This window comes from Nonomuraea sp. CA-218870, from assembly GCF_050936535.1.
Lineage (GTDB): Bacteria > Actinomycetota > Actinomycetes > Streptosporangiales > Streptosporangiaceae > Nonomuraea > Nonomuraea corallina.
The window spans coordinates 1895733-2005920 of record NZ_JBNJMN010000001.1; the positions used below are offsets into that span (position 1 = coordinate 1895733).

Below are 110188 nucleotides of genomic sequence, written 5' to 3' on the forward strand. Positions count from 1 at the left end.
CCCCAGCCAGATCGGGACCACGTCGGCCAGCAGCACGTAGCCGAGCAGCATCGTCCAGGCGAGCCAGGCCCGCCGCCGGTGGCGCACGGAGAGCGCGACCGCGACGGCCGCGGCGGCGCCGGCCGCCCACATGAGCGCGGCCGGCGGGGCGCCCAGCGCGTAGTCGTCGCCGATCGGCTGCCAGTTCCACGGCCCGCCCAGCGACGCCGGCACCAGCGACCCCGTCAGCAGCTTCCACGCCGTGCCGGCCGCCACCCCGGCCGACGGCAGCGCGGGCTCGAACGTCACGTTCGTGAGCTGCACCGTCGTGAACAGCTGCCGGAAGAAGATCACCGTGTACGGGACCAGGACCGCCGCGTAGAGCAGCCAGATCCGCCTGGTCCCCGACCGGTTCAGCCAGCCGAGGGTGAGCACCAGGGCCAGCACGGGGATGAACGGGGCCTTGACGAAGAAGGCCATGCCGAACACGGTCCATCCCGCCGCCGCGAGCGCGTGCTGGAAGCGCCGGGTGCGGGTGTAGAGGACGTGCGAGCTGAGCGCCATCGCCAGCGCCGTCTGGAACGGCAGGATCTCCACCACCACCGCCCACCACACGGTGGAGGGCAGCGTCATCGGGGTGAGCAGGTAGAACCCGAGCGGCAGCAGGATCGCCGGCCGGGACCCGAACAGCACGCGCAGCAGCCGCAGCACCGCCAGCCCCGCCGCGGCCAGGAGGGACACGGTCACGGCGTGGGCCAGCACGTCGTTGTAGACGCCCAGGCGGCCCATCGCCCAGTGGATCGCGAACGGGGCGGGCATCAGGTGGCCCCAGTCGATCCGCATCAGGTAGTCCCAGGTCAGTCCCTGTTCCAGGCCGCGGGCGATGAACATGAAGTCGTCCTGGCGGAAGTACGTGCGGCGGATCAGCTCGAACTTCCACACCAGCGCGGCGGCCACCATGGCCAGCCCCGCGGCGAGCACCATGTCGCCGCGGCCCGTTCTCGCCGTCACGGCCGTCCTCCCCTGGCTCCAGCCCCCACTGCCAGCATGGCGGACGCATCTCTCATATGGCGACATGCTGGGAAAAGCAGTCATCGAGGTGTGATGTCATAGCAGAATGCCTCACCAGGCCAGAGCCGCCCTGGCCGGGGCCGTCCTCGGTCTCACCCTCGCGACCCTCGCGCTCGGACCTGCCCTGAGCTGGGGATTCGTGCTGCTCCACGACATGGTCTTCGTCCCCGACCCGGCGTTCTCCCTCTTCACCTTCGGGCTGGCGGGCGGCGCGCCCCGGGTGGTGCCCAGCGACGCCGTGGTCACGGCGCTCTCCCAGGTGCTGCCGGGGGAGCTGGTGCAGAAGCTCATCCTGCTGGCCATCTTCGTCCTGGGGGCATCCGGGGTGGCCGTCCTCGTCCCATCGCCGGGCCTGGCGCCCCGGCTCGCCGGCGCCGCCTTCTACGTGTGGAACCCGTACGTGGCCGAGCGGCTGCTGATCGGCCAGTGGGCCCTCCTGCTGGGGTACGCGGGCCTGCCGTGGGTGGTCCACGCCCTGTGCCGGGGCCGCCGCCTGGCCGTCTCCCTCCTGCCGGCGGCGACGGGCGGCTTCGCGGCGATGCTGGTCACCGTCGTCACGGCCCTCCCGGTCGCCGCGCTCGCGCGGAGACCGGCGCGGGCGGGCGCGGCGGAGGGGGACGGCGCCGGCGGGGATCACCGCGGCCGATGGGCGCGGGTGCTGCGGGCCGGGGTCGTGCTGGGGGCCTTCTGCCTGCCCTGGCTGGTGCCGGCGGTGCTGCGTCCGCACGGCCTGGCGGGAGACCCGGTCGGGGTGGAGGCGTTCGCGTCGCGGGCCGACACGCCGTTCGGGACCCTGGGGAGCCTGCTGTCCCTGGGCGGCATCTGGAACGCCAACGCCGTGCCCGTGGGCTACGGGGAGGTCGTGGGGGCGGTGGCGCGGCTGCTGCTCACGGTGGCAGGGAGCGCCGCGTTCGTCCGGCTGGGGCGGGGGTTGCCGTACCGGAACGGGCTGGTGGTGGCGGGCGTCATCGGGTTCGCGATCGCGAGCGCCGGCGTCACCGAGGCCGGACGGTCGGCGCTGAAGTGGCTGGTCGGCGTCTGGGGCGGGTTCGCCGTCTTCCGGGACGCGCAGCAGTACGTGGCCCCGGTCGCGTTGCTCGCGGCCGTGGGGATCGGGCTGCTGGCGGCGGCGGCCGGGCGGGTTCCCGGGGCGGAGCCTGAGCCGGTCCCGGCGGCAGGGCGGGACCGGGGGCGGCGGCGCGGGACGGCGGGTGTGCTGGCGGGCGCGCTGGTGGCGGTGCCGGTGGCCGTGCTGCCGACGATGGCGTGGGGGGCGCTGGGGGCGCTGGACGCGGTCCCGTACCCCCGGGCGTGGTACGAGGCCAGGGTGACGTTGCGTGACGATCCGGCTCCAGGTGACGTGCTGGTGCTGCCGTTCGAGTCGTACCGCAGATTTGACTGGAACGGCGGCCGGCCGGTGCTCGACCCGGCGCAGCGGTTCTTCGCGGTGCCGGGGCGGCGGGTGGTGACGAACGACGTGGTGCGCGTGGGCGAGATGGTCGTGCGGAGCGAGGACCCCCGCGCGACGGAGGTAGAACGCGTACTAGAAGGCCGTTCTCCTGACCTGGCCGGTCTGGGATTCAGGTACGTCATCGTTGATGCGGGGACAGTTGAGGAGCGCAATCGGTTCGCCGGCTGGCTCCGGGACGCCGAGGTCGTGGCCGACGCCCCTGAGCTGCTTCTCTACAGGTTGGCGCCGTCGCAAACACCCCGGTAAGGGGTGCTATCAGCGCTTTGGTAAAAATCCGGTCTAGCTACTAGCGAGTAGCAGTAATTGGTTCTAGGTTTGTGCCCAGTCCCGGACTCTGTCGTTTCAGGAGGAACCCCCGTGATCAAGGTCTTTTTAGCGGCGATCATCGGCGTCGCCGTGGCCGCCCTGTTGATGACGATCACCACCGTCTCCCTGACCGGGTCCACCGCCACGCCTGTCAACCAGCCGCTCTACAACTACGGCGTGCGGTAACCGAGCGCCGCCATGTCGCCCTCCTCCGCCAGGGACGCGAGGGCGAGCCGGCGACCACTGCTCGAGATCGTCGTTCCCGCCCACAATGAGGAACGCCGACTTCCCGGGGGGCTCCTGCAGCTGTGCGCGAAGCTTGCCCGCATGCCGTTTCCGACCGCCGTCATCGTCGTCGACAACAACAGCACGGACGGCACCGCCGAGATCGTCCGCACCTGGCCCGAGGGCGAGGTACCGGTCCGGCTGGTGAGCTGCCCCGAGCCCGGGAAGGGGGCGGCGGTCCGTGCGGGACTGATCGGGACCCGTGCTCCGTTCGTCGGGTTCTGCGATGCCGACATGGCCACCGACCTGGCCGCCGTCGACGTCGCGCTCGGCCTTCTCTTCTCCGGGGAGCGGGTCGTGATCGGCTCGCGGGCGCACACGTCCTCGAGCGTCGAGAACCGTCACAGCCGGGTCCGCGAGATCGGCGCGGTCGGCTTCCGCGCACTGGCCAGAGCGCTGGTGCGCGGGGTGAGCGACACCCAGTGCGGGTTCAAGTTCTTCGACGGGCCGCTGGCCCGCGAAGTGGCGGCCGAACTCCGCACCCCCGGGTTCGCGTTCGACGTGGAGCTGCTCGCGCGCTGCACCGGTCGCGGCTCCCGGGTGCTGGAGATCCCGGTCCACTGGCGTGACATGCCGGGATCGCGGTTCTCCCCGGCCCGGCACAGCTTCGGCATCCTGCTGGAGCTGGGCCGGATCTGGCTGCGGCTGCGGGCCTTCCCGCCCGCGTCCGTCTCGCCCGCCTGGGAACCTCCCCTCGACCCCGTCGGATATCCGTGAACACTCCATGATCACTCCATGAAGGTGGCCGTCGTCAACTGGCGCGACCCCTGGCACCCCGACTCCGGTGGCGCCGAGACCTACGCCTGGCAGATGGCGAGCCGGATGGCCCGCGCGGGCCACGACGTGTGCTTCGTGACCGCGCGGGCCCCCGGTCAGTCACGGGCGCAGACCAGCGACGGGGTACGGGTCCGCCGGATGGGCGGGGTGTTCACCGTCTATCCGCTGGTGCTGCTCTGGCTGCTGGCCAGGCGCGCCAGGTTCGACGCGGTGCTCGACTGCCAGAACGGCATCCCGTTCTTCACGCCGTGGGTGCTGCCGCGCCGTACCCGGATCCTGCTGGTCGTGCACCACGTGCACGACCGGCAGTTCGGCGTGCACCTGCCGTGGTGGCTGGCCGCGGTGGGACGGTTCCTGGAGGGGCCGGTGTCGCGCTGGACCTATCGCGGGCGCGCGAGCGTGGCCGTGTCGCCGTCCACCGTCCGCGCCATGCGGGAGCGGCTGGGCTGGACCGGCCCGATCCACGTGGTGCACAACGGCGTGAGCGCCGGCCGGCCGCCCGAGGTCGCCAGGAGCCCGGCCCCGCGGGTCGTCTGCGTCGGCAGGCTGGTCGCGCACAAGCGGGTGGACGTGCTGCTGGACGCGGTGGCGGAGCTGCGCGAGCGGTGGCCCGGCCTGAGGGCCGACGTCGTCGGCCGCGGCCCGGAGGAGGCCGCGCTGCGCGCTCGGCTGCCCGAGGGCGTCACCCTCCACGGCTATCTGCCCGAGGAGGAGAAGGAACGCCTGATCGCCTCGGCGTGGGTGCACGTCAGCGCCTCGCAGGGCGAGGGCTGGGGGCTGTCCGTGGTGGAGGCGGCCGCGCTCGGCGTGCCGACCGTCGCGTTCGACGTGGACGGGCTGCGGGACGCGGTACGGGACGGGGAGACGGGCTGGCTGGTGCCCGACACGGGCTCGCCGGCGACGGACCTGGCCAAGGGCCTCGCCACCGCCCTGGACGAGCTGACTCGTGAGGGCCCTGACGCCTATAACATGAAATGTCGTGAATGGGCTGGCCGGTTCTCCTGGGACGCCGGCGCCGATCGCCTGATGGCGCTGATCAGCGGTGCGAACCTGGAGGAGCGGTGACGGACAGAGCCCGGCACCGGTTCTGGCTGCTGTTGTGCTGCGCCGGCTTCGCGATCCTGGCGTTCACCACCAAGCCCGGCCACCTGATCTCCGACACCAAGCTCGACCTGGCGCTGAACCCGCTCGGCTGGCTGGAGCGCGCCACCCACCTGTGGGACCTGCAGCACTTCGGCCAGCTCCAGAACCAGGCGGCCGGCTACCTGTTCCCGATGGGCCCGTTCTTCGCCCTCGGCGACCTGGCCGGCGTCGAACCGTGGATCACCCAGCGGCTCTGGCTGACGCTGCTGTTCTGCGCGGCGTTCCTGGGCGCGGAACGGCTGGCCGGCAAGCTCGGCATCGGCACGCCGGGCACCCGGATCGCCGGCGCGCTGGCGTACGCGCTGGCCCCCCGCGCGCTGTCGATCGTCGGCGAGATCTCGATCGAGTGGCTGCCCGCCGCGATGCTGCCGTGGATCCTGATCCCGCTGCTCACCGCCGCCGAGACGGGGCAGCGCGCCAGGGCGGCGGTCCGGTCGGGGCTGGCCGTGGCGCTGTGCGGCGGGGTGAACGCGGTCGCGGTGCTGGCCGTGCTGGTCGCCCCCGTCGTCTACATCCTCACCCGGCCGCGCCCGGTGCCGCGCTGGCGGATGCTCGGCTGGTGGACCGCCGCCGTCACGGTGGCCACCCTCTTCTGGTCGCTGCCGCTGCTGCTGGTGGGCCGGTACGCGTTCTCGTTCCTGCCCTACACCGAGACCACCGCCGCGACCACGCAGGTCACGTCGCTGACGAACGCGCTGCGCGGCGCCTCCGACTGGGTGCGCTTCCTGCCGCTCAGCGGCGTGTTCGAGCAGCCGCCCGGCTACGCGATCGCCACCTCCGGCGCCATGGTCGCGGTCACCGGCGTCATCGCCGCGCTGGGCCTGGCCGGGCTGGCCCGCCGCGACCTGCCCGCCAAGGGCTTCCTCGTCACGCTCTTCCTGGTCGGGACGGCCGCGGTGACCGCCGGGCACATCAGCGCGCTGGAGCCGGCGGTGGCCGAGCCGATCCGGTGGCTGCTCGACGGCCCGCTCGCGCCGCTGCGCAACCTGCGCAAGTTCGACCCGCTGATCCGGCTCGCGCTCGCGTTCGGCCTGGCCCACCTGCTGGCGAGCGTCCTCGGCCGGGCCAGGCTGCCGCTGCGGACCGTGGCGGTGGCCGCGTTCGCCGCGCTGGTCCTGCCGGTCTTCAACCAGGGTCTGGCGTACCCGGGCGTCTTCAAGCAGGTGCCCGACCACTGGCGGGAGGCCGCGGCCTGGCTGGACGAGAACGCGGGCGAGTCCGGCGTGCTGGTCGTGCCCGGCGTTGCGTTCGGCGAGTACGTGTGGGGCCGGCCGATGGACGAGCCGCTCCAGCCCCTGTCCGGCGTCCGGTGGACGGCCCGGCAGATCACCCCGCCGGGCTCGGTGGGGATGAGCCGGCTGCTGGACGCAGTCGACCAGCGGCTGACCGCCGGGCACGGCTCGGCCGGGCTGACCGAGGTGCTCAAGCGCATGGGCGTGCGCTACGTGCTCGCCCGTAACGACCTGCTCAGGGAGCAGCTCAAGGGTGCCTGGCCGGCCCGGATCCACGAGGCGATGAGCGAGTCGCCCGGCATCACCAAGGTGCGCTCGTTCGGCGAGCCGATCGGCGACGTGTTCGGCGACGACGCCGTGGACGCGCTCGACGCCGCGTTCCCCGCGCTCGACCTCTACGAGGTGGCGGAGCCGGCCGACCTGGTCACGGTGCGGCCGGCCGGGGAGGCGCTGCGGGTGCGCGGCGGCCCCGACTCGCTGCTCAGCATGGGCGACCTCGGCCTGCTCGGCGACGGGCCGGTCCTGGTGAACGACGACGCCGGCGGGATCGACGCCCCGGAGGTGGTGACCGACGCGCTGCGGCTGCGCGAACGGCACTTCGGCGAGCTGCGCTCCAACGTCAGCCCGACCCTCACCGAGGACGCGCGGGCCGGCTTCACCGGCGTGCTGGCCAAGGACCTGCTGGAGAAGGGCTGGCTGGAGAACACCGCGACCGCCGAGTACGACGGCATCGCGGACATCACCGCCTCCTCGTCGGCGGCCGACGCCGGCGCGCCCGCCGGGGTGAGCGACCCGTCGCGCGGCCCCTGGTCGGCGATGGACGGCGACGTCGGCACCGGCTGGGAGACCGACGGCGCGCGCTCGCCCACGGGCCAGTGGCTCCAGGTCGACCTGCCGTCCCGCCGTCAGCTCTCCCGCGTCCAGGTCATGTTCGGCGGCGAGATCCTGCTCGGCCAGTCGGTGGGCCGGGTGGCCGTGGAGACCGAGGCCGGCCGCCTGGAGCAGGAGGTCAGCCGGACGACCGACCCGCAGTGGCTGACCCTGCCCGAGGGGCCGACCTCGTGGATCCGGATCACGATCACCGCGATCCTGCCCGGCGACTGGGTCTACGGCCAGCGCGCCGGGATCGTCGAGCTCAGCGTGCCGGGGGTGACCGCCGGGCGGACGATCCGGCTGCCCGGCTCCGGCGAGGTGTTCGTCATGGACCGCGGCCTGGACGCCAGGCCCGGGTGCATGCGCGGGGTGAACCGGTGGGTGTGCAATCCGGCGCGGCTGGCCCGTACCGGGGAGGAGAGCAGCGGCTTCGACCGGACGTTCACCGTTGAGGAGAAGGGGCCGGCCACGCTGCGCGGCACGGCCGTGCTGCGCGACAGCGCGCTCGTGGACCGGTTCACCCGGGTCAGCGGCGCGGTGACGCGGGTGTCCGGCACGTCGCAGCTCAGCGACGACGCGGTGGTCGCGCCCCGGTCCGCGTTCGACGGCGACCTGACCACCACCTGGATCCCGGCCGACGGCGACCGCGAGCCCGCGCTCACCGTCGCCTGGAAGGGCAAGAAGAAGATCTCCCGCATCCAGGTCGGCAGGCCGGGCAGCGACACCCAGTCGCTCGACGTCGTGGTCACGGGCGACGGCGGCGTCTCGCGCGGCGGCCGGGTCGACGAGCGGGGGTACGTGCGCTTCGACCCGATCACCACCACCGAGCTGAAGATCCGGTTCTTCCCGCTCTCGCAGCGCGTACAGGTCACCGAGCTGGCCATCCCCGGCGTCGCCAAGGCCAGCACCCCGGGTGACATCCCGCTCCGTCTGGCCTGCGGCATCGGGCCGCGGATCGAGGTGAACGGCCGGGTCGTCGAGACCCGCGTCGCCGGCAGCCACCGGGACCTGCTGGAGCAGCGGCCGGTGCAGATCACCGGGTGCGAGGAGGCCGAGCTGCTGGAGGGCGACAACCGGGTCAAGGTGGCCGGGTGGGAGCCGTTCCAGGTGGAGAACCTGGCCGTCGGGACCCTGCCGGGGACGGCCCGCCAGGTGGACACGGCGGCGTGGGCCGGCACCTGGACGCGGTCCGTGCGAGAGGTGCACGTGAGCGCGCCCGAGGACGCCTTCCTGGTGATCGGCGAGAACTTCAACGCCGGCTGGCGGGCGACGATCGGCGACCGGACGCTGCGGCCGGTCCGGATCGACGGCTGGAAGCAGGCGTGGGAGCTGCCCGCCGGCACCTCGGGCGCCGTGCGGCTGGAGTACCTGCCCGACAGGACCTACTGGTTCGCGCTCGTCGCCGGGCTGGGCGGCATCGCGCTGCTGGCGCTGCTCTCCCTGGTGCCGCTCGGCCCGCGCCCCGAGCACGTCCGCGCGGCCGCCCCGGCGGACCGCTCGCGGCTGTCGCGCTGGCGGGCGCCGTACGCGGTGGTGGCGGGGCTGGCGTTCGGCTACTGGATCGCGGGCACGCCCGGCATGCTCGCCCTGGTCGCCGCCGGGGCGCTGACGCTGTGGCTGAGCGGGCGCTGGAAGGGCGCGTACTGGCTGACGGCGGTGATGTTCTGCGCGGCCGCGGGCGCCCAGGCCGCCGGCCTGACGCTGCGCGGGTACGGGATCGAGCCGGGGCCGCTGATGGACCAGGTGCCGCAGCTCCTGTCCTGCGCGGCCGTGGGGGCGCTGTTCGGGCGGCTCGTCACGCGGCGGGAGCGACCGGCTGCGGAGCCGGAGATTCCGGCGGCCGAGCAGGTGCTGACCGGCGCCGGCCGAGCGTGAGCGCGACATGTTCGATCAGGTGATAGCTGGCGACGCTCAGCAGCAGCGACACGATGAACGACACCACCGCCAGGCTGACGAAGTCGCCCGTGAACGGCGGGTCGCCGGTGATCTGCCGGTGCACGGTGATGACGGGGGCGTGCCACAGGAAGAAGCTGTAGGAGATGCGGCCCAGGTAGGCCGCGACCGGGTTGCCGAGCAGCCGGTGCCGCAGCGAGCCGGGGTCGGGCGCCAGCGCGAACGGCGCCACCGCGAGGACGGCCACGGCCGCCTCCAGGGTCACCCTGAACAGCGACTCCCCGAGGGTCGGCAGGGTGAGGGTGCGCGGGCCGGCCAGCGGCGTGGAGAGCACCGCGTACAGCAGGAAGGCCAGCACCAGCAGCTGGGGCGCGAGCGAGCCGATCACCCGGCTGCCGCCGAGCCAGACCGACAGCACCGCCATCGCCATGCCGCAGGCGAAGTACACCAGGTGGTACGGGAGCCAGAGGGCCAGCTCCGGCATCTCCAGCACCCGGGAGGCCACCACGGTGGCGACGGAGACGACCGGCAGCACCGCGATGCCGCCGAGCAGCCGGACCGGCACGTTGCCGCCCCTGACGGCCCACCGGTGCAGCGCCCAGGCGAGCACCGGCAGCACCAGGTAGAACGCCATCTCGATGGGCAGCGTCCACATCTGGTAGAGGCCCTCGGCGTTGTTCATGCCCGGGACGTAGTTCTGCAACAGGAGCAGCCAGACCACCCAGCCGGTCCAGTCGAGCGGCGTCCAGGCCCACAGGGCCAGCGACACGACCAGCCAGTAGACGGGGAGCACGCGCAGTGCCCGCCGCCACAGGTAGAGGCCGGCGGCGGGGCGCGGCGTGCCCTCCACGGCGGCCTTGGCCCACGGCCGGTACAGCAGCAGGCCCGACAGCAGGAAGAAGACCGGCACGGCCATCCCGAGGCGGGACAGCAGCCAGGCGTACATGCCCTCGCCGTACATCACGCCGGTGTTGCTGGCCACGTGGAGCAGCCACACTCCGAGCGCGGCCAAGGCGCGGATGCCGTCGAGAGCGGCGTCTCTCTTCAGTGCTCTCACCCTCCGGGTCCGGTAACCGGAACCACGATAGAACATGTTTCTATCGATTTGGTTGCGGCTCCGGTCCGGCAGGTGACGTCGATCACTCATTGTCATACTTTGATGCAGGTCACATGAAACAGACGACAACACGTTCTAATTTTGCGGAGGTCTCGATGGGTCGTATTTCAACGCTCGTCCTCATCGGGCTCGGCGCGTTTTTCATCGCGCTCGCCCCGCTGCTGAAGTTCTGGGCGGCCGGGCAGCTCATCTCCGCGCCCGCGAACCAGTTCGGCATCTCCCACCTGGAGGCGAAGGGCGCGCAGTACTTCTCGCGCCAGGACCTCAAGGTCCTCAACGCCGACCTCGAGATCATCGTCACCACCCGCGGAGACGTGAAGGACGCCACCGGCGACCGCGTCGTCTGGGACGAGGCCACGGTGGTCAACGACGTGACCAACAGCCGCAGGTCGGTCGACATCTCCGACCGGCGCAGCGCCTTCGACAAGTACTCCGGCGTGGCCGTGAACTGCTGCGGGGTGAACGTCGCCAAGGCCCCGGTCACCCTGGAGGGCCAGATCTACAAGTGGCCGTTCGACGTGGAGAAGAAGACGTACAAGGTCTTCAACTCCACCGCCAGGGCGGCCTTCGACGCCAGGTTCGTGCGGGAGGAGAAGGTCAACGGCCTGAACGCGTACGTGTTCGAGCAGGTCGTGCCGCCGACCAAGACCTCCACGCAGACGATCCCCGCCAACATCGTCGGCATCACCGACGTGACCGGTGACGTGCAGATCGACCGCTGGTACGACGGCAAGACCACCTACTGGGTCGAGCCCGTCACCGGCTCCCCGGTCAAGCAGGAGGTGCAGCGGCACGAGGTGCTGAAGACGCAGGACGGCGTGGAGCGCGCCGCGGCCTTCGTCGCCACCGCCAAGATGACCGACCAGACGGTGAACCAGCTGGTCGACAACGCCGAGTCCGCCAAGAGCCAGATCAACCTGCTGCGCAACACCATCCCGCTGGTGCTGCTCATCGTGGGCGTCGCGCTGATCCTGGCCGGCGTGGTGATGGGACGCCGCCGCGTCTGACCCCGCTTTTCCCGAAGGGCCCGCCGTGTGCGGGCCCTTTTCTTTTCCCGGGACCGTGACAACTGCGATTTGAAACGTGTTCTAGTCGTATGTTACTCGCCAGTACGAGCGAAAGGTCTTGTAGTAGAACACGTTGCAGTTCGCTGTTCGCGGCCGTATCGTCGGGACATGCGGACCCGTGTGACGGACCTGTTCGGCATCGACCTCCCGATCTTCGCGTTCAGCCACTGCCGCGACGTGGTGGCCGCCGTCAGCAAAGCAGGCGGCATGGGCGTCCTGGGCGCCCTCTACTTCACCCCGGAAGAGCTCGAACAGGAGCTCGCCTGGATAGACGACCACGTGGACGGCAAGCCCTACGGGGTGGACGTCGTCATGCCGGCCTCCTACGAGGGCGCCGACTTCCCGGCGGAGGACCTCGTCGGCCGCCTCCAGGCGATGATCCCCGACGGGCACCGGCAGTTCGTCGAGAACCTGCTCGCCGCGCACGGCGTGCCGCCCCTGTCGCAGGACGCCGACGCCGGCCGGGTGCTGCTCGGCTGGACGGACGCCACCGCCAGGCCGCAGGTCGAGGTCGCGCTCCGGCACCCGATCGCGCTGCTGGCCAACGCCCTCGGGCCGCCGCCCGCCGACGTCGTCGAGCAGGCGCACGCGCACGGCGTGCTGGTCGCCGCACTCGCCTCCACCCCGCGCCACGCGCTCAAGCAGGTCGAGGTGGGCGTGGACGTCGTGGTGGCGCAGGGCACCGAGGCCGGCGGCCACACCGGCGAGATCTCCACCATGGTGCTCATCCCGCAGGTGGTGGACGCCGTGGACGTGCCGGTGCTGGCGGCGGGCGGCATCGGCAACGGCCGTCAGATGGCGGCGGGCCTGGCGCTGGGCGCCGAGGGCGTCTGGACCGGCTCGCTCTGGCTGACGGTCGAGGAGGCCGACACCCCCGAGATGGCCAGGCAGCGCATCCTCGCCGCCACCTCCCGCGACACGGTCCGCTCCCGCAGCTGGACGGGCAAGCCCGCCCGGCTGCTCAAGAACGAGTGGACCGACGCCTGGGAGTCGGCCGAGTCGCCCGGCACCCTGCCGATGCCGCTGCAGTTCATGCTGGTGTCGGACGCGCTGCGGCGCATCGGCCGCTCCGACGCAGCCGAGCTGTCCACGTTCCCGGCGGGTCAGATCATCGGCGTCACCAACCAGGTCCGCTCCACCAAGGACGTCGTCTACTCCCTGGTGGAGGAGTTCGCCGAGGCCCTCGAACGCCTGGACCGCATCACCCGCGACTAGCGGCCCCGGTAGGCCGGGGGGCGCTTCTCGCGGAAGGCGCGGGCGCCCTCCTCGGCGTCCTGCGATCCGATGACCGGCCAGCCCAGCTCGTCCGACACCTTGAGCGCCTCCGCCTCCGGGAGGCCCTCGGTGTCGCGGTAGGTGCGCAGGATCGCCTGGACCGCCAGCGGCCCGGCCGCCGCCACGTCGGCGGCCAGCTCGCGGGCGGCGGCGAGCGCCTGGCCGTCGGGGACGACCCGGTTGACCAGGCCCATCGTCAGCGCCTCCGCGGCGGTGACGGCCCGGCCCGTGAGCAGGAGGTCCATCGCGTGGCAGTACGGGATCTGGCGCGGCAGGCGGACGGCGGAGCCGCCCATCGGGAACAGCCCGCGCCTGGCCTCGAACAGGCCCAGCGTGGCCGACTCCGCCACCACCCGCAGGTCGGTGCCGACCAGCAGCTCGGTGCCGCCCGCCACCGCGTAACCCTCGACGGCGCTGATGACCGGCTTGGCGGGCCGGTCCTCGCGGAGCAGGCCCTTCCAGTGGTAGTTCGTGATCCGCTCGGCGCGGGCCGCGATCTCGGGGTCCGACGAGGGCGCGGACATCGCCTTGAGGTCGGCGCCGGAGCAGAACGTGCCCTCGGCGCCCGTCAGGATCGCCACCCGGACCTCCGGCTCGGCCGAGACGTACGCCCAGGCGCTCGCCAGACCGACGAGCATGTCGAGGGAGAGCGCGTTGCGGGCCTCGGGACGGTCCATGGTGACGATCACCACGTGGTGGTCACGTTCCACGCGGCAGTGGGGGGTGCTGATCGGCAGAAGCTCCACTCACTCCTCCTGAAATCAAGCGCTTGCTCACACCATAGCCGCGGGTTACGCTGCCCGAAAGAAATGAGAACCTGTTCTTATTTCGCCTGGCTCGGGGCCTCGAACACCTGGTGAGGAGTACCGATGGGCACGCTCGGCTTCTGGCGGCTGGCGCAGGCGGACCCCGGCTGGATCGCGGCCGTGGACCCCGACGGCACCGAGCACCGGGCAGGCGACCTCCTCGCCCGGGCCAACCGGCTCGTCCACGGGCTGCGCGCGCTCGGGCTGCGGGCCGGCGACGGCTTATGCGGGCTGGTGCCCAACGGCTCCGACGGGCTCGCGCTCTATCTGGCGGCCCTCCAGGCCGGCTGGTACTACACGCCGATCAACTGGCACCTGACCGGGCCGGAGATCGCGTACATCCTGGCCGACAGCGAGGCCAGGGCGTTCGTCGCGCACCCCAGGTACGTGACCGAGGCGGTGCGGGCGGCGGACGCCGTCGCCCCCGAGCGGCGCTTCGCCGTGGCGGACCTGCCCGGGTTCCGGCCGCTGGACGAGCTGACCGCCGATCAGCCGGACACCCTGCCCGACGACCGGACCGCGGGCGCCACCATGCACTACACCTCAGGCACCACCGGCCGGCCCAAGGGCGTGCGCCGCCCGCTGGGCGGGCTCGACCCCGACGACGGGGCCGAGCTGATGACGTTCCTGCTCGCCCTGTTCGGCATCACCCCGGGACAGCCCAACGCCCATCTGGTCACCTCGCCCAGCTACCACACCGCCGTCAGCCAGTTCGGCGGCACGGCCCTGCACCTGGGGCACACCGTCGTCTACATGGACCGGTGGGACGCCGAGGAGATGCTCCGGCTCTGCGAGCGTCACCGGATCACCAGCTCCCACCTGGTGCCCACCCACTTCAAGCGCCTGCTCGCCCTGCCCGAGGAGACCCGGCACGCCTACGACCTGTCCTCGCTGCGGTGGATGATCCACGCCGCCGCGCCCTGTCCCGTACCGGTCAAGCAGGAGATGCTCCGATGGTGGGGCGACGTGGTCTACGAGTACTACGCGGCCACCGAGGGCGGCGGCACCCTGGCCACGCCCCAGGACTGGAAGGCGCGCCCCGGCACGGTCGGCAGTGCCTGGCCCATCACCGAGCTGCTCATCGCCGACGAGGCCGGCGAGCCGGTGCCCGCCGGCACCCCCGGCACGATCTACATGAAGATGCTGGGCGCCTCCTTCGAGTACAAGGGAGACCCGGCCAAGACCGAGGAGAACCGGCTCAAGGACTTCTTCACCGTCGGCGACATCGGCTATCTGGACGAGGACGGCTTCCTGTTCCTGTGCGACCGCAAGGCCGACATGATCATCTCCGGCGGGGCGAACATCTACCCGGCCGAGATCGAGAACGAGATCATGGTCCACCCGAAGGTCGCCGACGTCGCCGTGTTCGGCATCCCCGACGACGAGTGGGGCGAGCAGATCAAGGCCGTCGTCGAGCCCGCCCCCGGCGCCGAACCGGGCCCGGAGCTGGCCGCGGAGATCCTCGGCTCGCTGGAGGGCCGCCTGGCCAGGATGAAGTGGCCGAAGACCGTCGACTTCATCGCCGAGATGCCCCGCGAACCCAACGGCAAGCTGCTCAAACGCAAGCTGCGCGCCCCGTACTGGGAGGGCCGCGACCGCGCCATCTGACGACCCCCAGGAGGGTGCATGTCCGATCCGCTGACCGCGGAGCACGTGCTGGAGTTCCCCGGCGGCTACACCCGATCGACCGGGCCGGTGATCGGCCGGTTCCTCACCGAGCTGCGCGCCGGGCGGATCGTCGGGGCGCGCACCGCCGAGGGGCGGGTGCTCGTCCCCCCGCTGGAGTACGACCCCGCCACCGGCGACCCGGTGACCGGCGACTACGTCGAGGTCGGCCCGGCCGGGACCGTCACCTCCTGCGCGTGGGTGGCCGAGCCGCGGCCGGAGCACCCGCTGGACCGCCCCTTCGCCTGGGCGCTGATCAAGCTGGACGGCGCCGACACCGCGCTCGTGCACGCCGTGGACGCGGGCAACCCCAAGGCGGTCCGGCCCGGCACCCGCGTGTGGCCGGTCTGGCGCGCCGAACGCCGCGGCCACATCACCGACCTGTCCTGCTTCGCCCCCGAGGTCACCACCATCGTCTCGCCGGTCCGCCTGCCGTACACGCTCAGGGCCGGCGGCGCGCTCGGGGTGTTCCTGGAAGGGGTCAGGCGCGGCGTCCTCATCGGCGGGCGGTGCGCGAGCTGCGGCAAGGTGTACGTCCCGTACCGGCTGTCCTGCCCGCAGTGCGGGGTCACGATCGGCGAGCGGGTCGAACTGCCCGACACCGGGACGGTCACCACCTTCGCGATCAACAACCTGCCCGACCCGCGGGCCCCCGAGGTGCCCTTCGTCTCCGCGTACGTGCTCCTCGACGGCGCCGACGTGCCCCTGATCGCGCTCGTCGGCGGGATCCCCGCGCACGAGGTGCGACAGGGGATGCGGGTCAGGGCCGAGTGGGTGCCCGAGAGCGAGCGGACCGCGTCCATGGCGAACATCCGGTGGTTCGCGCCCACCGGCGAACTCGATGTGGAGCTGTGAATGAAACAGGTCGCGATCGTCGCCTTCGCCCAGACGCGGCACACCGGTCATGACACCGGCCTGTCCGAGCCCGAGCTGATCCTGCCCGTCATCGAGGAGGTGAAGGCGCGGACCGGGCTGAGCAGGTTCGGCTTCACCTGCTCCGGCAGCTGCGACTACCTGGCGGGGGCGCCGTTCTCGTTCGTCTCCGCGCTGGACGCGATCGGCGCGTGGCCGCCGATCTCGGAGAGCCACGTGGAGATGGACGGGGCCTGGGCCCTGTACGAGGCGTGGGTGCGGCTCCAGCACGGCGACGTGGACACCGCCCTGGTGTACGGGTTCGGCAAGTCCTCCCAGGGCGACCTGCGGTCGATCATGACGTTGCAGCTCGACCCGTACTATCTCGCGCCGCTCGGCCTGGACCAGCTCTCCTACGCGGCGCTGCAGGCGGCCGCGCTCGGCGCCGGCCGGGACGAGCTGGACGCGATCGCGCGCCGCAGCCGCGCCGACGGCAGGCGCAACCCGTACGCGCTGGACCTGCCGGACGACCTGCCCGGCGGGTCCCCGGTGGAGCCGCTCAAGGAGTCGGACGTCGCGCCCGTCACCGACGGGGCGGCGGCCGTGGTGCTGGCCGCCGGCGACCGGGCCCGCGACCTGTGCGCCAACCCCGCCTGGATCGCCGGCATCGCCCACCGCATCGAACCGCACTACCTCGGCCTGCGCGACCTCGCCCGGTCGCCGTCGACGGCCGACGCCGGACGCGCGGCCGGGGTCGGCAAGGGCCCGGTCGAGGTGGCCGAGCTGCACGCCCAGTTCACGCACGAGGAGCCGATCCTGCGCCGGGCGCTGGACCTGCCGGACGGCACGGTGATCAACCCGTCCGGCGGCCCGCTGGCGGCCAACCCCGTGATGGCCACCGGCCTGATCCGCATCGGGGAGGCCGCCCGCCGCATCCACGACGGCGCCGCCCGCCGCACCGTCGGCCACGCGACGAGCGGCCCCTGCCTGCAGCACAACCTCGTCACCGTCCTGGAGGCATGAATGGCCGAGCGCTGCGCCGTGATCGGCGTCGGGCAGACGCACTACACGACCAAGCGCAGGGACGTGTCGATCGCCGGGCTGGTGCGCGAGGCGGCGCTGCGGGCCCTGGAGGACGCCGGGCTCACGTTCCAGGACGTCGACGCGGTCGTCATCGGCAAGGCGCCCGACCTGTTCGAAGGCGTCATGATGCCCGAGGCGTACCTCGCCGACGCCCTCGGCGCCGCCGGCAAGCCGATGATGCGCGTGCACACCGCGGGCAGCGTCGGCGGCTCCACCGCCCTCGTCGGGGCCGGCCTGATCCAGTCGGGCGTGCACGAGCGGGTGCTGGTCGTCGCCTTCGAGAAACAGTCGGAGTCCAACGCCACCTGGGCCCTGTCCACCCACCTGCCGTTCAGCTCGTCGCTGGTCGTCGGCGCCGGCGGCTACTTCGCCCCGCACATCAGGGAGTACCTGCGCAGGAGCGGCGCCCCCGGCCACATCGGCGTGCTCGTCGCCGTCAAGGACCGGCTCAACGCGCTCAAGAACCCCTACGCCCACCTGCGCATCCCCGGCATCGACCGGGCGATGGTCGAGTCCACGCCCATGCTCTGGGAACCGATCCGCTACCTGGAGACCTGCCCGTCCAGCGACGGCGCCTGCGCGATCGTGCTGTCCTCCGAGCGGGCCGCCACCGGGACCCCCGCCTGGGTGCACGGCGCCGCCATGCGCTCCGAGCCGATCTTCCGCGCCGGCCGCGACACCGTGAGCCCGCAGGCCGGCAAGGACTGCGCCGCCGACGTCTACCGGCAGGCCGGCGTCACCGACCCGCGCCGCCAGTTCGACGTGGCCGAGGTGTACGTGCCGTTCTCCTGGTACGAGCCGATGTGGCTGGAGAATCTCGGCTTCGCCGCCGAGGGCGAGGGCTGGAAGGTCACCGAGTCCGGCGCCACCGCCCTCGACGGGGACATCCCGTGGAACCCCTCCGGCGGGGTGCTGTCCAGCAACCCCATCGGGGCGTCCGGGCTGATCAGGTTCGCCGAGGCCGCACTCCAGGTGCGCGGCGCGGCGGGCGACCACCAGGTGGACGGGGCCCGCCTGGCCCTCGGTCACGCGTACGGGGGAGGAGCGCAGTTCTTCGCCATGTGGATCGTCGGACGGGAGAAGCCCTGATGGAGTTCAACCACGCTGACTTGTTCGAAGGGCTCGCGGACGCGATCGGGGAAAGGACCGCCGTGGTCTGCGGCGCCGACCGCCGCACCTACGCCGAACTGGACGCCGAGGCCAACCGGCTCGCCCACCACCTGCGCTCCCGCGGGATCGGGCCGGGCGACCACGTGGGCATCCACCTGTACAACGGGGTCGAGTACGTCGCCGGCCTGCTGGCCGCGCTCAAGCTCCGCGCCGTCCCGGTCAACGTCAACTACCGGTACGTGGCGGCCGAGCTGCTCTACCTCTACCGCGACTCCGACATCCGGGCGCTGCTGTACGACGCCGAGTTCGAGCCCCGGGTGGCCGCCGTCGCCGGGCAGGCCCCCGAGCTGCGCCACCTCATCACCGTCAACGGGCAGCCGGGCATCCCCGGCGCGGTCCCGTACGAGCAGGCCCTGCGGGACGGCGACCCGGGGCGCGGGTTCGGGCCGCGCTCCGGCCAGGACCTCTACATCATCTATACCGGCGGCACCACCGGCATGCCCAAGGGCGCGATGTGGCACGTCGAGGACCTGTTCATGGCCTTCGGCGGCGGCAACCCGACCGGTGACCCGCGCGCCACCCCGCAGGAGGTCGTCGACGAGGCCGTCAAGGCCGGCCCGCTGACGATGATGGCCGCCGCGCCGCTCATGCACGGCGCCGCCCAGATGGGCACCTTCATCGCCTTCTGGCTGGGCGCGACCATGGTGTACGTCCGTGCCTTCGACGCCGACGAGGTGTGGCGGGCCGTCGAACGGGAGCGGGTGCTCAGCCTCAACATCACCGGCGACGCCATGGCCAGGCCCCTCGCCGAGGCGCTGGAGAACGGCTCCTACGACGTGTCGTCGCTGTTCGTGCTCAGCTCGACCGGCGCCATCCTCAGCGGCACCGTACGCGACCGGCTGCGGGAACTCCTGCCCCAGGTGCTGATCCGCGACAGCTTCGGCTCCACCGAGGCCGGGTACACGGCCGACGGCGTCGACGGGGCCCGGCCCGAGACCGGCCTGCGCTACCGGCCCACCCCGCACGCCCAGCTGGTCGTGCTCGACGACCGGCTGCACCCCGTCCGGCCCGGCTCCGGCGACCTCGGCACCGTCGCCAAGGCCGGCCGCATCGCCTTCGGCTACTACAACGACCCCGACAAGACCGCCCGCACCTTCGTCACCACCGAGAACGGCACCCGCTGGCTGCTCACCGGCGACCTCGCCACCGTCGAGGAAGACGGCACGATCACCGTGTACGGACGCGGCTCGCAGTGCATCAACACCGGCGGCGAGAAGGTGTTCCCCGAGGAGGTGGAGGCGGTGCTCAAGGGGCACCCGGCCGTGTTCGACGCGGTCGTCACCGGGGTGCCCGACGAGCGGTGGGGCAGCCGGGTGGCCGCCGTGGTCGAGCCGCGTCCCGGCCTGCCCGTCACGGGCGACCAGCTCGACGCCCACTGCCGGGAGCAGCTGTCGGGATACAAGGTGCCCCGCTCGTACGCGTTCGTGGACCGCGTCGAACGCTCACCGGCCGGCAAGGCGGACTACCGATGGGCCAGGGAGACCGTACTGGCCGCCCGGGAGCGGTGACCTATCGGGGCCGGATGTTGTGGTTGCGGGCGAACAGGTTGCCGGGGTCGTACCGGCGCTTGACCGCGGCGAGCCGCTCCCGGGTCCGCGCGGGATAGATGGCGGCCACGTCCTCATCGGCGGCGGAAGAGAGGAAGCCGGCGTAGGCGCCGTCGACGTGCGGCGCGAGTCTCGCCCAGATCGCGTCCAGGGCGGGACCTGCGGCCTCGACGACCGGCTGCGGACCCACGACGACGGTCGCGACCATCAACTCAGCCTGGCGATGGGCGTAGGCGGTGGCGTCGGCGGGCACCCGGGACACGGCGCCGCCGACGCCGCGGACCCAGATGAAGGGCGCCCCGTCCGACGTCCCGGCCTCGGCGAGGATTGCGAGGACGGCGGGTACCGACTTCCGTTCGGTGAACGCGCTCCGGGTGACCAGCCGGACGCCCGGCGGCGGGGTGACGCCGTCCACGAGTGTGGCCGCGTAGGGCATCGGCGCGACGTCGTCGGAGATGACCGTGCCGAGGCGGCGGATCGGGTCGATCGCGGCCGCGGCGGGCTCCGGGTCCGCCCCGTCGAAGGCGACGACGATCTCGACGGGCGCGGCGGGCCCGCCCGCGAACGGGTTGGCGACCTCCGCGGCGGACGTGAGCTCCTCCGGCGCGGTGCGGAGGTGGTCCGCCCAGCCCCGGAGCACGGTGGCGGCCTCCGAGGCGGGGAAGGCGATCCTGCCGAAGTGGACGTCCGTCGTCGGGTGCGCGGCGAACTCGAAGGCGGTCACGATCCCGAAGTTCCCGCCACCGCCGCGGATCGCCCAGAACAGCTCCGGGTGCTCCCGCGCGTCGGCCCGCACGACCTCCCCGCCGGCGGTGACCACCTCCGCGGCGACCACGTTGTCCAGCGCCAGGCCGTGCTTCCTGACCTTCCAGCCGATGCCGCCGGCCAGCGTCAGCCCGCCGACGCCGACGCTCCTGGTGTCGCCCGAGGAGATGGCCAGGCCGTGCGGGGCCAGCGCCGTCGCGACCTGGCCCCAGGTGGCGCCGCCGCCGATCCGTACGAGGTGCCGTTCCTCGTCAACGACCTCCACGCTCGCGAGCAGGCCGAGGTCGATCACGATGCCGCCGTCGTTGGTGCCGAAGCCCGCGAAGGCGTGCCCGCCGCCCCGCACGGACAGCGGGAGCCCGGACCCGGCGGCGAACCTGACCCCGGCGCGCACGTCCTCGACGCTCTTGGGCCGCAAGATCCAGGCGGGGCTGCCCTGGGCCAGTACCGTGCCGCCGGCCGACGCGTACTCGGCCGACCCCGGTTCGATGACGTCGCCGCCGAAGTCACGGCGGAGAATCTCAAGCGCTGAACTCATGGCTTTCTTCCTCACGCTCCTCTGTCCGTGCCGGCCCGGAGGGGGCGGCATGCTGACGAGCAAGAGATCCCGGCCGGCCGGTCCCCGTGACAGCCCGTAGGTGTGACATACATCACAGGCGGCCGGTGTCACACGGCGGTGAGGGCCGGGATCGTATGCATGGCACGGGACACGAACAGGCGGGGAAACCGGCGATGAGCGAACGCGGCGAGCGACCGAAGGACACCACCGGATCACCCGCCCACGCCCACGGGACGGAAGCCACCGAGACGTTCCTCACCCACCGCAACCTCCTCTTCACGGTCGCCTACGAGATCCTGAGCTCGGCCGCCGACGCCGAGGACGTCCTCCAGGAGACCTGGCTGCGGTGGGCGGACGTCGACCTCGGCGCCGTGCGCGATCAGCGCGCCTACCTGGTCCGGATCACCACCCGGCAGGCGCTGAAACGGCTGCGCACGCTCGGCCGCCGCAGGGAGTCCTACGTCGGCCCGTGGCTGCCCGAGCCGCTGCTGACCGCTCCGGACGTGGCCGAGGACGTCGCGCTGGCCGACAGCGTCTCGACGGCGATGCTCCTGGTGCTGGAGACGCTCACCCCGACAGAGCGGGCGGTGTTCGTGCTGCGCGAGGTGTTCGATCTGGCTTACGACGAGATCGCCGAAGCCGTCGGCAAGAGCCCGGCCGCGGTCCGCCAGATCGCCCACCGGTCACGGGCCCACGTCGCCGCACGCCGGCCCCGAGGGGGCGTCTCCCCGGACGAGGCCCGCGGCGCGCTCACGGCGTTCCAGAACGCGATCGAGACGGGCGATCTGCAGCGCCTGCTCGACGTCCTCGCGCCGGACGTCGTCCTGCTGTCGGACGGCGGCGGACTCAGGAAGGCCGCACCGGCCCCCGTCGTCGGCGCGGACCAGGTGAGCCGGCTGCTGGGAAAGATCGGCCCCGCCGCGTCGCTGCGCCAGGCACAGGTCAACGGCCAGCCCGCGCTGATCGTCGAGGCCGGCGGCGTCATCGAGACCGTCATGACGATGCGCGTCGAAGACGGCCTCATCACCGGGCTCTACGCCGTGCGCAACCCCGAGAAACTGTCACGCATGGAACGGGAGACCGCCGTGAGCCGCTGAGCCCGGGTCAGCGGAGCTGGAACCAGCGCAGGTGGACGAGGTCGCGCCGGACCGACGCGACCTCACCCGCCCGGCCCGCGCGCTCGTTCAGCGCCAGCAGCGCACGGAGCACGTCACGGTGCATCTCCACGAGTTCCTCGTCGTCCTCACCACCCCGCCCGCTCGCATGCCCGCCATCACGCTCGCCGTGACGCCGGCCGTCGTGTCCGGCGTCGTGTCCCGTGTCGCGTTCGCCGAGCAGCTCGCGCAGCGTGCCGTCCGCCGCGCGCAGGGCCGCGTCGGCGGCCTCGTCACGGCCCAGCCGCAGCTCACACAGGCCGAGCCGGTAGTGCGCCAGCGCGCTCAGGTGGCCGTCCCTGATCACCCGCGTACCGCGGTGCAGCACCGCGCTCGCCTCCGGAGCGCGGCCCGCCGCCATCAGCGCCTCGCCCAGCATGAGCATGGCCCTGGCCAGATGGCCGGCCAGCACCGGATCACCCGGCGCGTACCGCTCCAGCGCCGCCACCGCCTCACGCAGCGGCGCCACCTGGTCCCCGTACCGCTCCTGCACCCCCAGCGCCGCCGCCAGCGACAGGTTGGCGCCCGCCCGGCCGGCGTGCACGCCCTGCGCCGCCATCCCCGCCGCGATCAGCTCGTCGTACAGCCTGACCGACTCCCGCGCCCGCGCCTCCGCGCGCGGCCCGTCGTCAAGCCGCAGCATGGTGAGCAGCTCCGCGCTCTGCGCCAGCGAGTCCGCGAGCACCGCCCGGTACGTCAGATCGCCGCCCGCCCGCCTGGCGTCCACGATCAGCTCCTCGACCAGCGGAGCCGCCTCGCCCAGCGCGCCCCGCATCAGGTGGCAGCGGACCAGCCGCTGCTTGGCCAGCGCGTGCCTGAGCCGCGCGGGCGGAGACGCCGCGTACCCGTCGACGGCCAACGCGGCGTACTCGACCGCTTCCTCGGCCCGGCCGTCCGCCAGCAGGTCGTCCACGATCGCCACCGCCACCTCGGCCGCCGCCAACCGCCGCGCGGGAGTACGGGGGAGCGTCCGATACCGGTCGACCGCCTTGACCAGATGGGCGAGCGCCTCCCGCCTCCTGCCCAGGCGGCGCAGCACCCGCCCGCGCACCTCGTCCGCCCTGGCCCGGGGCGCCGCCCGGCCCCCCGGCATCCGCTCCTGCTCGGCCACCGACCAGGCGACCGCCTCCAGCGCCGCCTGCGGCCGGTCCAGCGCGGCCAGCGCCGCCGCCAGCCCGGCGTACGCGGTGGCGGCGACGGCCGGCTCGTCGCACAGGTCGGCGGCCCGCTCCAGGTGGGCCAGCGCCTCCACCGGGCGGCGCGCGGCCAGCAGCGTGTCGCCGTAGAGCGTCAGCGTCCCGGCCAGCGTCGCCTGCTCCGGGGAGCCGGCCAGCAGGTCGGCGGCCCGCTCCAGGGTGGCGTGCACCGGGCGGGCCAGTTCGTGCTCGATCCTGGCGAGGACGGCGAACGCGACGCCGAGCCGCTCCCGGTACTCCCCGCGGGCGGTCGCCAGCCCCTGGAACACCCGCACCGCCGCCTCGGCAGCCGCCGCCTCCCCCGTGAGCATCGCGTACCGTTCCAGGCACTCGCCCAGCGTCTCGTGCAACCCGGGCGCGGCACTGACCGGCACCTCCCGCGTGAACACGTCGGCGAACGCGGCCAGCGGCCCCAGCAGGGCGGGCTCGCCAACGGGACCGTCGAGATGGCCGGCCAGATCGTCCAGCAGGGTCCGCAGCACGTCCTGGCGCGGCAACGGCCTGACCTCCAGCGCCCTGACCAGGAACGGCGTCCCGACGAGCAGCCGCCCGCGCGCCGTCGTCTCCTCCGGCGACGCCCCCATCGCCTCGTCGACCGCTCGTCCCGGCGGCGTCCTCGCCCGGCGGATCCATCCCGCGAGGTCCCGGAGCAGCCGAGCATCCTGCTCGCCCGCCCCTCCGAGCAGCCCGGCCGCCGTCTCGAACTGGGCCAGCCCGTCGGCGGCCCGCCCCAGCTCCACCAGGCACACCCCGAGGGACCGGCGGCACTCGGCGACCAGGCGACCGGCCCCTTCGCCGGGCCTTTCACCGAGCCCGTCACCGAGCCCGTCACCGGGCCCGTCACGGAGCCCGTCACGGAGCCCGTCACGGAGCCCGTCACCGAGCCCGTCACCGAGCCCGTCACCGAGTCCGTCCGCCACCCACACGGACTCCCGCAGCACGTCCAGCGCCGCCCCGGGCCTCCGGCGGGCCATCAGATACTCGCCCAGCTCCCGCAGCCGCTCCGCCAGCTCCCGCCGGTGCCGCCCGGGTTCCAGGACCACCAGCGCCCGCAGGTTCTCCACCGCCTCGCCGGCGGCCTCCATCGCGGCCTCCAGCTCCGCCCGCTCCCCACGCACCCGCGACACCAGCCCCGCCGCGGCGGCCAGCACCGTACGCAGGCCCGGCTCCTCCGCCGCGATCCCGCGCAGCCGCACGACCGCCTCCTCGGCGACGACCGTGGCGGCCTCCCCCCATCCCTGCCGCTCCAGGCGCGCCCCGAGCCGGTACAGCCGCCGGCACACCTCCTGATCCGTGACCGCCACGTCGCGCACGGCCCCGACCACCTCGACCGCCAACCTGGCCCCCAGCCCCGGCAACCGCCTTGCGTCCCGTTCGTCCAGCGGCCCCAGGGCCCCGCCGACGCCCGCGCACAGCCCAGGGGCGAAACCCGTCGACGAGTCCGGCGCAGCGGGAAAACCCACGGACCGGGACGGGGCCGGTGACGCGGACCGGGATGGGGACGGCGACGGAGACGAGAACGCGGACGGGGAAGAGGACCGGGGCGGGCCGGGCAGGGCGCCGAGGACCGTCTCCAGGTCCTCGGCCATCTCCGGGTCTCCACCCGCGGACCGGAACGCGGCCACCGCCTCCCGCAGCCGTCCCGTGCCCGCCAGCGCGCACGCCAGGTTGTACCGGGCCCGTTCGGCGTGCGGCGCGTACCGGGGGTCCTCCTCCGCCAGGATCCCGAACCGCGCCACCGCCTCCCGCGCGGGCCTCACCGCCGGCTCCGGCACCCCGGACAGCAACAGGCACGCCGCCTGGTTGAACAGCGCCTCCGCGTGGTTCTCCGCCTGCTCGTACGGGGGAGCGGCGGCGAAGAGCTCGGCCGCCTTGCCCGCCGCGGCGACCGCCTCGGGCAGCCTCCCCACCGCCGCCAGCCACGCCGACGACGTGGACAGCGCCGTGGCCAGGTCGGCGCGCTTCCCGTGGCGCAGCCGTTCCACCCGCATCTCGGCCAGCGTCACCTGGAGCGGCCGCACCCAGGGGTGCCGCGCCTGCCACGGCGGCAGGGCCGCCACCGCCCGCGCCACCTCCGGCTCACCCCGCAGGAGCCGCAGCACCGCGTCGATCCGGTCGAGCAACTGTTCACCCGGCCCCGAGGCGGCCTCGGTGAGCATCCGGTCCAGCCGGTGCGCGACCAGGGACCGCAGCGCGGCCCGTACCCGCCGCTGATCCGCACCCAGCCGCAGCACGTCCAGCATCCGCGCCAGATGCGCCGCCGTCCGCCCCGGATGATCGTGTACGGCGAGGACCAGCGCCTCCAGCCCCGCCGTCTCCTCAAGCAGTTGCCCCACCACCAGATCGGGCACGTCCACCGGAGACATCGGCCACGCCTCGGACGCCCCGCCGGGCCCGTCGGCAGGCGACGGCGTCCACGCTTCGAAAGCACCGCCGGACACGTCGGCACGGGACGGCGTCCACGTGCCGTGGGGCCGTTCGGCCTGTTCGTCGGGCGGCGCGAACAAACCGGTCACCCACGTGGCGATCCCGGCCGTGCGCTTCTCGTCCACCCCTGGTACGAGCGACAGCAGCACGCGCAGTTCCCCGGGCGACGCGGCGGTCAGCACGGCCGACGCCACCGCGGTCCCGGCCACCCCGGCGTCCGGCGCTTCCGGTGAGGCGGACCAGCGCTCCCGTTCCCGGGTGAGGAAGCGGTGGACCAGTTCGTCGCCCGGCCCGATCGCGTGGCCGCGCACCCGCAGGAGGGCCGCCAGGTGGACCCGCAGCGGGACCGCGTACAGGGGGTCGTCGAGCGGAAAGGGGCGGATCCGGTCGAGCGCGTCACCTGTGTCGGCGGGCCGGCCGGGGGCGGGCCGGGTGGCGTAGGCGCGGATGGCGGCGGCGGCGTGCTCGGCGCGTTCCGGCAGGGTCAGCGGGTGGTCCTCCAGCCGGATCGTCGTATGCACGAGCCGTTTGAGACGGCCGCCGGCGGCGGTGTCCAGCCGGCGCCACCAGCCGGTTGAGGGCGGGGCGACTCCCGCGGAGGCGCGGGCCACCAGCAGCAGGCGGACGCGCGGGTTGTGCCGGTGGTCGGCCAGGCGGCGGGCCAGTTCGGCGGCGAGCGTCGCCGACGGCTCCGGGAAGTCGAGCACCAGCAGGGTCGGCCGGAGCGCGTCGAGCCTGGCCGCCGGATCCGAGAGCGGCCCCATGAGGGACGGTCCCGCCACGCCGCCGGCGTCCCACCCGGCGGCGGACAGTTCCCGGCACAGCTCCACCGCCAGCCTGCTCTTCCCCGAGCCGCCCGGCCCGGTGATCAGCGCGATCGACAGCGGCTCCGGTCCGGCGGCCCACGTGCGCAGTGCCGCCAGCTCCGCTTTCCTGCCGACGAACGGCACCACCGTGTGCCGGGCCGCGGGCAACGACCAGTCCGGGCACCCTTCCGGCGGCTCCACCGAGGCGGGCTGCAGCAGGCCGGGCAGCAGGACGACCCGTTCGCTCCCGGACACGTCCTCCACCGGCGCCGCCGTGTCCTCCACCCAGGAGCGGAAGCCGTCGTCCAGCCAGAGCGCCTCGGCCGGCACGACGTCCGCATGTCCGTCCCCGTCCCAGGAGACGAGCACGCCGACGAGGTGCCCTGTGGGCTCCGCCAGCAGCGCCGCCCCCGCGAGGGAGCGGGGCGGCGAGCCGGTCAGCTCCACCGCCGGACGAACGGACCACGCCCCACCTCCGCCACTCACCACGGCCCTCACCGTCACGGTCCCGGCCGGTAAGCCGTGGTGGCCGTCAGCGACGCCCCCGACCGTCCCGGCCTCGGTCGGCAAGGCGCGCTCGTCGTCCGCGACCGCTCCGGCCGTCGCGGTCTCGGGTGGGATTCCCGTGCTGTGCGCGGCGCACCGGACCGCGTCGCCGGTCACCCGTCCCCACCGGACCGGCCCGACGGGGCCGGCCCACGGGGGAGACGGGCCGGGGCTCGTACGGGACTCCGGGGTGGAGACGCGGAGCAGGGTCGCGGCCAGGGAGCCGTGGCCGCGCCACACCGGTTCGGCCGCCGCCCGCGATCCGCCTCCGCGTACGTGACAGGGGGCGCCGGGGTCGACCAGGTGGGCCGAGGTCAGCACGAGGCCGGGGGCGACCACGTACCCGGTGCCCGCCACCCCGGCGAGACCGTCATCACCCGAGCAGACGTCGACGACGTGCTCGGAGGCGATCCGTCCGCAGGGGGAATCGCGTGGTGGCCCGTCCATGGCCGCCGCCTAGTCGCCGGGTCCTGGAATGCCCTGCCCGGCGCCCGGCCTCAGGAAGAATTCCGCCACCAGCTCACTATCCCACCCCGGCCACGAAATTTCCGGGCTTGTCAGGCCTTCTCTGCGGTGAGCCAGGCCGCCAGCCCCAAGTAGACCAGCCCGCTGCCGACGTCGATCCGCCGCCGGGCCCGCGCCGTGCGCCGCACGCGGGTGGCCAGCGCCGACGACAGCAGCGCGTACGCTCCGTCGGAGGCGATCCCGAGCACCATCCAGACCAGGCCGAGCACCAGCATCTGCGGCGCGATCGGCCCGGCCGCGGGGTCGGTGAAGTGCGGCAGGAACGCCAGGAAGAAGATCGCCGTCTTGGGGTTGAGCACGTTGACCACGGCCCCCTCCCAGAACGTCCGCCGCTTCGACCGCATCGGCGGCTCGGCCGCGTCCTCGTCGGCCGGCCGGGCCAGGAGTCTGCGGAGCCCGAGCCAGAGGAGGTAGGCGACGCCGGCGTACTTGACGATCGTGAAGGCGGTCGCCGAGGCGGCGAGGACGGCGCTGATGCCCAGGGCGGCGGCGACCACGTGGACCGCCGACCCGGCGTGCACGCCGAGCACCGAGACCAGCCCTGCGGCCCTGCCCTGGGCGACGCTGCGGGTGACGATGAACACCACCGCCGGCCCCGGCACGAGGAGGATCGCCAGGGTCGCCGCGGAGAAGAGGGCGAGCGTGGTCAGGTCGGGCATACGGTCATCGTATGAGGGGCCGTCAAAGGCTTTTCCGCAGGGCGGTGAGCAGCGCCTCGGTGGCTGGAGGGTGCGGCGGGCGGCCGTAGACGGCGGCGTACACGTGCCGGGTGGAGCCGGGGATGCGGCGCGCGGTCACGGCGGGATGGCGGTGCGCGCGCAGCGCCAGCCCTGGCAGGACGGTGATGCCGATCCCGGCCGCGACCAGCGCCTGCACGGCCACGATGTCGTCGCTGGTGAAGGAGATGCGCGGCTCGAACCCGGCCTTGTCGCACATGTCGAGCAGGTGGCTCCGGCACCGGTCGCATCCCGCGATCCACGAGGCTTCGGTGTAAGCGGTGAGTTCGGCCTCCTCGGCCGCCGGAGGATCACCCCGGGCGTCGCCCGGGGTGATCAGGTAGCTCGGGTCGTCCCACAGGTGGATCATCTGGATCCCGGGGTCCTCCGGCGCCGTGTCGTCGTACCGGAACATGACCGCGACGTCCGTCCGCCCGGCGCGGAGCAGCCGGAGAGCCTCGGGCGGTTCGGTCTCGGTGAGTTCGAGCCGCAGCCGGGGGTGCGCCCTCCGGAGCAGGGCCGCGGCCTCGGGGACGAACGTGCCGAGCGCCGAGGGGAAGGCCGAGAGCCGCACCCGGCCCGACTGGAGCCCGACGTGCGCGGCCAGCTCCTCGGCGGCCGCGTCGAGCCGTCCGACGATGTCGCTCGCCCGCTCGGCCAGCAGCTTGCCCGCCTCGGTCAGCCGGATGCCGCGCCCCGCCCGCTGGATCAGCTTGGCGCCGGTCTCGGCCTCCAGCCGGGCCAGGTGGTGGCTGACGGACGGCTGCGCGTAGTGGAGCTCGCGGGCGGCCGCGGTGAGCGAGCCGGTGCGGGCGACGGCGAGCAGGACGCGGAGCCGGGTGACATCCAGCATTCATCAATCGTATCTATGGGTCGGTACGAATACTTCTGTTGGACCTATCAATGCGCGATGGCGCACGGTAGGAGAGGGAGCCGCTTTTCCCCTAGGAGCTGGAGGCGTCATGGACACCGTCACGATCGCGCGGCCGGGCCTGGCCGAGCTGGTGGAGAGGGTGGGCGCGGTGGCCGCCCGCCGCCTGCCCGCCAGGGAGACCGCCTTCGCGGTCGCCGACCTGCTGCGCGAGCGGCTGCCCGGCCTGGACATCCTGACCGAGGAGGAGCGGCTGGGCGACCCGGACACGTACGTGTCGCTGGTGCTGCACGCGCAGGACGAGTTCTCGATCGTCGCCGTGGTCTGGCGTCCCGGCCAGGAGACCGTCATCCACGACCATGTCTCGTGGTGCGCGTTCGCCGTGCTCAGCGGCAACGAGCACGAGACCCTCTACCGGGACGAGGGCGACCGCCTGGTGGAGATCGGCCGCGCCGACAACCGGCCGGGTGACGTCAGCGGCTTCGCCCCTCCGGGCGACATCCACAAGGTGCGCAACACCAGCTCGGAGACCGGGGTGTCGATCCACGTGTACGGTGCGGACGTCGGCAGGCTGGGCAGCAGCGTCCGCCGGGTGTACGAGCTCCCCGTCACAGGTAGCCGATGAGCCTGTCGGCCAGTTCCTCCGGCCGGGACAGCATGACGCTGTGGCTGCCGCCGATCTCGTCCGGCTCGACGCCCAGCCGCTCGCGCACCATCGGCCGGACGAACTCCGGCGGGAACCACCGGTCGTCCCGGCACAGCAGGTAGCGGGTCGGCACGTCCGGCCACCTGTCCAGCGGCCACGGCTCGACCAGCGCCTTCTCGGCGTGTTCGCGCCCGTGCCGCAGCGCCTCGGCCGCGAGGTCGGCCGGCACGTCATGCATGAACCGGGCGATCGGGTCGTCGATGTCCACCTCGCCGAACCCGGTCGCCTCCCACCAGTCGGCGGGCGCCTCCCCGGGCTTCGGCACCATGCCGGCCAGCAGCACCAGAAGCTCGGCCTCGGCCCGGTGGCAGACGATCGGCGCGACGAACCCGCCCCACGAATGGCCCACGACGACGAGGTCGTCCAGATGCCCGACGTTCTTGAGCACGTCGGCGACCACGTGGTCCGCGTGGTCGGTGAGCCCGGCGTCCGGGTCGTCGAGCGGCAGGTCCACGGCCACCGTCCGGTGACCGCGTCCGCGCAGGCAGGCCTCCAGCGGGCGCCACGCCCAGGAGGTCCCGCCGCCCCCGTGGATCAGGGCGAACGTCGCCATCACGACCCCGCGGGCATCTGGCCGGGCAGGCGGGTCTGGAAGTCCAGCACGCCGACCCAGGCCGGCCGGACGGCGATGCGCGCCATGCGGACGCCGGGCCGGTCGGCCTCGGCCACGTTCTTCGCGCCCTGCTCGGGGCCCGCGTAGCGGTGGTGGGCGAGCGCGTACTCCGGCACGATGCCGTCGACGTCGGTCACCTCGGCCCGGCCGCGGATGAGCAGCACCTCGGGCGGGGTGGCCGTGGTGTCGACGGTGATGGCGACCTCCGGCCTGGCCCGCAGCGCTTTGATCTTGGCGGCGCCGGCGAACGTGGCCATGACGAGCTCCTCGCCGTCCCAGTGGAACAGCGTGGGGTAGAGGCGCGGGGTCCCGTCGGCGGCGACGTAGGCCACGCGGGCCAGCTCCTTCGAGCCGAGCAGTTTGCGGGCGGTCGGGTGCTCGAGCAGCCGGACGTCTCCCTGTGGAAGGGTGTCCAGAGCGTTCATGGGGCAGCTCCTGTCCTGAGGTTGGTCCTAAACTAGGACCAAGAAGTACTCATTCGCAAGGATTTTCGATGCGGACCTACGACGACCCGTGCGGCGTCGCCCGCGCCCTCGACCACATCGGGGAGCGGTGGGCGCTGCTGATCGTGCGCGAGCTGCTGCTGGGCCCCAAGCGCTTCACGGACCTGCGCGACGGCCTGCCCGGCGCGAGCCAGAACGTGCTCTCCCAGCGGCTGCGCGAGATGGAGGAGTCGGGCGTCCTGCGCCGCCGCAGGCTGCCGCCGCCCGCCGCGAGCCAGGTGTACGAGCTGACGGACCGGGGGCGTGAGCTGGAGCCGGTGGTGCTGGCGCTGGCCCGGTGGGGCAGCAGGATGCCGTTCACCTCGTCCCGGCCGCTGAGCGTCGACGCCCTCATGCAGGCCCTGAAGTCGGTGTTCGACCCCGAGGCGGCGGCCGGCTTCTCGTGCCGGGTCGAGCTGCGGCTCGGCGAGCCGAGCTTCCTGGCGACGGTGTCGGACGGGAGCTTCGCCCTGGCCAGGACGGCGGAGGGGGAGAGCGCGCAGGCCGTCCTGCACGCCGGTCCCGAGGCCCTGCGCGACGTGGTGTTCCTGGGCGTCCCCGCCGACACGCTGCGCATCGACGGCGACCGGGCCGTGGCCGAACGCTTCCTCCGGCTCTTCCCCCGCCCGGAGGCGCACGCCTGACGTGCGAGGAGGCCGCCCCCGCGCGCGCGAGGGCGACCTGCCCGCGGGCTACGACTGCGCCAGCTCCTGGAGGAAGAGCGCCTCGGCGGTCGCCACCCGGCGCAGCTCCTCCAGGTCGACCCGCTCGTTGGGCGCGTGGCAGGCGGCGTCCTCGTCCTCCGCGCCGAACAGCAGGATCTCCGCCGCAGGGAACTGCTTGAGCAGCGTGTTGACCAGCGGGATCGAGCCGCCCGCGCCCACGTCGCGGGGCGGCCGGCCGAAGGCCCGCTCCATCGCCCTGTTGAGCGCGGCGCGCGCCTTGCCGCCCGAGTCGGCCTGGAAGCCCGAGCCGACGGTGAGGTCGCCGAACGACACCCGCACGCCCCACGGCGCCACCTGCCGCAGGAACTCCGCGACGGCGTCGACCGTGGTCTTCGGGTCGCCCGCCGGGGGCACCCGCACGGTCACCCTGGCCCGCGCGACCGGCTGCACGGCGTTGATCGCCCCCGACACCGACGGCACGTCCAGCCCCGTCACGGTGATCGCGTACGAGGACCACAGGCGGTCGGCCAGCGAGCCGGAGCCGACCAGCGACACGCCGTCGAGCACGCCCGCGGTCTTGCGGAACTCCTCCTCCGTGGGCCCCTGCCCGAGGAAGGAGCCGCGCGGCAGGCCCGGCACCCGGACGTCGCCGTTGTCGTCGTGCAGCGCGGCGCACATGCGCATCAGCGCCGCCAGCGCGTCGGGCGCGGCGCCGCCGAACGAACCGCTGTGGACGGCCTCGCGGAGCGTGCGCACCTCCATGGTGAAGGCCGCCAGGCCGCGCAGCGACGTCGTCACCGCCGGGTCGCCGACGCGCGGGTTGCCGGTGTCGGCCACCACGACCGCGTCGGCCCGCAGCAGCTCGGGGTTGCGCTCGACGAACGCCTCCAGCCGCTCGCCCGCGTACTCCTCCTGGCCCTCGACGATGACCTTGACGCCGACGGGGAAGCGGCCCTGGAAGACGCGGAGCGCGGCGACGTGCGACAGGACGCCGGACTTGTCGTCGGCCGTGCCGCGGCCGTAAAGCTTGCCGTCGATGAGCGTGGGCTCGAACGGGGGCGTGCGCCAGGCGGCCGGGTCGCCCGCGGGCTGCACGTCGTAGTGCGCGTACAGGAGGACGGTCGGCATGCCGGGCGGTGCGGGCGCCTCGGCGTACACCGCCGGGAAGCTGCCCTCGACCGGGACGCGCTGCACACGCGGCAGGCCGGTGCTGCGCAGCAGCTCCTCCACCATGGCCGCGGCGGCGTGCACGGGTTCCTCGGGATGCCCGGGGAAGGCCACCGACGGGATGGCGGCCAGGCGCCTGAGCTCCTCGACGGTCTGCGGCATGGCGGCCGCGACGGCGCTCTCGATCTGGTCAGGAGTCACGGGAAGGTCCCCCGGGGGTCGTTCTCGATGGTGGGTGTTCCCCCAAAGCCTACTGAGGCGACCGCGGTCCCCAGGCGAGAGTCCCGCCGAGGGGCAGTCGATCGTCAAGGCACTGCGGATTTCGTAGTCGTTACAGAAAAGTTCTGCGGATCCCTGGTCTTGATAGTTTGGTTACGACGCAATCCCTTGGCAAAGTGGCTGGTGAGGCGGCACACTGGTGTGCAGCTCGACACAAGGGATAGATACACATGACGCAGCCTGAACGCGACGTCCTGAAGGCCGCGCAGGACAACCTGTGGTTGCACTTCACCAGGCACAGCACCTACCAGAAGTCCGAGGTGCCCACCATCGTCCGCGGTGAGGGCGCCTACATCTACGACATCCACGGCAAGCGCTACCTCGACGGTCTGGCGGGGCTCTTCGTCGTCCAGGTCGGTCACGGACGCGGCGAGCTGGCCGAGGCCGCCGCCAAGCAGGCGCAGGAGCTGGCGTTCTTCCCGCTGTGGTCGTACGCGCACCCCAAGGCCGCGGAGCTGGCCCAGCGCCTGGCGAGCCTCGCGCCCGGCGACCTCAACCGCGTGTTCTTCACCACCGGCGGCGGCGAGGCCGTCGAGAGCGCCTGGAAGCTCGCCAAGCAGTACTACAAGCTCATCGGCAAGCCGCTCAAGCACAAGGTGATCAGCCGTCAGATCGCCTACCACGGCACCCCGCAGGGCGCCCTGTCGATCACCGGCATCCCCGCGTTCAAGCAGATGTTCGAGCCGCTCGTGCCCGGCTCGGTGCGGGTGCCCAACACCAACCACTACCGCGCCGACGAGATCACCGGCGTCCCCGGCATGACCCCCGAGGAGTACGGCTTCTGGGCGGCCGAGCGGGTGGCCCGCGCCATCGAGATGGAGGGCCCCGACACGGTGGCCGCCGTCTTCGCCGAGCCGGTGCAGAACGCCGGCGGCTGCTTCCCGCCCCCGCCCGGCTACTGGCAGCGGCTGCGCGAGATCTGCGACGAGTACGACGTGCTGCTCGTCTCCGACGAGGTCATCTGCGCCTTCGGCCGCCTCGGCACCATGTTCGGCGGCGAGAAGTTCGACTACGTGCCGGACATCATCACCTGCGCCAAGGGCATGACCAGCGGCTACGCGCCGATCGGCGCGATGATCGCGCACGACCGGCTGTTCGAGCCGTTCAAGAACGGCGAGGAGATGTTCGCCCACGGCTACACCTTCGGCGGGCACCCGGTCTCGGCCGCCGTCGCGCTGGCCAACCTCGACATCTTCGAGCGCGAGGACCTGCTCGGCCACGTCACCGCGAACGAGCCGCTGTTCCGGGCCACGCTGGAGAGCCTCAAGGAGGAGCTGCCCATCGTCGGCGACGTGCGCGGCTCGGGCTACTTCTGGGGCATCGAGCTGGTCAAGGACCGCGACACCAAGGAGACGTTCAGCGCCGAGGAGTCCGAGCGGCTGCTGCGCGGGTTCCTGTCGCAGGCGCTGTTCGAGGCCGGCCTCTACTGCCGCGCCGACGACCGCGGCGACCCGGTCATCCAGCTCGCGCCGCCGCTGATCGCCGGGCCGAAGGAGTTCGAGGAGATCGGCGGCATCCTGCGAAGCGTGCTGAAGGAAGCGTGGGCACGCCTCTGAACGACAAGATATCCGGTACGGGATCCCGTACCGGATATTTTTTTCTCTGAAGCAAGGAGCACCACCCATGAAGATCGGCGTGCCTGCCGAGGTCAAGAACCACGAATACCGCGTCGCCGTCACCCCCGCCGGCGTGCACGAGCTGGTCGGCCGCGGCCATGACGTCACCGTCCAGCGCGGCGCGGGCGAGGGCTCGCACATCCCGGACGAGGAGTATCTCGCCGCCGGCGCCAAGATCCGCGACGACGCCGACCAGGTGTGGGCCGAGGCCGACCTGGTGCTGAAGGTGAAGGAGCCGGTCGCGGAGGAGTACCACCGGCTGCGCGAGGGCCTCGTCCTGTTCACCTACCTGCACCTGGCCGCCTCCCGCGCCTGCACCGACGCGCTGCTGTCCGCCCGCACCACCGCCGTCGCGTACGAGACCGTGCAGGTCAACGGGGCGCTGCCGCTGCTCGCGCCGATGTCGGAGGTCGCGGGCCGGCTGGCGCCGCAGGTGGGCGCCTACAACCTGATGCGGTTCAACGGCGGGCGCGGCGTGCTGCCCGGCGGCGTGCCCGGCGTCGCCCCCGCCAAGGTCGTCGTCATCGGCGGCGGCGTCTCCGGCCTGAACGCGGCGCAGATCGCCGTCGGCATGGGCGCCGAGGTCACCGTGCTCGACACCAACGTCGACCGGCTGCGCCAGATCGACGCCGTCTACCAGGGCCGGCTCAAGACCCTGGTGTCGAACGCGTACGCGATCGAGCGGGAGGTGCTCACCGCCGACCTGGTCATCGGCGCGGTGCTCATCCCCGGCGCCAAGGCCCCGACACTGGTCTCCAACGACCTCGTCGCCCGCATGAAGCCCGGCTCGGTGCTCGTCGACATCGCCATCGACCAGGGCGGCTGCTTCGCCGACTCACGGCCGACCACGCACGCCCAGCCGACCTACGAGGTGCACGGCTCGGTGTTCTACTGCGTGGCCAACATGCCGGGGTCGGTGCCCCACACGTCCACCTACGCGCTCACCAACGCCACGCTCCCGTACGCGGTCAAACTGGCCGACCAGGGCTGGAAGGACGCGCTGCGGGGCGACGCCGGCCTCGCGGGCGGCCTCAACACCCACGACGGCGCGCTCACCAACGAGCCCGTCGCCCGGGCGCTCCGTCTGGCCCACACGCCGGTGGAGGAGGTTCTGGCCGCCTAGCGCTCAGCCGCGATCCCGCCCGTCCGGGTCATTCCCGGGCGGCGCCGGAGAGCCCCAGCCGGTGGCGCAGCTCACGCGCCGTCGCCAGCACGTGCTCGACCTCAGCCGGGCTGGGCCACGGGGCGCTGCCGGGGCGCAGCAGCGTGCCGCGCACCGACGCCAGGTGCTCCACCGCGCTCGTGTGCAGCCCGCTCCGCGTCACCAGCCACGGGATCACCTCGCCGTGGTCGAGCAGCGGCCTGGTCACCAGGTCCCAGGTGGCGAGGATCTCCGTCAGCTCCGCCACCCCCAGCGCCGGCCCGCCCCTGCGGTCGGTCGCCAGCGCGGCCAGCTCGGCCCGGGCGGCCAGCTCCGGCTCCGCCGGCCGGTCCCAGACGGGCGGCGGCGGACCGGTCAGCCACTCCTGCGCCTCGCCGTCACGCCCCGCCGCCGACAGCAGCCCGGCCAGCTCCAGCGCCGCCCGGTGGTGCCCCGCCAGCGCCGCCTGCCTGAACCAGTGCTGGCCGCCCTTCAGGTCGCCGAACTCGGCGATCAGCAGCAGCCCGAAGTTGAACGCCGACTCCGGGTCGCCGGCCGCCGCCCCCCTGCCGAACCAGTGACTGGCCCCCTTGGCGTCACCCAGCTCCACGCAGACGAACCCGGCCATCCGCTGGCTCTCCAGCCGCCCCGCGTACGCCGCCCGCTCGTACCAGCCTCTGGCGGTGCGCAGGTCGCGGCGGGCCAGCGCGATGGCGCCCAGCTGCGCCGCCGCGCCCGGATGCTCGCTCTTGGCGGCCAGCCGGTAGTAGGACTCGGCGCCTTCGGGGTCGCGCCCGGCCCGCAGGAACAGCCCCAGACAGTAGGCGGCGCCTGCGTGGCCCGCCCGGCAGGCCGTCTCCCACCAGCGCACGGTCTCCTCGTCCTGGCCCGCGGAGTAGGCCAGGAAGCCCAGGTCGTGCGCCGACGCGGCGTCACCGTCCGCCGCCGCCCGCCGGTGCCACTCGCGCGCCGCCGCGGGCTCACCGGCGTCCTCGCAGATCAGCGCCAGCTTGCGCGCCGCCGCCCGGTTGCCCTCGCGGGCCGCGCGCTCGTACCAGAACCTGGCCCTGCCGGGGTCGCCGCGCTGCTCCAGCAGCAGCGTGGCCAGGTTGACCGCCGCCTCGGAGTCGCCCGCCGCCGCCGCCCGTTCGTACCAGCCGAGCGCCTCGTCGAGCGTGCCGTGCTTCTCGTGCCACAGGCCCAGGTTGTAGGCGCTGTCGACGTTGCCGGCCCCGGCCGCGGACTCCCACCAGTGGCGGGCCGCGCCACGGTCGCCGCGCTGGGCGTAGAGCCTGCCGAGCCGGTGCGCGGCCCGGGCGTCGCCCTCCCGCGCGGCCATCAGGAGCTCGGCCTCGTCGCCCACCCGGGGCGCCGGAACGGCCGGCCTCGTCATGTCACCTTGCCAGAGCATGCGAGAAAGGGTGGCATGTGATCGCCCGATCGCGAACCGTAATCGCCGAGCGGCCCGGCAGCATTTACCCGCTCCCGCCTCCTACTCCGCGGAGAACGTGATGAATCCGGTGTACATCCCCATGCCGCAGGCGTAGCGGAGGGTGCCCGGCGGCTGCGGCGGCAGCCGTACGGTCGCGGGCAGCGCCAGGTCGCGCCCGGCGAAGGCCACGGTGTCGGTGCAGCCCCGGTCGACCCGCTTGAACACCACCTCGACCGGCACCCCGGCGGGCGCCCGCACCGCCGCCGGCCGGTAGCCGTCGCGCAGCGCCCAGATGGTCACCACAGGGCTCCGGTCGCCCGCGGTGGCGGTGGCCGTGGCGGGCAGCCAGCCGCCGAGGTTGATCCCCGCCCCGATCGTCCACAGCCCCGTGGCGGCGGCCAGCACCGCCGCCGCCTTCACCAGCCTCGTACGGGTGACGCGCCGCAGCAGCCAGCCCAGCAGGCCCAGCGCCGGCGCGGTGCCGAGCACGAACCCGGCCATCACCGCCGCCCCCGACAGCGGCGAACCGCTGGAGATCGCTATCAGCTCCATGCCGATCGTGACCCCGCACGGCACCAGGATCGTGGCGGCGCCCAGCAGCGGCGGGCCGAGACCGCCGAAAGCGCGCCGGGGCGGCTCGCACCCGGGGCGGCGGTAGAGCCTGACCGCGAACGCGACCACCATGAGGCCCGCCGCCACCAGCAGCACCGCCCGCGCCTGCGGCGGCGGCTTCACCGCCGACCCCGCCAGCCCGAGCAGCGCGCCCACCACGGTGTACGACAGCAGCCGCCCCGTCAGGAACCACCCCAGCACGGTCCGGTCACGCTCCCCGGTCAGCCCGACGAGCAGACCCCCCTGCACCGCCGTGCACGACGCGGTCCCCGCCAGCAGCCCGGCCACGAGCCCGCTGCCGAACAGGGCCGCCGCCTGCATCCTCGTCCTCTCCGCCGAAGGGTCTCACACGGAGGGTAACGGCCCTTTCCGATCGCTACCAGTGACAGTTCGTTTACTCCAGGCGCTGCATCGCGCGTGAGGTACCTAGGTACCAAGGCGCTAGGCGCGATCTCGCGTGCGGTTCCCTACGTGACGGCCACGAGCACGCCGCCGACTTCCCGAGCTTCCGCCTCGGCGTCCAGATCAGGGCCGACGACGGCAACGAGACCCATGCGGCGATCCGCAACACCGGCTCGGTGCCGGCGAAGATGGTGCTTCCGCGTACGGTTCCGTACGTCCGAGGACGGATGTCCCCTGCACCCTGGAGGGTGGGCATGGACTGGCAGACGTGGCACGACGACTACGATCTTCCCGGCTCTCCGCTGGCGCGGCGGCTGCGCGTGGTCCAGGAGCGGGTGGAGGCGGTGCTCGACACCTGCGCCCCGGGTCCGGTGAAGGTGATCAGCCTCTGTGCCGGTCAGGGCCGTGACCTGCTCGGCGTCCTGGCCGGTCATCCACGCCGCGCCGACGTACGAGCGCGCCTGGTGGAGCTGGACCCGCGCAACGCCGCCGCCGCCCGGCAGGCCGCGGCGGCGGCCGGGCTGGACCAGGTCGAGGTGCTGACCGCCGACGCCGCGCGCATCGACTGGTGCCAGGGAATGGCGCCCGCCGACCTCGTACTCGCCTGCGGGATCTTCGGCAACGTCACCGACGAGGACATCCAGCGCACCGTCGATGTTCACCTTCGTCGACCGTGAACCGCACGCCCGGCCGTGAAGGTTCAGAAGACGCAGAATTCGTTGCCTTCGGGGTCGGCCAGCACCGTCCACTCCTCGCGCCGGTCCAGCACGACCGCACCCAGTCTGGCCAGCCGCTCGACCTCCGTCTCCCGGTCCTCGGCACGCAGGTCGAGATGGAGGCGGTTCTTCCCCGCCTTGCGCTCGGGGACCCGCTGGAACCACAGTCGCGGCGGGCCGCCCTCCAGCAGGACCGTGGGGTCGTTCTCCGGATTGTCGACCCCCGCGGCACGCAGCCTGGCCAGCTCGGCGTCGTCGTAGGGCGCCACCTCGTAGCCGTCGAGCGCGGCGGCCCAGAACCGGGCGAGTGAGGCGGGGTGCGCACAGTCGATCACCATGTCACGCAGTCTGGCCATCACGCCGGCAGCCCAGGGCGGGAGCGGTCGCCTAGCGGCGTCTCACGCGTCCAGCCCGTCGCGTCCGTCTGACAAGGCGTCACAGCCAGCCCGGTTTCACCAGCCCCGACTCGTACGCGACCACCACCAGCTGGGCCCGGTCCCTGGCGCGCAGTTTCATCATGGCGCGGCTCACGTGCGTCTTCGCCGTGGCCGGCGACATGAAGAGCTTGGCCGCGATCTCGTCGTTGGTCATGCCGCCGCCGACCAGGGTGAGGACCTCGCGTTCGCGGTCCGTGAGCTGGTCCAGGCCCTCGGCGGCCAGCGGCTCCTTGGCGCGCGAGGCGTACTCGGCGATCAGGCGGCGGGTCACGCTGGGCGACAGCAGCGCCTCGCCGGCCGCCACCACCCGGACCGCCTGGATCAGCTCGGCCGGCTCGGTGTCCTTGACCAGGAACCCGCTGGCGCCGCCGCGCAGCGCCTCGAACACGTACTCGTCCAGCTCGAACGTGGTCAGGATGATGATGCGCGGGCCCTCGGGCATCTGCCGGGTGGCGGTGAGGCCGTCCATGCCGGGCATGCGGATGTCCATCAGCACCACGTCGGGGCCGTGCTCGCCGGCCAGCCGGATCGCCTCCGCGCCGTCGGACGCCTCGGCGACCACGCTCATGTCGGGCTGGGCGTCGAGCAGGGCCTTGAACCCGGCCCGCACCAGGGCCTGGTCGTCGGCGAGCAGCACTTTGATCATCGGTTCTCCTCGGGGAGCGGCAGGCGGGCCGAGACCCGGAAACCGGTGCCGGACGGGCCGGCCACCAGTGTCCCGCCCAGCGCGGCGGCCCGCTCCCGCATGCCGGGGATGCCGTTGCCGCTGCCCTCCCCGGCCAGCACGGGCGGCGTGGTGGAGCCGTCGTCGGTGATCTCGATGCCCAGGCCGGAGGGCTCGTACGCGAGCCGGACCGTCACCGCCGCGCCGGGGGCGTGGCGGGAGGCGTTGGTGAGCGACTCCTGGACGATCCGGTAGGCGGCCCGTTCGACCTGCGGCGGCAGCGGGCGCGCGCCGGTGCGCTCCAGCTTCACGTCCAGCCCGGAGCGTTCGATCAGCTCGTCCAGGCGGTCGAGCCCGGCGGTGGGGGAGCGGGGCGCGCCCTCGCGCAGCACGTTCAGCACCGAGCGCATCTCGCCCAGCACCTCCTTGGAGGCGGTCTTGATGGTGGCCAGCGCGGTGCGGGCCTGTTGGGGGTTGTCGTCGATGAGGTGGAGCGCGGTGGCGGCCTGTACGTGGATGAGCGAGATGTTGTGGGCCAGCACGTCGTGGAGCTCCCGCGCCATGGTGAGCCGCTCCTCGCTGGCCTGCCGCCTGGTCTCCTCCTCGGCGGCCCGCTGCTGCTGGGCGCGCCGCTCCCTGACGATCCTGGTCAGCTCGGCCACCACCATCAGCAGCAGGACGAACGCCGTCACCGCCAGGTCGTGGAACAGCCCCGCGGGCTGCCCGGCCCGGATGTAGCCGTAGGTGATGAAGACCCCGATGGTCACGCCGGCCATGATCCACGCCGCGACCCGCAGGCCCCGGGTCACGAGGGAGAACAGCAGGATGATCGGGGAGAGGTAGACCGGCCCGTACGGGTAGCCGAGCCAGGTATAGACGTAGGTGGCCACGAGCGCGCCCGCCGCGACGCTGACCGGGAACCTGCGCCGCAGCAGCACGCCCACCGGCCCCACGAGCAGCAGCGCGACCGCCACCGCGTCGATCGGCTCCCGGAAGGGCTGCCCGTAGTACGCGCCGTACGAGAACACGACCTGGGTGACGGCCACCACCACCGCGTTGTACGGATCGAGCCCGAACTTCCTGCCCACGCCCCCACGCTAGGACCCCCGCGGCACCACCGCATCCACCTTCGGTCGCAGGGGGCCCTACCGCCCGGGACGTAGCTGGGCCATCGTGTAGTCCATGCGCCGAGTGATCGTTCCCGCAGCAGCAGTCCTCGTCACCCTGGCCCCAGCCGCGCCCGCGGCGGCCACCACCCACCACCCGCCCCAGCAGAAGGTCCCTGTCGCCGAGGGGTACGGCGGCGCGGTCTCCACCGTCGACCTCGACGCCTCCAAGGCGGCGATCGACGTGCTCAGGAGAGGCGGCAACGCCGTCGACGCCGCGGTCGCCGCGGGCGCCGTGCTGGGCGTCACCGAGCCCTACTCCGCCGGTCTGGCCGGCGGCGGCTTCCTCGTCTACTACGACGCCGAGCGCCGGAAGGTGCACACCATCGACGGCCGCGAGGCCGCGCCCCGGGCCATGACGGCCACCTCCCTGGAGGGCATCCCGTTCGACCAGGCGGTCACCAGCGGTCTGTCGGCCGGCGTGCCCGGCACGGTCGCCCAGTGGGAGCTGGCCCTGCGCCGGTTCGGCACGATGTCGCTGAAGCAGGCGCTGCAGCCCGCCGTCACCGTCGCGTCCAGGGGGTTCGTGGTCGACCAGACGTTCCACGACCAGACCGCGCAGAACGCGGCCCGCTTCAAGGACTTCACCTCCACGGCGAAGCTCTACCTGCCGAACGGCGCGCCGCCGCCGGTCGGCTCCGTCTTCAGGAACCCCGACCTGGCCGCCACCTACCGCGAGCTGGGCCGGCGCGGCACCGGCTGGCTGTACGGGGGAGAGCTCGGCAGGGAGGTCGTGGCCACGGTCAAGCGGCCCCCGGTCACCCCCGGCTCGACCAGGAACGTCAGGCCCGGCCTGATGGAGCTGGGCGACCTGCGCGACTACCGCGCGCTGATGCGGGAGCCGACCAGGTCCGACTACCGCGGCCTGACGGTGTACGGGATGGCGCCGCCGTCGTCGGGCGGCTCGACCGTGCAGGAGGCGCTCAACATCCTGGACGCGCTGCCCGAGGTGGGCCTGCACGAGTATCTGGAGGCGTCCCGGCTGGCCTTCGCCGACCGCAACGCCTACGTCGGCGACGTGCCGGGCGTGCCGCTGAAGGAGCTGCTGTCGGACGGTTTCGCCAAGGAGCGCGCCTGCCTGGTCGGCGAGCGCGCGATCGCGCACCCCGCCGCGCCGGGCGTCCCCGACGGCTCGTACGAGGACTGCCCGCCCGCGCAGGGCACCGCAGCCGAGACCACGGCCGAGGGCCCGGAGACCACGCACCTGGTGGTGGCCGACCGCTGGGGCAACGTGGTCGCCTACAACCTGACCATCGAGTCCACCGGCGGCAACGGCATCGTGGTGCCGGGCCGCGGGTTCCTGCTCAACAACGAGCTGACGGACTTCACCTTCGGCCCGGCGCCGGGCGACCCGAACCTGCCCGGCCCCGGCAAGCGGCCGCGCTCGTCGATGGCGCCGACGCTGGTGTTCGACCACGGCAGGCCGGTGATGGCGCTCGGCACGCCGGGCGGCTCCACGATCATCACGACGGTGCTGCAGATCCTGGTCAACCGGTACGAGTTCGGCATGTCGCTGCCCGAGGCGCTGGCCGCCCCCAGGGCCACCCAGCGCAACACCGCGCAGACCCAGGCCGAGCAGGGCTTCCTCGACCGGTACGAGCAGGAGCTGGAGGCCAGGGGCCACGACCTGGTGCTGAACCCGGAGATCGGCGCGGCCACCGCGCTGGAGTTCGTCGGCCGGGACCGGATCCAGGCGGTCGCCGAGCCGTCCAGGCGCGGCGGCGGCAGCGCCCTGGTGGTCTCGCCGCGCCGCTGACTCAGCCGATCAGCTCGTAGTCGCCGGGTTTCGCCTTCCGGGTACGCGCCCCGTACTCGAAGGTGAAGCCCGGCCGGATCGTCCGGTTCACCCCGTGCTCGTCCAGGTACCACGACGAGCACGCCGGTCGGGCCGGGTGGTACGGGCATGACAAAAGCCCGCCACACCTGTGGCGGGTCGGCGCCCTGTGACGAGGAGAGGGCTAGCGGAGCAGCAGGAACGCCGCCACGCCGATGATCGCCACGGCGAGGACCACCGCGATGATCGGCAGGACCGGCGACTTCTTGGCGGTGGCGGCCGACTCCTGCTCGGACCGCTGCGCGAAGGCGCGGAACTGCTGGGTGTTGCCCGCGGGATCGATATGCTGGTCAGACATGGCCAGCAGCCTAGCGTGATCGCTTGCCGGCGTTTGCGCCTTTTCTTCGGTTTCGCCGGTGGGCTGGTGGGGGAACCGGTCCCACGGGCGGATAGTTTGAAGGCATGCTCAAGACCCTGCTGTCGCCTCGCCTGCTGGGGCTGCACCTGCTCACGATCGGGGTCGTGATCGCGTTCATCATGCTCGGGCGCTGGCAGCTCGGCGTGTTCAACGACTCGGGCAAGCCGGTGCTGACGACGGACCCGGCCCCGGTGTCCGTCACGGAGCTGGCCCCCGTGGGCGCGCAGATGCGGGGTGACGCCGTCGGCCGCAGGGTCACCGTCGAGGGCGTCTACGACGCGAGCCGTCAGCTCCTCGTCGCCGACCGCCGCGCCGACGTCGACGCGCCGGGCGGCAAGGTCTCACGCGGCCACGGCTACTGGGTGCTGACCCCGCTCCGGCTCGACGACGGCACGCTGATGCCGGTGGTGCGCGGCTGGGTGGCCGACGCCGCCGACCCCGCCGCGGCGGCCGTGCCGCAGGGCCGGGCGAGCGTCCCCGGCCGGCTGCGCCCCCAGCAGGGCAGCGACACCGTCCAGCGCAGGCCCGAAGGGCTGCCCCCCGGCCAGGTGCAGACGGTCGCGACCGGCGAGCTGGTCAACCTGTGGCGGGGCGAGCAGGTGCGCAACGGCTACGTCGTGGCCGAACCCCCGTCAGGGGCGCTGACCCAGGTCGCCTCGAAACCGCCCATGGCCGGCGGCGAGGTCACCTGGCGCAACCTCGCCTACGCCGCCAACTGGTGGATCTTCGCGGGGTTCGCCGTGTTCATGTGGTTCCACTTCGTACGCGACGCCGTACGAGCGGATCGGGACCGTCAGAGGTCCCCCGAGATGGTTCTGGAAGGTTAACGGTGGAATCGGCTCTCAAGCCCTTCCGGGTGCTCGCCTACGTCGTCGGCGTGATGCTGCTCGTGCTCTGCGTCGGGATGGTGCTGCGCTACGGCTTCGACCTGCCCGGCCTGTCGAAGGTGATCGCGCCCATCCACGGCGGCCTCTACATGCTCTACCTGGTGGCGGTGATGAACCTGGGCATGAAGGCGCGCTGGAGCTGGCCCTACATGCTGGGCGTCATGCTGGGCGGCACCGTGCCGTTCCTGTCGTTCTACGTCGAGCGCCGGGTCACCCAGCGGGTGGCGGCGCCGGCGGAGGCCTGAGGCCCCCGCCGGCCCCGGCACTAGCGGCCGATGCCGCGCCGGCGGGACCTCTTGAGCCGCTCGCGCTGCGACGGGTCGAGCATGAGGTAGCCGGCCACCGGGGCGGCGACCACGCCGAGGACGACGAGCAGGGTCACCCAGCCGGGAAGGAAGATCCACGAGAACAGGACGGCGACGCCGGCGCCGATGGCGTACTTCTGGATTGGTGACATCCTCAACATCCTCCGAACGCGGAGCGCTCGCCCCGCCTCTTCCCACATTCTGCGTCGTGCGGACAACGAGCGAGACGTCGTCCAGGTTCCCTGTCACGATATATCGTGAATAGGCAGCACGCCGAGCAACTGCCGCCGCAGCGCCGCCGGCGCCGGCCGCTCGGCCGGCGGCCCCGCCAGCAGGCCGACCAGGCACGGCGCCAGCGGCCCTGCCCGCACCAGCGTCGCGCCAGGAGCGGGCGGCCGGCCCTCCACCGCCAGGAACATCGTGGCACCCAGCGCCCAAAGATCGCCCGCCGGCCCCGGCACGCCCTCCGGCGGCAGATAGGCGGGCGGCGGCGCGGGCACCGGCGGCGGGAGCAGCGACGCCCGGCCCTCCGGGTCGATCAGCACGCTGCCGGGATGCACCCCGCCGTGGTGCCGGCCGCGGTCGTGCCAGGCGGCGAGCCGGTCGAGCACCGCCAGGCCCACCGCCGCCGCCCGCGCCGGGGTCAGCGGGCCATCGGTCGCGACCACCCGATCCAGGGAGCGGTCCAGCGCCAGCCGCCGCAGGGTCCACGCCACCGCCTCCGACGGCGGCGAGTCCGGCGTGAGCATCGCCCTGATCAGCGCCCGCAACGGGTCCGTCGCCGCGGCCGGCTCCTGGCCCGGCGGCCTGCCCTCGACCGCGAAGTGCAGCGTCGCGGCCAGCGACCACAGATCGGCGCCCGGCCGCATGCCCGTCGCCGGCAGCCCGAACCCCGTCAGCAGCGCCCGCCCGGTCGGCGACAGCAGCACGTTGCCCGGACGCACCCGGCCGTGCACGATCCCGGCGGCGTGCGCGGCCGTCAGCGCCGACAGCACGTACACGCCCACCCGGGCCGCCTGCCTGACCGGCAGCGGCCCCCGCCCGCGCACCGTCTGCTCCAGCGACGCGCCCTCCACGAACGCCATCACCAGCCACGGCTCGCCGTCCTCCACCGGCACGTCGAGCACCGGCACGATCGCCGGATGCACGAACCGGGCCACGCGGCGGGCCTCCAGCACCGCCGCGTCCAGCTCCCCGGCGGGCGCGCGCAGCCGGCGCACCACCACGTCCCGGTGTTCCACCTCGTCGAAGGCCAGCAGCAGCTCACCCCCGCCGAGGGGGTTCAGCAGCCGATAGCGTCCCGCGAGCTTCCCGGTCTCTCCCTTGGCCACGCGCACCAGCGACCTCCTGACGAGCTGTGTACCCCGTCAGGCGAGCCATGCCTCATGCGCGGCGTGCAACCTCCCCCACAGCCGGTCCTTCTCCGCTCCACTCACGTCGTCCAGCGGCAGCGCGAAGACGTCCGCCAGCGCCGCGTAGTAGTCGCGGGCGCTCTCCAGCGTCACCCGGTCCGCCCCGACGCCGAGCCGCGACAGCACCAGCCCGCGCAGGCTGTCGACCCCGCGCGCGTCCCGCCGCTGCACCACCGCGACCCGCATGAACCCCGACTCCGGCGACGTGGACTGGTGGTCGTGCATGGCCGCGAAGTCCGACATCGCGGCCGGCTCGGGACCGAAGTCGAGGCCGAGGAAGGACCCGCCCGGGTCGTGCTCCAGCCGCCACCCGCCGGGGGCCACCTCCGACGGCCGCAGCCCGTACGTGTGCGGGCCCTGCCGGTAGGCGCCCGCGACCAGCGGGAGCGGCTCGTGCAGCCCGTCGCCCAGCCCCACGTCCACCAGCCACGCGCCACCCGGGTTGGCCTCGTCCGGCAGCCCCGACACCGTCAACGCCAGATGGTTGCCGGTGATCCCCGGCTCGCCTCCCCGCATCTGCGCGCCGGCCACGTGCCGCGTCACCGTGTAACCCAGCTTCGTCAGCAGCGCCGAGAAAGCTCCGTTCAGGTGGTAGCAGTAGCCGCCGCGGCCGCCGAGGATCCGGGCCGCCGACTCCAGCGGATCCAGCGACGTGGGCCGGCCCAGCCAGATCTCCAGCACCTCGTACGGGACCCGTTCCACGTGCGCGATGTGCAGGTCGCGCAGGGCGGCGGCGGAGGGCGGGGCGTGCTCGAACTCGGGCAGGCCGAGGCGGCGCAGGTATGAGGGGATGTTCACTGCCCAAGTCTGCACCGGATGTGCACGAATTGGGGAGTGCCGTCTGCACACCCCGCTTCTAGGCTCTGGGATGTGACGCAGCAGCGACGCATCCTCGTGGTGGAAGACGACCAGACGATCGCGCGGGCCGTCCGCGACCGGCTCGCCGCCGAGGGGTTCCAGGTCAGGACGGCCGCCGACGGGCAGGCCGGGCTCGCCGCGTTCGCCTCGGCCGAACCCGACCTGGTGATCCTGGACCGGCTGCTGCCCGGACTCGACGGGCTGGAGGTGTGCCGCAGGATGCAGGCCGCCCGCCCGGTGCCCGTGCTCATGCTGACCGCACTCGGCGAGGAGACCGACGTGCTCGTCGGGCTCGGCGTGGGCGCCGACGACTACCTGGCCAAGCCGTTCAGCATGCGCGAGCTGGTGGCCAGGATCCACGCGCTGCTGCGCCGGGTCGAGCGGGCGGGGCAGCTCGCCGCCGAGGACGCCGTGATCAAGGTGGGGGAGGTGCGGATCGACACCGCCGCCCGGCGGGTGTTCGTCCGCGGCGCCGAGGCGCAGCTCACCCGTACCGAGTTCGACCTGCTGCGCCGCCTCGCCGAACGGCCGGGGCAGGTGTTCGAGCGGGAGCGGCTGCTGTCGGACGTGTGGGGGTTCTCCGAGGCGGCCGCCACCAGGACCGTCGACAGCCACGTGCGGGCGCTGCGCCGCAAGCTCGGCTCCGACGTGGTCCGCACCGTCCACGGGGTCGGCTACGCGCTGGTACGGCCATGAGACCGCTCGACTTCCTGGGCCGGATCAAGGTCAAGCTCGGGATCGTCATCGTGCTGGCCGTCGCGACCGCGTTCGCGGTGAACGAGGTCGGCATCAACTCCGGGCTGTCACGCGAGGTCCGCATCGGCGTGGCCGTGGCGCTCGCCCTCATCATGGTCCAGGTGCTCGCCATGGGCATGACCAGGCCGCTGCGCGAGATGGCCAGGGCCGCCCAGACCATCGCCAAGGGCCGCTACTCGCTGCGCGTCCGGGCCACCTCCCGCGACGAGGTGGGAGAGCTGGCGCGGGCCTTCAACGCGATGGCCGCCGACCTCGGCGAGGTCGACCGGCAGCGCCGCGAGCTGGTCGCCAACGTCAGCCACGAGCTGCGCACGCCCATCACCGGGCTGCGCGCCGTCCTGGAGAACGTCGTCGACGGCGTCTCCGCGCCCGACCCGGTCACCATGCGCACCGCGCTCGCCCAGACCGAACGCCTCGGCCGCCTGGTCGCCCAGCTGCTCGACCTGTCCCGGCTCGACTCCGGCGCGCGGCTCATCGAACCGGAGGCGGTCGAGCTGCGGCCGCTGGTGGAGCAGGCCGTCCGGGAGGCGGCGCTGGCCCGCGAGGACGTCCGGCTCTCCTCCTCGGTCCCCGCCGGGCTCGTGGTCCTCGCCGACCCCGACCTGATGGCCCAGGTCCTGGCCAACCTGCTCGACAACGCCGTACGGCACAGCCCGCCGGACGGGACGGTCACCGTGACCGCCTCGCCCACCGGCGCCGGGGTGCGTCTCGCGGTCGCCGACCGGGGGACGGGCATCCCGGCGTCGGCCAGGGCGCGCGTGTTCGAACGCTTCTCCAGGCTCGACGCCGGGCGCACCGCCGACGGCGGGGGAGCCGGGCTGGGCCTGGCCATCGTCAAGGAGATCGTCGAACTGCACGGCGGCTCCATCCGCATCGACGACTGCGCGGGGTGCCGCATGCTCGTCGACCTGCCAGGGAGGACTGTGATGGTGCCCGAAGACGGCCGCCGCGGGGATGAGCCGGCGCCACACCCCGAGCCCGCCCCCTCCGCCGGACCGGGCACGGCCGGCACTCCGGTCCCCGCCACGGTGGGTGTGCCGGCGTTGTCCGGCCCCGCGGACGTCGCGCACGCGGGGACCGCGGGACCGGACGCCGGAAGCCCCGGGGCGGAGGACGCCGTGCCGGCAGGTTCCGGGGGGCAAGCGCCGGCCGCCTCGCCGCGTGCCGGGTCGTGGGTGGGGTGGCCGGGTGCGGAGCCGCCGGTGAAAGGGCTGGTCGGCATCGTCACCGGGGGGATGCTCGGGCTGGCGGTCGGGTTCGTGGCGGGGCTGTTCGCGGCCGCGATGGCGAGTGTGCTCCTCGGGGACGGGGCCGCGCTCCTCACGCTGGTGTGCGTCACCGCGCTGTTCGGCGCGGTCGGGACGGCTGTGGGCGCCGGCGTCGCCCGCCGCGCCGCCGAGCACGCGCACCTGGTCGCGGCGTACGGCCAGGCCACGCCCGCCTACGCAACGGCTGGGCCGGGAGGGCCGCCCGCCTACACGCCGCCGCCGCTGTTCCCCAGGCCGGTGCTTCCCGCCACCCCGCGCTGGCTGCTGCCGGCGGCGGGCGGGGCGGGGGTGTTCGCGGCCATCGCGCTGCCGGACGCGCAGCTCGGGCTGGGCATCGTCCTGGTGGCCCTGGTGCTCGGGGCGGCCGCCCTGCCCGCCGTCACCCGGCGGATGACGCCGTGGACGATCGCCTTCGGGCTGACCGCGTACTGGCTGATCGCGATGGCCGCCGTCAGGGACGCCGACTGGCTGGTCGGGGTCCTGCTCCTGGCGGGGGCGGGGCTGGCCGCGCTGGCCGTGTCGGGCGCGGGCCTCGGCTGGCTCGGCGTCCTCAGGGGCGGCGCCTCCGTCCTGTTCGCGCTCGGGCCGCTGCCCTGGTTCCTGGCCGCGCCGCTGAAGGCGCTGACGGCCAGGCGGCGCGTCCTGCCGGCGCTGGCCGGGATCGGCATCACGGTCGTGCTGCTGGGGGTGTTCGGGCTGCTGTTCTCCTCGGCCGACCCGGTGTTCGCCGCCTACGTGGAGCGGCTGACCGCCACACCCGAGTGGGCCGAGTCGCTGCCGGTGCGGCTCGCCGTGTTCGCGGTGTTCGCGGCACTGCCGGCGGCGGTGGTGCTGGTGGCGCTCCGGCCGGTCGTCGACCCGGTGACGCCCGACCTCAAGATCCCGGTGAGCAGGTCCATCTGGCTGGTGCCGCTCACCGCCGTCAACCTGCTGTTCGCGGCGTTCGTCGCGGTGCAGATCACGGCGCTGTTCGGCGGCGACGCGTGGGTGCTGAGGACCGCCGGGCTCACCTACGCCGAGTACGCCAGGCAGGGCTTCTTCCAGCTCGTCGTGGTCAGCGTGGTCGTGCTGGGCATCGTCGGGGTGGCCGCCGGCGTGATCAGGACCGAGCGGCGGGAGCGGTGGCTGCTCACCGGGCAGCTCGGCCTGCTGTGCGGGCTGACCACGGTGGTGCTGTTCTCCGCGCTGCACCGGATGGACCTCTACACCGACGCGTACGGCCTGTCGCGGCTGCGGCTGTCGGTGGAGGCGACGGTGTACTGGCTGGGGGCGCTGTTCGCGCTGGTGCTGCTGGCCGGGGCTGGACGGCTCGCCGGGCGCGGCTCGGGCTGGCTGCCGCGCACCGTCGTCCTGGTGACCGGGCTGGCCCTGGGCGCCTTCGCGGTGGTGAACCCGGATCTGCGGGTGGCCGAGTCGCAGGTGGCGGTGCGGGGCGTGCAGAAACTGGACTCCGACTACCTGGGCGACCTCGGGGCCGAGGCGGTGCCCGCGCTGGACCGGCTGCCGGAGCCGCTGCGCAGCTGCGTGCTCGCCGAGGTGGTGGCGGCCAACGACCTGGACCGGCCCGATCCGTGGAACGGCTGGAACCTCGCCAGGACGCGGGCCCGGGACCTGCTCGCCGAGCGCCCGATCCGGCCCGGCCCGCTCGTCTCACGGTCAGAAGGGTCGTGTTACGTACGCACCACCGGTGGTTGAATCTGTGGGTGAGGTTCGACGTAGTCATCAGCGGCGGCCGGGTGCTCGACGGCACCGGCGCCCCGCCCTGCCGGGCGGACGTGGGGATCACCGGTGACCGCGTCACGGCGGTCGGCAGGCTCGACGGCGCCGAGGCGGCGTCCGAGATCGACGCGTCCGGCCGGCTGGTGGCTCCGGGCTTCGTCGACTGCCACGTGCACGGCGACGCGGTGGTGTTCGACCCCGCCGTGCAGCTCGCCGCGCTGCGGCAGGGCGTGACCACGTTCGTGCTCGGGCAGGACGGGCTGTCGTTCGCGCCCGGCTCCGCCGAGACCGTCGCGTACGCGTCCCGCTACTTCGCGGCGGTCAACGGCCCGCTGCGGGAGGGCCCGCTGTCCGTGGCGGAGCTGCTCGACGGCTACGACCGCGCGGTCGCGGTCAACACCGCCTACCTGCTGCCGCACGGGACGATCCGCTACGACGTGATGGGCGCCTCGCCGGCGCACGCCTCCCGCGACGACCTGGCGCTCATGCTGGCGGCGGTCGAGCGCGGTCTGTCCGAGGGCGCGGTCGGGCTGTCCAGCGGGCTGGAGTACCTGCCGGGCCGTTACGCGAACGCCGAGGAGCTGGCCGAGCTCTGCCGCCCGCTCGGCGGACTGCCGTACGTCACCCACATGCGCGCCTACGGCGCCAGGGCCGGGGTCGGCCTCGGCGAGGTGGTGGAGATCGCCGAGCGGTCCGGCGCGGCCGTGCACGTCTCCCATCTGCACGGCCCGGCCGACGTGCTGCTGCCGCTGCTCGACGGGGCGGGCGCGAACGTCGACCTCACCTTCGACACCTACCCCTACCTGCGCAGCAGCACGATCCTGGCCATGGTGGTGCTGCCGCCCACGGTGCCCGCCGCCGACACCGAGAAGGCGCTGGCGATGCTCGGCTCCGGCGAGCTGGACGCCTGGTGGCCGGGGCTGGCGCAGACCTGGCCGCGGCTGACGATCTCGCACGCGCCCGGCCTGGAATGGGCCGAGGGCCTGACCGTCGTCGCCGCGGCGGAGCGCGAGGGGGTGGAGCCGGCGGAGTTCTGCCGCCGCCTGCTCGTCGAGACCCGGCTGGAGGCGGGCTGCGTGGCGGCCCGTCCCGACGAGGGCCCGGAGGGGGAGGAGTCGGTGCGCCGCATGCTGCGCCACCCGTCCCACACCGGCGGCTCCGACGGCATCTACGTGGGCGGCCACCCGCACCCGCGCGGCTTCGGGGCGTTCGCCCGCTTCCTCGGCCGGCACGTCCGCGAGCTCGGCGACTGGACGTGGGAGCAGGCCGCGGTCCACCTGTCGTCCCATCCTGCGCGGCGGTTCGGGCTGACGGACCGGGGGCTGCTGCGGCCCGGGTTCGCCGCCGACGTGGTGGTGTTCGACCCGCTCACCGTCGCCGACCGGGCGACGTACGAGACGCCCAGGGAGCCGGCCGCCGGGGTGGACGACGTGCTGGTCTCGGGGGAACGGGTGCTGGCGGCCGGCGAGCTGACCGGGGCGACGCCCGGGAGGGCACTGCGCTCAAGATCCGCAGGATAGGGTCGGAACCGGGCAGAGGGGGAGTGCGGTGCCGGAGATGCTGGGGCGTTCGGTGTTCGGCGGGGAGCTGACCTTCCCGCTGATGGTCGTGCACCGCGACGCGCTCGACCACAACATCGCCACGATGGCCGCCTTCGCCCGCGACCACGGGATGGAGCTCGCGCCGCACGCCAAGACCCACATGTCGCCGGAGATCGCCGCCCGCCAGCTCGACGCCGGGGCCTGGGGGCTGACCGTGGCCTCGCCGGCCCAGGCGCGCACGGTGCGCGGGTTCGGCGCCGCCCGGATCATGGTGGCCAACCAGGTCGTCGACCCCGCGGGGCTGCGCTGGGCGGCCGCCGAGCTCGACGCCGACCCGGGCTTCACGCTGCTGTCGTTCGCCGACTCGCCGGCGGGGGCCGACCTCCTGGCCTCCTTCGCGGGCTCCCGGCCGTTCCCGGTGCTGGCCGAGCTGGGCCATCCGGGCGGCAGAGCCGGGTGCCGCACGGTCGAGGACCTGCTGGCGCTGGTCCGTCACATCGAGCGGACCGACGGGGTCGAGATAGCGGGGATCGCGGGGTACGAGGGAGCGCTCGACACGGCACAAGAGGTCCGGAAATATCTGGATCTGTTGCAGGAGGCGGTCGAGCACCTCCGCGTCCGCACCCCGATCCTCACCGTCGGCGGCAGCCAGTGGTTCGACGTGATCGGCCGCCACCTGGCCGCCACCCAGGCCCGGATCCTCCTGCGCAGCGGCGCCTACGTCACCCACGACGACGGCTTCTACCGCGAGCGCACCCCGTACAACCGGATGGACGGCGAGCTGCGCCCCGCGCTCGAGGTGTGGGCACACGTCCTGTCCACCCCCGAACCCGGCCTGGCCGTGGTGGGCATGGGCAAGCGCGACGCCCCGTACGACGAAGGGCTGCCCGTGCCCAGGCGAGGCGGCGTCACCGTCGTCGCGATGTGGGACCAGCACACGATCGTGCGCGCCGACGGCCTCCGGCCCGGAGACCTGCTCGCGTTCGGCATCTCCCATCCGTGCACCGCCTTCGACAAGTGGCGCCAGCTGCCCCTGGTCGACGGCGACTATCGGATCGCCGGCACCATCACCACCCGTTTCCAGGAGCAGCAGTGAAGAAAGAGCTGAGAACCACCGAAGGCGCGGCCCCCATCGGCGCCTACTCGCAGGGCCTCGTCGTGGGCGACTTCGTCTACACCTCCGGCATGGGCCCGCTCGACCCGCAGACCGGCGAGGTCGTCGGCGACGACGTCGTCACCCAGACCCACCAGGTGATGCGCAACCTCGGCGCGATCCTGGCCGCGCACGGGCTCGGCTTCGACGACGTCGTCAAGGCCACCGTCCACCTCCAGCACCTCAAGCGCGACTTCGCCGCCTACAACGAGGTCTACCAGTCGTACTTCACCCCTCCGTACCCCGTGCGCACCACTGTCGGCTCGCACCTGCTCGACATCCTGGTGGAGATCGACTTCGTCGCGCACAAGAGCGCCTGAGGGACGCCTGCCGTGGACAGTTCGGTGTTCGCCTTCGCCGAGGACCTGCGCGGCGAGGGCGTCGAGCGGGTGCTCGACAAGATCAGCGGGTACGGGGCGACCGGCGTCACGGTCGGCGCCGTCCATCACGCCGTCCGCGACGTCACCCCGCACGGGCTGTCCCGGCTGACCGTACGCCACGACGGGGCGCACTTCCCCCCGCCCGCCGACCTGTTCTCCGGCCTGCGGCTGCGGCCGCCGGCCGGACACCAGGACACCTTCGACGGGCTGCGCGAGGCGTGCGCCGAGCGCGGGCTCCGGCTGCACGGCTGGAGCGTGTTCCTGCGCAACGCCACCCTCGGCAGGGCCCACCCCGACGTGACCGTCCGCGACTGCTTCGGCGACCGCGGCTCGCCCGCCGACCTGTGCCCCGCCCACCCCGACGCGCGCGCGTACGCGGTCGCGCTGGCCAGGGCGGTGGCCAGGCTCGGCGTCGAGTCCGTGGTGGCCGAGTCGCTGCACTTCCGGCCGCTGCGGGCCGGGCGCTCGTTCGTGCCGCTCGGGCCGATGGACGCCTACCTGTTCGGGCTCTGCTTCTGCGACTACTGCATGCGCCGGGCCGCCGACCTGGGCGTGGACGCCGAGGTGGCGCGCGAGGAGTGCGCCAGGATCCTCGGCGGCGTGCTCGACGGCGACCCGCCCGCCCAGGGCGAGGTGACCAGGGCCGCGCTGACCGCGTACGCCGGGCCCGACGTGGTCGCCTACGCCAGGGCCAGGTCCGAAACCGTCACCACGCTCGTCTCCGACGTGGCCTCGGCCGTCGGCGACGAAGGGTCCAAGCTGGTGTTCGCCGACGCGACCGGCGCCGTCAAGGGCTACGCCGACGGGCTGCCCACCCCCGGGCTGGCCGCCCACGACGCCTGGCGACTGGGCGTCGACCTGGTGGCGCTCGGCGACCTGGTGCCCGCCTTCGCGGTGCTCGCCTACGCCCGCGACGCGGCCAGGGTCGCCGACGACGTCGGCGCCTACCTGCGCTCGGTCGGCAAGGACCGCGAGGTGCGCGCGGTGCTGCGGCCAGGACACCCCGACACCGACTCCGCGGACCGGCTGGTCGCCAAGGCGCGGGCGGCCAAGGCGGCGGGCGCGGCGGCGGTCGACTTCTACGCCTACGGGCTCATGCCGCACCCCGTGCTCGACCGCGTCCCGGCCGCCCTCGCCGAGGTCCGGTGACCCTCATCTCCTCCCGGCGAACGCGGTGGCCACGCCCAGGCCCAGATAGACGACGCCGCTGACGTACCGCAGCGTCCTGGCCCGGCGGGCGAGCCGGCCGCCCAGCGCGCCCGCCGCGACCGCGTACACCACGTCCGAGATCAGCCCCAGCACCAGCAGCGTGAGGCCGAGCACCACCACCTGCAGCGCGGGCGACCCCGCCGCCGGGTCCACGAAGTGCGGCAGGAGCGCCAGGAAGAACAGCGTCACCTTCGGGTTCAGCACGTTGACCAGCACGCCCTCCAGGAACACCGCGCGCAGCGGCTGCGCGGGCGGCTGCCGCTCCGCTCCGCCGTCCTTCGCGGTGAACGCCCGGATCGCCAAATAGACGAGGTACGCGACGCCAGCCCACTTCACGACCGCGAACAGCGTCGCCGACTGCGAGATCACGTACGACAGGCCGAGCGCGGCCGCGGCGATGTGCACGAGCGTGCCCACCTCCACCCCCAGCGCGCTCGCCAGCCCCGCCGAACGGCCCTGCGCGAGCCCTCTGGCGGCGATGTAGAGATGGTTGGGCCCGGGGATCAGCACCAGCGCCATCGAGGTGGCGGCGAACAGCAGGAACGTGGTCGGGGAGATCATGCCTCCGACTGTACGGGCGCGTTTGGTCCTGGATTAAGGCCAATCAGCCGTACAAATCGTGGACCAAAGAGGTTGTCGGTCACCCGTGGGATAGTGGCTGCGTGAACGGTTCCCTCGTCGGACGCGCGGCCGAGCTGGCTCGGCTCGTCCGCGTGCTCGACGCGGCCGCGTCCGGCACCGCCGGGGTCGCGCTCGTCGGCGGCGACGCCGGCATCGGCAAGACCCGGCTGGCAGCCGAGCTGGTGGCAGAGGCCCGCGAGCGCGGCTTCCGCGTGCTCGCCGGCCAGTGCGCCGAGCTCGGCGACGCGCTGCCCTACCTGCCGCTCGCCGACGCCCTGCGCGGCGCCGAGCCCGCGGTGGCCGCGGCCGCCGCCGCCCACCCGCTGCTCGGCCAGCTCCTGCCCGGCACCGAGACCGCCCCGCAGGCCGGCCTCACCCAGCAGCGGCTGTTCGGCTCGCTCCTCGGGCTGCTCCACGAGATCCAGCCGGTGCTGTTCGTGATCGAGGACCTCCACTGGGCCGACCGGTCCACCCGCGACCTGCTCGTGTTCCTCAGCCGCATGGTCCAGACCGAGAGCGTCTGCGTCGTCGGCACCTACCGCACCGACGACATCCACCGACGGCACCCGCTGCGCTCCGTCCTCGCCGAGCTCAAGCGCCTGCCGACCGTCACCGGCGTGGAGCTGGGCCCGCTCGACGCCGACGAGATGTCCGACTACGTGTCCACCTTCGGCGCCGTCGGCGCCCACGACCTCAACCTCATCGTCACCCGCGCCGACGGCAACCCGTTCTACGCCGAAGAGCTGTTCGCCGCCCTGGCCGAGGGCGAGAGCCTGCCCGACGGCCTGGCCAGCCTGCTGATGTCCCGCGTCGAGGTGCTCTCCCCGGCCGGCCAGCAGGTGCTGCGCGCCGCCGCCGTCGCCGGCCGCAGGGTCGAGGACGAGCTGCTCCGCGAGGTCGCCGGGCTGCCGCTGCCGGAGTTCGAGGAGGCGGTGCGGGAGATCGTCTCGCGCGGGCTGCTCCGCGTCCACGGCCAGGGCTACGCCTTCCGCCACGCCCTGCTGCAGGAAGCCGTCTACCACGACCTGCTGCCCGGGGAGCGCACCCGCCTCCACGCCGCCTTCGCCCGCCTGCTCACCTCACCCGCCGAGCTGGCCCACCACCACCTCGCAGGCCACGACCTGGCCGGCGCGCTGGCCGCCTCCGCCCAGGCCGGCCGCGAGGCCGAGCGCCTCGGCGCCCCCGCCGAGGCCCACAGCCACTACGACCGCGTGCTCAGCCTGTGGGACCGCGTCGACGACGCCGCCGAGCTGGCCGGTGAGAGCCGCGAGACGCTCGCCTTCCGCAGCGCGGTCGCCGCCGCCGACAGCGGCGACAACCACCGCGCCATCACCGCCCTGCGCGCCCAGCCCCAGACCTCCGAGGTGAGTGAGCGGCTCGCCTACTACCTCGTCGAGGTCGACGACCTCGACGCCGCCGTCACGGCCGCCGAACACGCCGTCGAGACCGCGACCGACCAGGTCTCCCTCGCCAGGGCCCTGGCCACGCTCGCCCGCGCCCTGATGTGGACCGCACGCCACTCCGAGGTCGAGGCGCTCGCCCACCGCGCCCTCGACACCGCCCGCGCCGCGGGCGCCAAGGACGCCGAGACCAACGCCCAGCTCATCCTCGCCATCTACACCGAGGTCCACCACGGCCTGGCCAAGGCCCACGACCTCGTCCGGCTCGCCACCGCCCGGCGCAGCGGCGACCTGGCGATGGACCTGCGCGCCCTGTTCCACCACGCCCGCATCCACTTCGACCAGGGCCGCATGGCCGAAGCGGCCGAGGTCGCCGACACCGGCATCCGGCTCGCCTACGAGACCGGCCTCAAGTGGAGCATCTACGGCACCGAGCTGCGCTTCCTCCGCTTCCTCATCCACTACGTGTCCGGCGACTGGGACCAGGCCGAAGCGGTCGCGGCCGGCTTCGGCGCCCGCGTCGGCACCACCCCCGAGGCCCTGCTGTCGTCGTTCGCCCTGTTCATCGAGGTCGGCCGCGACCGGCCCGCCGTCGAGAGCCGCCTCGGATGGCTGCGCCCGTTCTGGCGCGACCAGCTCACCGCCTACATCTCCCGCGGCCTGGCCGCCGAACACGCCCTGTGGCACGGCGACCCCGCCACCGCCCTCGACCACGTACGCGCCGCCCTCGACATCCTGGTGCCCGGCGACCCCGGCACCGTCCGCATCGCCGCCGTCGGCCTGTGGGCGCTCGCCGACCTCGGCACCACCGAAGGCGCCGACGACCTGCTCGCCGCCGCCCGCCACGCCGTCGAATCCGGCATCCTCGGCGAGCGCGTCCACATGGGCCCCGAAGGCCAGGCGTGGGCGCTGCGCGCCGAAGCCGAATGGCACCGCGTCCACGGCCGTCTCGACCCCGAGCTGTGGCGGCAGGTCGCCGACACCTTCTCCTTCTTCCCCTACGAGGAGGCGCGCGCCCTCTGGCGCCTCGCCGAGGCCCTGCTCGCCTCAGGCGACCGCGACGCCGCCATGACCGAGTGGTCCCGAGCCGAAGCGACCGCCACCAGCCTGCGCGCAGAACCACTGCGCCGCGCCCTCGCCGACCTGGCCCGCCGCGCCCGCTTCAGCACCGGCGGCGCCGACAGCGTCCTCACCGCCCGCGAGCAGGAGGTCCTCGCCCTCGTCGCCGAAGGCCTCACCAACAAGGAGATCGCCGCCCGCCTCTTCATCGCCCAGAAGACGGTCAGCGTCCACGTCTCCAACATCCTCGGCAAACTCGACGTCTCCACCCGCACCCAGGCCGCGGCCACGGCCCGCCGCGACGGCCTCATCCCGTGACGAGGTCCCGCACCACCTGGATCAGCTCACCCGGATCGAACGGCTTCGTCAGATAGGCGTCGACCCCGATCTCCCTGCCCCGGCGCTTGTCGTCATCCTGCGCCCGCGCAGTGATCAACACCACCTTGATGTGCCGCGTCGCCTCGTCACCGCGCAACCGCTCAGCCGTCGTCCACCCGTCCAGACACGGCATCATCACATCCAGCGTGACCACATCAGGCCGCACGTCCAGCACCCGATCAAGGCAATCCTGCCCATCGGTGGCCGTCACCACCTCGAACCCCTCAAGGTTCAGATTGACGGCGATGAGCTGACGAATGACCTCGTCATCGTCCACGACCAGAACTTTGCCCAGAACCTCACCCACGGCGGTCAAGCTAGCGGTAGCAGAGCGGTGACGGGGGGTTTTCCGGCGATGTGTTGGCGGACGGTTATCTGGTGCCGAGGGGGTCCGGAATGCTGGTAGCCTTGGTTCTCGTTGAGCCCCCTTAGCTCAGGGGATAGAGCACCGGCCTCCGGAGCCGGGTGCGTAGGTTCGAATCCTACAGGGGGCACACACCATCAGCCAGGTCAGATCTCGTCTGACCTGGCTTTTTGCTTGTTTACTCAGCCGTGGGCCCCTGAAGGACGTGCTATCGGCTCGCGTACGGAGTCGTGCTCTGTCAGAGCACGCGGGGGAGGCCGAGAGGCGAGCCGCCCTCGTCACACTCTCGTCACGAGGCCACCCCATACGGACCGCCCTTGCCCTCAGCGCCTCGAAGACACTGACGGCTCAGGAGGGCGGCGGCGCTGTCCTCGGCGAGATCCTCGGCATGCGGGGGCAGGGCCGCGCCGGCGCGCAGGTGACGTCGGACCAGCGCGAGCGGCAGGTCGATCAGAGCGAGGGTGACGCGGTCGGCGGACTCGGGGGTGTGCGGTTCCAGGGTGTCGGCGAGGGTGGCGAGCGCCGCGTGGACGCGCTGGTTGCCCGCCTCGGCGCGCCGGCGGTGCGGTTCGGACCAGTGAGCGCGGTCGAAGTCGTCCGCGCCGTAGAGCAACACGGTCGCCTGCTCGGGATGGGCGCGGCTCCAGGCGACCACCTGGCGAGCCGCGGCGCGTGCGACCTGCGCCGCCGCGTCGCGGGTGGGGGTGCCGACAACGGCGAGGTATCCCTCCTGGAAGGACTCCACGGTGCGCAGCCACGTCTCGGCGAGCAGGTCCGTACGGGTGGCGAACCGGTGGTAGATCGAGCCGTTCGGGGCGCCCAGTTCGGCCGCGACCGCGGACATGGTCACGGCCGCCGGACCGGCCGCCGCGGCCTTGCGTACGGCGGCGTCAACGAACTGGTCGGCGGTGAATCGGGCTGGCCTCGCCATGAAATGGAGGATACTCTCCTGAATATTAGAGGGATGTCTCTGAAACCCGATAGGGAGGACTCGATGGGCGTGTACAACGTGCACGAACGCCTGATCCACGCGGAACAGAGCGAGGTCGGGTCATTGATCGACTCCCTGGCCGGGGAGCACGACGCGCTGTGGCCGCGCCGCGACTGGCCCGCGATGCGCCTGGACCGGCCCTTGGCCGTCGGAGCGGCAGGCGGACACGGTCCCATCCGCTACACCGTGATCGCCTACGTTCCCTCCACCTGGGTGCGCTTCGGTTTCGGCGCCCCGCGCGGCTTCGACGGGTTCCACGAATACGCCGTGCTGCCCGTCGACGAACACCGGACCCTGCTGCGCCACACCCTGGCCATGCGCGTCCACGGCCCTGCCCGTCTCACCTGGCCCTTGCTGTGGCGGCACCTGCACGACGCCTGCGTGGAGGACGGCCTGGACCGCGCAGAAGCCACCTGGAGTCCGCCGGCGCGCCCCGCGCGCCGGAGCCCTTACGTCCGCCTCCTGCGCGCCCTCCTCGCCCGGACCGTGGCCAGGTAGGCAGCCGCCGTGCGATCAGCGGCGGCCGCCGGGCCGGCGCCGTCCCCGCCGGGTCACGGCCAGCGCACCTCCGGGGTGCGTTCGACGAACTGCGCGTACGGCTCGAACGCCCGCTCGACCTCCGCCCGGTCGCTTCCGCCGAGCGGTGTGAGCGGCTGAACGGCGATCCGTACTCCGCTCTTGGTGAGGGTGCGTGTCCAGGTGGCCACGACCCGGCCGGCGCGTACCACGGTGGACCGGAAGATCCCGTTGCCGCCGGGGATGATGGCCGCCTTGTGCTCGTCGGCGACCATGAGCGAGCGGTCCTTGTAGCCCAGCAGGTATTCGTCGAACCCCGGCAGCACGAGCACCTCGTCGTCGCCGGCCGGGGGAGGGGTGGTGTCGAGGAGCGCGGCGTCGAGGTACGTCTCCAACCCTTGGACGGTCACCCGGGCCAGCGCGTCGCCGGCCACGGCGATGCCGCGTTTGGCGTCGGTCGCGGTCAGGCCGGTCCAGCCCGCGAAGTCCTGCCGGGTGGTCGGTCCGCGGCCACGGAAGTAACGCAGGGCGATGGTGCCCAGCGCCTCGTCGCGCTCCGGCCGGTGCGGGTCGGGGGCCCACTCGTCGAGCAGCACGAAGCTCTGCTCGTTGCCGATGTTGGGGGCGATGCACAGCAGGCCCCGCTGGCTCGCGTACCACAGCAGGTGGTAGCCGCGCTGGCCGCTGGTGTCGATGCCCTTCTCGGTCAGCACGGCCAGGCATTCCGACCGGCTCAGCCGCCCGCCGCCGGCCAGGGCCGCGCCCAGCACCTCCATGGCCTGGAGGGCGGTCTCCTCGGAGAGGCCGAGTTGCTCGCGCCGCCGCGCCGCGCCGTTCAGCACCCGGACGCCCATCAGCTCGACCATCCAGCGGGCGTCGCGGGAGGGGACGAAATGGATGGTGCCGCGCATCGGCCACGTGCGCAGCGCCTCACGCCGCTCCAGCGCGGCGGTGACGTCGGCGGCGGTGTGTCCGGGCAGCCGCGCGCCGAACGACCACAGACCGCTGGCCAGGTCCTGCGCCTGCATCGCCCCGAGCCAGGTCACCACCTCGGCCACGCCCGTCGCCCGGCCGGCGCCGGTCGACGCTCGTAGCAGCAGGCTGGACATCCGCAGGCCGAGCGCCTGCTGGGGGGTGAGTTCCACCGGTCCACCGTATCCTTCGCCGCCGACAATCCGGCGAGGTGATCAGGCCGGGGAGGTATCGAGGAGCGGGGCTTCCGCAGCCAGTCGCCGCAAACGTGGTCGGGGATGAACTTTTCCAGCTGTCAAGAGCTGCCGACGCATCCGGGGCACGGCCTCCAGCCGCTGGCCTGCGCGTCCGCTGCGGGCATTCTCAGGATTTTGTGCAGGCGGTTGCCTTGGATTTCGCTGCCGTATCGGCCCGCCAGGAACATGGGGCAATCCTCGCCGGCGTGGTAGCAATCGCTGCCCCTCGTAGTGATCACCTGGGGTAGTTCTGTCATGCTCTGGCCGCCTCTCGAGAGCTTTGGGAACGCCGGAGCGCATCGGTAATCACTCCGACTATGACCGCCCTGCGAAATGAGCCGCTACCGATTGGGAAAGTCCGAGCTTCGGGCTTCTGGAAGTGCGGCCGGACTTGGTGGTCTTCTTGTCGTGTGCGTCGTCACCGGTTGGCGCGCATCCAGTCGGCGAAGGCCGCCAGGCCCTCTTCCGCGCCGCGGCGGCCGATGCCGATGCGGAAGCGGTCGGTGGGCGTGGGGGTGAGGTCCGAGCGGTAGATGCCGGCGGGCAACAGCAGGACGCCGGCTTCCTGTACCAGGTCGGCGCAGAAGGTCTCCACGCCGTCGGCGCCGAGGTAGCGGGGGTAGCTCACGCAGCCGCCGTCCGGGGCGCGCCACTCGAAGTGGTCCGCGAACTCGGCGAAGAACGCGTCGAACGCCGGCAGGTTGGCCGCGATGAGGGCCCGGTTGCGGTCCAGGATCGTCTCGCGGGCCTTGAGCGCGATGCGGGCCAGGACCTCGCTGGGCGCGGAGTTGCAGATGGTGGTGTAGTGCTTGGCCCGTTCGAGGCGGGACAGGAGGGCGCGGTCGCGGCAGACGATCCAGCCGATCCGGAGTCCGGGCAGGCCGAGGGCTTTGGAGGTCACGTTCAGGGACAGCGCGCGTTCGGACAGGTCGGCCGCCTGGGGCAGAGTGCGGGCCGGGTCGCGTTCGAGGCCGCGGTAGACCTCGTCGCTGAACAGGTGGATGCCGCGTTCGTCGCAGAGGTTCACCAGGGCGGTGAAGTCGGCCACGTCGATGACCTTGCCGGTGGGGTTGTGGGGGAAGTTGACCGAGACGAGGCGGGTGTTGGGGCGGATCGCCGCCGCCACCTGGTCGAGGTCCAGGGCCCAGTCGTGGTCCGGGTCGAGGGCCACGCCGGTGACGTCGCACAGCGACAGAGGCACGGTCTCGGCGGACTGGTAGTTCGGGGTCAGCACCACCGCGTGGTCGTCCGGGCCGAGCAGGACGTGCGAGGCGAGGTAGAGGGCCTCTTCGGCGCCGGCGAAGCAGAGCACGTCGTCGGGGGCGGCGTGGGCGTACGTGGCGGCGATCACCTGGCGCAGGGCCGGGTCGCCGAAGGTCTCGGTGTAGCTCAGGGGCAGGTTCTCGAAGGCGTGCCGGTCCTCGTCGCCGGCCAGGGCGAGCAGTTCGGAGAGAGTCATGGTCTGGGCGTCGGAGGCCGTCAGGTGGTGACGGGCGGTGAACTCCCACCGGGAGAAGTAGGTTTCCAGCCGGAAGTCGGGAAGTGCGGTCACGGTCGATCCTCCGTACGTGGGGCTCGCAGCTCCGCCAGCAGGCTGTAGAGGGTGGAGCGGGAGACGCGCAGGGCGCCGGCGACGACCGGCGCGGCCCGGCGCACCGCGAGGACCCCCTCCTCGTCCAGCCGGCGGAGCACGGCCAGGCGGTCCTGGCGGGTCAGGCGTTCGACCGGGTTGCCGGTCTCTCGGACCTGGGCGCCGATCACGTGCTGGACGCGTTCGCGCCAGTCCTGTTCGAACAGCGGCTGAGGGCGCGGCACGGTCGGCGCGCCGAACGCGGACAGGACGGCGGCGGCCTGTTCCAGCGGCGTGCGGTCGAGGTTGACGCACAGCACCGCCGACGTCTCCCCCTGGGGGTCGCGCAGGATCGCGGTGATGGAAGACAGGCGGCGACCGTCTACCAGCAATTTCTCGTACGGTCCGTACACGTCTGTGGCTGACGGGGGGAGTTCGTCGAGTTCGCCGAGGAAGGAGGGGTCTCCGGGGGCGCGCGAGGTCATGGGGTTCCAGATCTCCAGCACCTGATCGGTCTCGGGATCGTGCAGGACGACCTCGGCGTACGGGCTGAGCAGCAGGGCGACAGCCTGGCAGACCGGGGCCCACGTCTGGACGCGGGGATCGGCGGCGGTCATGACTGGATCGTATGTCTGTTCTGGACAAACAGTCCAGGGAATCGGGTGAGGGAGGACGGACCGGTGAGACCATCGCCTGGAACGAGACGCACGCGCCGCTGTTCGAGACCGGCGCCGAACGCTACGCCTGGCTGAGCTCCGCGGTGACCGTGGCCGTCAACGAGCCGGCGCTCGACCCCGTCGACTACCGGGTCTACCGCATCGGCTGACCGCTGGAAGATCGCCGGTGTGCGAGGGTTGCGGTGGGTCCATGCGTCGTACCACCTGAAGGGAAGAGGATACGTTGCAGGAGTCAGAGGTCACACGTGCCGTCGCCGCGGCCAGGTCGATCGCCTCGTCACTCGGCCTGGCGGCCGCCGACGCGGTCGTGCTCCACAACTCGAACAAGCTCACGCTGCGGCTGCTGCCGGCCGACGTCGTGGCCAGGGTGGCGCCCCTGGCGCACGGGATCGCGCGGTTCGAGGTCGAGCTCGCCCGCCGGCTCGCCGAGGCCGGATGTCCGGTGGCCGCTCTGGACCCTCGGGCGGAGCCACGGGTCTACGAGCGTGACGGCTTCGATGTCACGCTGTGGACCTTCTACGAACCGGTGACTCCTCAGGAGCTGTCCCCGGCCGGCTACGCCGCCGCGCTGCGGAGCCTGCACGCGGGGATGCGCGAGGTCGACGTCCCGGTGCCGCACGTGACGGACCGGGTCGGGCACGCGCAGCGGCTCGTGGCCGGCCGCGACCACACCCCGGCGCTCGCCGACGCGGACCGGGAGCTGCTCGGCGACACGTTACGGAGCCTGGGGCGGATGATCGGCGAACGCGGCGGCGCCGAGCAGCTGTTGCACGGCGAGCCGCATCCGGGCAACGTGCTCGTCACCAGGGACGGGCCGCTGTTCATCGACTTCGAGACGTGCTGCCGCGGGCCGGTGGAGTTCGACCTGGCCCACGCGCCCGAAGAGGTCGCCGAGCACTATCCGGGCGTCGACCGGGAGCTGCTGCGCGCGTGCCGGATCCTCATGCTCGCGATGGTCACCACGTGGCGCTGGGAACGGGACGACCAGCTCCCGGACGGGCGCCGGCTGGGCACGGAAGGGCTCGGGCGGATCCGGGCGGAGCTGGACGCCCTCCGAGGGGGGCACCAGCCGGCCACCTGATCACGCACCGCGGGAAATAGCATGAATCTCGCCCAGTCAGGTGCGAAGCTGGCGCTGTGAGTGACACACGGACCGTGGTCCTGGTCGAAGGAGTGAGCGACAAGTCGGCTGTCGAGGCGCTGGCGGAGCGCCGTGGCTGCGACCTGGCCGCCGCAGGGGTCTCGGTGGTGGCGATGGGCGGCGCCACGAACATCAGGACGTACCTCGGCAGGTTCGGCCCCGCGGGCAGCGGCCTCCGGCTGGCCGGTCTGTGCGACGCCGGCGAGGAGGAGGACTTCCGGCGAGGGCTGGAGCTCGCCGGCTTCGGCTCCGGTCTCGGCCGCGGCGACATGGAGGCGCTCGGGTTCTTCGTGTGCGTCGCCGACCTCGAGGACGAGCTGATCCGCGCCCTGGGCGCCGATGCGGTCGAGCGCGTCGTCGAGGCGGAGGGCGAGCTCGGCTCGTTCCGTACGCTGCAGAGGCAGCCCGCGTGGCGCGGCCGGGCCGCGCACGACCAGTTGCGCCGGTTCATGTCGGCGGGGTCCGGCCGCAAGATCCGCTATTCCCGGCTCCTCGTCGCGGCGCTCGACCCCGGCCGCGTGCCGCGTCCGCTGGACTTGCTGCTCGCCCATCTGTGGGGCAGCCGGACCGGGTGAAGGGAATCGCCCGCCGTCGGCGGTCGCGTCAGGCGGGCGAGGGATCGTCGATCGGTTCATGGATCTCGTTGACGGGCGGGCCGGAGTCAGCGGTCGTACACGGGCCGAGGGCCGGTCGCCGGCTTTTCGAAGATCAGGCTCGGCGCCGGCGTCAGGCGGGCGCCGAGCGCGCGGGCGCCGATGACCATGGCGGCGGCGGCCAGGACGATGTCCTTGAAGATGTACTGGGCCTCCAGCGTCGGGGCGCCGGGGAACAGGTCGGTGAAGAACAGTGCGTACGGTGCGAAGAAGCCGGCCAGGGCGCCGGTCATCACGACCAGTCCGGTTTTCAGTAGCCTGCCGGTGACCAGGGTGAGGCCGATGAAGACCTCCATGCCGGCGATCACGAACTGCGCCGCGTAGCCCGACAGCAGGCCTAAGGACAGCTTCTCCAGCGTGGCCACCGAGAGTGCCTCGGCCGGGCTGACCCCCGGGAAGAACTTGAGGGTGCCGAAGGCCACGAAGACCAGCCCGAGGCTGACGCGCAGCACGTCGATGCTGTGCCTGGACAGCCAGGTGGCCAGCTTGGAGATCGCGTTCTCGATCATTTGGTGCTCCCCGTCGATGTCGTTTCCGTCTGGATCCAGACTGACGAAACGGGCGGCGGGAAACGTCCGGCGAGGGGAGGCAGTCGGTCTACGTCCTCCCTTGTACGGTGGGCCCCGGGCCTACCGCCGCACGTCTAGGGGACGGCCCTTAGGGGGAGCGGACGGCCGGCGGCAGGTCAGCGGCGGCGGGAGGCGCAGGGCACGCAGGTCCGGACGGCCGGGAGGATCTTCAGGCGTTCGACGGGGATGCGCCGCCCGCACCTGGCGCAGGTTCCGTAGGTGCCGTCGCGTAGCCGCTCGGAGGCGCGGTCGAGTTCGGCGAGGTGGGTCCGGGCCTGGTCGAGGAGGGCCTGGACGTGGGTCCGCTCGAACGCGGTGGACGTGCCCTCGGGGTCGTGCTCGTCGTCGGGGGCCGTCAGCGCCGACGACGTGACGATCTCGTCCCGGTCGCGGCCCAGCAGGGCGATGCGGCCGATGGTCCTGCGGCGGTCGGCGTCGAGGAGTTCGCGTACGGCCGCCTGCTCGGAAGGGGAGAGCGCGGCGTCACGGCGGCGTCCGGTCATCATGGCCCCTCCCCTTCCCCACAGGGAGTGCTCCAGATCTGTCGACGGGGTGGGAACGCCGGGGGCGGGACCTCCGCCCCCGGCACCCGCCCCCGGCTTACCCGTTGTCCTCGCCGTAGATGGCCGCGATCTCCTTGGAGTCGGCCCAGCGGCTGTAGGTGGGCGACTGCGGCCAGCCTTCGGGCGAGTCCTGCCACTCCTCCTGGCGGCCGTACGGCAGGAGGTCGATCAGCGCGAAGGAGTGGCCGATCTGCTCGGTGCCCCGGCCGTTGGTGTGCCAGGTGCGGTAGACGGTGTCGCCGTCGCGCAGGAACACGTTGACGGCGAAGCCTCCGCCGGGCGGCGCGCCGACGTCGGCGCCGAACGGGCTGTTGGCGGTGGAGTACCAGGTCATCTTGTTCCCGACCCGCCGCTTGTAGGCGAGTGCCTCGTCGATGGGGCCCTGGGTGACGATGACGAACCGGGCGTCGTGGTTGTCCAGGAACTCCAGCCGGGTGAACTGCGAGGTGAACCCCGTACAGCCCGGGCACTGCCACTCCTTGCCCGGGAACCACATGTGGTTGTAGACGATCAGCTGGCTCTTGCCCTCGAAGACGTCCGCCAGCCGGACCGGTCCTTCCTCGCCCTCCAGCGTGTAGTCCGGCATCCGCACCATAGGCAGGCGCCGGCGCTGGGCGGCGATGGCGTCGAGTTCCCGGGTCGCGGCCTTCTCCCTGGCCCGCAGCGCGTCGAGCTCGCGCTGCCAGGTCTCGGCGTCGACGACCGGCGGAAGCGCGTTCGTGGCCATGGTGTCTCCCTGATGACGTGCGTTTCCTTATCTGTTCAGAGGTAGACCTACCCGGGCCGCAGAACTCATCGGCGCGGGGAGATTTTGCCTGGGTCCCGGTTCCGCGGGCATTCCCTGGTGGGCCGCGGCATCGCCGGCGCGGGCCGGGTGACCGGGCCGGACGGGCCGGGCGATTGGCCGCCCGCTCCGGCGCCGCTCCGATATGGTGACCACGCTGTGTGAGCAGATCACCACGTACCACTCCCCGCCCGGACGAGGAGGATGTGTGAGTCCACTCCCGACGCGCATGGCCGACCGATGGGGGAGACGCCGATCCCAGGGCCGGATCTACTGGCATGTCCTGTTGGGTGACGACCCGCACGCGCGGGCCGTCGCGCAGGACGCCCGTGATCGCCTGGAGGGCGTGCCCGGGCTCGACCCGGTGCCGCCCGCGTTCCTCCACCTCACCACGTTCGTCGCCGGAAGCGCCGACGAGATCACCGGGGACCAGGTGGGCGTGATGGCTCAGGAGGCGGCGGGCCAGCTCGCCCGGGTCGAGCCGTTCACCGTCACGCTCGGCCGTGTGCTGTACGACCCGGAGGAGGTCGCGCTGGAGGCGCGGCCGGCCGAGCGGCTGCGGCCCCTGCTGGAGGCGGCGAAGTTCGCCACGCGGGCGGCGACGGGCCGCGACGGCTACCTCCCTCACGGTTCGTGGACCCCGCACGTCGCGGTGGCCTACAGCAACGCGGACGGCCCGGCGGCCCCGGTGATCGAGGCGCTGGGGGAGCGGCTCCCGGATCGGGAGGTGACCATCCGCAGCATCCACATCGTCGAACAGGACGACGCGACGGCGACGTGGCGGTGGCGTCCGATGGCGGAGGTCCGGCTGGGCGCGTCGTGAGCGCCGGCCGGTAGTGCCTGCTGTACTCCGGGTCTCCAGCGCACGGGATCGATCATGGCGGCCCGCGGCGGGAGTCTTGTACCCGTCACCACGACCACCGACTCCGACGGGGACCGACCACCATGTTCACCAAGATCACTACGGGCGCGCTCGCCGCGCTGGCCGCGCTCACCCTGACCGCCGCGCCGGCGACCGCCGCCGCCGGGAAGGCCGAAGCGGGCCGGGCCGCGACAGGGAAGCCCGAGACGGGCCGCGACGACGCCCTGCGCAAGGAGCTGGAGCGGCTCGTCAAGGAGCACGGCTTCCCCGGCGCCCTCGGCACGGTGCGCGACAAGAACGGCCGGGTCCGCCACGTCACGGCCGGCGTCGCCGACCTGAGGACGAAGGCGAAGATCCCGGCCGACGCGTACGTGCGCATCGCCAGCAACACCAAGACCTACACCGCCGTGGTCGCGCTGCAGCTCGCCGGCGAGGGCAAGATCGATCTGGACGCGCCGGTCGAGAAGTATCTCCCCAAGGTCATCCGCGGCAACGGCAACGACGGCCGTAAGATCACCGTCCGGATGCTGCTGAACCACACCAGCGGCCTGCCGAACTACACCCAGGACATGCCCTCCATCCTGGAGGTGCGCGACAAGTACCGGGAGCCGTACGACCTGCTCCGCCAGGGGCTCGGCCACAAGCGCCTGTTCCCGCCCGGCAAGGACTGGGCCTACAGCAACACCGGCTACGTCGCTCTCGGCCTGCTCATCCAGGAGGTCACCGGCCGCCCGATCCAGGAGGAGATCACCAAGCGGATCATCAAGCCGCTGGGGCTCAAGCACACCTACTGGCCCGGTCCCGGCGTCCAGACCATCCGCGACCCGCACCCTGCGGGCTACCACTTCGGCGAGTCCGGGGCGAAGCCGGTCGACGTCACGGAGATCGACCCGAGCTGGGGCTGGGCGGCCGGCCAGCTCATCGCGAGGCCGAGCGACGTGAACCGCTTCTTCGTGGCCCTGATGGGCGGCAAGCTGCTCAAGCCCCAGCAGCTCAAGGAGATGAAGGAGACGGTCAAGCTGAAGAACTTCCTGCCGGGCTTCGAGTACGGCCTCGGCATGTTCAAGATCAAGCTTTCCTGCGGCGGTCACATCTGGGGCCACGGCGGCGACATCGACGGCTACGAGACGCGCAACGGCGTCACCGAGGAGGGCCGGGCCGTCTCGTTCGCCCTGACCGCCCTGCCCAAGCCGGCCGACGAGAAGGCCGCGCTCGCCGCCTTCCAGTCCCTCGACCGCGTGTTCTGCGCCACCGGCTGACCGCTGAACCAGGACAGGTCACCCCAAGGGTGACGATTGATATGTGAAAGCGCGTGCAGTTGAATGATCGCGTGCGAGCTGGCCGAGTGATCTCGCCGGTCCTGGTGGGCCGGGAGAAGGAGCTCGCCCAGCTCGTGAGAAGGTGTGGGCGCTGCCGACCGAGAAGGTCACCAAGGGCCGTGTCGAGGCGGGCAAGGGACTGCCGGAGGACCTCGCGGGCAAGGACCTGCGCGGCGCGCTCGTCCTGATCGACGCCGAGCCGGCGCCGGGCGTCATGGGGAACGCGTGCGGCCTGCGGATCGAGCGCGTCGGGCCGATCAGGGACGCCGGCACCGCCGGCATCCTGGCCTTCAACGACAAGCAGGGCGCCTGCCCGATCCCGCTGGCCATCACGCAGAAGCCTACGTGTTCCGGCCATACGAGGACGGCCGCGTCCCCGACTCGACGCACTACAAGGTCACCGAGCGCGGGCTCCACCGGGTCGACCTCGAGGTGCCCGCCGGAGCGTACATCGGGGCCTCGATCTGGCGGAGCACCTGGCGTACCGACGACGTCACCTATCTGGGCACCGGCACGGACGCCGTGAACTGGGCTCTCCCGCTGCCGCAGCGCCGGTCGCAGTGGGTCTGGCCGCTCGATCCCACGATCGTGCACTCCACGGGCATGTCCGCGCGGACCGGTACGGACCCGGCCGAGGAGGTCGAGGAGACCCGCTACCGGGTCGGCGTCTTCGACAAGCGGGGGAGCACCCGGGAGCGGTGGTTCGCCACACCGAGCACACCGGGCGCCGCGACCGCCTCCGACAAGGTGTTCGCGCCGGCCGACCCGAAGGCGAGGGCGCCTATCGGCTGACGGTCGCCGACGACCGGGAGGACGTGGAGTGGACGTTCACCGCCCCGCCGGGGCCCCGAGCACGCCAGACCCGGCCTGAACTGCTACGCCTGGTGGATCGAGGGACCGCTGGAGCACTGCCGCACCACCCCGGCGGTGTACGTCAGCTACGACCTCGGTGACAGCCTGTCCATCGAGAACACGGTGGCCGCGGGCCGCCGCCACAAGCGGTCCGGCCGCCAGGCCAGTTTCAGCCCGTAGTGGAGCACGTCGATGGACGGGTTGCCGTATGCGGGATAGATCGGGCCCCTGACCGGTTGCGAAAGACCCTTGCTGTAAGGGGACTTGTCGTCCGCGAGGGGGTGGCGGCCGCCGAGGCGGTGCCGCAACAGGTGGCAGTGAGGGCCGCGACCAGGCCGATTAACGGTAATTTCCGCATTCGCGCCATGATAGTGATCCTTCGATTAATCAGAGCTGTGTGAAAGTTTCACCAGCCTTGTCGGCGCTTGATCTCCAGGTGAAGGCGATAGCCAGGTCTATTGGCTCCTGAGTCTCGCCGATACATTTCGGGAATCGTTGACAACTTTCGGGGCCGGATTGACACTGTCGCCATCGACCTCCGGCCACCGGCCTCGCCGGGGTCGTACCACGCTGTCCGCCTTCGCGAGGAGGAAGCACCATGCACGGCGCCCCCGCACCCCCGAAGATCCGCAGCCGCGGCGGCCTGGGCTCGCTCGTCCGCCGCTCCTGCGCCGTAGCCGCCGCTCTGCTCATGGCCGTGGCGATGCCCGGCATCGCGCACGCCGCCCCCATCACCTCGAACCAGACCGGCAACAACAACGGGTACTTCTACTCGTTCTGGACTGACAGCCAGGGAACGGTCTCCATGGAGCTCGGTTCCGGCGGCAACTACAGCACCTCCTGGCGCAACACCGGCAACTTCGTCGCCGGCAAGGGCTGGAGCACCGGCGGCCGCCGGGCGGTCACCTACTCGGGTAGCTTCAACCCGTCAGGCAACGCCTACCTGACGCTCTACGGCTGGACGCGGAACCCGCTCATCGAGTACTACATCGTCGACAACTGGGGCAGCTACCGGCCTACCGGTACGTACAAGGGCACGGTCTCCAGCGACGGCGGCACGTACGACATCTACGAGACGACCCGCTACAACGCCCCCTCCATCGAGGGCACGAGGACGTTCAAGCAGTTCTGGAGCGTCCGCCAGTCGCGGCGGACCGGCGGCACCATCACCTCCGGCAACCACTTCGACGCCTGGGCCAGGAACGGGATGAGCATGGGCAGCCATGACTACATGATCCTGGCGACCGAGGGCTACCAGAGCAGCGGGAACTCCAACATCACCATCGGCGGCAGCGGCGGAGACCCGGGCAACCCCGGCAACCCCGGTAACCCGGGCGGTGGCTGCACCGCGACGCTCTCCGCCGGCCAGCAGTGGAGCGACCGCTACAACCTCAACGTCGCGGTCAGCGGATCGAGCAACTGGACCGTGACCATGAACGTGCCGTCCCCGGCGCGGATCCTCTCCACCTGGAACATCAGCGCCGGCTATCCCAGCGCCCAGACGATGACCGCCAGGCCCAACGGCAGCGGCAACAACTGGGGGGTGACGATCCAGCACAACGGCAACTGGACCTGGCCGACGGTCTCCTGCAGCGCGAGCTGACCCCAAGATCGCGGCGCGGCGGCTCCGGGCCGCCGCGCCGCCTTCCCGCGCCCGAGACGCGCCCCGCCGGAACACGGTGAGGTGCAACCTCCTGCCCGGCGGGGTGCGCCGGCAGGGTGCGCTTACCTCGCCGAGGACCTACTGCAGTGCGTGCTGCCCCGAGTCACCCAGCGCCCACCCGCCCGAAGAGGGCTTCTCCCACGACGAGGCCACGCTGGACAGGATCATGCTGCGCCGCGCGGACGGCCGCGCGGACGGCCGCACGGTCGCGTACGCCCTGAACGTCGGCACCGGGCGGACGCGGCGCCTGGTGAGCCTTGAGCCGGAGCGCGCCGGGCTGACCCTGGTCGGGCCCGGGATCAACCGGCTCTTCTGACCGCCCGCCCGCCGCGACCGCTCTGACCAGGAGCGACATCCCACCCCCTGTCGTACGGAGATCGCGGCATCACCTACAGTGAGGGCCATGGATGCGGAGACGGACCGGTTGATCGGGGTGGCGACGCGGCTCTACGCCGAGCTGGGGTACGACTGGACGTCGATGCGGATGATCGCCGACGCGGCGGGCGTCGACGTGGAACGGCTGACCCGGCTGGTGGGCGAGAAGCCGGAGCTGTACCAAGAGGTGATGGTCCGCGCCGTCCAGGCCGAGCGGGAGGTCATGGATCAGGCCCTGAGGTCCGCCGCCCCCGGCCTCCAGGGCGCGCTCGACCTGGTCGACGCCTATCTCGACTTCAACGTCGCGCATCCGGAGTATCTGGCGCTGTGGCTGCACCGCTGGACCGGCGACGCCACCGACACGCCCGACATGGAGGACCTCTACTCGCAGCCGCTCGCCACGGAGGTGGTGGCGGCCGTACGAGGGCTCCTGCCGGCCGACGTGAACGGCCACCACCTCGTCTGGACCATCGTGTGGTGCGTGTACGGGTTCCTGTCGGGCGGCATGCGCCGCGTGTCGCCCGACTGGCCGCAGAAGCAGGGGGAGCCGGCCGGGCCGGACGAGGTGGAGGACTTCCGGGCTTACCTGCACACCCTGGTCCGCCGCATGACCGTGCCCCTCACCTGACGGGGTCAGCCGATCGCGCCCCGCTCGCGCAGCGCCGCGACGTCCCGCTCCGAGTAGCCCAGTTCCTCGCGCAGCACCTCGCCGGTGTGCCGGCCCACGGACGGCGCCGGGCGCGGCGGCTCCTGCTCGCCGTCCACGACCAGCGGCGAGCCCGCCGACAGGTGCGGGCCCACGCCGGGCTGGTCGAGCATCCCCAGCACGGGGTTGCCGGCCAGCAGCGCCTCGGGGTCCGCCGCCAGCTCCTCGAACGTCCGGTACGGCGCGTACAGCAGTCGCCGGGCCGACAGCGCCGCCTCCACCTCGGCGCACGGCCGGGCCGCGAACCACGGCTCCAGCAGCCCGCCGATGACGGCGCGGTGCGCGTACCGGTCGGCCTCGCGCCGGAAGTCGGCGCCGAGCGCCCGCTCCACCGCCTCGACGGCGGCGGCGAGGCCCGTCAGGGCGAGCAGGTCGGACCAGTGGCGCGAGGTGAGCACCACGAGCATGACGCGCCGGCCGTCGGCGGTGCGGAAGTCGCGCCCGTAGCCGCCGTACAGGTGGTTGCCGTCCTTGGTCCTGGGCTCGCCGCCGAGCTGGGCGTCGGCCAGGTAGCCGAGGTTGGCGACCATGGACAGCGCCACGTCGCGCAGCGCGACCGTGATGCGCCGCCCCTCGCCGGTCAGCAGCCGGTGCCGCTCGGCGGCCAGCAGCCCGGTCGACAGGTAGAGCCCGGCGGCGATGTCCCAGGCGGGCAGCACGTGGTTGACCGGCCCGTCGATCCCGGCCGGCCCGGTCACCGCGGGCAGCCCCGTCTCGGCGTTGACCGTGTAGTCGACCGCGGTGCCGCCGTCGCGCCTGCCGGTGAGCAGCGCGTGGATGAGGTCCCCGCGGCGCTCGCGGAGCTTCTCGTACGACAGTCCGGGCAGGTCGGCGTTGGCCACCACGACGCCGCGCCGCTCGATCAGGTCGGCGATGACCGCGCGGCCCTCCTCGGAGCGGAAGTCGACCTCGATGGCGCGCTTGCCCTTGTTGAGCCCGGTCCAGTAGAGGCTGGTGCCGGACGGGCCGAGCGGCCACCGGGAGCGGTCGGCCTGGCCGCCGATCGGCTCCACCCGGACCACGTCGGCGCCGAGCTGCGCCAGGGTCATGCCGCACAGCGGCGTGGCCACGTACCCGGAGAGCTCGACGACGCGCAGCCCCTCCAGCGGTGCGGACATCAGCGACCTGCCTTTCTGGCACCGGCGGCGGCCCGCGTCTCGGCGCCGTCGATCCGGGCGACGCGTTTCTCGTCGGGCGTCACGCGCGGGCCCCGCGCATCAGCTCGCGCCCGACGATGAGCTTCTGGATCTCGCTGGTGCCCTCGTACAGGCGCAGCAGGCGCACGTCGCGGTAGATCCGCTCGACCGGCACGCCGCGCATGTAGCCGCTGCCGCCGTGCACCTGGACGGCCAGGTCGGCGACCTTGTCCGCCGCCTCGGTGCAGAAGAGCTTGGTGGCCGAGGGCGCGAGCCTGCGGTCCTCGCCGGTCAGCCAGAGCCGGGCGGCCTCGGCGGCCATCGCCCGGCCGGCCATGCACAGGGCCTTCTGCTCGGCGAGCATCGCCTGCACGAGCTGGTAGTCGCCGACCGGCCGGCCGCCCTGCCGGTTGTGCGCGGCGAACGCCACCGACTCGTCGAGCGCCCGCTCCATCAGGCCCACGGCCACCGCCGAGATGTGCAGCCGGCCGCGGGCCAGCACGGTCATCGCGGCCCGGAATCCGGCGTCGACCTCGCCGCCGATCAGCGCGTCCGCGCCGAGGCGGACCCCGGTGAACGCGACCTCGGCGGTCCAGGCGCCCTCCTGGCCCATCTTGGCGTCCTTCGGCCCCACGGTCACGCCGGGAGCGTCGGCCGGCACCAGGAACACCGCGATGCCGCTGCCCGCCGCGTCGGCCGGCCGGACCCGGGCGAACACCACGAACAACCCCGCGATCGGGGCGTTGGTGATGAACCGCTTGGTGCCGTCGATCACCCAGCCGTCGCCGTCGGGCGCCGCCGAGGTCTTCAGCCCCGACGGGTCGGAGCCCGCCTCCGGCTCCGTCAGCGCGAACGCCGCGGTGACCTCGCCGGACGCCAGCGACGGCAGCCAGCGCTCCTTCTGCGCCTCGGTGCCGAACCCGACGAGGACCTGGCCGGCGATCCCGTTGTTGGTGCCGAACATGGACCGGAACGCGAGCGTGGTGTAACCGAACTCGAAACCGAGCCGGACGTCCTGGGCGATGTCCAGCCCGAGTCCTCCGTACTCGGCGGGGATGGCGTAGCCGAACAGGCCCATGCCGGCCGCCTGGCGGCGGAGGTCGTCCGGGATCGCGTCGGCGTCGGCGATCTCCTGCTCCCTGGGTACGACCCGGGTGCGGACGAACTGCCGGACCTGGCGGAGGATCTCATCGAACTCGTCGGCTGCGACCATGTCCCTGGCCTATCGAATAATGTTCTGTCGTGTCAACGTGGGTCACCGGTTGCGGTAGCGGCCGGGGCGCTTCTCGCGGAAGGCGGTCATGGCCTCGGCGTAGTCGTCGGTGGCCTGCACGATCGCCATGTGGGAGGAGATCAGGTCCAGGCTGGTGCGCAGGTCGGCGCGCGCCGACTGGTAGACCGCCCGCTTGATCATCGAGATGGCGATCGGCGGCTTGGCCGCGATGCCCCTGGCGAACTCCATCGTCTCGGCCATGAGCGCCTCGTCGTCGTAGACCCGGTTGACGATGCCGAGCCGCAGCGCCTCGTCCGCGTCGACGAAGTCGCCCGTCATCAGCAGTTCCATGGCCTTGGCCGGGCCTACCAGCCGGGGCAGGAAGTAGGCGCCGCCGTCACCGGGGATCAGGCCGATGCGGATGTAGCCCTCGGAGAAACGGGCCGACCGGGCCGCGAACCGCATGTCGCACATGAGCGCCATGTCCATCCCGGCGCCGACCGCCACCCCGTTCACCGCCGCGATCAGCGGCTTGTCCAGGTCCTCGACGGCCCGCGCCACCTTGTGCACCCGGTCGGTCAGCATGCGCTTGCGCTCGATCGGCGTCGCCTCGATCTCGTCGAGCGCCTTCAGGTCCACGCCGCTGCAGAAGCCCTCGCCGGTGCCGGTGAGCACCACCACCCGGACGTCCTCGTCCTCCTGCGCCTCGCGCAGCGCCCGCGCCCAGGCATTGATCATCGGCCAGGTGAACGCGCCCAGGTAGCGCGGACGGTTCAGCCGGATCACCGCCACGCCGCCGTCGACCTCGTAGATCAGCTCGTCCTCGGCCTCGGCCACCGGCTCTCCTCTCCCTGGGCGAACACCGGGACGAGCTTCTCATAGCGCCCCACCCCGGCTCGCGCCCGCCCGGCGTCGTCCTCTACCGTCTGCCTCATGTCGACCTTCAGCCCCGTGGCCGCCCCCACCGTGCTCGACCTGCTGACGCTGGAGAAGCTCGAAGAGGACCTCTACCGGGGGGCCACCGTCTTCGAGGAGCCGTTCCCGCTGTACGGGGGACAGGTCGCGGCCCAGGCCCTGGCCGCCGCCGGCGACACGGTGGCCCCCGATCGGCTGCCGCACTCGCTCCACGGCTACTACCTGCGCAGCGGCGACGCCGCCCGGCCCACCGTCTTCCGGGTCTACCGCGACAGGGACGGCCGGTCGTACTCCGCCCGGCGGGTGGTCGCCATCCAGAACGGCAAGGTCATCTTCAACATGTCGGCGTCCTTCCACGTCCCCGAGCCGGGCGTGGACGTGCAGATGCACCCCGCGCCGGACGCGCCGGACCCCGACGGGCTCGCGCCGGCCCAGCTGCCCCGGCTGTTCTCCATGGAGAGCCGCCTGCCGCCGCAGCCGTACGCGGCCGCCGAATGGCCCACCCGCTTCTGGGCCCGCTGCACCCAGGACCTGCCCGGCGGTCAGCTCCTGCACGCGTGCGTGCTCACGTACCTCTCCGACATCTCCAGCGGGCTGACCGGCATCCCGCACGGGGGCGGCGGGCGCTCGGGCTCCAGCCTGGACCACGCGGTCTGGTTCCACCGGCCGGCCGTGATGGACGAGTGGGTGCTGATGGACCTCGTGCCGCACACCGTGGCCGCCGGGCGCGGCTGGTACACCGGCACCATCCACACCCGCGACGGCCGGCTCGCCGCCAGCATCACCCAGGAGACGTTGTTCAGGAAGCCGCGCTGACCAGCGCCACGTCGAACCGGACGGCGACGTCGTCGTCCAGCTTGAGCGCGCCGAAGAACGCCGAGTACGGCTTGACGCCCCACCGGCTCTGCGTGACCGTCGCCGCGCCCCGCACCCGCTCGCCGTCGAACCGGCAGTCGAGGGTGAGCGGCCTGGTCTCGCCCGCCAGCGTCAGCTCCCCCTCCACCCGGAACGACTCCCGCGTGCCGCTCACCTGACCGGACCGGAACGCGATCGCGGGGAACCGGTCGGCGTGCAGCACCTTGCCGCCCATGGTGCGCTCGATGTCGGCCCGGTCGGAGTCGGTGAGCGGCTTCACCCCGCCCGTCCCCGACACCACCCGCAGCGACCCGGCGTCCACGTCGACGTTCACCCGGCAGGCGCCCGGGTCGTCGGCGTCCACCAGGGCCTCGCCGCTCCACCGGGTCACCTCGATCGTGAGATCGTGCCCGGCCTTGGCGCCCAGCCCGGTGCGCTTGGTCTCGACCAGCAGCCGCCCCGTCTCCGGGCCCAGTGTGTACGCGTCACCCATGACCGCACGGTACCCACCGGCGGCGCTCCGGAACGGCGGCGTGGTCTGACGCGTCCGCACTGAGACGAGACGGTCCGTCTTGACAGTGTGAGATCATCGGTGCAGCATGTGGAGGCGAGACGCAACGTCTCGTTTTTATACAGGACGAGGGGGTGGGCCCGTGTCACGGGTCTGGTTCATCACCGGGGCCTCGCGAGGGCTGGGCAGGGCGTTCACCGAGGCGGCGCTGGCCGAGGGAGACCGGGTCGTCGGCGCGGCCAGGAACGTCGCGCCGCTGGAGGAGCTGGCCGCCGGGCACGACGGGCGGCTGGTCCCGGTGGCGCTCGACGTCTCCGACCGAGCCGCGGTGCGCGAGGCGGTGGACGGCGCTGTCGCCTCGCTAGGGCGGCTCGACATCGTGGTCAACAACGCCGGCGGCCTGCTCATGGGCATGATCGAGGAAGCCGCCGAGGAGCAGATCCGGGCGCACCTCGACGTGAACGTGCTCGGCGCGGTCTGGGTCTGCCAGGCCGCCGTGCCGCACCTGCGCAGGCAGGGCGGCGGACGGATCCTGCAGGTCACCTCGATGGCGGCCGGCGTCGGGTTCGCGTCCGTCGGGTTCTACGGCGCGGGCAAGGCCGCGCTCGACTCCATCACGCAGGCGCTGGCCATGGAGGTGGAACCGTTCGGGATCAAGGTGACCAACCTGCAGATGGGCGGGTACGACACGGGCCTGTTCACGACGGGCACCACCGTGGCCGAGCCGCTGGCGATCTACGACCCGCTGCGGGAGAAGCTGGCCGCGATGTGGGGAGAGGACACCGGGCCCGATCCGCGGACGGCCGCGCCCGTGATCATGGAACTGGTCGCCCTGCCCGACCCGCCCCGGCGGCTGATCGTGGGCGCGGCCTCGTACGACCTGGTCGCCGAGCTGGACCGGGCGCGGGCGGAGGAGTACCGGGCCTGGGAGCACCTGAGCCGCAAGGCGGCGGGGTGATCGCCTGTAGTGACTTATCCAGAGAATATGGGGATATGTCGTTTTTAGGGGACGACCCACACCCGCAGGCACCCACCGACCGGCCCCTCGACGCCCCGCCGGCATCACCCCCGGACCACCCTCGGCCAGAACCACCCCCGGACCAGCCCCGGACGCCTCCGGCCGCGCCTGGGCCGGGTCCGGTCCTGGACGGGCTCGGGGCGGGTCCGGCGAAGGGGCGTGGCCGGGGTGGGGGGAGGAGGAAGGCGTCGCGGGGTGGCGGCTGGGACGTCCGCAGGACGCGGCGGGGAGGCGGGACGTACAGGCCGGCCGATTTCGGCGCCCCGCCGTACGGGCCCGACGGCCCGGTGCCCAGGCTGTACGCGTCGGAAGGGGAGGCGGCCGGCCGGCGCGGAGCCCTGGCCGTCGGGCTGACCGTCACCCTGGCGGCGCTGCTCATGGCCGGCCTCACGGTCAACGCCATCGACGTCCGCCTGCGGGCGGTCCCGGCCCCGTCGGCGACGCCGCCCGCGTCGACGACGGAGGAGCCGCGGCGCACCCCCGCCAGGCAACCGCTGACTCACGAGCTGAGCCACGAGGAGTTCGGCGACCGGGACCACGCCCGCGTGCCGAGGGCCCGCAAGGTGGGCGGCTGGGACCACGACACCTGCGACCCCGTCGACGGCGAGGGCCGCCCGCTGGCCGGGCACGGCTGCGACCACGCCTCCGAGTCCGCCTACTCCGCCCGGGACGGCAGGCTCAAGGCGGTCCAGCTCCTGCTGGCCTTCCCCACCCAGGACCGGGCCGAGGCCGCCGCGCTCAGCCTGTCGCTGCGCTCGTCGGCGGCGCTGCGCTGGCGGCGGGGCGGCACGCACGACCGGTACGCGTACGGCAAGGTCGGCGTCGGCGCGGCCGGCCCGTACGTGGTGGTCACGGTCGTCACCGCGACCGAGGGGGCCGCCGGCCGGGCGCCGGCGTTCCACGGCGCGCTGCACGCCGACGCCCTGGAGCATGTCGCGGCCCTGTACGCGTCCTGAAGGCGCCATGCCGACCGACGGCTCCGGGCCCCGGAGCTTTTACCCATTTCTGGGGCCTGGCCTCCTGTGACGCCGCCGGGACCGGGTAGCCGCTGGGTGGGACGAAGGGGGTTAAATCATGCGACATGACGACTTCGTCGGCCAAGTACAGGCGCGAGGACGCCTGAGTGACCGGGCGCACGCCGAGCGGGCCATCCGGGCGACGCTGGAGACGCTCGGCGAACGCCTGCCCGAGAGCCTCGCCGACAAGCTCGCCGCCCAGCTGCCGCACGAGATCGGCGAGAACCTGCGCCGCACCGAGGTCTACGGCGGCCTCGGCACCGGCGAGCACTTCGGCCGGGAGGAGTTCATCCAGCGGGTGGCGACGCGGGCCGGATGCGACGGGCGCCGGGCGGTGTTCCTGGCCCGGGTGGTGTTCGAGGTGACGGACGAGGCCACCCAGGGCCGCATCATGGCCAAGGTCCGCGAGAGCCTCACCCAGGAGCTGCGCGAGCTCGCGACGGTCGGCAGCCAGGGCCACCTGTGACGCCTGTCGCGTGATCAGCGGAACTCGCGCCGCTCGGCCGTCCAGGCGGCCGCCCGCTCGCTCGGCGTGAGGCCGAGCCCCGGCCGGTCGGGCACGAGCATGCGGCCTTCGCGGATCTCCAGCCGCTCCTCGAAGAGCGGCTCCAGCCACTCGAAGTGCTCCACCCAGGGCTCCTGCCCGTACGCCGCCGCGAGGTGCAGGTGGATCTCCATGGCGAAGTGCGGGGCGAGCTGCACCCGGTGGTGCTCGGCGAGGGCGGCCAGGCGCAGGAACGGGGTGATGCCGCCGATCCGCGGCGCGTCCGGCTGCAGGACGTCCGCGCCGCCGGCGCGCAGCAGCTCGGCGTGCTCGGCGACGCTGGACAGCATCTCGCCGGTGGCGACGGGCGTATCGAGCGCGGCCGCCAGTGCCGCGTGCCCGGCGTGGTCGTGCGCGTCGAGCGGCTCCTCGATCCACACCAGGCCGAACTCCTCCAGCGCCCGCCCCATCCGGGCCGCCGCCGGCCGGTCCCACTGCTGGTTGGCGTCGACCATCAGCGGCACGTCCGCGCCCAGCCGTTCGCGGGCGGCCCGCACCCTGGCCAGGTCGGCGCGCCCGTCAGGCTGGCCCACCTTGATCTTGATGCCGCCGATGCCGCGCTCCAGCGCCGCCGCGGCGTTGTCCAGCACCCGCTCGATCGGCGCGTGCAGGAACCCGCCGGAGGTGTTGTAACAGCGCACCGAGTCGCGGTGCGCGCCCAGCAGCTTGGCCAGCGGCAGCCCGGCCCGCCTGGCCTTGAGGTCCCACAGCGCGATGTCGAAGGCGGCGATGGCCTGGACGGCCAGCCCGCCGCGCCCCACCGACGCGCCGGCCCACGCCAGCTTCTCCCACAGCCTGGGGATGTCGTTGGCGTCCTCGCCGATCAGGTCGGGGGCGAGCTCGCAGGCGTGGGCGTACTGGCCGGGACCGCCCGCCCGCTTGGAGTAGCAGAACCCGAACCCCTCCAGGCCGCCCTCGGTGGCGATCTCGGCGAACAGGAAGGCCACCTCCGTCATCGGCCGCTGCCGCCCGGTGAGCACCTTGGCGTCGCTGACCGGCACGTCGAGCGGCAGGTAGACCGAGGACAGGCGGACCCGGGCGATGCGGTCGAGGGGGTTCATGGGGCGGATCATGCCGGTTTGCGGGCCCGTACGTAAGAGAGCATCACCGGCAGGTCACCCTCGGCCTCGATCCGGAGGCCCGCCCCGGGCAGGAGCGTGCGGAGCATCCCGTACGGGTCGCCGTGCCTGGCGGGCCCGCCGACCACCTCGGCGAGCCGCCGGGCCAGCGGGCGCGACGGCAGCCGGTACTCGGCGACCAGCAGCCTGCCGTCCGGCCGCAGCACCCGGGACATCTCCCGGATCGCCGCCTGCCGCGCGTCCTCGGGGATGTGGTGGACAGCCAGGCTGGACACCACCGCGTCGAACGACTCGTCGGGGAACGGCAGCGCCTGCCCCTCGCCCACCAGGTAGTCGCAGTTGCCAGGGGCGCGCCCGCGGGCGTAGCCGATCATCTCGGGGGACGGGTCGATCCCGGTCACCCGTCCCGCCGGGCCGACGACGGGCGCGACCACCCGGGTCAGGTAACCGGTGCCGCAGCCCACGTCCAGGAACCGCTCGCCCGGCCTCGGTCCGGCCTGGATCGCCAGGCGGGTGAACACCTCACGCCGGGCGCCCAGGAAGCCGAGCGCCGAGGTCAGCTCGTAGGCGCGCGGGTGGCTCATGACGCCGGCGGCGCCGTGCCGGTCGTGGTGGTGGAGTGTGCGCAGGGCCATGGCCAGCATCATGCGCGGACGGGCGTGGCGAGGTCAACGACCCCGGCCACGCCAGGACATGACAGCTGTCATGTCCTGTCGATGACGGGACCGACTGGTCCCGCCGCCGCCGCTCGGCCAGGCTCGTGCGTGACCAGGAACCGAGATCCGGAGGTGACGGCACATGTCGATCCTGACAAGGGCGCTCGCGGGGGTGAGCACGCTGCTCCTCGCAGGGACGCTGGCGGCGCCCGCCCAGGCGGCGGCCCCGCCCGGCGGCGGCGAACTGCGCGAGACGCTGGAGGCGATCCACGAGGCCGGGATGTACGGGGTCTACTCCGCGGTGCGCGACGGCGGCGCGTCGTGGAAGGGCGCCTCCGGCGTGGCCGACGTGCGGACCGGGCGACCGGTCAAGCCGGACATGGTGCACCGGGTGGGCAGCATCAGCAAGACGTTCACCGCCGTCGCCGTGCTCCAGCAGGCCGAACGCGGCAAGATCGCGCTGGACGCGCCGGTGAGCCGCTACCTGCCCGAGCTGATCACCGGTGACGCGATCACCGTGCGCATGCTGCTCAACCACACCAGCCACGTCGCCGACTACGTCCCCGGCGCCTTCCCCTCGCTGCTGGAGGGCTCCCTGGACAGCCTGGAGGAGCACCGCTACCGCCGCGTCGAGCCCGAGGAACTGGTGCGGCTCGGCCTCGCGTTCCCGCCCACCGGTCAGCCCGGAACGACGCCGGGCTCGTACTCCAACACCAACTACATCCTGGCCGGCCTGCTGCTGGAGAAGGTCTCCGGCATGGACGCCGAGCGGTACATCACCCGTCACGTGATCCAGAAGGCCGGGCTGCGACACACCTCGTTCCCGCGCACGCCGCGCATCCCCGGCCCGAGCTCCGGGGCGTACGAGTCCTTCTACGGCCTGTTCGACCCGCCGCGCGACTTCGGCGTCTACGACATGTCCTGGGCCGGCACCGCCGGGGCCGTCGTCTCCACCATGGACGACCTCAACCGCTTCTACCGGGAGCTGCTGAGGGGCAAGCTGATCGGGTCCGGGACGCTGGCCGAGATGCAGCGGACGGTGCCGGTGGCCGCCGGGGGCGGCCTGATCCCGTACGGGCTCGGCATCTACGCGGCCGACCTGCCCTGCGGCCGGTTCTGGGGGCACGACGGGGCGGTGTGGGGCATGCTCACCCAGTCCTTGTCCAGCCCCGACGGCAGCCGCCAGATCTCCGTGGGCCTGAACCGCGCCAAGTACCAGACCATCGACGAGAACGGGCAGCTCGTCCCGCACGCGATCGACTACGCCTTCGCCGGCCACCTGCTGGCGGCGCTCTGCGGGCCCGCCGAGGCCAGGACGCTGTCGACGCCGTTCACCCCGTTCCAGGCGGACCGGTTCCGGCTCAAGCGGTGAGCCGCGCCACCAGCCGGGGGACCGCCTCGCCGATCGGGTCCCTGATCACCTCGTCGGCGATCCGGTCGTACGGGGTCGGCTCGGCGTTCACGATGACCAGCCGCGCCCCGCTCCGCGCAGCCAGCGCGGCGAGCGACGCGGCGGGCATCACCTGAAGGGACGTCCCGATCGCGACGAACACCTCCGCCCGTTCGGCGGCCCCGGCCGCCTCGGCGACGACGTCCTCGGACAGGTTCTCGCCGAACATGACCGTGGTCGTCTTCAGGATCCCGCCGCACGCCAGGCAGGCGGGGTCCTGCTCACCCGCGTCGATCCGGTCCAGCGCCTCGTCCAGCGTCGAACGCTCCCCGCAGCCGACGCACACCACCCCGAACATGTTGCCGTGCAGCTCCAGCACCCGCTCCGGGTCCGACCCGGCCTTCTGGTGCAGCCCGTCGACGTTCTGCGTGATCAGCCGGTCGAGGCGGCCGGCCCGCTCCAGCTCCACCAGCGCCCGGTGCGCGGCGTTGGGCTCGGCGGCGCGCACCGGGCTGTCGCGCCGGAACCGCCAGGACCGGCGCCGGATGTCGGGGTCGGCGAGGTAGTAGCCGATGGTGACGAGCTTCTCGTGGTCCGGATCTCTGCGCCACAGTCCGCCGGGGCCCCGGTAGTCGGGGATCCCGGACTCGGTGGAGATGCCGGCCCCGGTCATGACGGTGATCACCACTCCATTGTCCCGCGGTGCGGCGGGCCGGAACGCGCGAGGCAGGGCGGAGCCCTCTGGCAAGAGCGGTGCCTGCGTGACCGCGCGCCTGCGCCGCCCCGGCCGCCGGGTGGTCGGCGTCGACCGGTCCGCCGGGATGGCCCGCGTGGCGGCGGGGCGGATGCCCGGAGCGGTGGCGCTGGGCGACGCGGCCCGGCTGCCGCTGCCCGGCCGCGGCGCCGACGCGGTCGTCATGATCTGGCTGCTGCACCTGCTGGACGCCGACCTGTCGGCCGCCGCGCTGCGCGAGGCGGCGCGGGTGCTGCGGCCGGGCGGCACGCTGATCACCACCGTGGACAAGGACGCGGCCGCCTACCACGGTGACGATCCCGCCGCCGCGCTGATCTCGCCCGTACGGGACGCTCACCTGGCCCCGCCGGCGGACACGTCGGCCCGCGTGGCGGCTATCACCGGTCTCGCGGAGCGGGGCAGGGTCGCGTTCACGGGGCACGGCCAGGGCCGCAGCCCCCGGCGCTGGCGCGAGCTGCTGGCCGAGGGCGGGCGTCACTGGGCCGCGAAGGCCGGCCCGGAGGCGCCGGCGGGCCTCGACAGGCGGCTCGCCGCGCTGCCCGCCCAGGACCGGCCCGGCCCCGACCCGGTCTACACGCTCGCCGCGTTCGGTTGACCTTGACGTAGCGTCAACGTGTCTCATGGAGGCATGCGGATCGGCGAACTCGCCGCGCTGGTCGGGGTCTCCACCAGGACCGTGCGGCACTACCATCATCTCGGGCTGCTGCCCGAGCCGGCGCGGACGGCCGGCGGCTACCGCGAGTACCGGCTGCGCGACGCCGTGCTGCTCGCGCGGATCCGCCGGCTGGCCGAGCTGGGGCTGTCGCTGGACGAGGTACGCGACGTGCTCGCGGACGACCGGGGCAGGGACCTGCGCGAGGTGCTCCTGGAGCTGGACGCCGACCTCGCCAGACAGCAGGAGGCCCTCGCGGCGCGGCGGGCCCGGCTGGCCGCGCTGCTGGAGGAGGGCGAACTGCGGCCCGACTCGGCCGTGTCCCCCGGCATGGCGGCGGTGCTGCGCGACCTGACCGTGCGGGGGTCGAGGGTCGCCGAGATGGACCGGGAGATGCTCACACTCATGGACACGACCGCCGGTCCCGGCGACCGTGACGAGGTCGTCCAGCTGATGCGGCCGCTCGCCGAACCCGGCATGCGCGACCGGAGCCAGGAGCTCTACCGGCGGCTGGACGAACTGGGCGACGCCCGGCCGGACGACCCCCGGGTCCGCGAGCTGGCCGCCGACGCCGCCGCGCACCTGCCGGACGAGCTGGTGCGCCAGATGGCCGGGCACCTGCCGCCGACGGGCGGGCCCTGGTTCGACGCCCTGCTGGAGGAGCTGACACCGGCGCAGGCCGAGGTGTTCCGGCTGATGGTCGACCTGGTGAGGGAGAGAACGTGAAAGCGCTGCGCCGCATCATGAGGTTCGACGCCAAGGGCCTGGCAAGCCTGGTGCTGTGGGTCACCCGCCGCCGGGACGGCGTGCCGCCCGGCGCGCTCGCCGCGTCCTACTCCCGGGCCCAGTCGGCGACGATGATCCTGCTCCTGGTCGTGATGGGCGGCGAGGCCGTGGTCGTGGAGGTGGTGCTGCGCGCCTTCGACGTGCCGGCCGCGATCCGCGTGCCGATCCTGGCGCTCGACCTGTACGGGCTGCTGTTCGGGTTCGGGGTGGTGGCCGCCTGCGTCACCCGGCCGCACGTGGTCACCGACCGGGAGCTGCGGATCCGGTACGGGGTCTTCTTCGACCTGCGCATCCCGCGCGAGCTGGTCGCCTCGGTGCGCACGGTGCGCGGCTACAACGAGTCGGGCCTGGTCACGGTCGACGGCGAACGGCTGACCGTGGCGGTGGCGTCGCAGGTGAACGTGGTGGTGGAGCTGTCGGAGCCGGTCACCGCGGTCAGGCCGCTGGGCGCCGAGGCGGCGGTCACCACGGTGCGGTTCTTCGCCGACGAACCGGGGCCGCTGGTGGCCCAGCTGCGCCCGGCCGCGGAGCCGGCGTCCTAGCCGGCCGCGTACGTGAAGACCAGCCCCAGCCAGACCCAGCCCACGATGATCGTGGCGCGCTGCACGAGCCCGCTTCTCGGATGGTCGTTCTCCCACGCCTGGCTGAAGGCGACGAAGCCGGCGCCCAGGGCGGTCGCCGTCAGGGCCGAGTACCACTTCCATCCCGCGTCGGGCAGGACGAACACCGCGATGAGCGCGCAGAGGGGCAGCAGGCCGAAGACGAGCGCCCCGGCCCAGTCGTGCAGCCGGTGCCGCGTCGACACCGCCTCCGGGGTGGTGTCGGGCGTCCCGGGCGGATAGCCCCGCATCGGGTCCATCGGGAACACGCCCGAGGCGACCAGCGCGAGCCCGAACACCGCGATCGCGGCGGCGAGCGGCACGCTGCCGAGCGCGCTCCCCAGGGCGACCGCGCCCACAGTGATCGCCAGGCCGCACAGGATGAAGTTGGCCCCCTGCACCCAGCCGCGGGGGCCGAGCGCCAGCGCGCTCACCGGGTGCCGGACCGGCCGGTATCCCGGCCGGGTCCAGCCGTCCAGCGTGAACGTGACGACGAACAGCCACGAGCCGAGCGCCCCCAGCCACAGGAGCGCCGTCATGCCGGCGCCAGGAGGTCCGCCGGCCCTGTCACGGAGGTCGTCAGCGCCGCTCGTCCGGCCCGGTCTGGAGGCATGGATCGACTCTATGCCGACCGGACCGGATCCGCGTCGGGACCGCCGCTACCGGCAGCGGTCTCCGTTCAGGTGGAACACCTCCGGCGACGGGTTCGGGCCCGCGGGCGCGGTGGCGGCGAAGCCGAACACGGCCGTGCCGCCGGCCCGCAGCCGCCGGTCGCTCTTCGCCGTCACCACCGGCCCGTCCTGGGAGACGGCGGCGCCCCAGGAGTTCCTGACACGCTGCGCGCCGGGGAACGACCAGCGCAGCGTCCAGTCGTCGAGCGACTTGCCGCCGGCGTTGCGCACGGTGACCTCCGCCGTGAAGCTCCGGCCGCCGCGCGCCGTGTAGCGGACGTCGCAACCGGCGCGCCCGGACCGGTCGGCCAGGAACGTCGAGATCCAGGCCAGCGGGGCGTTCCAGTTGATGGTCAGCTCGTTCGTGGACCACGACTCGATGTGGTCCACGTAGCAGAACTGCGGCGCGCAGCCCTGGAGCAGCCGCTGGGCGACCGGGTCCTGGATGGCCGAGTTCGGTCCGCCGGACAGCGTGCCGCGCGGCGGGTTGGGCAGCGAGGAGTCGAGCTGGCGGGCGTACCAGCGGCTGTGCTGGTTCTGGGACGACACCTCGCCGTAGCCGGTCACGTACGACTGGTTGAGCGCATTGCGGCCGAGGATGTAGTCCATGCCCTCGCGCACCCCGGCGCGGTACTTCTCCTTGCCGGTCAGGTCGTAGGCGACGGCCATCACGACCATGTTGTTGAGCACCAGGTTGTTGGAGCCCCAGTCGTAGTCAGGCGGGTTGTACGGCAGCCCGTACGGGTGCTCCCGCTGGGTGGCGAGATACTTGTCCGCGCCTTCCAGCACCGAGCGGCGCACCCGCTCGCGGTCGCGGATCGCGTTCGGCACCGTCGCCAGCTGGAGGCGGCCGAGCTGGGCGGTGTTGCCCCAGTCGAAGCCGCGCTCGCGCCAGATGTCGCCGGTGTGGTGCGGCGAGGCCAGCACGAAGTCGGCGAACCGCTTCTCCCCGGTGGTGATGAACAGCTCCGCCGCCGCCCAGTAGAACTCGTCGCTGACGTCGGAGTCGGGGTAGGCGCCGCCGCCGATGCCGTCGTTCGGGTCGGCCAGGCGGTCGGGGTTGGCCACGGCCGCCGCCCACGCCCGGCGGGCCGCGGCCAGGTTGCGCGCGGCGAACGCGGCGTCGTACGGGGCGAACACGCGGGCGGCCTGGGCGGCGGTCGCGGCCAGGTTGAGGGTGGCGGCGGTGGACGGCGGGTGCAGCTCGCGCGGCTGCGGGTCCAGGTGCGGCATCAGCGGCAGCCCGGTCCACTGCCGGTCATGGATCTTGTGGTGCGCCATGCCGGCCAGCGCCTCGCCCTGCGGGACCTCCATGCTCAGCAGGAACTCCTGCTCCCAGCGGGCCTCGTCCAGCACGTCGGGGACGCCGTTGCCGCTCTCCGGGATGTCCAGCTGCCCGTCGGTGAAGGCGGACCTGTCGCGCTCGTACACGCTCATGAGCTGGTGGACGGAGATGCCGCCGTTGACCACGTACTTGCCGTGATCGCCCGCGTCGTACCAGCCGCCGCTGACGTCGAGCGAGTAGTCGCACACGCCGGGCTGGCAGGGGACGCTGGTGTCGCCCTGGTTCGGGGCGACGCCGACGTGGCCGGCGGGGCGGCCGTAGCCGGGCCGCAGGTCGTCGCGGATCTCGATGCCGCTGCGCTGGGTGTAGTAGAACTTCAGCGCGTCGACCCGCATCTCGTCATACAGGTCGGCGGCGATGTCGAACGGACGGCTGGTCTCGCCGTCGGCGCTGAGCGTGTAGCCGGCGCCGGCCTTGCGGTAGGCGCCGAAGTCGATGCTGTGCACCCGCTGCCCGGAACTGTCGTCCAGGCCGCGCGGGGTGCTCGTGCCGCGCGCGACGGTACGGCCTGTCGCGTTCTTCAGCTCCCACGTCACCGGCTCGGCCGCCTCGGTGACCACGGTCGCGTTCTTGGGGCCGTCGGGCAGGTAGCCGACCATGTTGACGCGCACCCGGGGGCCGGTGTCCGGCTCGTACTCGTCCGGCTCCGCGCCGCCGCGCAGCGACACGTCGTCCACGCAGAGCCTCCAGGGTTCGGCGCTGCCGCCCACCTGGAAGGCGACCTGGGCGTTCGGCAGCGAGACGGGGGCGGTGAAGGTGTACCGGTGGACGTCGCCGGACACGCTCATCGCGGGCGCGGCCGACAGGTACTGCGTCCACGGGTCGACCGGGAGCTGCACGAGCGCCCTGCCGACCTTGGCCGGGGTGGCCGAGGCGTAGAACGAGAACGCGTACGTCTCGCCCTCGACCAGCGGCAGGTTGTCCTGTCCGATGATGACGTCCCACGGGTTGGCGGTGCCGCCGGGGACGTCCACGCAGAGCCGGCCGTCGTCGACGCCGAGCGTGATGTTGCCGGTGCCCCACCAGGAGGCGGTGCCGTCGTCGAAGGAGCCGTTGACGATCTGTTCCGGTCCTTCGTCGGCGGCGGCGTGCGCCGGGATGGCGGGGGCCAGGGCGAACGCGGTGAGCAGGGCCAGTGCCGTGGCCAGGCGTCGGGTCATAAGGATCCTCGAAGGTGCGTTGGGAGCGCTCCCAGGATCTTCCGGCGGGGTGTGCCGCCCCGTCAACGGACGCGGCGCCGACCGGCGAGGGCCGCCCCATCGGCCCTGGTCGGCGGTGAAACTTTCATGCCGCGTACGAGAGGACGAGTCGTCCGCGACGGACGCGCGGCGCAGACGAGAGTCCTACTCCCGGCCTGACCGCGCCGACGCCCACATCACCACGGTCACCGCCACCACCGACGCCAGCACGGCGACCGCGATCGGCAACCCGGGCTCCGCGGGCTGCGACACCCGCGGCGCGGCGCCGGCCGCCGGCGGGGTGCGCGCCTCCTCGCCCGGCTCCAGCACCTCGTTGCCCGAGCAGAGCGACGTGCTCAGCCCTTCGTCCTCGTCGCGGGCGTACACCAGGTAACGCGTCCCCTCGGTGAACGCGAACCCGCAGGCGGCCCCGTCCGCCCTGGTCACCACCTCGAACTCGGCCCGCGCCGGACCCTTGAGGACGCGGTCGGCCCGCAGCGTCGCCGTCACCCGCCCGCCGTCCAGCATCGGCTCGTCCACCCGGACCGCCGTGGCCGTCGCGGTGAGCACGACGTCCGCCTCGCGCAGCCGCTCGGCCGGTTCGCGCGGCACGCACTTGCAGGCGTGCGCCGTGCCCCCGCCCGCCACCAGGAACCCCGCCACCAGCGCCAGCACGACCAGGACTCGCATCATCATGCCTTCCGGAACGTGCCGCAGGCGAGATCGGTTCAGCGGACGGGCACCGCAGCCGGTCACGCGGCCGACGGGGGTCGATCGCCGCCGTGGTCACGGGAGACGGCACGCTCCTCGCGCTGCTCGTGGAACGCGTCGAGTCGGCTACCACAGCCCGGACGGCCGGATCGTGCACCGGGTGGTGCACCGTCAGCCGGGCGCGACCTCGTAGCGCGGGGTCGCCGTCCGGCCGAGGACGTGAGCCGTCGCCGGGAACAGCGGCGACGGCAGCCGGTCCGGCGGGAACCACTCCCACGACCGGAACACCAGCGGCTCCGTCACCCGCGGCATGGTTTCACCCAGGGCCACGGCCACGGCCGCCGTCACCCGCACCGTCCCGCCGGGGTGGTCGACTGTTACGGCCATCACGCGCGGCGGGCCGGCGTCGGTGATGCCGGTCTCCTCCTCAAGCTCGCGTACGGCGGCGTCCTCGAAGGTCTCGCCCGGCTCCACCGCGCCGCCCGGCAGGCACCAGGACGGCTCCTCACCGGCCTTGATCCGCTCGCCCAGCAGGATCCGCCCCTGCGGGTCCGTCAGTACGACCCCCACCCCGACGATCCCCATCCGACCTCCCCTTGCGGCGCACGCGCCAGTGTAGGACTTGATCTTCGCTAGGGTTGGGCGCCCCATGCCCCCGGAGATGCGAGGAACGGACCGATGCGCCGCTACAGGTTCGGCCGGGTCGCCGCCGTGGTGGCCGGGGGATTCGTCGCCGCGGTCGTCGTGTCGGGGGCGGTCGCCGTGGTCACCGATGACGTCGGCCACCTCTGGCTCGCCACCGGCGTCTTCGGCACCGGCTTCGGCGGGTGGGCGAGGGTGCTGCCGACGGTGGCACTGGGGGTGTTGCAGGGATGGGGGTTGTGGCAGATCCTGCGCGGGCGGTCCATGAGGGGGAAGGCGGAACTGTCCAGAGACGCTCGTCTCCTGAGAGTCGTCCTGTACGCGTCGCTGGTCTTCGAGTTCGTGCCTTCTCCGTGGTGGGTCGACCTCCTGAAGAAAGCTCTGTGGCTGGCTCTGGTGGTGTTGTTCTACCGGGTGCTCGACCGGGCCTCCACGGTGGTGCGGACGGCCGCGCTGGTGGCGGGGATGTGCGGTCCGGTCGTCTCGCTCGTGGATGTCGGCTCACTCCAGCTGTTCGGGTTGCCGTGGCTCGTCTGGATGGCACTGACGCTGGCCGCCCAGGGGAGGGACGGCCGGTGGAGCCGGGCCACGGTGTGGTCGGGAGCGGTGTCGGCAGCGGAGTTCTTCCTGCCCGTGATCGCTTCCATCCACGTCCCGGACAGCATTGCCGCCTTCTCCTGGTACTTGATCGGTGGCCAGGCGCTCGATGTGTTCTGGTTGGTGTGGCTCGCCCGCACCGCGCACGAACTCGGGAGCCGGCCGGAGGAATCGGCACCCGGACGCGGGCCCGGCCCGCGCGGGCCGTGGCGGTCGGCGCTCGCCGGTACGGTCACGGTCGCGGCGCTCGTCCTCGTCCCGGTCTCGGACCACGCGCCCGGCCCCGTCACCACGGCACGAGCCTGCGAGCGGGCGGAGGAAGACCGGCGGTGGGACGCCTCGGCGCCGCCGCTCACCGGTGAGCGGGCGTTCGTGTGCGAGGTGCGCACGTCAGGCAAACCGTCGTTCGCGCAGGGCATGCCGGACGACAGGCTGATCGTCTACGGGCACCGCCTGTGCGGCGCCTACACCCGAGCAGACCCGCGCGAGCCGGCAGGGCTCCGCGCAAGCGACGGCCTCGACCAGGCGGACCTGCCGACCCTCCTGGCGGGCATCTGCCCTCGCGCCGCCGCCACGCTGAAGGCGGCGGCCGAGGCCGAGGAGCGCGAGTTGCTGGCCTGGGTGGCGGCGGAGCAGCGCAAATGCGCCAAGGTCCCCCGCCACCGCCCCCTGATCAAGCCGGTGAAGGCGACTGTGGTGAAAAGTCCCATCTGGCCGGAACTGCCCCTCCAGGCGTACGAAGAGGGAGCCGAGACGGACCCCTTCGAGGACGACCTGATGGACCGCGCGCAGGAGGACGACCTGGTCGCCTCGGCCCCCGGCCATCTCATCGTCTTCGCCAGCACCTCACTCCGCTCCTGCGTCACCGTCGAAACGTACGACCGGCGCCCGCCGATGGAGACCAAGGGCTGGGCACGCGTCGTCGAGGTCGGCTACCACAGCCCGGACGGCAGCATCGTCCTGCACGACGGGCTGGGCAGCGCCCTGCTCCCCGACCTCGCCGCCCACGGCAAGGGCCACTACCGGATCCGCGTCCACCTGAGCCGGATGCCCTGGAAGGGGGAGGAAGAGGGCGCTTATCGGCTGCTCATCATGTCCTACCCGGGCGGCGGTGAGCACATCATCGACCATCGCCCCCGCAAATCCCCGTGACCCGGTCAGCCGTCCCCTGCGTGATCCGCGAACACCCCGTCGAAGATCTGGCGTGCCCGGTCCTGCTCCTGCTCCGGAAGCGGCCCCTTGCGAGGGAAGGGGATCACCTGGGATCAGATCGCGGATGTCCTCGCCCTCACTCACCCCGTGAGCCCGTTGCGGCTCCATCGATTCGCGCACGGCCGCACCGCCGCCGCCGTCGTGTCCATAATCAACGACGCCGACCCGGCGGGTACGGCCGCTCTGCGCGAGTCGCGGCTGTACGACTACGAAGGGTGGCCTAAACGGCCGCCGTCCGCCCGTCTGCTGGTCGTACTGGCCGAGATCTACGAAAGCACGGCTCTGGGCCTGCCCGATGGGGTGGCGGCTTCGTACGACGCTGCCGACCCCGGGGCAACTGCGGCTGATAGACCCGCTCCTGCACGTGTCTGTCAACTCGCTCGGAGCGAACAAGGGCGGTTCGCAGGGGCAGTCCGCCGGTGGCGGAGGTGGTGGAGCCGGTGGACTGGTAGGCGGCGATGGTGCGTTCGGCGATGTGCATTCGATGGATCGCGTCGGCGAAGCGGGCCCAGCGCGCGTGCTGGCGTCCCGATGCCGGTCTCCTCGCGCAGTCCCCGCATGGCGGCGTCCTTGAAAGACTCCCCGGCCTCGACCGCGCCGCCGAGGCAGGCACCGGGACCGCTCCTCCCCATCCTTGGCCCGCCACCCGAGCAGCATCCGCCCACCGGCGTCCGTCACCACCACGCCGACCCCGATATCGGTTCACGCCTTTCGCCATGAATGCCGTCCATCGGGATCAAGAATTACGAGGAACCAGGAGTGACGGCCGCCGTCTCGGCCGGCTGCGTACGCGCCGTCTTCCCGCCAGGCTCTGATTCATCGGTGCGATGATTGGCAGGAAGCCGATGAATCATCGGCATCGGGTGGCGGTTGCGGTTCTACGAGAATTCCAGTTTCGGTCGAGGATTTGGATCGGAACGACGCTCACGACTTCAGGCGTCTTCCGGCGGTTACGGACTTGATGTATTCTCTGTCGCACACTGGCCTCAGGTGAGGGGCTGAGATGGCAGCCACAGAATGGATTGACCGTTGGGATGACGGTTGTCAATCCGACGAGCGCCGCAATGAGCTGGTGCTGCCGTATCTCGCGGGAAAGATTCGTGATCGGAATCCTAGAACTGTCCTGGACATAGGTTGTGGCAGCGGGTACATCTCCAGGATCCTCTCCAGAACGTTCGCAGACTGGGTTATCGATTGGATTCTCCTGGATGACAAGCCTGACTGTGTCCGCTATGCAGTAAGGGGAGTCGAATTGCCGGCTCGCGCTCGCGAGATCGTGACCGATTTTCGAGAGCCTCTTTCCAGTGCCATCGGCGCTGACCTCGCCTTCGTGGTCTTCTCCCTTCTGGAATTTCCATTCACCAAGCAGGTTGCGGAGAATCTTGCGGACTGTGTGACGGCCGGTGGCGACCTCGTCATAGTCCTTCCAGACGTCCTGGAAGACCTGATGGCGGCTCAATATCAGGAGATTAATCTCTTGGAGCAGTATGTGAAGGGCATCTCGTGCCTGCAGAAACAGGATAAATTCACAGGAACGCCATATAACTTCTTCGCTCCCCGCGTCGAGGAAGTGATCGCGATGCTGACATGCCCTGCCTTCTCGCTCGAATCGTTAAGCTTCTATGGTCGGGCGGGCAAGCGAATACTGATTCTGGATTTTGTGCGCCGTCCCGCACCACTCGTTACGGAACATGTACGGTAACATGGCGGGGAAAGAGGTCGCCCGGCCCGCGGTGGTCTACATTCATTTCCTCGACTATTATCACTATACTCGTGCTCGAATGAAATGGCGAATAAGTGTCAAGGCTATTCGCCAGGAGGCGCGACGGGCGCTGAGGCTCGCAGTGCTATACGCTGACGAATTGATATTGCCTGCCTCCTCTTTCTTTGAAAGCGGGCTCGCACGTGACCTCGTGCGTGAGCATGCGGAGTTGGTGGATCTCGGCTACCTATGGATTTCCGCAGCGGAGCCCAGCCTCGAAGAGCATCGCGAGTCGAAGCTGGACCAGTACGATCGAAGCTCGCCGCGGGAAATCTATCTCGCCTACAAAAAACGACACGCTTTCCACCTGCCGCCTTACCGGCAGCGAGTCGGCAGCTCGACCCGCACAATAACCGAAAGGTGGCTTGGGGTCCTCGGTGGAGAGGACGTCCGCAAGCAACTCGACCCAGGGGCGGTTCTCGACCTTCCGAGTGGTCTCGGGGAGCGCTGGTCTTCGATCCCCGACAGCCTGCAGGGCCGAGCTTTCGTGACCTCGCATGTCGTGGACCTCCTGCGGCGACAGCGGATGGAAATGCCCGGCTACCTGCTTGACCCCATCATCGAGGGCGCGTACGTCGAAAGCTATACGGGCCCACTTGACGCGAAGCTTGTGGGCGGCCTGGTCTACCTGCGAAGCCCTTTCGCCATGCAGGCAGATCGCGTCTCGTTCAGGTACGACCAGGTAACCAGATCTCTTGTGGCCCTAGATCTGTTGCACCCCCTCGACGCAGCATCCGCAAGCCAGCTGGTCCGGCTGCGCCTGACGCCTGAATGGCGCTACCTCGCGGCATGGATGAGCAGGGGGGAGCGGATGGGAGCGAGAGCTGCGGAGAACGCAAAATTTCTGATCGGGCTCCTTAGGAAGACTGCCGACGAGCGCCGCCCCATAATGACGAGCACCTCGGGGTCCATGAGGAGGGCGGGCATGCCGGCCATCGGGATCGTCACCGCGCTCACGGAGGAGTACGTCGCGATGAAGAATCTCCTGGAGGCCGTGGCTCCCCGGCAGGTCGACGGGGATCCCAACGACTATGTACTCGGAGAGATACCTCGGCGCCGCGCAGTTTCCGCCGGAGGTAACCACCGCGTCGTTCTGACCCAGCTCAGGCGCATGGGTACGAACAGTGCTTCGTCGGCGACGGCGAATCTTCTGCGGACATTCCCCGGCGTGCAGGTGGTGATCCTGGTCGGTATCGCCTGCGGGGTACCGTGGCCGACCCGCCCAGAGAAGCATGTCCGACTGGGGGATGTCGTCATCTCCGACAGGAAGGGCGTGGTTCAGTTCGACCATGGATCCCGGACTGACGGGGTCTTCGAGGGTCGGGACATCACACCTCCGCCCTCGGCCCGGCTGATCGGGGCGCTCAACCAACTGGAAGCGGAAGCCATGGAGGGCATGTTTCCCTGGGAGGAGCACCTCGACAGTCTGGTACGAAAGCTTCCGACTTACAGACGGCCGCCAGCGAGCAGTGACAGATTGCTAGGTGACGACGGAGAAGTGCTGAAACACCCACGGGACGTTCTGCGCAGACGCGGCCGTTCTCGAGTTTTCCGGGGATGTATCGGATCGTCCAACACGCTGCTTCGGGACCGCGAATTCAGAGATCTCCTTCGTGACCGGTACGATCTTCGGGCCATAGAAATGGAAGGATCAGGTATCGCAGAGGCCGGATGGCAGTTCGGCTACTATTATATGGTGGTTCGTGGTGTTTCTGATTATGGTGATTCGGTCAAAAATGACCAATGGCATCGCCATGCGGCGGCGGTTGCGGCGGCATACACAAGATCATTGCTTGAAGTGTTGCCTTCCGAGACGGCTGAAGTGTTCAGCAGATAGACTTCTAGGCAGCCCGACGAGCCGAATCAGGAAGGGAAGCCATGAGCTGGGAACGAGATGTCGAATTTCTCTTCGAGATCGGTACCATGCGCCATGTCGTGCGGACGTGGCATCAGTTCGGCGGCGTGGACTTCGCCAATCTTGCTGAACACAGCCTCCGTGTCGGCTGGCTGGCGATGATTATCGCGCAGCGCGAAGGTGGCGACGTCGGCAAGGTTCTGCAAATGGCGGTGCTGCATGATTTGGCGGAGACGCGAACCGGCGATGTCAACTATTTGACACGTATGTATGTGGAGCGCGGAGAGAACGAGGCGTTCGCCGACTCCGCCCGTGATACCTCCCTGGAGAAGCAGCTCGTCAGCCTTTGGGAGGAATACGAGATGCAGGAGACACTGGAGGCGAAAATTGTCAAGGATGCGGACAACCTCGACTGTGACCTGGAGCTAGCCGAAAAGGCAGCTATCGGTGTGACTATCGCAGAGAAGCTGAAAGAGACGCGTGAGAGCGTCTTCTCGTTACTACGCACGCCGAGCGCGCGTGAGCTCTTTCGGCACATCTGGGCGGCTGAGCCACATTCCTGGCACCTCAATGGACGAAACCGGATGACCATGGGAGACTGGAAAAAATAGGCCGTCGGTTGCAGGTGGTCGGGCCATGGACGATGCTCAGAATTCAGGTTTCTCCTGGGTGATCGAAAATACTCTCTGTCCGTTCGCCCGGAGTGCCAGAGTGGCATACTGCCCACCTTGGGACTCGACGAGGCCCTTCCCGGAAAACCTCGAGTCAACAGCTCAGGCGTTAACTCGGCTGGTTGGACGTGTGGTCTCCGAACGCCTCCACGGCATAGTCATCGAAATTCACCATGGGAGGGTTCCCCTGACCTTCGCGTCGGTGCGAGGCGCGTTTTGCGACTTCATGCGGGGCCTGGCCGCATATGATGTCTCTGGGGTCAATTGCATGGACGGGGATCTGTCGCATCCAGACTGGCAGTTCGAGTTCGGTGGACAGCGGATGTTCACATCGGTGTTCGCGCCATGCTATGACGAGCACCACCCGAAGCACACACCCCGCCCAGGTGTTTTCTACGTATTCTTCCAGCCGGAGATTTCGTTCGACTTCTGCCATGTTCACCCCGGAAACAGCAAGGTCAGGCAGTTCATCCGGGCGGCTTTCTCAGCAGCCGGACGTCCTTATGACGGCGCACTGATAGACCGGCGTGTGGAGGCGCATATCTACATGTTTCCGCGGAGACTCGGTGATGCGCCGGTTCGCTGGTGGGATGGAGCCATGCCTGGGTGACCAATGTGTGATCACCAGCCGGGGGCGGATGGGGGGGTGCCTACAGAGGCAGGTCGCCCGTGGCTGAGGTGGTGGAGCCGGTGGACTGGTAGGCGGCGATGGTGCGTTCGGCGATGCGCATCTGGTGGATCTCGTCGGCGCCGTCGGCGAAGCGGGCCCAGCGGGCGTGCTGGAACATGTGGGCCAGCGGCGTGTCGGTGGAGTAGCCGAGGGCGCCGTGGACCTGGATGGCGCGGTCGATGATGCGGTTGAGGCTGTTGGCGACGAAGTGCTTGGCCATCGAGACCTCGGTGCGGAAGTCCTCGCCGCGGTCGATCTTGTAGGCGGCGTGCAGCACCATCAGCTTGCACTGGTACAGCTCCATCGCGGAGTCGGCGATGAGCCACTGGACGCCCTGCTTCTCGGCCAGGAGGGAGCCGTGGCTGTAGCGGTTGAGCGCCCGGTCGACCATCATGTCCAGGGCGGTCTCCGCCTGGGAGATCCAGCGCATGCAGTGGGCGAGCCGGGCCGGGCCGAGACGGTACTGGCCGAGGCGGTGGCCGTTGCCGCGCCCGCCGAGTATCTGGCTGTCGGCGACGCGCAGGTCCTCGATGACGATCTCGCTGTGGCCGGTCGAGCCGTGCATGGTCTCGACCTCGCGCACGTCGTTCCAGCCCTGCTGCGGCAGGTCGATGAGGAAGGCGGTGTTGGCGCCGCGGTGGCCTTCGGGGACGTCGTCCTCGGTCCTGGCGATGAGGATGGCGAAGGTCGCCCTGCGGGCGTTGGAGATGAACCACTTGTGCCCGTTGATCACCCATTCGTCGCCGTCCTTGACGGCCCGGGTGCGGATCAGGGTGGGGTCGGAGCCGGCGACCTCGGGCTCGGTCATGGCGAAGCAGGACATCGCCCGGCCTTCCAGCAGGGGCCGGAGGTACTTCTCCTTCTGCTCGTCGTCCGCCCAGTGCAGCAGCGTGTGCATGTTGCCCTCGTCGGGGGCCTGGCAGTTGAGCACCCACGGCCCGAGCCGGGTCTTGGCCGCCTCCGACTGCACCATCGCCAGCTCGACGTGGCCCAGCCCCATGCCGCCCCACTCCTTCGGCATGTGCGGCAGCCACAGCCCGGCGGCCTTGGCCTGCTCCCGCAGGGCGAAGATGCCGCGCAGGTAGGCGTCCCGGTCGCGCTCGCTCAGCTCCTCGCTCGCGGGGATCACGACCTCCTGGATGAAGGCGCGTACCCGCTTGCGGATCTCCTCGTGCTCGGGGGCGAGGGTGAAGTCGATGGCCATGAGCGTTCTCCTAGAGGTCGGGGAAGTGGCAGGCGACGTAGTGGTCGCCGCCGTTCACCGGGCGGATCTCGGGTTCCTCGCGCGTGCACCTCTCGGCGGCGCGCGGGCAGCGGGTACGGAAGCGGCAGCCGGACGGCGGGTCGACCGGTGAGGGCGGTTCGCCGCTGATGAGCCGGTCCGCCGGGGGCAGGTCGAGCCCGCTGCCGGGGATGGCGGCGAGCAGCGCCTTGGTGTACGGGTGGGCGGGGCGGGCGATGAGCTCCTCGCTGGGCGCCAGCTCGCACGTCTTGCCGAGGTACATCACCATGATCCGGTCGCTGACGTTCTTCACCACGGCCAGGTCGTGCGCGATGAACACCAGCGTCAGCCGGTAGCGCTCCTTGAGGTCCTCCAGCAGGGCGAGGATCTGCGCCTGCACCGACACGTCCAGCGCCGACACCGGCTCGTCGCAGATCACCACCTCGGGCTCCAGCACGAGCGCCCGCGCGATGGAGACGCGCTGGCACTGCCCGCCGGAGAACTCGTGCGGCCGGCGGACCGCGGCCGTCGCCGGGTCCAGGCCGACGGCCTCCAGGACCTCGTCCACCTTGCCGGTGCCGGACCCCCAGACCAGCGGGCCCTCCTCGACGATCTCCCGGACGCGACGGCGCGGGTTCAGCGACGAGATCGGGTCCTGGAAGATCATCTGTACCCGCCGCCGGACCCTGCGCAGCGCCTCGCCGCGCAGGGTGGTCAGGTCGAGCCCGTCCAGCCGCACCGACCCGGCGCGCGGGCGGGGGAGCTGGACGAGCGCCTTGGCGGTGCTCGACTTGCCGCACCCGGACTCGCCGACGATGCCCAGCGTCTCGCCCCTGGCCAGGTCGAAGCTCACGCCGGAGACCGCCCTGACCGTGCGGCCGCGTCCGGCGGGGAACTCCACGTACAGATTCTCGACCTGGAGCAGCACTTCGTCACGCGGGCGCAGGTGCGCCGTCCCGCTACCGGCCATGGGTCCCGGCTCCTTCCGGTGCGTCGTCGAGTGCCGTGCCGGTCGGGTACCAGCAGGCGTAGTGGTGGTCGCCGGCCTCCGCGAGCAGCGGGGGAGCCTCCTCGGCGCACCGGTCCTGGGCGTACGCGCAGCGCGGCCGGAACGGGCAGCCCGGCGGCACGTCGGACAGGTCCGGCGGGCGGCCGGGGATGACCCGCAGCCGGTGGTGCGACGGGTCGGTGAGCCGGGGCGCCGCCTGGAGCAGCGCCTCGGTGTACGGCATCCGGGGCCGGGCGAAGACCTGTTCGGCGGGGCCGTGCTCGACGACCTTGCCCGCGTACATGACGATCACCTCGTCGGCCCACTGCCGCACCACCGACAGGTCGTGGCTGACCAGCACCACCGCCATGTCACGCTCCTCGCGCAGCCGGTGGATGAGGCGGAGCACCTGGTCCTGGATGGTGACGTCGAGCGCGGTGGTGGGCTCGTCGGCGAAGAGCACGTCGGGGCCGCAGGACAGCGCCATGGCGATGGTGACCCGCTGGCGCATCCCGCCGGAGAGCTGGTGCGGGTAGCGGCGCAGCATCCGGGCCGGGTCGGGGATGCCGACGGAGGCGAGCAGCCGTTCGGCCTCCTGGCGGGCCCGCCGGCGGTTCATGCCGAGGTGCACCCGGAGCGGCTCGGTCACCTGGGCGCCGATGGTGCGCACCGGGTTGAGCGCGGTCATCGGGTCCTGGAAGACGGTGCCGAGCCGGCGGCCGAGCACCTGGCGCATCCGCTCGGGCGTGAACGCCGTCAGGTCGTCGCCCTCCAGGTGGACGTGCCCGCCCCGGGACACGTCGGTGGCGGGCAGCAGGCCGAGGATGGTACGGATCAGCATCGACTTGCCGGACCCGGACTCGCCCACGATGGCCAGGGTCCTGCCGCGTTCCAGCGTGAAGGACACCCCGTCGACCGCCTTGACGGTGCCGCGCGGCGTGTGGATGTGCGTGCGCAGGTCGTCGACCTGGAGCAGGGCGCCGGTGACGGGCCGGGGCGCGGGGCCCGCGGGCAGCGGCGCGGCCTGCCGGGCCGGTTCCAGCCCGCTCTGCCGCACGTCGGTCAGCGCCCGCAGCCGGTCGCCGACCAGGTTGAAGGCGAGCACGGTGAGGAACATGACGACCGAGGGCGCGAGCACCACGTGCGGGGCGTCCTCCATCAGCGTGCGGCCCTCGTTGATGAGCCCGCCCCAGGTCGGGGTGGGGGCCTGCACCGACAGGCCGAGGAAGGCCAGGCTGCCTTCGGCCACGATGACGACGGCCATCCCGATGAAGGCGTAGGAGGCGGCCGGGACCGCCACGTTCGGCATGATCTCCCGCCACAGGATGCGGCGGTCGCGTACGCCGAGTACCCGGGCGGCGAGCACGAACTCCCGCTCGGCGAAGGCGAGCGTGGTGCCGCGGATCAGCCGGACCCAGGCGGGGATGCCGAGCACGCCGAGCACGATGAGCACGTTGCGCAGGCTGGCCCCGGCGAAGGCCACCACGGCCAGCGCGAACACCAGCGAGGGGAAGGCCAGCGCGATGTCGTTGGCCGCCATGATCACCGCGTCGGCGATGCCCTTGCGGTACCCGGCCAGGATGCCGAGCGGGGCGCCGAGCCCGAGGCCGAGCACCACCGCGCCGATGCCGACGCCGAGGGAGACGCGGGCGCCGTGCACCACGCGGCTGAGCACGTCGCGGCCGAGGCCGTCGGTGCCGAACGGGTGCTCGGCGCTGGGCCCGGACCGGGGCGGGCCGACCAGAGTCTCGTCGTAGCCGGCGAGGGGCAGCAGGTCGGCCAGCGCGGCGGCGGCCACGACCAGCCCGATCCACCCGGTCGCGAGCCAGAAGACCGGTCCGAGGCGCCTACGCACGACGGATCCTCGGGTCGACGACCGCGTACACGACGTCGACCAGGAAGTTGACCAGCACGTAGCCGACAGAGATCAGCACGACGCCTCCCTGCACGGTCAGATAGTCGCGGGAGAAGATGGAGTCGACGATGAGCCGCCCGATGCCGGGCAGCCCGAAGAGCGTCTCGATGATCACTGTGCCGCCGATGAGGGCGCCGAGGTTGAGGCCCACGGCGGTGATCAGCGAGATGGCGGAGGGCCGCAGCGCGTGCCGCCACAGGATGCGGCGCGGCGACAGGCCGCGGGCCCTGGCCAGCGTGATGTAGTCCTCCTGGAGGGTCGCGATCAGGTCGGCGCGCAGCAGCCGGGCGTAGACGGCGAGCTGCCCGCAGCCGAGCGTGATGGCGGGCAGCAGCACCGAGGTGATGTTCCAGCCCAGGTCCACCGAGATGGGCGTCCATCCGGTGGCGGGCAGGATCTGCCAGGTGACGGCGAAGAGCAGGATGAGCAGCACGCCGAGCACGAACACCGGCGTCGACAGCAGCGCGAAGCTCAGCGCGGTGAGCGCCTGGTCGAGGGCGCCGCCGGCCCGGCGGGCGGCGGCCACGCCCACCGGGATCGCCAGGCCGAGCGCCACGAGCTGCGCGGCGACGAGCAGCTCCAGCGTGACGGGCAGCCGCTCGATCAGCTCGTCGGCGACCGGCACCCGGGAGATGTAGGAGGTGCCCCAGTCGCCGGTGAGCAGGCCGCCCAGCCAGTCCGAGTAGCGGACCATCAGCGGCTGGTCGAGCCCCATGTCGGCGCGGAGCTGCGTGCGGGCCTCCTCCGTCGCCGAGATGCCGAGGATCTGCGTGACGGGGTCACCCGGCAGGAGGTTGAGCAGCCCGTACGACAGGAACGTCACCACGAGCAGCACCACCAGGAGCCGGACGAGCCGGTTGACGGCGAGGATCACTGCTTGCTGACCCAGATCTGGGAGAACGGGTGGTACGGGATGGGCGAGCCGGTCAGCGGCAGGCCCTTCTCCCCGTCGGGCAGCAGCTGCTCGCCGATGCCGCGGACCTTGGCCCTGGTGATGATCGCGCCGGTGGTGAGGTGGTCGAGGAAGACGTACGGCACCTGGTCGCGCAGCCGTTCCTGGACGGTGGCGTACGCCTTCTTGCGGGTGGCCTCGTCGGGGGACATCCGGCCGGCGTCGAGCGCCTTGCTCAGCCGCTCGTCCTTGAACCGGGTGAAGTTGAGCGAGACGTTGCCGACCGGCTGGGCGTAGGCCTGGTGCAGCCAGATGTACTCGCCGTCGGGGTCGGAGGAGGAGAACGCGGTCCACACGGTGGCGTGGTAGTTGCCGATGACCGCGCGGTTGATCAGGTCGGGCTGGTCGGCCTGCTTGATGGTCACCTCGATGCCGGCCTTGCGCCACATGTCCTGGGCCAGTTCGACGCCCTGCATGGTGTTGGGGTCGGGGGTGGAGATCACCTCGAACTTGATCGGGCCCTTCTCCGCCTCCACCTCCTTCACCAGGGCGGTGGCCTTGGCCAGGTCGTAGTCGGGATAGGTGCCCTGGTCGGCGTACCACTTGGAGTCCTTGGGCCATGGCCCGTCGGCGGGCTCCGTCAGCCCGCCGCGCAGGGTCGAGACGACGGCGGCGCGGTCGGTGGCGTGGGCGAGGGCGCGACGCACCCGGACGTCGTCGAGCGGCGGGACGGCGGTGTTGAGCATGAACGTGTACTCCGGCACGGGCATGCCCTGCGTCCGGTACACGGCGAAGGCGTCCTTCTGCCCGCCGTACTTGGTGATGTCCTCGTCGCGGGTGGTGCCCATGGCGTCGATGCCGCCGGCCTCCAGCGTCTGGGCCCGGGTCTGGCTGTCGGGCAGGATGCGGAACTCGACCTCGTCCAGGTACGGCAGGCCCTCGCGCCAGTAGCGGGGGTTCTTGGTCACCACCATCCGGCTGTCGGGGACGTACTCCTTGAACACGAACGGGCCGGTGCCGACCGGCTTGAGGCTGGCGGTGCGGGGGTCGGTCAGCGACGAGGGCGGCACGATCATGCCGACCTGGGCGGCCAGGTAGTAGGGGAAGGCGACCCAGGGCTGCTTGAGCTTGACCGTGACGGTCATCGGGTCGGTGAGCTCGATCGAGTCGAGCGGCTGGAAGACGGCCGTGTTGAGCGGTGACGCCTTCTGCGCCTCCAGGTTGGCCTTGACGATGTCGCCGGTCAGCGCGATGCCGTCGTGGAAGGAGATGCCCTCCCTGACCTTGATCGCCCATTCGTCGTAGGCGTCGTTGGGGGTGAGCGATTCGGCCAGGTACGGTTTCCAGTCGCCGGCGGCGTCCACGCTCACCAGTGGTTCGACGATGGTGGTGACCATGCTGTAGCTCTGTGCCGCGAACTGGTCGGTCACCGGGTTGAGCCCGTTCGCGTCGGCGCTCAGCCCGTACACCAGCCGTCCGCCCGCCTTGGGCGACGACGAGTCCGCCGGCGCCTCACCGGCCGGTTCGGCGGTGGGCCGCTCACCGCTGCACGCCACCAAGGTCATAACCGCCAGCGCGAGCGCCAACGGCGTCTTCCAGCGTTTCATCACGCCTCCTCCCGGACATCCCCCCGAGAGCAATTTCACCGATAGTACTATCGGTGAAATTCCGCACAAGCGCCAGAGCACGATCGTTACCGGGGAAGCGACCACACTAGAGTTATCGGTGGACGAGAGAGGGTGCCCCGTGACCAACACACCGCTCACCAGGAGCGAGGCCAAGGACCTGACCAGGCGCAGGCTCATCAGGGCCGCCCTGCGGATCCTCGACGAGGAGGGCGAGGCCGGCCTGACCACGGTCAAGGTCGCCAGGGCCGCCGGCATCGCGCAGTCCAGCTTCTACGTCCACTTCAAGGACAAGCAGGACCTCCTGCGCGCCCTCGGCGACGAGGGCGGCGAGCGCCTGCGCCGGGCCATGCGCGAGTCCCGCCGCCAGGCCCGCGAGGCTCCCACCGAGCTGGAGAGCCACCGCGACACCTTCCGCATCCCGCTGGAGGCCATCTCCCGGCACCCCGAGCTGCTGCGCCTCCAGCTGCGCGCCCGCCATGACCCGTCCTCGCCGCTGCGCGACTTCGCGCTGGAGAGCGCCAAGGCCTACCGCGACCACCACGCGGCCGACCTGGCCGCCCTCGGCTACACCGCCGACAACGAGCGCGACCGCCGCCGCCTGGAGATGATCGCCGAAGGCATCAACGCGGCCACCAACGCCCTGGCGCTCGGCCACCTGGAGGGCCGCTACCCCGAGCTGGAGGAGGCCGTGGACGTGCTGGTCGCGCTGTCGAGAGGCGCCCTGCGGTGGCTGCGCTCCACCCAGCCCGGCTCCTGATCAGACCAGCCCGCGATCGGCGCCGGCCGGGGGAAGCGTGATCGCGCGTTTGAGGATCTTGCCGGTCGGGCTCACCGGGAGCTCGCCGACGATCGCGACGTGCCGGGGATACTTGTACGCCGCCACCCGCTCCTTGACGAAGGCGCGCAGCTCGTCCGCGCCGACCGGCTCCCGCAGCGCCACCACGGCGGCGATCTCCTCGCCCAGCTCCGGGTGCGGCACCCCGACGACGGCGGCCTGCCGCACCGCCGGGTGCTCGTAGAGCACCTCCTCCACCTCGCGCGGGTAGACCGTGTAGCCGCCGCGCAGGATCACGTCGCGCCGCCGGTCGACGAGGAAGAAGAACCCGTCCTCGTCCACCCGCCCCAGGTCGCCGGTGTGGAACCAGCCGTCCTTGATGGCCTCGGCGGTGGCGGCCGGATTGTTCCAGTAGCCCTTCATCACGTTCGGGCCGCGCACCACGATCTCGCCGACCTCGCCGCACGGCACCTGGCGGCCGTCCTCGCCGACCACCCGCATCTCGATGCCGCGCACCGGCCAGCCGATCGAGCCGGCCCGGCGGCCGTCGCCGCCCCGGTTGGTGGCGGCCACCGCGGAGGTCTCGCTGAGCCCGTACCCCTCGACGATCGCGCAGCCGAAGCGCTCCTCGAAGGCGCGCAGCACGTCCAGCGGCAGCGGGGCGCCGCCGGAGACGCAGATGCGCAGCAGCGACAGGTCGGAGGCGCCCGGGTGGTCGAGCAGCGCGATGTACATGGTCGGCACGCCCTGGAAGACCGTCACCCCGTCGCGGCGGATCAGCTCCAGCGCCCGGCCCGCGTCGAAGCGGCTCATCAGCGTGAGCCGGGCCCCGGCGTGCACGGTCGCGTTGAGCGAGCACGTCTGGCCGAAGGAGTGGTAGAGCGGCAGCGCGCCGAGCACCACGTCGTCCACGCCGAGCGCGTGCATGCGGGCCACGATCGCGGCGTTGCCGCCCAGGTTGCCGTGGGTCAGCTCGATGCCCTTGGCCCGGCCGGTGGTGCCGGCGGTGTAGTGGATCACCGCGGTGTCGTCGTCGTCCCGCGTGACGACCTCCGGGTCTGCGGGCAGCCCGCGCAGCAGGCGGCGGAACTCGCCGGGCACCACGAAGAAGCAGTCGGTTCCGGTGGCGGCGGCGCCGGCCTCGGCGGTCTCGGCGAACGCGTGCCAGGCGATCAGCAGCCGCGGCCCGCAGTCGCTCACGTACGCGGCGATCTCGCGCCTGCGCAGCAGCGGGTCGAGCGGCACCACGACGGCCCCCATGCGCAGCACCCCGTAGTAGACCACGGCGAACTCCGGCACGTTCGGCAGCATGACCGCCACCCGGTCGCCGACGCCGATGCCGCGCCCGCGCAGCAGCGCCGCCACCCGCGCGGACATCAGGTCGAGCGCCCGGTAGCTGAGCACCGCGTCGTCCAGCGTGATGGCCGCCCGGTCGCCGAGTCGTTCGGCGCAGGTGTGGAGCCGGTCGGCGAGGTTCATGGGGACGACCGTACGCCGGAGGTCCCCCGGTCCTCATCGGTCGCGGTACCCAGTTTTTTCCGCTCGGGATTGGTGGGAGGCAGCGAGTCCTGCAGCGCGATCGCGACGAGCAGCTCGACGAGGTCGTCGATGCGGCGCAGGCTCCTGCCGGTGCGCTCCTGGATGCGGCGCAGCCGGTACTGAGCGGTGTTGGGGTGGATCTGCAGCCGCTCGGCGGCGGTGCGCAGGTTGAGGTCGGCGGCGGCGAAGGCCCGGATCGTGGCGGTCAGCACGCCGCCCCTGGCCCGGTCCTCGTCCAGCAGCGAGGTGATCCGCGGGTCCACGAGGTTGCGGGCGGTGTCGTCGGCGCCCAGGGCGAGATACTGGAACGGCGTGATGCGCGGCAGCGCGGCCACCCCGCCGTCCTCCGGCAGGAAGTCGATCACCGCCCGCGCCTCCTGGTAGGCCTGGGGGAGGTGCGCGATGCCCGCGGCCACGGTGCTGATGCCCATCGCGAGCACGATACCTTCGGCCAGCAGCGACTCCCGCAGCGCCTGCAGCCGGTCGCACAGCTCCTCCGGATCGCCGCCCTGACCGAGCACCGGGATGGCGACGATCTCCGACTGGCGCACCACCGACAGCGTCCGCCCGCCGGTCCTGGCGCCGCCGGCGCTCATCCGCGCCAGGGCCGCGCACGCGGCGTGCCGGGCGTCGGCGCCCCGGTCCGGCCCGCGCGGCACCACGCTGGGCGGGTCCAGCACGACCGCGACCACCACCAGCAGCGGCGTGCGGACGTCCGGGCCGAGCCCGTGCGCCTGCGCGGCGGCGAGCTGTGGCCCGCGCGTCGGCGCCGCGCCGGCCAGCAGCGTCTCCAGCAGGTCCCGGGTCTCGCGCACCGCCTCCGCGGCCGCGTACTGCTGGAACTCCATGTACGCGTTGGCGGCGTGCGTGCTGGCGAAGTCGCAGTAGCGCATGAGCGGGGCCGCCAGCGACAGCGCCGCCTCCCGCCCCGCGTAGGTGTGGCCGGCCCTGGCCAGCACCGACTCCCAGAACACCTGCTGGCCGACCCGGAAGGCGTTGATGTAGTCGGCCAGAGCCACCCCGGCCCTGGCCCGGCGCGCCGCCGCCTGGCGGACGTAGGCGATGTCCTCCGGTTTCACCGTCCGGTCCTCGAACAGCACGGCGAGCTTGCCCCGGTAATGGCGCACCACCTGGTCGCGCACGTCGGCCAGGAACGCCTCCGGCTGGGCGGCGTAGGCGGGGATCTCGGCGCGCATCGTCGCCACCGCGACCTCGGCCAGCCTGTCGAGGTCGGAGAGCAGTTCGGAGAGGATCCGCGCGCGCTGCGCCCGGACCGGCTCCGTACCAGTGAACGTTTCCGCGCCGGCGCGACCGCCGGAACCACTGGACATGTCCGGGATGATCCCCGCCGGTTGCGGGGAGGTCAACGGCTCGTAACCGCTCCGAGACAGTCGCTGTGTCCTGTGGACAACCTTCGGTGCGCAGGTTGGGTCGCCGTGCCCAATGCGGCCGGAGACGGGCCGAACCTACGCTGACCCCAACTTCAGAACATTCTTCCGCTCGCTGTGCCCAGGAGGCCGGATGCTGGAAGTACACGATCTCACTGTCCGGTTCGGCGGCATCACCGCGCTCGACGGCGTCGGGTTCTCCGTACGGAACGGTGAGATGGTGGGCCTGATCGGACCGAACGGCGCCGGCAAGACCACCCTGTTCAACTGCCTGACCCGGCGCTACCGGGCCGACGCGGGGCGGGTCCGCTACGAGGGCGAGGACCTGCTCGCGGTGCCGCCGCACGCCATCGCGGCGCTCGGCATCGCCCGCACCTTCCAGAACCTCGGCCTGTTCCCGCGCGTCTCCGTACGGGACAACGTGCTGGTCGGCGCGCACCACCGGGGCCGGGCCGGCTTCCTGACCGCGGCGCTGCGGCTGCCCGGCGTGCGCGGCGAGGAACGCCGGCTGCGCGCCGGCGCCGACGCGCTGCTGGAGCGGCTGGGCCTGTCGGCGGTCGCCGACCACCCGGCGGCCGGGCTGCCGTTCGGCACGCTCAAGCGGGTGGAGCTGGCCAGGGCGCTGGCCGCGGAGCCGCGCCTGCTGCTGCTGGACGAGCCGGTCAACGGGCTCAACTCGGCCGAGGTCGAGGAGTTCGCCGGCACCCTGCGCGCGCTGCGCGACGACCTGGACCTGACCGTGGTGGTGGTCGAGCACCACATGGGCTTCGTCATGAGCACCTGCGACCGGATCGTGTGCCTGGACTTCGGCAAGAAGATCGCCGAAGGCCCGCCCGAGGAGGTCCAGCGCGACCCCGGCGTCATCGAGGCCTACCTGGGGACGGCGGTATGAGCGAGCTGGTGGTCACCGGGCTGGACGCCGGGTACGGCGGCGCCCAGGTGCTGCACGACGTCACCTTCACCGTGGGCGAGGGCGAGATCTGCGCCATCCTCGGCCCCAACGGGGCGGGCAAGACGACCCTGCTGCGGGCGCTGTCGGGCCTGGTCAAGGGGCGCGGCGGCGTCCGGCTCGGCGGCGTCGAGCTGCTCGGCCGCCCGCCCGACGCGCTGGCCAGGATGGGCGTCGCGCACGTGCCGGAGGGCCGGGGCACGTTCATGCCGCTCACCGTCGAGGAGAACCTGCGCCTGGGCGCCTACACCCGGCGCGACGGCCTGGAGCAGGACCTCGACCGCATCTACGGCTACTTCCCCGCCCTCAAGCCCCGGCTCAAGCAGGCGGCGGGCAGCCTCAGCGGCGGCGAGCAGCAGATGCTGGCCCTCGGCCGGGCTCTCATGCTGCGTCCCAGGCTGCTCCTGCTGGACGAGCCGTCGCTCGGCCTCGCCCCGCTGGTCACCCGGGAGCTGTTCCGCATCGTGCGGACCATCAACGAACAGGAGCGCACCACCGTGGTCGTCGTCGAGCAGAACGCCCATCTCGCCCTGGGCGTCGCCCAGCGGGCGCACGTCCTGGAAACCGGGCGGATCGTGCTGTCGGGCACGGCGGCGCAGATCCGGCAGGACGAGCAGGTCGCCCAGTCCTACCTCGGATACCGGGTCTGACATGACCGGATTCCTGCAACAGGTCGTCCAGGGGCTGAGCACCGGCGCCATCTACGCCAGCCTGGCCCTCGCGCTGGTGCTGATCTACCAGTTCACCGGGATCGTCAACTTCGCCCAGGGCGAGCTGGCCATGTTCTCCACCTACGTCGCCTGGCAGTTCACCGCCGCAGGTCTGCCGTTCTGGCTGGCGCTGGTGCTCACGCTGGCCGTGTCGTTCGCGGGCGGCATGCTCATCGAACGGGTGATCATCCGGCCGGTCGAGGGCGCGCCCGAGCTGACCCTGGTGATCGTCACCGTGGGGCTGTTCATCTTCGTCAACGCCGCGGCCGGGTGGATCTGGTCGTTCCTGATCAAGGACTTCCCCAACCCGTTCCCCGGCGGCGCGTTCGAGGTGGGCGGGCTGAGCGTGGGCTTCCAGACACTCGGCGTGCTCGCCGTCGTCGGGGCCGTCATGGGCCTGCTCTACCTGCTGTTCCAGCACACCAAGATCGGTCTCGGGATGCGCGCGGTGGCCACCAACCCGGTCTCCGCCCGGCTGGTCGGCATCCGGGTCGGGCTGACGCTGGCACTCGGCTGGG

The 110188-nt window shown here is 72.3% G+C and carries 103 protein-coding genes and 1 tRNA gene (2 of these 104 only partly in view); 56 read left to right on the forward strand and 48 right to left on the reverse strand.

What is annotated here, in order from left to right; genetic code table 11:
• A protein-coding gene (locus ACQEUU_RS09430; RefSeq protein WP_433063019.1) for a hypothetical protein crosses the window boundary here: on the reverse strand, positions 1-990 show its 5' portion. The gene continues 825 nt to the left of window position 1, outside the view; only the first 990 of its 1815 coding nucleotides appear in the window; it begins with the start codon at positions 988-990; its stop codon lies off the left edge, out of view.
• A gap of 106 nt (positions 991-1096) precedes the next feature.
• Here ACQEUU_RS09430 and ACQEUU_RS09435 point away from each other — a divergent pair, with 106 nt between their 5' ends.
• The 5 genes from ACQEUU_RS09435 (at position 1097) to ACQEUU_RS09455 (ending at position 9012) form a co-directional block, all read left to right on the forward strand.
• Positions 1097-2767, forward strand: a complete 1671-nt coding sequence (locus ACQEUU_RS09435) for a hypothetical protein (protein WP_433063021.1) — start codon at positions 1097-1099, stop codon at positions 2765-2767.
• A gap of 111 nt (positions 2768-2878) precedes the next feature.
• A complete protein-coding gene (locus tag ACQEUU_RS09440) occupies positions 2879-3013 on the forward strand; it encodes a hypothetical protein (RefSeq protein ID WP_433063024.1) in 135 nt (44 codons plus the stop codon).
• 12 nt (positions 3014-3025) lie between these two features.
• Positions 3026-3829, forward strand: a complete 804-nt coding sequence (locus ACQEUU_RS09445; RefSeq protein ID WP_433063026.1) for a glycosyltransferase — start codon at positions 3026-3028, stop codon at positions 3827-3829.
• A gap of 18 nt (positions 3830-3847) precedes the next feature.
• Positions 3848-4954 (forward strand): glycosyltransferase family 4 protein, encoded by a 1107-nt coding sequence (locus ACQEUU_RS09450; RefSeq protein WP_433063029.1) that lies wholly within the window; start codon positions 3848-3850, stop codon positions 4952-4954.
• On the forward strand, positions 4951-9012 hold the full coding sequence (locus tag ACQEUU_RS09455; protein ID WP_433063032.1) for an alpha-(1->3)-arabinofuranosyltransferase domain-containing protein: 4062 nt from the start codon (positions 4951-4953) through the stop codon (positions 9010-9012). Before ACQEUU_RS09450 ends, ACQEUU_RS09455 begins: the two co-directional genes overlap by 4 nt.
• Here the strand turns inward: ACQEUU_RS09455 and ACQEUU_RS09460 are convergent.
• Entirely contained in the window at positions 8933-10087 is a 1155-nt protein-coding gene (locus ACQEUU_RS09460; protein WP_433063035.1) for an acyltransferase family protein, read from the reverse strand. The two genes, ACQEUU_RS09455 and ACQEUU_RS09460, sit on opposite strands and share 80 nt — an antisense overlap.
• A 155-nt stretch (positions 10088-10242) precedes the next feature.
• Between ACQEUU_RS09460 and ACQEUU_RS09465 the strand changes: the two genes are divergently transcribed.
• Positions 10243-11154: a DUF3068 domain-containing protein gene (locus ACQEUU_RS09465; protein WP_433063037.1), complete on the forward strand. Its 912-nt coding sequence runs from the start codon at positions 10243-10245 to the stop codon at positions 11152-11154.
• Positions 11155-11322: 168 nt separating this feature from the next.
• Positions 11323-12429, forward strand: a complete 1107-nt coding sequence (locus tag ACQEUU_RS09470; RefSeq protein ID WP_433063040.1) for an NAD(P)H-dependent flavin oxidoreductase — start codon at positions 11323-11325, stop codon at positions 12427-12429.
• Here the strand turns inward: ACQEUU_RS09470 and ACQEUU_RS09475 are convergent.
• Positions 12426-13235, reverse strand: coding sequence for a crotonase/enoyl-CoA hydratase family protein (locus ACQEUU_RS09475; RefSeq protein ID WP_433063042.1), 810 nt, complete (start codon positions 13233-13235; stop codon positions 12426-12428). The genes ACQEUU_RS09470 and ACQEUU_RS09475 overlap by 4 nt on opposite strands.
• A 123-nt stretch (positions 13236-13358) precedes the next feature.
• On the opposite strand from ACQEUU_RS09475, the gene ACQEUU_RS09480 reads away from it, so the two are divergent.
• Genes ACQEUU_RS09480 through ACQEUU_RS09500 form a run of 5 tightly spaced genes read left to right on the forward strand, consistent with a single transcriptional unit; the run spans position 13359 to position 19573 of the window.
• Positions 13359-14903 (forward strand): acyl-CoA synthetase, encoded by a 1545-nt coding sequence (locus tag ACQEUU_RS09480; RefSeq protein ID WP_433063044.1) that lies wholly within the window; start codon positions 13359-13361, stop codon positions 14901-14903.
• Positions 14904-14921: 18 nt separating this feature from the next.
• Positions 14922-15815 carry a Zn-ribbon domain-containing OB-fold protein gene (locus ACQEUU_RS09485; protein ID WP_433063046.1) on the forward strand — a complete coding sequence of 298 codons (894 nt, stop codon included), beginning with the start codon at positions 14922-14924 and terminating at the stop codon, positions 15813-15815.
• Positions 15816-16835, forward strand: a complete 1020-nt coding sequence (locus tag ACQEUU_RS09490) for a thiolase domain-containing protein (RefSeq protein WP_433063048.1) — start codon at positions 15816-15818, stop codon at positions 16833-16835. It abuts the gene before it with no gap.
• The gene (locus ACQEUU_RS09495) at positions 16836-17984 is read left to right on the forward strand and encodes a thiolase domain-containing protein (protein WP_433063051.1); all 1149 of its coding nucleotides are present in this window, start codon (positions 16836-16838) and stop codon (positions 17982-17984) included.
• Positions 17984-19573, forward strand: a complete 1590-nt coding sequence (locus tag ACQEUU_RS09500; RefSeq protein WP_433063054.1) for an acyl-CoA synthetase — start codon at positions 17984-17986, stop codon at positions 19571-19573. The genes ACQEUU_RS09495 and ACQEUU_RS09500 overlap by 1 nt, the downstream gene beginning before the upstream one ends.
• Before the next feature lies 1 nt (position 19574).
• Here the strand turns inward: ACQEUU_RS09500 and ACQEUU_RS09505 are convergent, their stop codons facing one another.
• Complete coding sequence (locus tag ACQEUU_RS09505; protein WP_433063057.1) at positions 19575-20915, reverse strand: FAD-binding oxidoreductase; 1341 nt, start codon at positions 20913-20915, stop codon at positions 19575-19577.
• 194 nt (positions 20916-21109) lie between these two features.
• Here ACQEUU_RS09505 and ACQEUU_RS09510 point away from each other — a divergent pair, with 194 nt between their 5' ends.
• Positions 21110-22033 (forward strand): RNA polymerase sigma-70 factor, encoded by a 924-nt coding sequence (locus tag ACQEUU_RS09510; RefSeq protein WP_433063059.1) that lies wholly within the window; start codon positions 21110-21112, stop codon positions 22031-22033.
• A 7-nt stretch (positions 22034-22040) separates the two neighbouring features.
• Here ACQEUU_RS09510 and ACQEUU_RS09515 read toward each other — a convergent pair whose 3' ends face one another.
• From ACQEUU_RS09515 to ACQEUU_RS09525, 3 genes are all read right to left on the reverse strand, one after another.
• Positions 22041-27512, reverse strand: a complete 5472-nt coding sequence (locus ACQEUU_RS09515) for a hypothetical protein (RefSeq protein ID WP_433063062.1) — start codon at positions 27510-27512, stop codon at positions 22041-22043.
• Between the two features lie 110 nt (positions 27513-27622).
• Complete coding sequence (locus tag ACQEUU_RS09520; RefSeq protein ID WP_433063065.1) at positions 27623-28249, reverse strand: LysE family translocator; 627 nt, start codon at positions 28247-28249, stop codon at positions 27623-27625.
• A gap of 22 nt (positions 28250-28271) precedes the next feature.
• Entirely contained in the window at positions 28272-29159 is an 888-nt protein-coding gene (locus ACQEUU_RS09525; protein WP_433063068.1) for a LysR family transcriptional regulator, read from the reverse strand.
• A 109-nt stretch (positions 29160-29268) separates the two neighbouring features.
• Here ACQEUU_RS09525 and ACQEUU_RS09530 point away from each other — a divergent pair, with 109 nt between their 5' ends.
• On the forward strand, positions 29269-29802 hold the full coding sequence (locus ACQEUU_RS09530; RefSeq protein WP_433063071.1) for a cysteine dioxygenase: 534 nt from the start codon (positions 29269-29271) through the stop codon (positions 29800-29802).
• On the opposite strand, the gene ACQEUU_RS09535 is transcribed toward ACQEUU_RS09530, so the two are convergent.
• Both ACQEUU_RS09535 and ACQEUU_RS09540 read right to left on the reverse strand, forming a co-directional pair.
• A complete protein-coding gene (locus ACQEUU_RS09535) occupies positions 29786-30436 on the reverse strand; it encodes an alpha/beta fold hydrolase (RefSeq protein ID WP_433063074.1) in 651 nt (216 codons plus the stop codon). The two genes, ACQEUU_RS09530 and ACQEUU_RS09535, sit on opposite strands and share 17 nt — an antisense overlap.
• Entirely contained in the window at positions 30436-30921 is a 486-nt protein-coding gene (locus ACQEUU_RS09540) for a pyridoxamine 5'-phosphate oxidase family protein (RefSeq protein ID WP_433063077.1), read from the reverse strand. Before ACQEUU_RS09540 ends, ACQEUU_RS09535 begins: the two co-directional genes overlap by 1 nt.
• A 68-nt stretch (positions 30922-30989) precedes the next feature.
• On the opposite strand from ACQEUU_RS09540, the gene ACQEUU_RS09545 reads away from it, so the two are divergent.
• On the forward strand, positions 30990-31622 hold the full coding sequence (locus ACQEUU_RS09545) for a winged helix-turn-helix transcriptional regulator (RefSeq protein ID WP_433063080.1): 633 nt from the start codon (positions 30990-30992) through the stop codon (positions 31620-31622).
• A 48-nt stretch (positions 31623-31670) separates the two neighbouring features.
• Here the strand turns inward: ACQEUU_RS09545 and ACQEUU_RS09550 are convergent, their stop codons facing one another.
• Positions 31671-33011 carry a dipeptidase gene (locus ACQEUU_RS09550; RefSeq protein WP_433063083.1) on the reverse strand — a complete coding sequence of 447 codons (1341 nt, stop codon included), beginning with the start codon at positions 33009-33011 and terminating at the stop codon, positions 31671-31673.
• Positions 33012-33259: 248 nt separating this feature from the next.
• Here ACQEUU_RS09550 and ACQEUU_RS09555 point away from each other — a divergent pair, with 248 nt between their 5' ends.
• Positions 33260-34645, forward strand: coding sequence for an aspartate aminotransferase family protein (locus ACQEUU_RS09555; protein ID WP_433063085.1), 1386 nt, complete (start codon positions 33260-33262; stop codon positions 34643-34645).
• A 67-nt stretch (positions 34646-34712) separates the two neighbouring features.
• Positions 34713-35828, forward strand: coding sequence for an alanine dehydrogenase (ald, locus tag ACQEUU_RS09560; RefSeq protein ID WP_433063087.1), 1116 nt, complete (start codon positions 34713-34715; stop codon positions 35826-35828).
• A gap of 28 nt (positions 35829-35856) precedes the next feature.
• Here ald and ACQEUU_RS09565 read toward each other — a convergent pair whose 3' ends face one another.
• Positions 35857-37239, reverse strand: a complete 1383-nt coding sequence (locus tag ACQEUU_RS09565) for a tetratricopeptide repeat protein (RefSeq protein WP_433063090.1) — start codon at positions 37237-37239, stop codon at positions 35857-35859.
• A gap of 99 nt (positions 37240-37338) precedes the next feature.
• The gene (locus tag ACQEUU_RS09570; protein WP_433063092.1) at positions 37339-38211 is read right to left on the reverse strand and encodes an urease accessory protein UreH domain-containing protein; all 873 of its coding nucleotides are present in this window, start codon (positions 38209-38211) and stop codon (positions 37339-37341) included.
• 335 nt (positions 38212-38546) lie between these two features.
• Here ACQEUU_RS09570 and ACQEUU_RS09575 point away from each other — a divergent pair, with 335 nt between their 5' ends.
• Positions 38547-38969 carry a hypothetical protein gene (locus ACQEUU_RS09575; protein WP_433063095.1) on the forward strand — a complete coding sequence of 141 codons (423 nt, stop codon included), beginning with the start codon at positions 38547-38549 and terminating at the stop codon, positions 38967-38969.
• 23 nt (positions 38970-38992) lie between these two features.
• Here the strand turns inward: ACQEUU_RS09575 and ACQEUU_RS09580 are convergent, their stop codons facing one another.
• The 3 genes from ACQEUU_RS09580 to ACQEUU_RS09590 form a co-directional block, all read right to left on the reverse strand.
• Positions 38993-39346: a VOC family protein gene (locus ACQEUU_RS09580; RefSeq protein ID WP_433063098.1), complete on the reverse strand. Its 354-nt coding sequence runs from the start codon at positions 39344-39346 to the stop codon at positions 38993-38995.
• A gap of 97 nt (positions 39347-39443) precedes the next feature.
• On the reverse strand, positions 39444-40091 hold the full coding sequence (locus ACQEUU_RS09585) for a response regulator (RefSeq protein WP_433063100.1): 648 nt from the start codon (positions 40089-40091) through the stop codon (positions 39444-39446).
• Positions 40088-41197 carry a sensor histidine kinase gene (locus ACQEUU_RS09590; protein ID WP_433063103.1) on the reverse strand — a complete coding sequence of 370 codons (1110 nt, stop codon included), beginning with the start codon at positions 41195-41197 and terminating at the stop codon, positions 40088-40090. Before ACQEUU_RS09590 ends, ACQEUU_RS09585 begins: the two co-directional genes overlap by 4 nt.
• A gap of 94 nt (positions 41198-41291) precedes the next feature.
• On the opposite strand from ACQEUU_RS09590, the gene ggt reads away from it, so the two are divergent.
• A complete protein-coding gene (gene ggt, locus ACQEUU_RS09595; RefSeq protein WP_433063106.1) occupies positions 41292-43031 on the forward strand; it encodes a gamma-glutamyltransferase in 1740 nt (579 codons plus the stop codon).
• A 202-nt stretch (positions 43032-43233) separates the two neighbouring features.
• On the opposite strand, the gene ACQEUU_RS09600 is transcribed toward ggt, so the two are convergent.
• Positions 43234-43407: a hypothetical protein gene (locus ACQEUU_RS09600; protein ID WP_270159823.1), complete on the reverse strand. Its 174-nt coding sequence runs from the start codon at positions 43405-43407 to the stop codon at positions 43234-43236.
• Positions 43408-43511: 104 nt separating this feature from the next.
• On the opposite strand from ACQEUU_RS09600, the gene ACQEUU_RS09605 reads away from it, so the two are divergent.
• Complete coding sequence (locus ACQEUU_RS09605) at positions 43512-44294, forward strand: SURF1 family protein (RefSeq protein WP_433063109.1); 783 nt, start codon at positions 43512-43514, stop codon at positions 44292-44294.
• Positions 44295-44296: 2 nt separating this feature from the next.
• Positions 44297-44599, forward strand: coding sequence for a DUF3817 domain-containing protein (locus ACQEUU_RS09610; RefSeq protein ID WP_433063112.1), 303 nt, complete (start codon positions 44297-44299; stop codon positions 44597-44599).
• 20 nt (positions 44600-44619) lie between these two features.
• On the opposite strand, the gene ACQEUU_RS09615 is transcribed toward ACQEUU_RS09610, so the two are convergent.
• The 3 genes from ACQEUU_RS09615 to ACQEUU_RS09625 form a co-directional block, all read right to left on the reverse strand.
• Positions 44620-44811, reverse strand: coding sequence for a hypothetical protein (locus tag ACQEUU_RS09615; RefSeq protein ID WP_433063115.1), 192 nt, complete (start codon positions 44809-44811; stop codon positions 44620-44622).
• A gap of 93 nt (positions 44812-44904) precedes the next feature.
• A complete protein-coding gene (locus ACQEUU_RS09620) occupies positions 44905-45996 on the reverse strand; it encodes a protein kinase domain-containing protein (protein ID WP_433063117.1) in 1092 nt (363 codons plus the stop codon).
• Positions 45997-46026: 30 nt separating this feature from the next.
• Positions 46027-46869: an arylamine N-acetyltransferase family protein gene (locus tag ACQEUU_RS09625; RefSeq protein WP_433063119.1), complete on the reverse strand. Its 843-nt coding sequence runs from the start codon at positions 46867-46869 to the stop codon at positions 46027-46029.
• A 72-nt stretch (positions 46870-46941) separates the two neighbouring features.
• On the opposite strand from ACQEUU_RS09625, the gene ACQEUU_RS09630 reads away from it, so the two are divergent.
• From ACQEUU_RS09630 to ACQEUU_RS09655, 6 genes are read left to right on the forward strand one after another with little or no spacing between them, the layout of a single operon-like run.
• Positions 46942-47625, forward strand: a complete 684-nt coding sequence (locus ACQEUU_RS09630; RefSeq protein ID WP_270159221.1) for a response regulator transcription factor — start codon at positions 46942-46944, stop codon at positions 47623-47625.
• Positions 47622-50648: a DUF4153 domain-containing protein gene (locus ACQEUU_RS09635; RefSeq protein WP_433063122.1), complete on the forward strand. Its 3027-nt coding sequence runs from the start codon at positions 47622-47624 to the stop codon at positions 50646-50648. Before ACQEUU_RS09630 ends, ACQEUU_RS09635 begins: the two co-directional genes overlap by 4 nt.
• A gap of 8 nt (positions 50649-50656) precedes the next feature.
• Complete coding sequence (locus ACQEUU_RS09640; RefSeq protein ID WP_433063125.1) at positions 50657-52192, forward strand: N-acyl-D-amino-acid deacylase family protein; 1536 nt, start codon at positions 50657-50659, stop codon at positions 52190-52192.
• A 37-nt stretch (positions 52193-52229) separates the two neighbouring features.
• Positions 52230-53309, forward strand: coding sequence for an alanine racemase (locus ACQEUU_RS09645; RefSeq protein ID WP_433071792.1), 1080 nt, complete (start codon positions 52230-52232; stop codon positions 53307-53309).
• On the forward strand, positions 53306-53686 hold the full coding sequence (locus tag ACQEUU_RS09650; RefSeq protein ID WP_433063127.1) for a RidA family protein: 381 nt from the start codon (positions 53306-53308) through the stop codon (positions 53684-53686). The genes ACQEUU_RS09645 and ACQEUU_RS09650 overlap by 4 nt, the downstream gene beginning before the upstream one ends.
• A gap of 12 nt (positions 53687-53698) precedes the next feature.
• Complete coding sequence (locus ACQEUU_RS09655) at positions 53699-54895, forward strand: hypothetical protein (protein WP_433063130.1); 1197 nt, start codon at positions 53699-53701, stop codon at positions 54893-54895.
• 3 nt (positions 54896-54898) lie between these two features.
• Here the strand turns inward: ACQEUU_RS09655 and ACQEUU_RS09660 are convergent, their stop codons facing one another.
• Positions 54899-55516 (reverse strand): LysE family translocator, encoded by a 618-nt coding sequence (locus tag ACQEUU_RS09660; RefSeq protein ID WP_433063132.1) that lies wholly within the window; start codon positions 55514-55516, stop codon positions 54899-54901.
• A gap of 101 nt (positions 55517-55617) precedes the next feature.
• Between ACQEUU_RS09660 and ACQEUU_RS09665 the strand changes: the two genes are divergently transcribed.
• Positions 55618-58353, forward strand: a complete 2736-nt coding sequence (locus tag ACQEUU_RS09665; protein WP_433063134.1) for a helix-turn-helix transcriptional regulator — start codon at positions 55618-55620, stop codon at positions 58351-58353.
• Here ACQEUU_RS09665 and ACQEUU_RS09670 read toward each other — a convergent pair.
• Positions 58343-58720, reverse strand: coding sequence for a response regulator (locus tag ACQEUU_RS09670; RefSeq protein ID WP_433063137.1), 378 nt, complete (start codon positions 58718-58720; stop codon positions 58343-58345). The two genes, ACQEUU_RS09665 and ACQEUU_RS09670, sit on opposite strands and share 11 nt — an antisense overlap.
• A 115-nt stretch (positions 58721-58835) precedes the next feature.
• Here ACQEUU_RS09670 and ACQEUU_RS09675 point away from each other — a divergent pair.
• Positions 58836-58907: transfer RNA gene (locus tag ACQEUU_RS09675), tRNA-Arg, on the forward strand.
• 159 nt (positions 58908-59066) lie between these two features.
• On the opposite strand, the gene ACQEUU_RS09680 is transcribed toward ACQEUU_RS09675, so the two are convergent.
• Positions 59067-59708, reverse strand: a complete 642-nt coding sequence (locus ACQEUU_RS09680; protein WP_433063140.1) for a TetR family transcriptional regulator — start codon at positions 59706-59708, stop codon at positions 59067-59069.
• A gap of 63 nt (positions 59709-59771) precedes the next feature.
• Between ACQEUU_RS09680 and ACQEUU_RS09685 the strand changes: the two genes are divergently transcribed.
• Positions 59772-60266, forward strand: a complete 495-nt coding sequence (locus ACQEUU_RS09685) for an SRPBCC family protein (protein ID WP_433063142.1) — start codon at positions 59772-59774, stop codon at positions 60264-60266.
• Between the two features lie 53 nt (positions 60267-60319).
• On the opposite strand, the gene ACQEUU_RS09690 is transcribed toward ACQEUU_RS09685, so the two are convergent.
• The 3 genes from ACQEUU_RS09690 to ACQEUU_RS09700 all read right to left on the reverse strand — a co-directional run bounded on the left by ACQEUU_RS09690 (position 60320) and on the right by ACQEUU_RS09700 (position 63679).
• Positions 60320-61429 (reverse strand): winged helix DNA-binding domain-containing protein, encoded by a 1110-nt coding sequence (locus ACQEUU_RS09690; RefSeq protein ID WP_433063145.1) that lies wholly within the window; start codon positions 61427-61429, stop codon positions 60320-60322.
• Between the two features lie 481 nt (positions 61430-61910).
• Positions 61911-63044 carry an aminotransferase class I/II-fold pyridoxal phosphate-dependent enzyme gene (locus tag ACQEUU_RS09695; RefSeq protein ID WP_433063148.1) on the reverse strand — a complete coding sequence of 378 codons (1134 nt, stop codon included), beginning with the start codon at positions 63042-63044 and terminating at the stop codon, positions 61911-61913.
• Complete coding sequence (locus ACQEUU_RS09700) at positions 63041-63679, reverse strand: helix-turn-helix transcriptional regulator (RefSeq protein ID WP_433063151.1); 639 nt, start codon at positions 63677-63679, stop codon at positions 63041-63043. Before ACQEUU_RS09700 ends, ACQEUU_RS09695 begins: the two co-directional genes overlap by 4 nt.
• An 11-nt stretch (positions 63680-63690) precedes the next feature.
• Here ACQEUU_RS09700 and ACQEUU_RS09705 point away from each other — a divergent pair, with 11 nt between their 5' ends.
• The 3 genes from ACQEUU_RS09705 to ACQEUU_RS09715 all read left to right on the forward strand — a co-directional run bounded on the left by ACQEUU_RS09705 (position 63691) and on the right by ACQEUU_RS09715 (position 65455).
• Positions 63691-63888 carry a DUF3237 family protein gene (locus ACQEUU_RS09705; protein WP_433063154.1) on the forward strand — a complete coding sequence of 66 codons (198 nt, stop codon included), beginning with the start codon at positions 63691-63693 and terminating at the stop codon, positions 63886-63888.
• Positions 63889-63962: 74 nt separating this feature from the next.
• Entirely contained in the window at positions 63963-64820 is an 858-nt protein-coding gene (locus ACQEUU_RS09710) for a phosphotransferase enzyme family protein (protein ID WP_433063157.1), read from the forward strand.
• 56 nt (positions 64821-64876) lie between these two features.
• Positions 64877-65455 carry a TOPRIM nucleotidyl transferase/hydrolase domain-containing protein gene (locus ACQEUU_RS09715; protein WP_433063160.1) on the forward strand — a complete coding sequence of 193 codons (579 nt, stop codon included), beginning with the start codon at positions 64877-64879 and terminating at the stop codon, positions 65453-65455.
• An 86-nt stretch (positions 65456-65541) separates the two neighbouring features.
• Here ACQEUU_RS09715 and ACQEUU_RS09720 read toward each other — a convergent pair whose 3' ends face one another.
• From ACQEUU_RS09720 to ACQEUU_RS09730, 3 genes are all read right to left on the reverse strand, one after another.
• Entirely contained in the window at positions 65542-66042 is a 501-nt protein-coding gene (locus tag ACQEUU_RS09720) for a DoxX family protein (protein ID WP_433063163.1), read from the reverse strand.
• Positions 66043-66218: 176 nt separating this feature from the next.
• Positions 66219-66608: a TraR/DksA family transcriptional regulator gene (locus ACQEUU_RS09725; protein WP_433063166.1), complete on the reverse strand. Its 390-nt coding sequence runs from the start codon at positions 66606-66608 to the stop codon at positions 66219-66221.
• Between the two features lie 94 nt (positions 66609-66702).
• Positions 66703-67392, reverse strand: coding sequence for a DUF899 domain-containing protein (locus ACQEUU_RS09730; protein ID WP_433063169.1), 690 nt, complete (start codon positions 67390-67392; stop codon positions 66703-66705).
• A 343-nt stretch (positions 67393-67735) separates the two neighbouring features.
• Here ACQEUU_RS09730 and ACQEUU_RS09735 point away from each other — a divergent pair, with 343 nt between their 5' ends.
• The 6 genes from ACQEUU_RS09735 to ACQEUU_RS09760 all read left to right on the forward strand — a co-directional run bounded on the left by ACQEUU_RS09735 (position 67736) and on the right by ACQEUU_RS09760 (position 73148).
• On the forward strand, positions 67736-68272 hold the full coding sequence (locus ACQEUU_RS09735; RefSeq protein ID WP_433063172.1) for a 2'-5' RNA ligase family protein: 537 nt from the start codon (positions 67736-67738) through the stop codon (positions 68270-68272).
• 122 nt (positions 68273-68394) lie between these two features.
• Positions 68395-69570 (forward strand): serine hydrolase domain-containing protein, encoded by a 1176-nt coding sequence (locus tag ACQEUU_RS09740; protein WP_433063174.1) that lies wholly within the window; start codon positions 68395-68397, stop codon positions 69568-69570.
• 405 nt (positions 69571-69975) lie between these two features.
• The gene (locus tag ACQEUU_RS09745) at positions 69976-70422 is read left to right on the forward strand and encodes a hypothetical protein (protein WP_433063177.1); all 447 of its coding nucleotides are present in this window, start codon (positions 69976-69978) and stop codon (positions 70420-70422) included.
• A gap of 658 nt (positions 70423-71080) precedes the next feature.
• Entirely contained in the window at positions 71081-72085 is a 1005-nt protein-coding gene (locus ACQEUU_RS09750) for a glycoside hydrolase family 11 protein (protein WP_433063179.1), read from the forward strand.
• A 76-nt stretch (positions 72086-72161) separates the two neighbouring features.
• Positions 72162-72461, forward strand: coding sequence for a hypothetical protein (locus ACQEUU_RS09755; protein WP_433063182.1), 300 nt, complete (start codon positions 72162-72164; stop codon positions 72459-72461).
• An 87-nt stretch (positions 72462-72548) separates the two neighbouring features.
• Positions 72549-73148 (forward strand): TetR/AcrR family transcriptional regulator, encoded by a 600-nt coding sequence (locus tag ACQEUU_RS09760; RefSeq protein ID WP_433063185.1) that lies wholly within the window; start codon positions 72549-72551, stop codon positions 73146-73148.
• A 5-nt stretch (positions 73149-73153) separates the two neighbouring features.
• Here ACQEUU_RS09760 and ACQEUU_RS09765 read toward each other — a convergent pair whose 3' ends face one another.
• The 4 genes from ACQEUU_RS09765 to ACQEUU_RS09780 all read right to left on the reverse strand — a co-directional run bounded on the left by ACQEUU_RS09765 (position 73154) and on the right by ACQEUU_RS09780 (position 76510).
• On the reverse strand, positions 73154-74344 hold the full coding sequence (locus ACQEUU_RS09765) for a CoA transferase (protein WP_433063188.1): 1191 nt from the start codon (positions 74342-74344) through the stop codon (positions 73154-73156).
• Positions 74345-74423: 79 nt separating this feature from the next.
• On the reverse strand, positions 74424-75575 hold the full coding sequence (locus ACQEUU_RS09770; RefSeq protein WP_433063191.1) for an acyl-CoA dehydrogenase family protein: 1152 nt from the start codon (positions 75573-75575) through the stop codon (positions 74424-74426).
• A 42-nt stretch (positions 75576-75617) separates the two neighbouring features.
• The gene (locus ACQEUU_RS09775; protein ID WP_433063194.1) at positions 75618-76412 is read right to left on the reverse strand and encodes an enoyl-CoA hydratase/isomerase family protein; all 795 of its coding nucleotides are present in this window, start codon (positions 76410-76412) and stop codon (positions 75618-75620) included.
• The gene (locus ACQEUU_RS09780) at positions 76388-76510 is read right to left on the reverse strand and encodes a hypothetical protein (RefSeq protein ID WP_433063197.1); all 123 of its coding nucleotides are present in this window, start codon (positions 76508-76510) and stop codon (positions 76388-76390) included. Before ACQEUU_RS09780 ends, ACQEUU_RS09775 begins: the two co-directional genes overlap by 25 nt.
• Between ACQEUU_RS09780 and ACQEUU_RS09785 the strand changes: the two genes are divergently transcribed.
• A complete protein-coding gene (locus ACQEUU_RS09785; protein WP_433063200.1) occupies positions 76509-77306 on the forward strand; it encodes an acyl-CoA thioesterase in 798 nt (265 codons plus the stop codon). The two genes, ACQEUU_RS09780 and ACQEUU_RS09785, sit on opposite strands and share 2 nt — an antisense overlap.
• On the opposite strand, the gene ACQEUU_RS09790 is transcribed toward ACQEUU_RS09785, so the two are convergent.
• On the reverse strand, positions 77290-77838 hold the full coding sequence (locus tag ACQEUU_RS09790; RefSeq protein ID WP_433063203.1) for a YceI family protein: 549 nt from the start codon (positions 77836-77838) through the stop codon (positions 77290-77292). The genes ACQEUU_RS09785 and ACQEUU_RS09790 overlap by 17 nt on opposite strands.
• A 160-nt stretch (positions 77839-77998) precedes the next feature.
• On the opposite strand from ACQEUU_RS09790, the gene ACQEUU_RS09795 reads away from it, so the two are divergent.
• From ACQEUU_RS09795 to ACQEUU_RS09805, 3 genes are all read left to right on the forward strand, one after another.
• Entirely contained in the window at positions 77999-78814 is an 816-nt protein-coding gene (locus tag ACQEUU_RS09795) for an SDR family NAD(P)-dependent oxidoreductase (RefSeq protein WP_433063206.1), read from the forward strand.
• Between the two features lie 347 nt (positions 78815-79161).
• Positions 79162-79830, forward strand: coding sequence for a hypothetical protein (locus tag ACQEUU_RS09800; RefSeq protein ID WP_433063209.1), 669 nt, complete (start codon positions 79162-79164; stop codon positions 79828-79830).
• Positions 79831-79948: 118 nt separating this feature from the next.
• Positions 79949-80356 (forward strand): DUF2267 domain-containing protein, encoded by a 408-nt coding sequence (locus tag ACQEUU_RS09805; protein WP_270158308.1) that lies wholly within the window; start codon positions 79949-79951, stop codon positions 80354-80356.
• Positions 80357-80370: 14 nt separating this feature from the next.
• On the opposite strand, the gene ACQEUU_RS09810 is transcribed toward ACQEUU_RS09805, so the two are convergent.
• A complete protein-coding gene (locus ACQEUU_RS09810) occupies positions 80371-81495 on the reverse strand; it encodes an L-talarate/galactarate dehydratase (protein ID WP_433063212.1) in 1125 nt (374 codons plus the stop codon).
• A gap of 8 nt (positions 81496-81503) precedes the next feature.
• Positions 81504-82148: a class I SAM-dependent methyltransferase gene (locus ACQEUU_RS09815; protein WP_433063215.1), complete on the reverse strand. Its 645-nt coding sequence runs from the start codon at positions 82146-82148 to the stop codon at positions 81504-81506.
• Between the two features lie 163 nt (positions 82149-82311).
• Between ACQEUU_RS09815 and ACQEUU_RS09820 the strand changes: the two genes are divergently transcribed.
• Positions 82312-83541: a serine hydrolase domain-containing protein gene (locus tag ACQEUU_RS09820; protein WP_433063218.1), complete on the forward strand. Its 1230-nt coding sequence runs from the start codon at positions 82312-82314 to the stop codon at positions 83539-83541.
• On the opposite strand, the gene ACQEUU_RS09825 is transcribed toward ACQEUU_RS09820, so the two are convergent.
• Positions 83531-84232, reverse strand: a complete 702-nt coding sequence (locus ACQEUU_RS09825; protein ID WP_433071794.1) for an SIR2 family NAD-dependent protein deacylase — start codon at positions 84230-84232, stop codon at positions 83531-83533. The genes ACQEUU_RS09820 and ACQEUU_RS09825 overlap by 11 nt on opposite strands.
• A gap of 88 nt (positions 84233-84320) precedes the next feature.
• Between ACQEUU_RS09825 and ACQEUU_RS09830 the strand changes: the two genes are divergently transcribed.
• From ACQEUU_RS09830 to ACQEUU_RS09840, 3 genes are read left to right on the forward strand one after another with little or no spacing between them, the layout of a single operon-like run.
• Positions 84321-84908, forward strand: coding sequence for a class I SAM-dependent methyltransferase (locus ACQEUU_RS09830; RefSeq protein WP_433063220.1), 588 nt, complete (start codon positions 84321-84323; stop codon positions 84906-84908).
• Positions 84909-84941: 33 nt separating this feature from the next.
• Entirely contained in the window at positions 84942-85691 is a 750-nt protein-coding gene (locus ACQEUU_RS09835; RefSeq protein ID WP_433063223.1) for a MerR family transcriptional regulator, read from the forward strand.
• Positions 85688-86293, forward strand: a complete 606-nt coding sequence (locus ACQEUU_RS09840) for a hypothetical protein (RefSeq protein WP_433063226.1) — start codon at positions 85688-85690, stop codon at positions 86291-86293. The genes ACQEUU_RS09835 and ACQEUU_RS09840 overlap by 4 nt, the downstream gene beginning before the upstream one ends.
• Here the strand turns inward: ACQEUU_RS09840 and ACQEUU_RS09845 are convergent.
• The 4 genes from ACQEUU_RS09845 to ACQEUU_RS09860 all read right to left on the reverse strand — a co-directional run bounded on the left by ACQEUU_RS09845 (position 86290) and on the right by ACQEUU_RS09860 (position 90840).
• Complete coding sequence (locus tag ACQEUU_RS09845) at positions 86290-86889, reverse strand: DUF998 domain-containing protein (protein ID WP_433063228.1); 600 nt, start codon at positions 86887-86889, stop codon at positions 86290-86292. The genes ACQEUU_RS09840 and ACQEUU_RS09845 overlap by 4 nt on opposite strands.
• Positions 86890-87009: 120 nt before the next feature.
• Complete coding sequence (locus tag ACQEUU_RS09850) at positions 87010-89526, reverse strand: glycoside hydrolase family 9 protein (RefSeq protein WP_433063230.1); 2517 nt, start codon at positions 89524-89526, stop codon at positions 87010-87012.
• 183 nt (positions 89527-89709) lie between these two features.
• The gene (locus tag ACQEUU_RS09855; protein WP_433063233.1) at positions 89710-90240 is read right to left on the reverse strand and encodes a hypothetical protein; all 531 of its coding nucleotides are present in this window, start codon (positions 90238-90240) and stop codon (positions 89710-89712) included.
• Positions 90241-90426: 186 nt separating this feature from the next.
• Positions 90427-90840: a nucleotide triphosphate diphosphatase NUDT15 gene (locus ACQEUU_RS09860; RefSeq protein ID WP_433063236.1), complete on the reverse strand. Its 414-nt coding sequence runs from the start codon at positions 90838-90840 to the stop codon at positions 90427-90429.
• Positions 90841-90933: 93 nt separating this feature from the next.
• On the opposite strand from ACQEUU_RS09860, the gene ACQEUU_RS09865 reads away from it, so the two are divergent.
• Positions 90934-92646 (forward strand): hypothetical protein, encoded by a 1713-nt coding sequence (locus ACQEUU_RS09865; protein WP_433063239.1) that lies wholly within the window; start codon positions 90934-90936, stop codon positions 92644-92646.
• 431 nt (positions 92647-93077) lie between these two features.
• On the opposite strand, the gene ACQEUU_RS09870 is transcribed toward ACQEUU_RS09865, so the two are convergent.
• Positions 93078-93338, reverse strand: a complete 261-nt coding sequence (locus ACQEUU_RS09870) for an NUDIX domain-containing protein (protein ID WP_433063242.1) — start codon at positions 93336-93338, stop codon at positions 93078-93080.
• 371 nt (positions 93339-93709) lie between these two features.
• On the opposite strand from ACQEUU_RS09870, the gene ACQEUU_RS09875 reads away from it, so the two are divergent.
• From ACQEUU_RS09875 to ACQEUU_RS09890, 4 genes are read left to right on the forward strand one after another with little or no spacing between them, the layout of a single operon-like run.
• Positions 93710-94408 (forward strand): class I SAM-dependent methyltransferase, encoded by a 699-nt coding sequence (locus tag ACQEUU_RS09875; protein WP_433063244.1) that lies wholly within the window; start codon positions 93710-93712, stop codon positions 94406-94408.
• Position 94409: 1 nt separating this feature from the next.
• On the forward strand, positions 94410-96305 hold the full coding sequence (locus tag ACQEUU_RS09880) for a hypothetical protein (protein WP_433063246.1): 1896 nt from the start codon (positions 94410-94412) through the stop codon (positions 96303-96305).
• A 41-nt stretch (positions 96306-96346) separates the two neighbouring features.
• Positions 96347-96934 carry an HD domain-containing protein gene (locus tag ACQEUU_RS09885; protein WP_433063249.1) on the forward strand — a complete coding sequence of 196 codons (588 nt, stop codon included), beginning with the start codon at positions 96347-96349 and terminating at the stop codon, positions 96932-96934.
• Between the two features lie 25 nt (positions 96935-96959).
• The gene (locus ACQEUU_RS09890; RefSeq protein ID WP_433063251.1) at positions 96960-97604 is read left to right on the forward strand and encodes a YqcI/YcgG family protein; all 645 of its coding nucleotides are present in this window, start codon (positions 96960-96962) and stop codon (positions 97602-97604) included.
• A gap of 40 nt (positions 97605-97644) precedes the next feature.
• Here ACQEUU_RS09890 and ACQEUU_RS09895 read toward each other — a convergent pair whose 3' ends face one another.
• The 5 genes from ACQEUU_RS09895 to ACQEUU_RS09915 are packed head-to-tail and all read right to left on the reverse strand — an operon-like array spanning position 97645 to position 104288.
• Positions 97645-98868, reverse strand: a complete 1224-nt coding sequence (locus tag ACQEUU_RS09895) for an acyl-CoA dehydrogenase family protein (RefSeq protein WP_433063254.1) — start codon at positions 98866-98868, stop codon at positions 97645-97647.
• Between the two features lie 10 nt (positions 98869-98878).
• Positions 98879-99856, reverse strand: a complete 978-nt coding sequence (locus tag ACQEUU_RS09900; RefSeq protein ID WP_433063256.1) for an ABC transporter ATP-binding protein — start codon at positions 99854-99856, stop codon at positions 98879-98881.
• The gene (locus ACQEUU_RS09905; RefSeq protein WP_433063258.1) at positions 99846-101729 is read right to left on the reverse strand and encodes a dipeptide/oligopeptide/nickel ABC transporter permease/ATP-binding protein; all 1884 of its coding nucleotides are present in this window, start codon (positions 101727-101729) and stop codon (positions 99846-99848) included. The genes ACQEUU_RS09900 and ACQEUU_RS09905 overlap by 11 nt, the downstream gene beginning before the upstream one ends.
• Complete coding sequence (locus ACQEUU_RS09910; protein ID WP_433063261.1) at positions 101722-102663, reverse strand: ABC transporter permease; 942 nt, start codon at positions 102661-102663, stop codon at positions 101722-101724. The genes ACQEUU_RS09905 and ACQEUU_RS09910 overlap by 8 nt, the downstream gene beginning before the upstream one ends.
• Positions 102660-104288: an ABC transporter substrate-binding protein gene (locus tag ACQEUU_RS09915; RefSeq protein ID WP_433063264.1), complete on the reverse strand. Its 1629-nt coding sequence runs from the start codon at positions 104286-104288 to the stop codon at positions 102660-102662. The genes ACQEUU_RS09910 and ACQEUU_RS09915 overlap by 4 nt, the downstream gene beginning before the upstream one ends.
• Before the next feature lie 139 nt (positions 104289-104427).
• Between ACQEUU_RS09915 and ACQEUU_RS09920 the strand changes: the two genes are divergently transcribed.
• A complete protein-coding gene (locus ACQEUU_RS09920) occupies positions 104428-105066 on the forward strand; it encodes a TetR family transcriptional regulator (RefSeq protein ID WP_433063266.1) in 639 nt (212 codons plus the stop codon).
• Here ACQEUU_RS09920 and ACQEUU_RS09925 read toward each other — a convergent pair whose 3' ends face one another.
• Positions 105067-106563: a long-chain-fatty-acid--CoA ligase gene (locus ACQEUU_RS09925; RefSeq protein ID WP_433063269.1), complete on the reverse strand. Its 1497-nt coding sequence runs from the start codon at positions 106561-106563 to the stop codon at positions 105067-105069. It abuts the gene before it with no gap.
• On the reverse strand, positions 106560-107954 hold the full coding sequence (locus ACQEUU_RS09930) for a PucR family transcriptional regulator (protein WP_433063272.1): 1395 nt from the start codon (positions 107952-107954) through the stop codon (positions 106560-106562). The genes ACQEUU_RS09925 and ACQEUU_RS09930 overlap by 4 nt, the downstream gene beginning before the upstream one ends.
• Before the next feature lie 190 nt (positions 107955-108144).
• On the opposite strand from ACQEUU_RS09930, the gene ACQEUU_RS09935 reads away from it, so the two are divergent.
• The 3 genes in view from ACQEUU_RS09935 to ACQEUU_RS09945 are tightly spaced (at most 1 nt apart) and all read left to right on the forward strand, a layout consistent with a single transcriptional unit that may run on beyond the window.
• The gene (locus ACQEUU_RS09935; RefSeq protein ID WP_433063275.1) at positions 108145-108903 is read left to right on the forward strand and encodes an ABC transporter ATP-binding protein; all 759 of its coding nucleotides are present in this window, start codon (positions 108145-108147) and stop codon (positions 108901-108903) included.
• Entirely contained in the window at positions 108900-109610 is a 711-nt protein-coding gene (locus tag ACQEUU_RS09940; RefSeq protein ID WP_433063277.1) for an ABC transporter ATP-binding protein, read from the forward strand. The genes ACQEUU_RS09935 and ACQEUU_RS09940 overlap by 4 nt, the downstream gene beginning before the upstream one ends.
• 1 nt (position 109611) lies before the next feature.
• Positions 109612-110188: the 5' portion of a branched-chain amino acid ABC transporter permease gene (locus ACQEUU_RS09945; protein WP_433063280.1), read on the forward strand. The gene runs 305 nt beyond the window's last position; 577 of the gene's 882 nt are visible here — the first part of the coding sequence; it begins with the start codon at positions 109612-109614; its stop codon lies beyond the right edge, outside the window.

What these genes read in the sequence shown, in the direction of transcription:
- ACQEUU_RS09435 (WP_433063021.1), top strand. Translation starts at nt 1,097, where the DNA reads ATGCCTCACCAGGCCAGAGCCGCCCTGGCCGGGGCCGTCCTCGGTCTC.
- ACQEUU_RS09445 (WP_433063026.1), top strand. Translation starts at nt 3,026, where the DNA reads ATGTCGCCCTCCTCCGCCAGGGACGCGAGGGCGAGCCGGCGACCACTG.
- ACQEUU_RS09450 (WP_433063029.1), top strand. Translation starts at nt 3,848, where the DNA reads ATGAAGGTGGCCGTCGTCAACTGGCGCGACCCCTGGCACCCCGACTCC.
- ACQEUU_RS09465 (WP_433063037.1), top strand. Translation starts at nt 10,243, where the DNA reads ATGGGTCGTATTTCAACGCTCGTCCTCATCGGGCTCGGCGCGTTTTTC.
- ACQEUU_RS09470 (WP_433063040.1), top strand. Translation starts at nt 11,323, where the DNA reads ATGCGGACCCGTGTGACGGACCTGTTCGGCATCGACCTCCCGATCTTC.
- ACQEUU_RS09480 (WP_433063044.1), top strand. Translation starts at nt 13,359, where the DNA reads ATGGGCACGCTCGGCTTCTGGCGGCTGGCGCAGGCGGACCCCGGCTGG.
- ACQEUU_RS09485 (WP_433063046.1), top strand. Translation starts at nt 14,922, where the DNA reads ATGTCCGATCCGCTGACCGCGGAGCACGTGCTGGAGTTCCCCGGCGGC.
- ACQEUU_RS09490 (WP_433063048.1), top strand. Translation starts at nt 15,816, where the DNA reads ATGAAACAGGTCGCGATCGTCGCCTTCGCCCAGACGCGGCACACCGGT.
- ACQEUU_RS09495 (WP_433063051.1), top strand. Translation starts at nt 16,836, where the DNA reads ATGGCCGAGCGCTGCGCCGTGATCGGCGTCGGGCAGACGCACTACACG.
- ACQEUU_RS09500 (WP_433063054.1), top strand. Translation starts at nt 17,984, where the DNA reads ATGGAGTTCAACCACGCTGACTTGTTCGAAGGGCTCGCGGACGCGATC.
- ACQEUU_RS09505 (WP_433063057.1), bottom strand. Translation starts at nt 20,915, where the DNA reads ATGAGTTCAGCGCTTGAGATTCTCCGCCGTGACTTCGGCGGCGACGTC.
- ACQEUU_RS09510 (WP_433063059.1), top strand. Translation starts at nt 21,110, where the DNA reads ATGAGCGAACGCGGCGAGCGACCGAAGGACACCACCGGATCACCCGCC.
- ACQEUU_RS09515 (WP_433063062.1), bottom strand. Translation starts at nt 27,512, where the DNA reads ATGGACGGGCCACCACGCGATTCCCCCTGCGGACGGATCGCCTCCGAG.
- ACQEUU_RS09520 (WP_433063065.1), bottom strand. Translation starts at nt 28,249, where the DNA reads ATGCCCGACCTGACCACGCTCGCCCTCTTCTCCGCGGCGACCCTGGCG.
- ACQEUU_RS09525 (WP_433063068.1), bottom strand. Translation starts at nt 29,159, where the DNA reads ATGCTGGATGTCACCCGGCTCCGCGTCCTGCTCGCCGTCGCCCGCACC.
- ACQEUU_RS09530 (WP_433063071.1), top strand. Translation starts at nt 29,269, where the DNA reads ATGGACACCGTCACGATCGCGCGGCCGGGCCTGGCCGAGCTGGTGGAG.
- ACQEUU_RS09535 (WP_433063074.1), bottom strand. Translation starts at nt 30,436, where the DNA reads ATGGCGACGTTCGCCCTGATCCACGGGGGCGGCGGGACCTCCTGGGCG.
- ACQEUU_RS09540 (WP_433063077.1), bottom strand. Translation starts at nt 30,921, where the DNA reads ATGAACGCTCTGGACACCCTTCCACAGGGAGACGTCCGGCTGCTCGAG.
- ACQEUU_RS09545 (WP_433063080.1), top strand. Translation starts at nt 30,990, where the DNA reads ATGCGGACCTACGACGACCCGTGCGGCGTCGCCCGCGCCCTCGACCAC.
- ACQEUU_RS09555 (WP_433063085.1), top strand. Translation starts at nt 33,260, where the DNA reads ATGACGCAGCCTGAACGCGACGTCCTGAAGGCCGCGCAGGACAACCTG.
- ald (WP_433063087.1), top strand. Translation starts at nt 34,713, where the DNA reads ATGAAGATCGGCGTGCCTGCCGAGGTCAAGAACCACGAATACCGCGTC.
- ACQEUU_RS09565 (WP_433063090.1), bottom strand. Translation starts at nt 37,239, where the DNA reads ATGACGAGGCCGGCCGTTCCGGCGCCCCGGGTGGGCGACGAGGCCGAG.
- ACQEUU_RS09570 (WP_433063092.1), bottom strand. Translation starts at nt 38,211, where the DNA reads ATGCAGGCGGCGGCCCTGTTCGGCAGCGGGCTCGTGGCCGGGCTGCTG.
- ACQEUU_RS09575 (WP_433063095.1), top strand. Translation starts at nt 38,547, where the DNA reads ATGGACTGGCAGACGTGGCACGACGACTACGATCTTCCCGGCTCTCCG.
- ACQEUU_RS09580 (WP_433063098.1), bottom strand. Translation starts at nt 39,346, where the DNA reads ATGGTGATCGACTGTGCGCACCCCGCCTCACTCGCCCGGTTCTGGGCC.
- ACQEUU_RS09585 (WP_433063100.1), bottom strand. Translation starts at nt 40,091, where the DNA reads ATGATCAAAGTGCTGCTCGCCGACGACCAGGCCCTGGTGCGGGCCGGG.
- ggt (WP_433063106.1), top strand. Translation starts at nt 41,292, where the DNA reads ATGCGCCGAGTGATCGTTCCCGCAGCAGCAGTCCTCGTCACCCTGGCC.
- ACQEUU_RS09600 (WP_270159823.1), bottom strand. Translation starts at nt 43,407, where the DNA reads ATGTCTGACCAGCATATCGATCCCGCGGGCAACACCCAGCAGTTCCGC.
- ACQEUU_RS09605 (WP_433063109.1), top strand. Translation starts at nt 43,512, where the DNA reads ATGCTCAAGACCCTGCTGTCGCCTCGCCTGCTGGGGCTGCACCTGCTC.
- ACQEUU_RS09615 (WP_433063115.1), bottom strand. Translation starts at nt 44,811, where the DNA reads ATGTCACCAATCCAGAAGTACGCCATCGGCGCCGGCGTCGCCGTCCTG.
- ACQEUU_RS09635 (WP_433063122.1), top strand. Translation starts at nt 47,622, where the DNA reads ATGAGACCGCTCGACTTCCTGGGCCGGATCAAGGTCAAGCTCGGGATC.
- ACQEUU_RS09645 (WP_433071792.1), top strand. Translation starts at nt 52,230, where the DNA reads ATGCTGGGGCGTTCGGTGTTCGGCGGGGAGCTGACCTTCCCGCTGATG.
- ACQEUU_RS09660 (WP_433063132.1), bottom strand. Translation starts at nt 55,516, where the DNA reads ATGATCTCCCCGACCACGTTCCTGCTGTTCGCCGCCACCTCGATGGCG.
- ACQEUU_RS09680 (WP_433063140.1), bottom strand. Translation starts at nt 59,708, where the DNA reads ATGGCGAGGCCAGCCCGATTCACCGCCGACCAGTTCGTTGACGCCGCC.
- ACQEUU_RS09685 (WP_433063142.1), top strand. Translation starts at nt 59,772, where the DNA reads ATGGGCGTGTACAACGTGCACGAACGCCTGATCCACGCGGAACAGAGC.
- ACQEUU_RS09700 (WP_433063151.1), bottom strand. Translation starts at nt 63,679, where the DNA reads ATGACCGCCGCCGATCCCCGCGTCCAGACGTGGGCCCCGGTCTGCCAG.
- ACQEUU_RS09705 (WP_433063154.1), top strand. Translation starts at nt 63,691, where the DNA reads ATGTCTGTTCTGGACAAACAGTCCAGGGAATCGGGTGAGGGAGGACGG.
- ACQEUU_RS09720 (WP_433063163.1), bottom strand. Translation starts at nt 66,042, where the DNA reads ATGATCGAGAACGCGATCTCCAAGCTGGCCACCTGGCTGTCCAGGCAC.
- ACQEUU_RS09725 (WP_433063166.1), bottom strand. Translation starts at nt 66,608, where the DNA reads ATGATGACCGGACGCCGCCGTGACGCCGCGCTCTCCCCTTCCGAGCAG.
- ACQEUU_RS09730 (WP_433063169.1), bottom strand. Translation starts at nt 67,392, where the DNA reads ATGGCCACGAACGCGCTTCCGCCGGTCGTCGACGCCGAGACCTGGCAG.
- ACQEUU_RS09740 (WP_433063174.1), top strand. Translation starts at nt 68,395, where the DNA reads ATGTTCACCAAGATCACTACGGGCGCGCTCGCCGCGCTGGCCGCGCTC.
- ACQEUU_RS09750 (WP_433063179.1), top strand. Translation starts at nt 71,081, where the DNA reads ATGCACGGCGCCCCCGCACCCCCGAAGATCCGCAGCCGCGGCGGCCTG.
- ACQEUU_RS09760 (WP_433063185.1), top strand. Translation starts at nt 72,549, where the DNA reads ATGGATGCGGAGACGGACCGGTTGATCGGGGTGGCGACGCGGCTCTAC.
- ACQEUU_RS09765 (WP_433063188.1), bottom strand. Translation starts at nt 74,344, where the DNA reads ATGTCCGCACCGCTGGAGGGGCTGCGCGTCGTCGAGCTCTCCGGGTAC.
- ACQEUU_RS09770 (WP_433063191.1), bottom strand. Translation starts at nt 75,575, where the DNA reads ATGGTCGCAGCCGACGAGTTCGATGAGATCCTCCGCCAGGTCCGGCAG.
- ACQEUU_RS09785 (WP_433063200.1), top strand. Translation starts at nt 76,509, where the DNA reads ATGTCGACCTTCAGCCCCGTGGCCGCCCCCACCGTGCTCGACCTGCTG.
- ACQEUU_RS09780 (WP_433063197.1), bottom strand. Translation starts at nt 76,510, where the DNA reads ATGAGGCAGACGGTAGAGGACGACGCCGGGCGGGCGCGAGCCGGGGTG.
- ACQEUU_RS09790 (WP_433063203.1), bottom strand. Translation starts at nt 77,838, where the DNA reads ATGGGTGACGCGTACACACTGGGCCCGGAGACGGGGCGGCTGCTGGTC.
- ACQEUU_RS09805 (WP_270158308.1), top strand. Translation starts at nt 79,949, where the DNA reads ATGCGACATGACGACTTCGTCGGCCAAGTACAGGCGCGAGGACGCCTG.
- ACQEUU_RS09810 (WP_433063212.1), bottom strand. Translation starts at nt 81,495, where the DNA reads ATGAACCCCCTCGACCGCATCGCCCGGGTCCGCCTGTCCTCGGTCTAC.
- ACQEUU_RS09815 (WP_433063215.1), bottom strand. Translation starts at nt 82,148, where the DNA reads ATGGCCCTGCGCACACTCCACCACCACGACCGGCACGGCGCCGCCGGC.
- ACQEUU_RS09820 (WP_433063218.1), top strand. Translation starts at nt 82,312, where the DNA reads ATGTCGATCCTGACAAGGGCGCTCGCGGGGGTGAGCACGCTGCTCCTC.
- ACQEUU_RS09825 (WP_433071794.1), bottom strand. Translation starts at nt 84,232, where the DNA reads ATGACCGGGGCCGGCATCTCCACCGAGTCCGGGATCCCCGACTACCGG.
- ACQEUU_RS09835 (WP_433063223.1), top strand. Translation starts at nt 84,942, where the DNA reads ATGCGGATCGGCGAACTCGCCGCGCTGGTCGGGGTCTCCACCAGGACC.
- ACQEUU_RS09845 (WP_433063228.1), bottom strand. Translation starts at nt 86,889, where the DNA reads ATGACGGCGCTCCTGTGGCTGGGGGCGCTCGGCTCGTGGCTGTTCGTC.
- ACQEUU_RS09850 (WP_433063230.1), bottom strand. Translation starts at nt 89,526, where the DNA reads ATGACCCGACGCCTGGCCACGGCACTGGCCCTGCTCACCGCGTTCGCC.
- ACQEUU_RS09855 (WP_433063233.1), bottom strand. Translation starts at nt 90,240, where the DNA reads ATGATGATGCGAGTCCTGGTCGTGCTGGCGCTGGTGGCGGGGTTCCTG.
- ACQEUU_RS09860 (WP_433063236.1), bottom strand. Translation starts at nt 90,840, where the DNA reads ATGGGGATCGTCGGGGTGGGGGTCGTACTGACGGACCCGCAGGGGCGG.
- ACQEUU_RS09865 (WP_433063239.1), top strand. Translation starts at nt 90,934, where the DNA reads ATGCGCCGCTACAGGTTCGGCCGGGTCGCCGCCGTGGTGGCCGGGGGA.
- ACQEUU_RS09870 (WP_433063242.1), bottom strand. Translation starts at nt 93,338, where the DNA reads ATGGGGAGGAGCGGTCCCGGTGCCTGCCTCGGCGGCGCGGTCGAGGCC.
- ACQEUU_RS09875 (WP_433063244.1), top strand. Translation starts at nt 93,710, where the DNA reads ATGGCAGCCACAGAATGGATTGACCGTTGGGATGACGGTTGTCAATCC.
- ACQEUU_RS09880 (WP_433063246.1), top strand. Translation starts at nt 94,410, where the DNA reads ATGGCGGGGAAAGAGGTCGCCCGGCCCGCGGTGGTCTACATTCATTTC.
- ACQEUU_RS09885 (WP_433063249.1), top strand. Translation starts at nt 96,347, where the DNA reads ATGAGCTGGGAACGAGATGTCGAATTTCTCTTCGAGATCGGTACCATG.
- ACQEUU_RS09890 (WP_433063251.1), top strand. Translation starts at nt 96,960, where the DNA reads ATGGACGATGCTCAGAATTCAGGTTTCTCCTGGGTGATCGAAAATACT.
- ACQEUU_RS09895 (WP_433063254.1), bottom strand. Translation starts at nt 98,868, where the DNA reads ATGGCCATCGACTTCACCCTCGCCCCCGAGCACGAGGAGATCCGCAAG.
- ACQEUU_RS09900 (WP_433063256.1), bottom strand. Translation starts at nt 99,856, where the DNA reads ATGGCCGGTAGCGGGACGGCGCACCTGCGCCCGCGTGACGAAGTGCTG.
- ACQEUU_RS09915 (WP_433063264.1), bottom strand. Translation starts at nt 104,288, where the DNA reads ATGAAACGCTGGAAGACGCCGTTGGCGCTCGCGCTGGCGGTTATGACC.
- ACQEUU_RS09925 (WP_433063269.1), bottom strand. Translation starts at nt 106,563, where the DNA reads ATGAACCTCGCCGACCGGCTCCACACCTGCGCCGAACGACTCGGCGAC.
- ACQEUU_RS09930 (WP_433063272.1), bottom strand. Translation starts at nt 107,954, where the DNA reads ATGTCCAGTGGTTCCGGCGGTCGCGCCGGCGCGGAAACGTTCACTGGT.
- ACQEUU_RS09935 (WP_433063275.1), top strand. Translation starts at nt 108,145, where the DNA reads ATGCTGGAAGTACACGATCTCACTGTCCGGTTCGGCGGCATCACCGCG.
- ACQEUU_RS09940 (WP_433063277.1), top strand. Translation starts at nt 108,900, where the DNA reads ATGAGCGAGCTGGTGGTCACCGGGCTGGACGCCGGGTACGGCGGCGCC.